The sequence below is a fragment of the Sphaerisporangium sp. NPDC004334 genome (genome assembly GCF_053602655.1).
The window spans coordinates 56491-140379 of record NZ_JBSGDZ010000010.1 but is presented as its reverse complement, the minus strand read 5'-3'; the positions used below and the strand labels follow the sequence as shown (position 1 = coordinate 140379).

Below are 83889 nucleotides of genomic sequence, written 5' to 3'. Positions count from 1 at the left end.
CGTCCTTGAACGACTCGTCCTTGAGCGGCCCGTCCTTGAACGACTCGTCCTTGAACGACTCGTCCTTGAGCGGCCCGTCCTTGAACGACTCGTCCTTGAACGACTCGTCCTTGAGCGGCCCGTCCTTGAACGACTCGTCCTTGAGCGGCCCGTCCTTGAACCACCCGTCCTTGAACGGCCCGTCCTTCACCGACCCCTCCTCCGCCGGCCCGGCCGGAGTCCGGACGGCCCCGCCCTCCGCCACGCCCACCGAAAGGTCCTCCGGAAGGAAGGGGCGGCTTCCGCTGGTGGTGGCGGGCGTCGTCGCGGGCGCGCTCGTCCTGGGCGGCGCCGGATACCTGATCGCCCAGCCGCCGGCCGGCGCCCCAGGCCCGCGGGTCTCCGCGGACGGCACCGCGGGCACGCAGGGGCGCCCCGGCGAGCAGGCCGGACGCTCCTCCGGCCCGGCCGCGTCCGGCGGGGCGAGCCCGGCGGCGACGGCGCCGCCCGCCGCCACCAGGACGATCGAGCTGCCGGGCAGCACGGTGACGATCTACGAGAGCGACGGCGACCCGGTCAGGCTGACCTTCTACAGCCTGGACAACGGCACGCGCGCCTACATCCGGGACGACGGCGCGAACTCCTTCACCAAGACGAGCAAGTACTTCGAGTACGTGGTGAGCGGCGACGGCCGGCGGGCGCTCGGCGTCGACACCCTCTACACCAAGGACGGCCACTCCGCCGTCTCCCTGGTCGACCGGGCCGGCGCCGGGCGCACGATGATAAGGATCGCCAAGGCGCCGGTGTACCCGTCCTACCCGCAGTGGTCGCCCGACGGCACCAAGGTGCTGGTCACGGTGAACGAGGCGGTCGGCGGCACCAGCCGCGGCCACGGCTACGCGATCATCGACGTGGCGCGCAGGAAGGCCAGGATCGTCCACGTGAAGGAGAAGGACGTCGGACGCTGGAGCTACTTCTGGCGGGGCGACGGCAGGGCCGTCGGCACCTGGGCGCTGAAGGGCGGCACCCGGCGCATCCGGTTCTACGACCTCGACGGCACCGTGCTGCAGACGCTGCTGCGGGTCGGGAGCCCGCTCACCGTCGAGGGCGACGACATGTCGCCGTCGGGGGACCTCTTTCTCACCTCCTGCGCCGCCCGCGGCCAGATCTGCGTGTGGACGGCGGACGGCGAGGAGCGCGCGCGCTTCGCCTTCCCGACCGACCGGGTCATCGGCTGGTACGACGACGCCCACATCGCGGCCTGGCGCAAGAAGGGCAGAGGGTACGAGGCCGTGGTCGTGGACCTGAAGGGCAGGGCCGGCCGCGTCCTGGCGACGGCCGGGGCGGCGGAGTACCCAAAACTGTCCCTGCGCTACACCAGGGCCGCCTGAGGTTGGTCAAGATCCGGCCGCGCCTGGGAAGGGCGCGCCGGAGCCGGGGCCGGCCGGTGGTGCCATGTGCACATGACCACGTTCAGCGCGGCCCTGGCGGCCGCCGCCTTCGTCTTCGCCGGCGCGCAGGCGGCCCCCGCCCTCGCGGTCTCCGCCGCCCCCGCGCCGGCCCATGCCCACCTCCGCGACGCCGCGAGGTCGCCGTCGCATCGTGGGCGCGCGGGCGATCCGGCCGAGCTCTCCGTCAGCGGACGCGGCGTCGTCCAGGCGACGCCGGACGTGATGCGCCTCACCGCCGGCGTGGAGGTGCGCCGTGATCGGGCGGGGGAGGCGTTCGCCGCCGCCAAGGCCGCCGCGCTCAAGCTGAACCAGGCGCTGCTGGGCGCCGGCGTGGCCGAGCGGGACCTGCGCACCAACGACCTGTCTCTCGCCGCCGACTACGACAAGTACCCCAAGGTCGTCGGATACCGGGCCGCTCAGGGCGTCGAGGCGCTGGTGCGCGACCTGTCCCGGGCGGACGCGGTGGTGCAGGCGGTCGCGGGGGTGGGGGAGGAGGCGCGCCTGAACGGCATCTCCTTCGAGGTGTCCAAGGCGGCGGCGCTGGTGAAGGCCGCGCGCGCCGCCGCGGTCCGCGACGCGCACGACAAGGCGCGGCACTACGCCGAGCTGACCGGGCGCGGGCTGGGCCGGGTGCTGAAGCTGGAGGAAGAGGGCGACACCTCGCCCTCCCGCTTCGCGATGCTGACCGAGAAGTCCGGCGTCAACCCCGGGCAGGGCACGGTCACCCTCACGGTGCGGGTCGTCTACGAGCTCACCTGAGCCCGGCCGCACCTCCCGGCCCAGGACCGGCCCATAATCTGCCGCTTCCTCCGGGCGTGCTCTCCTCGGATCCGTCCTTCGGGCACCTCGACCGGCGGCCGTCCCTGACCCGTCACGGGAGGGCGAGCATGCGGTCCAGGGCGACCTTGGCCCAGTGGGTGGTGTCGGGGTCCACGGTGATCTGGTTGACGACCTGGCCCTCGACCAGCGACTCCAGCGCCCACACCAGGTGGGGCAGGTCGATGCGGTTCATCGTCGAGCAGTAGCAGACCGTCCGGTCCAGGAAGGTCACGGTCTTGTCGGGGTGCTGGGCCGCCAGCCGCTTGACCAGGTTCAGCTCGGTGCCGACCGCCCACGCCGACCCGGCCGGCGCCTGGTCGAGCATCTTGATGATGTACTCGGTGGAGCCGACGTGGTCGGCCTTGGTGACCACCTCGTGCCGGCACTCGGGGTGGACCAGCACGTTGACGCCGGGGATGCGCTCGCGGACCTCGTCCACGCAGCTTTCGGTGAACCGGCCGTGCACCGAGCAGTGCCCGCGCCACAGGATCATCTTGGCGTCCCTGAGCTGCTGGTCGGTCAGTCCGCCGTTCGGGCGGTGCGGGTTGTAGACCACGCACTCCGAAAGGGGGATGCCCATCTCCAGCACGGCCGTGTTGCGGCCGAGGTGCTGGTCGGGCAGGAAGAGCACCTTGCGCTCGCCGGCGCCCTTGCCTTCCGGCCCCTCGGGGCCGTCGTCGAACGCCCAGGTCAGCGCCCGGCGGGCGTTGGAGGAGGTGCACACCGCGCCGCCGTTGCGCCCGCAGAACGCCTTGATGTCGGCCGAGGAGTTCATGTAGGTGATCGGCACGGTCACCTCGGCGATGCCGAGGTCGGACAGGACCTCCCACGCCTCCTCGACCTGGTCGAAGGTCGCCATGTCGGCCATGGAGCACCCGGCGGCCAGGTCGGGCAGCACCACGCGCTGGGAGTCGCCGGTCAGGATGTCGGCCGACTCGGCCATGAAGTGGACGCCGCAGAAGACGATGTACTCCGCGGACGGGCGGGCCGCCGCCTCGCGGGCGAGCTTGAAGGAGTCGCCGGTCACATCCGCGAACTGGATGACCTCGTCGCGCTGGTAGTGGTGCCCGAGCACGAAGAGCCGCTCGCCGAGCGCCGCCTTCGCCTTGACCGCGCGCGCGACCAACTCGGGGTCGGAGGCCGCCGGCAGGTCGCCGGGGCAGTCGACGCCGCGCTCGCTGTGCGGGTCGGTGCCCTGACCGAGGACGAAGAGCGGAAGGCCGGTTTCGGTGGTCGTCACGGCTTACACCTCTTAAGGGGCTTATCGTCTAGTTGACGACTAATGATGGCACACGGCCGGAGATGCTCGGCGCAGGGGGGTGGAGCGGACCGCCCCCCTGGGACAGGAATGTGTAGCGGTGCCCCGCTGTTGGTAGCGTCTGAGTGAGACCTCAGAACCAGGCCTCCGTCCCCGAGGGGCGTGTGGCAGACGGGGAGTCAACAGATGACGGTTGAGAGCAGCGAGACCACGCAGCAGGGCCTGATCCTGACCGACGCGGCGGCGGCCAAGGTGCGCAGCCTGCTCGAGCAGCAGGGCGAAGAGGGCCTTCAGTTGCGCGTGGCGGTGCAGCCCGGGGGTTGTTCCGGCCTGCGTTACCAGCTCTTCTTCGATGACCGCTCGATGGACGGGGACGTCGTCTCCGACTTCGGCGGGGTCAGCGTCGTCACCGACCGCATGAGCGCCCCCTACCTCATGGGTGCCACGGTGGACTTCGTCGACACCATCGAGAAGCAGGGCTTCACGATCGACAACCCGAACGCCACGGGCTCCTGCGCCTGCGGCGACTCGTTCAACTAGGCAGGCCGCCTCCACCCCGTCCGGCGGTTCCCGCCAGGCGGGGTTTCGGCCTGCCCGCCCTTCTTGGGTGTCACCTGGCCGTCAGTGTTCGGTAGCCCGGACGCCGCCGTCCCGCGCGCGCCGGGGCGGGCCCGCGTCGCGGCGTGGACCCGTAGGGGTGCACCGGGGCCGCCGGGCCGCGCCGCAGGTCACACGGGGCGCCGCCCGGACCTCGCGCCGCCGGCGCCGCCGGCTCCCTGTCCGGCCCCCGCGCGGAGAAGATCATCCACGGCGGTTCTCGGTTCGGGCTCGAGTTCCTTGCCGTATTCTTGGCGGGCTCATCGAGGCTGACAACGAGGAGAGCGACCCCGTGCGCATCGCCGTCACCGGATCCATCGCGACCGATCATCTGATGACCTTCCCGGGAAGCTTCGGGGACCAGCTCATCGCCGAGCAGCTCGACCGCGTGTCGCTGTCCTTCCTGGTCGACGACCTGCAGATCCGGCGCGGGGGCACCGCGGCCAACATCTGCTTCGGCATGGGCTGCCTGGGCCTTTCGCCGGTCCTGGTGGGCGCCGTCGGCGACGACTTCACCGACTACCGCTCGTGGCTGGAGCGCCACGGCGTCGACTGCGGCTCGGTGCACGTCTCCGACCTGCACCACACGGCCCGCTTCCTGTGCACGACCGACGAGCACCACAACCAGATCGCCTCCTTCTACACCGGGGCGATGGCCGAGGCGCGGTACATCGAGCTGCACCCGGTCGCCGAGCGCGTCGGCGGCCTCGACCTGGTGATGATCAGCCCGAACGACCCCGAGGCGATGCTGCGCCACACCGGCGAGTGCCGCCAGCGCGGCATCCCGTTCGGCGCCGACATCTCCCAGCAGCTCGCCCGCATGGACGGCGAGGAGATCCGGGCTCTGGTCGACGGCGCGGCCTACCTTTTCACCAACGACTACGAAAAGGCCCTCGTCGAGCAGAAGACCGGCTGGTCGGACGAAGAGGTGCTGTCCAGGGTCGGGGTGCGGGTGACCACCCTCGGCCCGAAGGGCGCCCGCATCGACCGCGAGGGCGAGCCGAGCGTGCACGTCCCGCCGACCCCCGAGCTGCGCAAGGTCGACCCCACCGGCGTCGGCGACGCCTTCCGCTCGGGCTTCCTGTCCGGCCTGTCCTGGGGCCTGTCGCTCGAGCGCTGCGGCCAGATCGGCAACCTCACCGCCACCTACGTCCTCGAGCACGTCGGCGGGCAGGAGTACCAGCTCGGCAAGCAGGCGTTCGTGGACCGCTTCACCGCCGCCTACGGCGCCGACGCCGCCGCCGAGGTCGAGCCGCGGCTGTCGTGCCACTACGTCTGACCTCCCGCGTCTGACCCGCCGCGCCGTCTGACCTCCCCACGGCGTCCGGCCCTCCGCGCCTTCCGGCCTTCGCGATCCGCCCGCGTTCTCCGCGGGCCGGCCGCGGTGGCCGGGGGCGGTCAGTAGTTGCGGCGCACGTGGATGGCCCATCCGCCCTGCGGCAGCTCGTAGGTGCCCACGTGATGGTGCGACTTCAGCCGGCACCACGCGGGGACGTCGGTGAAGGCCGCCGGGTCGTCGGCGAGCACGGACACCGTCGCATTGAGCGGCACCGAGTTGATCTGCTCGGCCAGCATGATGATCGGGATGGGGCACTTGCGCCCCAGGGCGTCGATCGTGAGCGCGGCCGGGGGCTGGGGCGCCCCGGCGGACGCCTGCTGCTGCGAGCCTGCCATCAGTGATCCACCTTCGCCGTCGCGGCCCCGGCGCGTCCCGCCGGGAAGCCGGCCCGCCTTCGAGACCAGGTCCCGCGGCGCGCCGCGCATCTCTACGACCTCACTCCCACGCTCTCGCGCACGCGCCGGACGATGTCCGGCAGGACGGCGAGGAACCGGTCGACGTCCGCGGCGGAGGCGCCTCTGGGCAGCGACACCCGGACGTTGCCGTGCGTGAGCACCCCCATCGCCTCCAACACGTGGGATGGTCGTAGCGTACTCGCCGTGCACGAGCTGCCGGACGATACCGAGAAGCCCGCTCTGTCGAGTTCGGTGAGGATCGCCTCGCCAGGGACGTAAAGACACGAGAAGGTCACGATATGCGGCGCCCGCAGCGCCGGATCCCCGACCACCTCGACGTCCGGCACCACGCGCGGCACGGTCTCGCGTACCCGGTCCACCAGGGCCGACAGCCGCGCGTTCTCCCGCCCGGACTCGGCGACGGCGGCGCGCAGCGCGGCCACCGCGGCCACGGCCGCCGGGACGTTCTCGAAGCCCGGCACCCTGCCGCGCTCGCGCTCGTCCTCCGGCAGCGGCGAACGCCACCGGGTGCCCTTGCGCACGGCCAGCAGCCCGACCCCGGCCGGCCCGCCCCACTTGTGGGCGCTGGCCGCGAGCACCGACCAGCCCTCGGGGACGGGGACCCGCCCGAGCGTCTGGGCGGCGTCCACCAGCAGCGGGACCCCCGCCGCCTGGCACGCCTCGGCGGCCTCCGCGACCGGCTGCAGGGTGCCGACCTCGTGGTTGGCGGTCTGCAGGCAGGCCAGAGCGGTGCCCTCCGCCGCGACGGCCGCGCCGAACTCCGCCGGATCCACCCGGCCGGTCCGGCCCACCCCGACCAGCTCCACCGAGCCGCCGTCGCGCTCGTTGGCCGCCGCGGCGGCCAGGACGCTGGAGTGCTCGACGGCGCTCGCCACCACGCGGCGCCCGGCGCGGCGGCGGCCGGGCAGCGTCCCGAGCACCCCGAGATGGACGGCCTGCGTCCCGGAGGAGGTGAAGGAGACCTCGTCGGCACGCGCGCCGATCACCTCGGCGGCCTCGGCGCGGGCGCGTTCGAGCAGCAGCCGGGCCTGCCGCGCCGCGCCGTACAGCCGCGCGGGGTCGGCGCCGGCGGCGTCCAGGGCCGCGATCAGCGCCTCGCGCGCGGCGGGGTGCAGGGGTTCGGCCGAGGCCGCGTCGAAGTACGCCACGCGTTCATGCTCGCACCCGCGGCCGGGGTCGCCGCGACGGGGTGAGCGCGCCCGGGACCGCCGTTCGCGGGGGCTGAGAAGGGGGGCGGGCCCTGTGCGCGCTAATGTGTCCCCCAGCGTGACGTGAGACAACTAAGAGCGCGAACAACGTGAATCTGGAAACGACCGCCCAGGAGGGGGACTCTTGGGCTTTATCTGTGGGGTAGGCGATCCGTGAGTCCGACCCGCCGTACTAGACGGCGTCCGTTGGCCCGAAGGGTGCCGGGCGCCGCCGCCCTGGCGGCGCTGCTGGTTTCCCTGACGGCGTGTGGGGGCCCTGGCACGTGGGATCGTGCCGGCATGCCCCAAGGCGTCACCAAAGAGGCCGGCATCATCCAGAGTCTGTGGAACGGTGCCTGGATCGCCTCCCTCGCGGTCGGTGTCGTCGTCTGGGGTTTGATCCTTTGGGCCTGCGCGTTCCACCGCAAGCGCAAGAACAGTGGGGACGCGCTGCCGCCGCAGGTGCGCTACAACCTGCCGATCGAGATCCTCTACACCACGGTGCCGATCATCATGGTCGCGGTGTTCTTCTACTTCACCGCCCGTGACGAGAGCACCATCACCGCGGTGTCGAAGAACCCCGACGTCAAGGTGCACGTCGAGGGCTTCCAGTGGAGCTGGCGCTTCACCAGCGAGAGCGGCGGCAAGACCGTCAGCGTCGTCGGCACCCCGGCCAAGCGCCCCGAGCTGGTGCTCCCGATGAACAAGTCGGTGCAGTTCGAGCTCACCTCGCCGGACGTCGCCCACTCGTTCTGGGTGCCCGCGTTCCTGTTCAAGCGCGACGTGCTCCCGGGCGTGAAGAACGTCTTCGAGATCCACACCCTCGACAAGCCCGGCACCTTCGCGGGCCGATGCGCCGAGCTGTGCGGCGTCGACCACAGCCGCATGCTCTTCACCGTGAAACTCGTGCCGCAGGCCGAGTACGACCAGTACGTCAACAGCCAGGCGGGGAGTGCCCAGTGACCGCCATCAACGAGCCGATCGGCGGTGCGATCCCGCCGCGGAGCGCCCGCAAGGGGACCGTCATCGCGCGGTGGCTCTCTTCGACCGACCACAAGGTGATCGGGCACCTCTACCTGATCTCCTCGTTCGTGTTCTTCCTCATCGGCGGCGTCATGGCCTTGATCATGCGCGCCGAGCTGGCCCAGCCGGGCCTTGAGTTCGTCAGCAACGAGCAGTTCAACCAGCTGTTCACCATGCACGGCACGATCATGCTGCTGATGTTCGCGACCCCGCTGTTCGCGGGCTTCGCCAACGAGCTGATGCCGCTGCAGATCGGCGCGCCCGACGTGGCGTTCCCGCGCCTGAACATGGTGAGTTACTGGCTCTACCTGTTCGGCAGCACGATCGCCGTCTCGGGCTTCTTCACCCCCGACGGCGCCGCCTCCTTCGGCTGGACGGCCTACACGCCCCTGTCGGACGCCGTCTCCTCCCCGGGGCTCGGCGGCGACCTGTGGATCATGGGCCTGTCGATGTCCGGCATCGGCACCATCCTGGGCGCGGTCAACTTCATCACCACGATCATCTGCATGCGCGCCCCCGGCATGACGATGTTCCGCATGCCGATCTTCACCTGGAACATCCTGCTCACCAGCATCCTGGTGCTGCTGGCGTTCCCGGTGCTGGCCGCCGCGCTGCTCGGCCTGGAGGCCGACCGCCACCTCGGGGCGCACATCTTCGACTCGGCGACCGGCGGCGCCATGCTGTGGCAGCACCTGTTCTGGTTCTTCGGCCACCCCGAGGTCTACATCATCGCGCTGCCGTTCTTCGGCATCATCACCGAGGTCCTGCCGGTCTTCAGCCGCAAGCCGATCTTCGGTTACATGAGCCTCATCGGCGCGACGATCGCCATCGCCGGCCTGTCGGCCGCGGTGTGGGCGCACCACATGTTCGTCACCGGCCAGGTGCTCCTGCCGTTCTTCTCGTTCATGACCTTCCTCATCGCGGTGCCGACCGGCGTGAAGTTCTTCAACTGGATCGGCACGATGTGGCGGGGTCACATCACCTTCGCCTCGCCGATGCTGTTCGCGGTGGGCTTCCTGGTGACGTTCCTGTTCGGCGGCCTGACCGGCATCATCCTGGCCTCGCCGCCGCTGGACTTCCAGGTCAGCGACTCCTACTTCGTCGTGGCCCACTTCCACTACGTCGTCTTCGGCACCGTGGTGTTCGCGATGTTCTCCGGCTTCTACTTCTGGTGGCCGAAGTTCACCGGCAGGATGCTCAACGACACCCTCGGCAAGTGGCACTTCTGGACGCTGTTCATCGGCTTCCACACCACCTTCCTGGTGCAGCACTGGCTCGGCGCCGAGGGCTTCCCCCGCCGCTACGCCGACTACTCGGCGGCCGACGGGTTCACCGACCTGAACGTGGTCTCCTCGGTGGGCGCGTTCATCCTCGGCGCCTCGACGCTGCCGTTCCTCTACAACGTGTGGCGGACCTGGCGGCACGGTGAGAAGGTCACCGTCGACGACCCGTGGGGCTTCGGCAACTCCCTTGAGTGGGCGACCTCCTGCCCGCCGCCGCGGCACAACTTCACCCGGCTGCCCCGCATCCGGTCCGAGCGTCCCGCGTTCGACCTGAAGAACCCGCACCGGCTCGCTCCGGAGAAGGAACTGGAGGAGGTTCGATGAAGGTTCAGGGCTGGCTGTTCCTCCTCTGCGGCATCTTCTTCGCCGCCGTGGACCTGGTCTACTGGTTCTGGTCCAAGGAGCCCACCGGCACCACCGCGCTCGCCATCTCGGTGGGCCTGGCGCTCATGATCGGCTACTACCTGCTCTACACGGCGCGCCGCATCGGCGACCAGCCCGAGGACAGGAAGGACGCCGAGATCAGCGACGGCGCCGGCGAGCTGGGCTTCTTCAGCCCCTCCAGCTGGTGGCCGCTGTTCCTGTGCCTCGCGGTCGCCCTGATGACCGTGGGCTTCGTCATCGGCTGGTGGATGTTCATCATCGGCGTCTTCGCGGTGATCATGGCGACCATCGGCTTCGTCTTCCAGTACTACCGGGGTCACTTCACGCACTGACCGGACGGCCCCGGACGGCGGCGCGCCCGCCGTCCAGGTCCCGTCCACCCCACTTCCGCCGCGCGGGCGGCCGAGCTCTCCGTCAAGGGAGCGTCGGTCGCCCGCGCGGCTTTTTTGCTGGTCGTTGCGGCCTTTCTCCTTCTGCACGGGTACACGACACGCTGTAACCGGGTAATAACTCACAAGGAGTGATCCATCGGAGCGGGGGAGACGTAACGTGAGACACGTCGAGATCCGGGTGGTCGCCATGGGAACGGGGGCGCTGGCCCTGCTGCTGGCAGGTGGTTGCGCGGGCTCCGGAACCGAGAAAGGACAAGGTACCTCTGGCTCACGGCAGGACGTGGCTGTGAGCGTCTCTCCGGGCAACGGGGCGGCCCTGGTGGCTCCTGAACTGCCCGTCATGGTCGGGGCCGTCAATGGCGCTCTCAGGAGCGTCACGGTGCGCGGCAAGGCCGGCAACACCCTGGTCGCGGGCGTGCTGAGCGCCGACCACACCCAGTGGCGCAGCAAGCGCGGCACGGCCCCCGGCGAGACCTATCAGGTCACCGTCGTCGCCGTCGGCCCCACGGGGGCCACCAAGCAGGTGACCAGCGAGTTCTCCACGCAGAAGGCCACTCAGACCTTCGCGGTCGACAAGATCCTGCCCAACAAGGACATCACCGGCCTCACCGTGGGCGTCGGAATGCCGATCATGCTGACCTTCACCCACGGCATCACCGACCGGGTGTCGGTCGAGCGCAACCTGATGGTCCAGAGCTCCAAGCCGGTGGAGGGCGCCTGGCACTGGTTCGACGACAAGTCGGTGAGCTTCCGGCCCAAGAAGTGGTGGCCGGCCAACACCAAGGTGAAGCTCGTCGCGCAGCTCGCCGGGGTCCGCGGCGCGCCTGGCATGTACGGCGCCCAGGACTACGTCCGCGAGTTCGAGGTGGGCCGCGCCCAGATCAGCCACGCCGACACCGTCAGCCACCAGATGACGGTGAAGCGCGACGGCGAGGTCATCAGGACCATCCCGCTCAGCGCGGGGGACGGCGGAAGCTGGAACCACTACACGACCAACGGCGTCCACCTGGCCATGTCGCGCGAGGATGTCACGACCATGACCTCCCCGGACGCCGGCCCCGGCAGCGCCGGCTACTACAGCCTGACCGTCTACGACACCGTGCGCATCTCCGACACCGGCGAGTACGTCCACGGCGCCCCGTGGTCGGTGGGCTCGCAGGGCAACTCCAACGTCAGCCACGGCTGCATCAACGTCAGCCCGTCCAATGCCAAGTGGTTCAAGGAGGTCACCCTCATCGGCGACCCGATCATCGTGAGCGGCACGCCGCGTCAGCTCGACCCGGGGAACGGATGGGGACACTGGCAGGAGAGCTGGCCCCAGTGGCTGCGGTGGAGCGGGCTGCGTTCGGGCTTCACCACCGAGGCCCTGTCGGCCGTCCCGGTCAGCGACCACCTGACCCAGCAGACCGACACCTCCAAGCGGCGCGTCACCTCCTGACGGCGCACGAAGCGCGCACGGAGGTGCCGGGCCCCGGAAGGCTCCGGGGAAGGAAGGTCGAACGGAGAGGGCCCGGGCGCGTGGTGCGCCCGGGCCCTCTCCGCGGCCGGCCGCCGTGGCGGCCGGTGTGCCGATGTGTCAGTGGCCGATCGACTTGGTCGTCTCGTCCGCCGGCCCGGCGCCCACCGCCGCGTGCGGCGCCCCGTGGCCGTCGTGCCCGTTGTGGTGACCGTCGTGGCCGTCCAGGGAGATCGCCTCGGTGTCGCCCGAGTAGGTCTCGCTGAGCCGGGCCCGCAGCCGGCCGATCGGGCCGCGCATGCCCTTCGGTGGGATGCCGTCGCGGTCGGGCGCGGCGGCGATGGCCGGGATGGCCTTCTTGCCGCGCACGTGCGCCGCGATGTCCTCGGCCGGCGGCACGTGCACCTCGATGTACTCGCCGTGCGGCAGGCGCTTGATGACGCCGGACTCGACGCCGTGCGACAGCACGTCCGCGTCGTGGCGCTGGAGGCCGATGCACATGCGGTAGGTGACGAAGTACGCGATCGCCGGCCCGACGAAGATCAGCACGCGGCCGACCTCGGTCGTGGTGTAGAGCGAGATGTGGAACTTCGCCGAGATCCAGTCGTTGGCTCCCAGCAGCCACAGCAGACCGTAGAAGGTGATGGCCGCGATGCCGATCGAGGTGCGGTGCGGGTTGTTGCGGGGACGGTCGGCGAGGTGGTGCTCGCTGCGGTCACCGGTGATCCACTGCTCCGCGAACGGGTAGAGCGCCAGGCCCGTCATGATGAGGCCCATCGGCCCCAGCGCCGGGATGAGCACGCTCAGCGGCAGGGTGTGCCCCAGGAAGTTGATCTCCCACGACGGCATGAGCCGCAGCGAGCCCTCCAGGAAGCCCATGTAGAAGTCGGGCTGCGAGCCGGCCGAGATGTCGGCCGGCGTGTACGGTCCGAACAACCAGATCGGGTTGATCTGGGCGAAGGTGCCGAGCAGCGCCACCACGCCGAACGTGAACAGGAAGTACGCGCCCGACTTGGCCATGAACGACGGGTAGAACGGCGCGCCCACCACGTTCTGCTCGGTGCGGCCCTTGCCCGGCATCTGGGTGTGCTTCTGCACCCACATGAGGATCAGGTGGGCCGAGATCAGCGCCAGCAGGATGCCCGGGATCAGCAGGATGTGGATGCTGTAGAACCGCGAGATCACGTCGTGGCCCGGATACTCCCCGCCGAACAGGAAGTAGGTGATGTAGGTGCCCACCAGCGGGATGGAGATGGCCACACCCTCGGTGATCCGCAGACCGGCGCCGGAGAGCAGGTCGTCGGGCAGGGAGTAGCCGGTCAGGCCCTCCAGCAGGGCCAGGGTGAGCAGCAGGACGCCGATGATCCAGTTGAGCTCGCGCGGCTTGCGGTAGGCGCCGGTGAAGAACACCCGGAGCATGTGCACCATCATGCCCGCCACGAACAGCAGCGCCGCCCAGTGGTGGATCTGCCGGATGAGCAGGCCGCCGCGCACGTCGAAGCTGATGTGCAGCGAGGAGGCGTACGCCTCGGACATGCGCACGCCCACCAGCGGCGCGTAGGCGCCGTTGTAGGTGACCTCGCCCATGCTCGGCCTGAACCAGAACGTCAGGAACGTACCGGTGAGCAGCAGGATGACGAACGAGTACAGGGCGATCTCACCGAGCAGGAACGACCAGTGGTCCGGGAAGACCTTGCGCAGGTTGCGCTTGAGGAAGTTGCCCGCACCGATGCGCTCGTCGATGAAGTTCGCGGGTCCTGCGATGGCCTTAGGAGTGCTGTCCAGGCTCATGCCTTCCCCCTGACTTCGGCTTCGGCGTCCCCGCGCTCCCAGAAGCTGGGGCCGACCGGGACGTTGAAGTCGCTCTGTGCGATGAGGTAGCCCTCGCCGTCGACGCCGATCGGCAGCTGGGGCAGGGGACGCGCCGCGGGGCCGAAGATGACCTTCGCTCCGTCGGCGGCGTCGAAGGTGGACTGGTGGCAGGGGCAGAGGATGTGGTGCGTCGTCTGCTCGTAAAGCGCCGCGGGGCAGCCCACGTGCGTGCAGATTTTAGAGTACGCAACGATGCCGTCGTGGGTCCAATTGAGCTTGGTGCCCGATTTGAGGTCCTCCGGCCGGAACTTGATGAGGATCAGCGTGGCCTTGGCCAGCGCGTTTAGATCCTCCTCGTGCCCCTCCGGGACCACCGACAGGATGCCGCCGGGGGAGTTGAAGTCGGCCGCGCGGATCGGCTGCTTGGTGCCCTCCACCATCAGGCGAAGGCCCTTCTTCCACACCGTGTGCCGCAGCGTCGTGCCCGGCAGGGGGCCGAGGTCCTTCAGCAGCACCAGCGGCAGCAGGCCGAGCGGGGCCGCGGCCAGCAGGAGGGTGCGGCGCAGCAGCTTGTGCTTGACGAAGCCGCTCTCGTTGGCGCCCTGCAGGAACGTCGCGTTGACGTTCTCGCGGACCTCCGCCCCGGTCGCCATCGGGTGGCGCTCCTGGACCAGGTTGTACTTCGGCATGATGCCGCGGACCCAGACCACGATGCCGGCCGCCATCGACAGCAGGGCGACGGTCAGCGAGGCTCCGAGGGCGAAGTTGGAGGTCTGGGTCTTGTCGATGGTGCCGACCTGGAAGACGACGTACGACACGATGAACACGATCGCGGCGACGAAGGACACCACGAACAGCAGGGCGACGACGCGCTCGGCCTTGCGGGCCTTGGCCGGGTCGGGGAACGTCACCCCCTCGTGCACGATCTCCTCGTGGGCGCTGGCCGGCGCGCCGAGCGCCGACGTCTCACCCCCCGGAGGGGGCGTGCCGATGACGCGCCTCGGGACGCGATCTTCGGCCTGCTCGATGTCGTTCGGAATCTCAGTCATGGTTGGCCTGACGCTTCTTCGCGGTGATCCAGATGGCGGCGAGGGCGAGGAGGCTGATGCCGACGATCCAGCCGACCAGGCCCTCGGTCACCGGGCCGATGCGGCCGAGGCCGCTGCCGCCCGGGTCGGGCTGCTGGCGGACGCTGACGATGTAGGCGATCATGTCCCGCTTCTCCTCGGGCGTGATCGTGCTGTCGTTGAAGACCGGCATCGCCTGCGGGCCCGTGGCCATCGCCTCGTAGATCTGGGTGGGGGTGGCGGGGTTCAGCGGAGGTGCGTACTTGCCGTAGGTCAGGCCGCCGCCCGACCCGACGAAGTTGTGGCACTGGATGCAGTTCGCGCGAAACAGCTCGCCGCCCTTGGCGGGGTCGCCCTTGGACGGGTCGGTCGCCTCCAGGGAGGGCTTGGTCGGACCGCCGCCCAGCGACTGCACGTACGCGGCCAGCTGCCGGATCGTGTCCTGGTTCACCCAGTCCGGCGGGCGCTTGCGCGGCGCCTGGGGGCCGGGGTCGGAGAACGGCATGCGGCCGCTGGACACCTGGAAGTCCACGGCAGCGGCGCCGACGCCGACGAGGCTCGGGCCCGATGCACCGCCGGAGGAGTAGGACCCCTCGCCGTTCAGGCCGTGGCAGCTCGCGCAGTGTGCCGCGAACAGATCCTTGCCCGCGGCCACGTCGTCCGCCTTGCCGGAGGCGATCGCCGCGTCAGCTCGGTCTCCTCCGGGCGCCACCAGGGCGTACACCCCGCCGAGGAGGCTCAGGGCAAGGAGGAGGACGGCGTATCGCGCGAGCGGATGCCGCCTCCGTGCGGTGATCGAGTTCACCGATATCCTCGTTCCGATCATTTGATGATGTAGATGGTCGCGAAGAGGCCGATCCAGACGACGTCGACGAAGTGCCAGTAGTAGGACACGACGATCGCGCTGGTGGCCTGCTCATGTGTGAAGCGCTTCGCGGCGTACGTGCGTCCCAGCATGAACAGGAACGCGATCAGACCACCGGTCACGTGCAGGCCGTGGAAGCCCGTGGTCAGGTAGAAGACCGAACCGTAGGCGTTGGAGGACAGGGTCACGCCCTCTTCCACGAGGTTGTGGTACTCGTACAGCTGCCCGCCGACGAACCAGGCGCCCATGAGGAAGCTGATGATGTACCAGAACCGGAGCTTCCTGACCTGACCCTTCTCAGCGGCCCACACGCCGAGCTGGCACGTCACACTCGACAGCACCAGCACGATCGTGTTGACCAGCGCGTACGGGATGTCCAGGTGGACGCCTTCAGGCAGCGTGGGCCAGGGTTTGCCCTGGCCGAGGCTGACCGACCGGATGGTGAAGTACATCGCGAACAGCGCCGCGAAGAACATGAGCTCAGAGGACAGCCAGACGATCGTCCCGACCTGGACCAGGTTCGGCCGGCGGGACGGTGCTGCTGTCGTCGTAATTGCGGATGCTGTCGCCACGCCCAGCATTATTGCGGCTGGAGGGGTCGGGTCGGCGCACGACCCCCCGGTAAGGCCACCTCACCCCGATAAACCAGACATAAGCCGGGAACAGCGCTAAGTGTGACTGGTCTGGGTTTCCGTCGCCGGGGACAGGTAGCATCCGTGGTGACCATACCTCGTCCCAATCGATAGTGAGCGCGACCGTGAGCATGAGGGTTCTCGTCTACAGCGACGACGCAAGCACCCGCGAGAAGGTGCGGCTGGCGATCGGACGGCGTCCCGCCGCCGACGTGCCCCTCGTGGAGATCGTCGAGTGCGCCACGCAGCCGGCGGTCGTCAAGCACCTGGACTCCGGAGAGATCGACGTGGCCGTCCTCGACGGTGAGGCCGTCCCCGCGGGCGGCATGGGCATCTGCCGCCAGGCCAAGGACGAGGTGTACGACTGCCCGCCGATCTGTGTGATCATCGGGCGTCGCGACGACCGCTGGCTGGCCGACTGGTCCCGCGCCGACGCCGTCGTGGCGCAGCCGATCGACCCCATGGCGCTCGCCGAGGCGGTCGCCGGCCTCATGCGGAGCCGTTCGGCCTCCCGCATCACCTCCCACTGACCCGGAGACCCCATGGACGCGCGCACCACGTGGCCCGCGCTGCTCACGGCCCTGCTCGCCCGTGAGCACCTCACCGCCGACGAGACCGCCTGGGCGATGGGCGAGATCATGTCCGGTTCCGCCACGACCGCCCAGATCGCCGCCTTCGCCACGGCGCTGAAGGCCAAGGGCGAGACGGTGGCCGAGGTCGTCGGGCTGGCGCGCACCATGCTCGAGCGGGCCACGCCGCTGTCGGTCGACGGCCCCACCGTCGACATCGTGGGCACCGGCGGCGACCGCGCGCACACCGTCAACGTCTCCACCATGGCCGCGATCGTCGCCGCCGCGGCCGGGGCCCGGGTCGTCAAGCACGGCAACCGCTCGGCGTCCTCCTCGGTGGGCGCCGCAGACGTGCTCGAACACCTCGGCATCGTCCTCGACCTGTCCCCGGAGTCCACCGCGCGCACGGCCGTCGAGGCGGGCATCGCGTTCTGCTTCGCGCCGGTCTACCACCCGGCCCTGCGGTTCGCCGGCCCCGTCCGCAAAGAGATCGGCATCCCGACCTTCTTCAACTTCCTCGGCCCGCTCACCAACCCGGCCCGCCCGTCGGCGCAGGCCATCGGCGTCTACGACGCGCGCATGCTGCCCGTCGTCGCCGGCGTCTTCGCCGAGCGCGGCGTGTCGGCCCTGGTGTTCCGCGGCGACGACGGCCTCGACGAACTGTCCACCGCCACCACCTCCACCGTGTGGGTCGTGCGTGACGGCACGGCCGTCGAGACCACCTTCGACCCGCTGGACATCGGCGTGCCGCGCTCCGAGGCCGACGCGCTGCGCGGCGGCGACGTCGAGTTCAACGCGCGCGCCGTCAACGACCTGGTCGGCGGGAAGCTCGGCCCGGTGCGCGACGCGGTGCTGCTCAACGCCGCGGCCGCCCTGGTCAGCCTGGACGCCGGCGCCGCCGCCCCCGACCCGGGCCCGCCCGGCGACGCCTTGGTGGCCGCGATGACCAGGGCCTACACCCGCGCCGCCGAAGCCGTCGACTCCGGCCGCGCCGCCGAAACCCTCACCCGCTGGGTCCAGATCAGCCGCTCCCACAAGAAGACCCCCTGACCGAACACCACCTGCTTCTGGTGCTCCCGGCGCGCCGTCGGAAATGCCGCCTTCGGCGCGCCTTCCTCAGGAGCCCCTCGCCGCATCGGCTCCCCGCCGCCGCCTGCGAAGTGGGGCGTTCGGCGCTGTCCATCCTGAGCGATTCCGCCCACGAATCACCCACCACCGCGCAAGGGATCCCCGCTCTCACCCTGACCCTTGCCGGCTTCGTCCTGCCGGCTTCGTGCTGCCGGGCCCGGCCGGATGGGCCGTGTCCCCGCCGCCCGCCGACGTATGCCGCGCCCCCGCCTCGTGGGTTGTGAGCCGACCGGCGCCGGCGGTGGGAGGGTGGTCGGCGAATCCGGCGCCCTCCTACGTCGCCCAGCGTGTCCCCGATGTCCGCCCTGCCATCCGGGTTCTCGCCGTCCCCGCACGCGTATGGCGCACCCGCTTGCCACCTGACTTGTGGGCGGCCCACTCCCTCGCCTCGTGGGCCATGTTCCACCGGCGCCGGCGCGGTGGGAGGGTGGTCGGCGAATCCGGCGCCGTGTAACGGCGATCGGCCGGTGCCCGTGCCTTCCGTGGCGTGCCGGCTCACGGCCGGGGTAGCGCGGGGTTCGGTGGTACCGCGTCTCAGGCAGTGAACCGCTCGGCGCTAGAGTCGGGCCAAGCCGCACTCGAAGGAGAGAGCCCGTATGATCACCGCGATCGTGCACATCAAGGCGGAGGTCGACCGGATCCCCGAAGTCGCCCAGACGATCGCCGAGCTTGACCGGGTCAGCGAGGTGTACTCGATCACCGGTGACTACGACCTGGTGGCGATGGTCAGGGTCTCCGCGTACGAGGAGATCGCCGAGGTGATCCCCGGACGCATCAACAAGGTGGCCGGCGTCCTCGCCACCGAGACCCACCTCGCCTTCCGCACCTACTCCAAGCACGACCTCGACGCGGCCTTCTCCATCGGCTTCGCCGAAGCCGACTGAACACAGGACGCCCGGAGGCAGGACCACAGCGGCGGAGGCCGGGGACGGGGACCGGAGGACGACCAGGGACGAGGACCGGACGGGAGGAGGATGGCAGGGCTGGTAGAGTGCGGGGGCACGGATTGTCGGATGTAGGAGATCAGACGTGGCAGGTGACGACGACATCTCCGGGTGATACCCGGATGTGATCAGCCACCGGCGCGCGCACAGGTGCGCGGCCGACGTGGCGGCGTCGTCGTTCCCCATGCCCGTCCCCTGCCTGGGCGCCAGCGCGCCCGGCGTGATCACACAAGGTCTCATTCATGTCCGATGCCTTCATCATCTGCTCCAACCTGTCCTTCTCCTGGCCGGACGACACCCCGGTCTTCGACGATCTGTCCTTCACCGTGGGCGGCGGCCGCACCGGCCTCGTCGCGCCGAACGGCGCCGGGAAGAGCACGCTGCTCAAGCTGATCGCCGGCGAGCTCCGGCCCACCGCGGGCGGCGTCTCCGCCGGGGGAGTGCTCGGCTACCTCCCGCAGACGCTGCCCCTGCTCGGCGACCCGACGGTGGCCGAGGTCCTCGGCGTCGCGCCGGTGATCGAGGCGCTGGACGCCATCGAGGCCGGTGACGCCAGCGAGGAGCACTTCACCACGATCGGCGACGACTGGGACATCGAGGAGCGCACCCGGGCCCAGCTCGACCGGCTCGGCCTCGGCGACCTCGCCCTCACCCGCCCCCTGCACACCCTCAGCGGCGGCCAGGTCGTCTCGCTCGGCCTGGCGGCGCAGCTCCTCAGACGCCCCGACGTCCTGCTGCTCGACGAGCCCACCAACAACCTCGACCTCGACGCGCGCCGCAAGCTCTACGCGGTGCTCGAAGACTGGAACGGCTGCCTGCTGCTGGTCAGCCACGACCGGGCGCTGCTCGACCGCATGGACCGCATCGCCGAGCTCGACGGGGGAGAGCTGCGCTCCTACGGCGGGAATTTCACCGAGTACGAGGAGGCCGTCCGCGCCGCCCGTGAGGTCGCCGAGAAGAACATCCGCAACGCCGAGCAGGAGGTCAAGCGCGAGAAGCGCGAGATGCAGCAGGCACGTGAGCGGGCCGAACGCCGGGCGAGCAACGCCGCGCGCAACCTGGGCAACGCCGGCCTACCGAAGATCATCGCCGGGGGCCTGAAGCGGCGCGCCCAGGAGTCGGCGGGCAGGTCCAACGAGACGCACGCCGCGCGGGTAGGCGACGCCAAGTCCAAGCTGGACGAGGCGAGCCGGGCCCTGCGCGACGAGCAGAAGATCACGCTGGAGCTGCCCGGCACCAACGTCCCCGCCGGGCGCACGGTCTTCCTCGGCGAGCGGATGCAGGTCCGCTACGGCGAGCGGCCCCTGTTCGCGGGCGATGGCCTCGACCTGACCATCCGGGGGCCCGAGCGTATCGCCCTGACCGGCTCCAACGGCGCCGGCAAGTCGACTCTGCTGCGTCTGCTCCACGGCGACCTGGAGCCGGAGGGCGGCCTGGTCAGACGGGCCGACGGCCGGGTGGCGTACCTGTCCCAGCGGCTGGACCTGCTGGACCTCGGCCGCACCGTGGCGGAGAACCTCGCCGCGTCCGCGCCCGAGATGCCGGAGGCGCAGCGGATGAACCTGCTCGCCCGCTTCCTGTTCCGCGGCCAGCGCGTCCACCTGCCGGTCGGCGTGCTGTCCGGCGGCGAGCGGCTGCGCGCCACCCTGGCCTGCGTCCTGTACGCCGAGCCCGCGCCCCAGTTGCTGCTGCTGGACGAGCCGACCAACAACCTCGACCTGGTCAGCGTCGGCCAGCTGGAGAGCGCGCTGAACGCCTACGAGGGCGCCTTCGTGGTCGTCAGCCACGACGAACGCTTCCTCGCCGAGATCAAGGTCGACCGCTGGCTCCGGCTCTCCGACGCCCGCCTCCAGGAGACCGCCGCTCCTGAGCCCGCCTGACGCCTCTCCGCGACTGTTCCCCTGGTGATATCGCATGTCTGAGACAGCTCTGCTCGCGCACGACCTCGTGCGCATCCTTGGGACGAGGCGGGTGCTCGACGGGGTCTCCCTGACCGCTTCGCCCGGGCACCGTATCGGCCTGATCGGCGAGAACGGCGTCGGCAAGTCCACGCTGCTGCGGCTGCTGGCCGGGGTCGACGAGCCGGACGCCGGCAGCGTCGTCCGGCCACCCGACCTGGGCTTCCTGCACCAGGAGATGCCGTTCGACGCCGCCGCCACGATCGCCGGCGTGCTGGACGACGCCCTGCGCGAAACGCGCGACGACCTGGCCGAGCTGGACAGGCTCGCCGCCGCGCTCGCCGGCGCCCCGCCGGACTCCCCGGCCGCGGCCGGGCTTCTCGCCGCCTACGGTGAGCGGCTCGAACGCGCGCAGCAGGACGAGGCGTGGGACGCCGACCGGCGTGCCGAGATCGTCCTGGCCGGGCTCGGGCTCGGCGGCGTGCCGCACGACCGCACGCTGGGATCCCTGTCCGGGGGCCAGCGGGCCAGGCTGGCGCTCGCCGCCCTGCTGGTCCGGCGTCCGGCGGCCCTGCTGCTGGACGAGCCCACCAACCATCTCGACGACGACGCCGCGATCTTCCTGGAGGAACGGCTGCGCGGCCTGCCCGGCGCCGTCGTGGTGGCCAGCCACGACCGGGCGTTCCTCGACGCCGTCTGCACGGACATGGTCGACCTCGATCCGGCGGTGGACGGGCCTGTCCGGTACGGCGGCGACTACACCGCCTACCAGGCGGAGAAGCGTGCGGAGCGAGAGCGGTGGCGGCGGCGCTTCGCCGAAGAGCAGGAGGAACTCGCCGAGCTGCGCCGCTCGGTCGCCGTCGCCGCGCAACAGGTCGCGCCGAACCGTCTGCTGCGCGACAAGGACAAGATGGGCTACGGCCACCGGAGCGGCCGGGTGCAGAACCAGATCTCGCACCGAGTGCGCGACGCCGCCCGCAGGCTCGCCGACCTGGAACGCGCCCAGGTGCCCCCGCCCCCGGCGCCGCTACGGTTCCATCCGCGCGCCCTCGCCACCACCGCCCCTGATGGGACCGTCACCTCCGGCGACCCCGGCGACTCCCGCCGACTCGCCCAGGTCGACCGGCCGGAGACCGGCCTGGCCCCGCTCGCCGATGGGCTGCTGGTGTCGTTGCGGGGAATTCGCGTACCTGGCCGGCTCACGCTCGATCGCATGGACGTGTCGGCGACCGATCGTCTGCTGGTCACCGGGCCGAACGGAGCGGGGAAGTCGACGCTTCTCGCGGTGCTGGCCGGGCGGCTGGAGACCTCCGGCGAGGTGCGGCGGCGGCGTGGGCTGCGGGTCGGCCTGCTGGCCCAGGACACCGTGTTCGACCGGCCGGACCGTACCGCCCTGGAGATCTACGACCAGACACTCGGGGCCGAGCGCGCCGATTGGGTGCCGCTCCGCTCGCTGGGCCTGCTCGGCCCGCGAGAGCGCGGCAAGCGGGTCGCGGAACTGTCGACCGGCCAGCGCCGCCGGCTCGCGCTGGCGCTGCTCGTGGCGGACCCGCCGGAGCTGCTGCTGCTCGACGAGCCGACCAACCACCTCTCGCCCCGCCTGTCCGACGAGCTCGAAGAGGCTCTGGGCGCGGGTCCCGGCGCCATCGTGGTCGCCAGCCACGACCGCTGGCTCCGCTCCCGCTGGCCGGGCCGGGAGATCCGTCTGCCGTCCCCCTGAACCGCGGGTGCCCCGAGAGGCGGGACGGACGTCAGGAGGCGTGGCCGGGAGCGGCGCCGACCCAGCGGTGATAGGCGTCGAGGTCGACGTTGCCGCCGCACACGATGGTGACGACGTGCCGTCCGGCGAAGCGGTCACGGTCTTCGAGGATCGCCGCGATGCCGAGCGCGGCCGATGGTTCGACGACCAGACCGGCGTGGTCGAGGAGCATCCGCATCCCGGCCATGATCGACGTCTCCTGGACCAGGACGGCGTCGTCGGCGACCAGGAGGAGGTCGTCCAGCACGGCCGGGATGGGGCGGCGGCCGGCGACGCCGTCGGCGATGGTGTCGGTCGAGTCGGTGGTGACGACGCGCCGTTCGTGGAAGGAGCGGGTCATCGCCGGTGCGCCTAGAGGCTGGACGCAGATCACCTCGACCCCGGGCGCCAAGCCTTTCAGCACGTGACCCACGCCGGTGGCCAGCGCCCCGCCGCCGAGCGCGATCAGGACGGCGTCGAACGACGATGCGGAGCCCGCCAGTTCCAGGCCGATGGTCGCCGCGCCCTCGCAGGTCTCGATGTCCAGGCTGTCCTCGACCAGCCGGATGCCCTCGTACCGCGCGAGGTCCGCGGCCCGTTCGCGAGCCAGGTCGAAGTCACCGTCCACCAGTTCCAGCGTGGCGCCGAACGCGCGGATGCGGTCGAGCTTGGCCGCGGGCGCGGAACGGGAGGCCACGACGGTCACGTCGAGGCCCCGGCCGCGGCCGGACCAGGCGAGCGCCTGCCCCAGATTGCCCGCACTGGCGCACACCGCGGCCCGCGAACCCTCGTCGGCGAGCAGGCTCGCGATCACCTCGGTGCCGCGGGCCTTGAAGCTGCGTACCGGGTTCGCCGTTTCGAGCTTGATGCTCACCGCGCAGCCCAGGCCGGGCTCCAGCGCCTCACAGGGATACAGCGGAGTGTCGAGGAACATCGGGTCGATCAGCCGGCGAGCCGCCCGAATTCGAGCGGTGTCGAGGCGCGTCTCCTGCACGAATCGTCAGTGTAGCGCCGCCGGACCTGTTCCATTAGGGGAAGGTCAACCTGGTCGAACTGGCCAAACGCCGCCCGTCACAGCAGTTCGCGGAACTGTGCGACCGCGTCCTCGGCCTCGACGGCACCATGGCCAGGCTGTACACGGCCACGACATGGCCCCGCGCGCCAGAGCACTTCCGCCCCTGGCTGGATGAGGAACAGGACGCCACCGACCTTTACTGCTGGGAGCCGACGATCGTCCCGGGACTCCTGCAGACCCAGGGATACGCGCGGCACATCCTCGGCGCATCGCCAGGCATCACCGAGGACGAGGTCGAACAACGCGTCGCGGGGCGCGTGCGGAGAAGGACCATCCTTGACCGCGAGCGACCGCCGCTGATCAGCGCGGTCATCGACGAGGCCGTGTTGCACCGCAACATCGGCGGACCCGCCGTCATGGCGGATCAGCTGCGATTTTCTCCTCGAAATGGCCCGGCTTCCCCAGGTGACCATCCAAGTGGTGCCGCAAACGGTCGGCGTGCACTGCGGAGTCGCCGGAGGATTCATCATCGCCGAACGCAACGGAGCGGCCTACGCTGCCTTCGTAAGCGGGCAACCTTACGGGCGCACGGCTCTGCGCGATCGCGATCATCGCTGTCCGCGTCGCCCCGTCCCAGGCCAAGGCCCGCGAGGCCAAGCGCAGTCGCGCTTCCGACTGAGCATTCGCGGACGATTCAGCCAGCACCCGCCAGGTCGGACGAGAGGCGGATCGGCGCAGGGAAGAGGCGAACACTTGGACTCGATCCTCAGCGAGCCGGCTAACAGAGCGTGGCCACGCTCACTATGAGATCGCCGTGTTGCTCGGAGTGAGCCACGCGGTCGGAGGACCGATCCGGACGCCGTGCGTGTGGCTAAGCGACTTTGACCGAATGGGGACCGACACTGATGGTGATGTCCACATGCCCGCCCAGCGCGGCTGCGTAAGCCCGGAGAGTCTCCAGTTCCATGGCCTCGACATTGCCGTTTTCGATCTGAGAGATCCGCGATTGGGATACGCCCAGGATCTCGGCGACCTCTGCTTGGGTCTTCCCGGTGGACTTGCGGAGCTCACTCAGGTGATGCCCGGCGACGTAGGCGTCGAGTTCGGCACGGGCCTTGGCCTGGCGTTCCGGGTCCGCCAACTCGGGATGACGGCGGTGTGCTTCGGCCTTGACGTCCTGCCACCGGCGGGCGGTGCTCATCGATCGGCCTCCTTGGCAAGGCGGTCGATGGCCTGCTCGATCAACGCTGCGGTGTCCGGGTCGGACTCGCAGAGCTTCAAGAATTAGGCCTCGACTGGTTCCAGGAGGATGATATCCCACGTCATGCGGCCAATATAAGCTGTGACTCATGTTCTTTCGGCCGCATCATGGACATCGGTGAGGGTCCGCCACTCGAGATCGGCCCGTTGACGTTGATAGGGGACCGCTCACCGGCAGGGGGCCAAAACCGCCGAGCCCGCTCGGGCGGCTGAGGTGATGGCCGTTGTCAGCGGAGGGGGCGGCCTTCGCGGGGGTGGCGGGGGTGGAGGTTCTCGTAGGCGCGCATGCCGTCGTAGGCGCGGTCGATGCGGGACTTCAGACGGGCGGCGCCGCGGGCCGGCAGGCTCCAGCCGCCGTCCACGCGGACCAGCCGGACACCGGGGGACTCCAGCCAGCGCAGGATGCACTCGGTCTCTTCGGCGATGGCGGCCGGGAGCGGGCCAGGCCCGGGCGTGACGGTCTCGGCGGTGGCGACCAGGGCGTCGACGTACGGAGTCGGATGGGCGCCCTTGGGCATCACGCCCGCCGCGGTCAGGCGGCCGTACCGCACGACGTGGATGTCCCAGCCGCCGTCGAAGGCGGGGCTGGCGGCGATCAGCTCGGGTATGCCGGTCAGTGACCGCAGCCGCTGCATGCGCGCCGCCGTGCGCACGTAGACGGCCAGCCGGTCGCGGTCGACCGCGGCCTCCTCATAGCGCTGCTCGGCGGCCAGTCGCTGCATGCGGGCCTCCAGCGCCGAGAACACCGGGCCCGGGTCGTGTTCCATGGCGGCGCGGGCCTCGTCGGCGTGGCGCCGGTACTCGTCGACCCCCTGGCGGCCCTCGCACGGCGCCCCGCAGCGGCCCATCTCGGCCAGCACGCACGCGGGACGGCTGGTGCGCGTGGAGATGCGCTCGGTGCACTGCCGCAGCGGCACGGCCTCGTGCAGCGCCGACTTGGCGTCCTCGGCGCCGCGCGCGGAGGTGAAGGGGCCGAGATAGGTGCCCTGGTCGGCCTTGACCTCGCGGACGACGGACAGGCGGGGGAACGGCTCGTCGGTCAGTTTGAGCCAGACGACCTTCTCGGGGAACCGCGACCGGCGGTTGTAGCGGGGCTTGGTCGCCCCGATCAGCCGCAGCTCGCGCACCTCGGCCTCCAGGCCGGTGGCGCAGACGATCGGCCGCACCCGCTCGGCGATGCCGATCATCTCGCGGATGCGCGGCCGGGTCTCGCTGGCGGTGAAGTAGGACTTGACCCGCTGGCGCAGGTCGCCGCTCTTGCCGACGTACAGGGCCTCGCCGCGTTCGTCCTCGAAGACGTAGACGCCGGGGGCGCTCGGGATGCTCGCGGCCAGGTGACGCTTGCGCTTCTGCTCGGGGGTGGGGGCCCGGACGAAGCCCTTGAGCTCTTCGAGGGTCTGCACGCCGTAGGCCCCGACGCGTTCGATGAGCGCGTGCAGGACGTCGACGGTCGCCTTGGCATCGGCCAGGGCGCGGTGACACGGCTCGGTGCCGCTGCGGAAGACCCGGGCCAGAGTGGAGAGCTTGCAGTTGGGCACCTCGTCGCGCGTCAGGACGCGCCGGGCCAGGTCGGCGGTGTCGACCACCGGATTGGCCGGGGGAGGGTAGCCGTGGGCCTGGCAGTTGGCCTTGATGAAGCCGACGTCGAAGGGGGCGTTGTGCGCGACCAGCGTGGCGCCGCGCGTGAACTCCAGGAACGCGGGCAGGACCTGCTCGATGCGCGGCGCGGCCATGACCATCACGTCGGTGATGCCGGTGAGCACGGCGATGAACGGCGGGATGGGACGGCCGGGGTCGACGAGCGTGGCGAACTCGCCGAGCACCTCGCCACCGCGCACCTTGACCGCGCCGATCTCGGTGATGGCGTGCTCGGCGGACGAACCGCCCGTCGTCTCCAGGTCGAACACGACGAAGGTCACCTGGTCGAGGGGCGTGCCCAGATCGTCCAGAGTTCCTTGAACACCGATCTCCACGCCCATGACCATACGATCGCGGTCCGACAGTTCCGCACCGGCCATGCCCGATCGCACCGGCCCGTGGGCCCGCCGCCCCGCGGCGGGCGGCCTTCGCCGCCGCGCGCACCTGCGCCGACACTCCGTCGACGCGCCGTTCGCCGGTCGGCGGTCCGGCGCAAGGGGGTCTGACACGGCACTTGTGGGGCGGCCGTGAGCCAGGAACCGGGTGGGAACGGCGCTGACCACGAACGTGCCAGCCGTACCCTTGTCGGATAGAAGAAATTTGAATGGCCAGTCAGCTAGGGGACGACGGATGAGTTCAGCCGGAGAAGGCCTGTCTCGCCCGCTGCCCGAGCAGGTCCGCTTACACGTCGTCGAGCTCGCCGCCCAGGTGCTCGGCACGATGCAGCCCGCGATGATCCCCGCGCCGTTGAAGGGCATCGCGAGGTTCGATCCGCGCAAGCGCGCCCGCCTGGGCAGCGCGCCGATCGCCGCGCAACTCGAGACCGACAAGGAGTTCCGCGAGACCGTCGCCGAGAGCCTCAAGGAGGCGTGGCCCGAGCTGGTGGCCAGCCTGGAGGAGGGCACGGTGCCGCCGGCGGCCGAGCCGGTGCTCGTCGCGGCCGCGGCCTACCTGACGCGCCCTCCCGGCTGGCCCGACCTGGTGGAGACCGCCCGCTCCGACCTGGAGCAGGCGGCGGCCGTCGCCGAGGGCAGCGCCCAGGAGCAGACCGTCGTGCGCCTGCGCGAGCAGCTCGCCGCGCAGAAGGCCGCCGCCAAGGAGGAGGCCGAGCGGCTGCGCGACCAGCTCAAGGCGTCCCGCGCCGAGGTGGCCGATTTGCGGCGCAAGCTGCACGACGCCCGCGAACGGGGCAGGCTGGCCGAGGAGCGGGCCGCCGAGTTGCGGGCGCTCGAGCAGGAGGTCCGCACGGCGGTGTCCTCTGCGACCAGCGCGGCCGAAAGCGAGCTTCGCAAACTCCGCGAACGCCTGTCCGACGCCGAGCGAGCCCTCGAAGCCAGCCGCCGTGCCGCGCGCGAGGGCCGCAGCATCGAGGACGCCCGCATCCGCGTCCTGCTGGACACCTTGCAGGACGCGGCCGCCGGCCTGCGCAGCGAGCTCGCGCTGCCCGTGGCGATCAGCAAGCCGGCCGACTCGGTGAGCGCCGTGACCCCCGGCACGCCCTCGGTGCGCGCCGTGCCGGCCCGTGCCCTGGCCGACGACGACCCGGTGCTGCTGGACCAGCTGCTGGCCATCCCGCACCTGCACCTCGTCGTGGACGGCTACAACGTCACCAAGACCGGCTACCCGTCGCTCACCCTGCTGGACCAGCGGTCGCGGCTGCTCACCGGCCTCGGCGGGCTGGCGGTGCAGACCAGGGTCGAGGTCACCTGCGTGTTCGACGGCGCCGAGCTGAACGGCCCGGTCCAGGTGTCGGCGCCGCGCGGAGTGCGGGTGCTGTTCAGCGCGCCGGGGGAGATCGCCGACGACCTCATCCGGCAGCTGGTGCGCGCCGAGCCGCCCGGCCGGGCCGTCGCGGTGGTGTCCTCCGACCGCGAGGTCGCCGACTCGGTGCGGCGCATGGGCGCCCGTCCCGTGCCCTCGACACTGCTGCTGCGCCGCCTCGGCCGTTCCTGACGACGCCCGTTCCCGACGACGCCCGTCCGTGACGACGCCCGTCCGCCCGCCGCGGACGGGCCGTGGTCCCGTGGCGCCCGGCGCCCGCGATCGTCGTGGCGACGCGATTTCCCATCGCTTGACTGTTCTCAAACCATTTACTGGCGAAGAGGTGCAGGTATCCATGCCTTTTCTGTAGGATCACCGCCCAGGTTGTCTCACTTGTCTCGCAGAGGGAGCTGGCGTCCCAGTGGTCGTGCGTGGGATCCGGGCGATAGGGCGGATACCTTTGGCCGCCGGTCTGATCGTCGCCGTCATGGCGACCCAGACGGGCGGAGCGGAGGCCAAGCCGAAGCCGACGATCGCCCAGACGAAGGCGCGGCTGGCCAAGCTCAACGACCAGGCCGACAAGGTGGTGGACCGCTACAACCTGGCCGGCGAGCAGTGGAAGAAGGCCAGGAAGGAGTACAACTCCCTCAACGGCCGCCTGAAGGGCGAGCTCGGCCGCGTCGATGACCTGCGCGTCGGCCTGGTGTCGGTCGCGATCAGCACCTACCAGTCCGGTGACGTCCTGTCCTGGTCCAACCTGATCACCCAGCCCGACCCCGAGGCGCTGCTGGCCGGGCTGGCCTCCATCGACCAGATGTCGGCGGGCCAGTCACGCACGATCAGCGCGTACGAGCAGGCCACCCGGTCGCTCAAGGGGCAGCGCGACAAGGCCAAGGGCGCTTACGACAAGGCCGTCAAGCTGCTGGACGACCTGCGCCGGCAGAAGAAGGACGTCGAGAAGCTGGTCGGGGAGCAGGAGCGGCTCCTGCGCAAGCTGAACGCCTACAACCCCGGCAATCCGAACAGCCCAGGCATCAAGTACACCGGGGCCGCCTCCGGCAACGCCCGCGCGGCGCTGCAGTTCGCCTTCGCGCAGGTCGGCAAGCCCTATCGCTATGGCGGCACCGGGCCGGGCGCCTGGGACTGCTCGGGCCTCACCCAGGCGTCCTGGCGGGCGGCCGGGGTCAGCCTGCCGCGCACCGCCGCCCAGCAGTACTCCTGGGGCGCCTCCCGCCGGGTCTCCCTGAACGCTTTGCAGCCGGGCGACCTGCTGTTCGCCGCGGGCCTCGGTCACGTCGGCATGTACGCGGGCGGCGGCAAGATGGTGCACGCGCCCCGCACCGGAGACGTCGTCAAGGTCGTCCCCCTCTCCAGCTACCGGGGGATCATCGGCGCCGTCCGCCCCTGACGCACCGCACGGACCAAGCCACGCCCCCGGCCGGGACTTCCGGCGCGGGGGCGTTCGCGTTCTACGGCCCAGCCCGTTCTACGGCTCAGCACCGTTCTACGGCTCAGCCCGTTCTGCAAGTCAGCGCGTTCTACGAGCCGGAGCGCGGTCTGTGGCCGGCGCGGGGAGCCGGTCAGGGGCGGCGGGCCGCCCAGGCGGTGCGGGTGCCCCGGACGGTCAGGTCGCGGCGGTGCAGGAGGGCCCCGGGGTCGTCCTGCGCGAGCAGGCGGTCCAGGGCGTCGAGGTCGTCGGCGGGCAGCCGGTCGTCGAGGCCCCGGCGGATGTGGCTCAAGTAGGCATGTGCGTAGCGTCCGGTCTCCGGCGGCGCCGGAGCCGCCTCGGTGCTGAATCGGTGCTCGGCGGCGATCTGGAAACCGGCCCGCTCCAGGTACGGACGCCAGTCCGGGTGCGCGTTCCAGCCCGCCCGCGCCATCGCCTCGTGGCAGCGCGCCTCCAGGCCCGGCCGGCCGAACCCGATGTCGTCGGGCAGGAAGCGCGGAGGACCGTCCATCTCGACGACCACCAGCAGGCCGCCGGGGTTCAGCGCGGCGTGCAGGTCGGTGAGCACGCGGTGCGGGTCGGCGACCTCGTGCAAGGACGAGGACGCCCACGCGAGGTCCACTCCGCCGACCGAGGGCCAGGCGAGGTCCAGGTCGGCCTGTACGACGCGCAGCCGGTCGGCCAGCCCGCGCTCGCGCGCCGTGGCCTGGAGGCGTCCGAGCATCAAGGGGGACCTGTCGACGGCGACGACCTCGGCGGTCGCGAAGCGGCGCGCGAAGGCCAGGCCGCCGGTGCCCGTCCCGGCGCCCACGTCGACGATGGTTCGGGGCGCGTCGGGGGCGTGCCGCGCGGCCCACTCGGTCACCTTCTCCAGGTAGGCGCCGAGCACCACCGCGTCCAGGTCGAGCAGGTCCGCCAGGCCGGCCTCGTCATGGTGCGCGTGGCCCTCGCCATCGTGGTCATGGCGGCCATGTTGATCTTCACGGTCAAGGTGATCATGGTGCTGTGCATGCGACATCATGGCCGGCAGGCTAGGCGCTCGCAGCGCGAATGAGCACACCCTCTTGCCGGTATGGCAAGGACGCTCGCCCACCGGTGGCCTGGCGAACGGCCGGGGGCCGTGAGCCGAGGGTCCACCGGGTCGCCCGCCGCACACGGCACCGGATCGGCCGTCCCTCGCCCCGCCGACCCGGCGCCGGGAAAGGCACGCTCGAACGGGTCTGGCTCGGTGTGCGGGCTGGTCCGGTGGTGGGTGGGGGTCGTGGAGGTCGTGGGTCGTGGGTCGTGGGGTCAGGGGCGGTCGGGGGAGGCGGGGAGGTCGCGGCGGTGCCTTAGGGGGCCGGTGAGAAGGATCAGGCCGGTCAGGGCGAGCCCGGCCGTGACGACCCACATCGACGGACGGGTGCCGATGGCGCCGCCGAGCGCTCCGCCGAGCAGGGCGCCGAGCGGGATGGTGCCGTAGTTGACGAACTGCATGCTCACGGAGACCCGGCCGAGCAGGTGCCGGGGGACGTAGGTCTGACGGAAGCCCGCCTTGATGATGTTGCCCGCCACCACGCCCGTGACCAGGACGAACCCGCCGGCCACCGCGACCGCCAGCCACGGGCCCCGGTGGGCCAGCGGAATGAGCAGGCCGAACGGCGCGCCGAGCGCCTCGAACACGATCATGGCGCGGGCGCTGCCGAGCCTCCTGGACACCCAGGTGGCGCTCGCCGCGCCCGCCAGGCCGCCGACGCTCATGACCGCCATCAGCCCGCCGACCGCGCCGGGGCCGACGCCGACGTCGCGCACCAGGAAGACGACCAGGATGGCCTGGTATCCCATGAGCCCGAGGTTGCTGGCCGCCCCGAACACCGTGAGCACCCGCAGGTAGGGGTCGCGGGCGACGAAGCGCAGGCCCTCGCCGATCTCGCGTCGAAGCGTCGTGGCCCGCCGCTCGCGCGACACCGGGGCCTCGCGGGTTCTGATGCCGAGCAGGCACAGTGCCGAGACCACGAAGCTCGCCGCGTCGGCGAGCAGCGCGGTGACCGCGCCGAACACCTGGGCGACCAGACCGGCGGCTCCCGGGCCCACCACTTCGACGGCCGACTCGCCGCCCTGGAGCTTGGCGTTGCCCTCGGGCAGGTCGGCGGGGACGACGATCGAGGGGAGGTACACCTGGTAGGAGGTCTGGAAGAACACCTTGGCGGTGCCCGTGAGCAGCGCGACGGCCAGTAGATGGCCGACGGTCAGCACGCCCTGCCACGCGGCCACCGGCACGCTGAGGAACAGCAGGAACGACACGGCGTCGCAGGTCAGCATCACGGGCCTGCGGGGCAGGCGGTCGACCCAGGCTCCGGCGGGCAGGCCGATGAGCACCCACGGCACCCACGCCGCGGCGGTGAGCAGAGCGACCTCCAGCGTGGTCGCGTGGAGCGCGGTGATCGCGACCAGGGGCAGGGCCACCGAGGTGAGAGAGCTGCCGAAGCCGCTGGTGGTCTCGCCGACCCACAGCAGCCGGAAGTCGCGGTCGCGCAGCAGCCCCCAGCGGCCCCGGGAACGGGACGCGGCGGGCGCGGCCGCCGCGGTGAGGCCGTTCACGGCCGGCCCGGGACGCCGAAGGCGAAGACGAACACCGGCTCGCGGGGCCGCCCGTCGTCGGGGATCTCCCGGGTGGCCCACCTGCTGAGGAGCTCCAGGAACTGCGCCTCGAACTCGTGCAGCTCGTCTGGGGTGAGCCGCAGCCACTTGTCGGTGGAGAAGGGGGCGTCCTGCCAGGCCGCCCGCTCGTCCTCGCTCGCGGCGTACCAGGCGCGGACCATGCTGACGTGGTGTTCGAGGTTGAGGGACGCCGCCGCGCTGGCGATGGCGGCGGTCGCGGGGTCGCCGCCGAAGTCGGACTCGCTCCAGCGCAGCTCGGCCGAGGACAGTCGCCACCAGCGTTCGCGCCGGTCGCGGGCGAGCTCAGGGGCCTCCTCGATGAGCTCGCTGCCGGCCAGGACGCGCAGGTGGTGGCTCGCGTTGGCGACGGCCTGCCCGGTGTGCTCGGCCAGCATGCTGGCGGTGCAGGGACCGTAGACCTTCAGCGCGTCCATGAGGCGCCGCCTCGTGGGATGCGACAGGGCGGCCAGCACCCGTGAGTCGGTGATCGTGCGTACGTCTTCGTCGGCCATGCGCCCACTTTGACATGAGCAACGAACGTTGCACAACAGGTATTGCGTAATTGTCATTGCGGAAGCGCTGTTGCCGAAGGATCATTGCGGAACAGACGTCGTGGGTATCGGGTCTCGGGTGCGGAGCGTGACATGCGGGGTCCGAATCCCGGTCCGCCGGGCGGTGCTAGGGGGACCGTTCCCCCTCCAAGATCCCTGAACGGGTGTGACTGATGTGACTTGTGTGACTCACGTCAGGTGCCGTTTCGGGATATGTGAGGGGAATCACATACGGGTAACGGATGCGCTTGTTGTGCAGGGGTTTCCTGATTAAGAAGCCCCTTATTTGATCTACGCGACTTGGTCACGGCTTTGCCTCAATTTGAGGTTCTGTGTAACTTCTGGCCCGCGGCGAGCACGCCATGCCGTCGCGAACGGAGCCGGTCTTCCGACCGGCTCCACGCATGACAATCCAGCGGTCGCCGTCGCCCCAGTAAGGCGCGAGCCAGGACCCCAAAGGGGCGGTGACCTGCCGAATCCGTGCGGCAAGGAGCACGGAACCGGGGACCCAATCGATCCTAAACGCGGGATCAGGGGGTGAATCGACGCCTTGGCGTCGTAGGGCTACTTCCATGCCCGAATCCGTCAGCTAACCCGGTAGGCGTGAGTGGAAGAATCAAGGAGCGATCCTGTCCAGCACCACCCAGAACCCTCGTCTGTCGCGCATTGCCCGCTTCTCTCTCGGCGGTGTGGCGCTCACGATGACGGCCTCCGTGGGAGCCGTGGCGACGCAGGCGACGGCGGCTGACGCCGCCACGGCGGCACCCGCTCAGGGCCCGTCAGAGCAGTCCGTCTACGGCCCGGCCGGGCTGATCGAGACACCGAGCATCACCGGGGCATCCGAGCCCGCCGGCACGGCCGCGGTGAGCGAGGCGAGCACATCCAGCGCCTCCCGCACATCCAAGAGCAAGGCCAAGGTGAGCAGGGCCGCCCGGCAGCAGTTCAAGGCGCACACGGCCGTCGCGGTGGCGAAGAAGCAGATCGGCGACCCCTACCGCTGGGGCGCCAGCGGCCCGGGGGCCTTCGACTGCTCCGGCCTGATGCTGTACGCCTGGCGCAAGGCCGGTGTGAAGCTGCCCCGCATCGCCGCCGGCCAGTTCCGCACGGTGCGGAAGAAGGTGTCCTGGAAGAACCTCAAGCAGGGTGACCTGATGTTCTTCTACGGACTCGGCCACGTCGGCATGTACGTCGGGCACGGCAAGATGATCCACTCGCCGCACACCGGCGCGCGGGTGCGCATCGACAAGCTGTCGGGCTACCGGAAGGCGTCCTTCGTCGGCGCCGTCCGCCCCGGCGCCTGACCGGCGGGACGACCCCGGCTTGACCCCGCGGAACCACCCCCGCCCATCCAGGGCTCCGCTGGGTCCGGTGCGCCGGCCGCCCGTGCCGATCCGCTCCCGGTTCCCACGAGGAGCCGGTCGATCTCCGGGCAGTCCCGGGATGCCGGCCGGCGGTTCCGGATCCTGACCGGCGGTTCCAGAAGCCGACCGGTGGACCCGGGAACCGACCGGCGGTTCCATAAGCCGACCGGCGGCTCCGGGAACCGACCGGCGGTTCGGGAAGCCGACCGGCGGTTCCGGAAGCCGATCTACCGTTCCGGAGGCCGATCGGCGCGAGGGACTCCTCCGGGAGAGCGTCTCCGAGAGGTGCCCCCGCTCCTCGAAGACGTTTTCCGGGTGGTGCACATGCCCCTCGCGCCGGTCGTGAAGGCCCCGTCCGCTCCTCCCCCCTCGGAGCGGACGGGGCCTTCGCACGTCCGCGCCGCGCCACATCGGCGAGGCGCGACACGACCGGGCGCAACCTTCGCGCGTCCATGCCCCGCCAGGCCGATGTGCCGCCGGGAACTCGATACGGGGCCGCCGCCGGGACGGCTGGTGGGGGTCCGCCCCTGGGACGCCGATGTGGCCGGGAAGGACGAGCAGGTAGATTTCCCGCATGCGCGTCGTGTGGCTCTGGGCCGTCCTGGCGGGGTTGCTGACCGTGCTGACGGGGCCCTCCGCCGTCGAGGACGATCTCGGACGGCGGGCGCGGACGCTGATCGGCGAGCATCCGGAGATATGGTCCGGCGCGCGGACCTTCCGCGGCGACCTCTCCCTCGTGGTCGCGGCCCCAGATGCCCTTGGCGCCCCTGGAGCCCTCACCGCCCATGGAGCCCCCACGGCTTCTGGAACCACGGCCTCGCGGGCCGCGACGGCCTCCGCAGCCGGCCCCGTCCCCGGAGGCGGGGCCGCCGCGGCCTCCGGAGCCGCGTTCGCCGACCTGGCGCGCCGGGCCGACCGGGCGAGCCGGCTGGTCGCCCGCGTCGTGGGCCCGGTGCGTCCGCTGATCGCCGTTCCCGCCACGACCGAGCAGGCGGCCGTGCTGGCCGCGCCCGCGCAGGTGAACGGCCTGGCCGCGGTGGCGGGCGCCGACCGGGTGATCGTGGAGCCGCGGTCCTTCGCCCGCCTGACCGCCGCCGGCCGCGACGTCGTCCTCGCCCACGAGATCACGCACATCGCCACCGGGGCGGCGCTCGACGGGAGCACGCCCAAATGGCTGGTCGAGGGGTTCGCGGACTACGTCGGCTATCTCGACGCCGGCATCCCGGCGCGCCGGGCCGCGGCCGAACTGGCCGACGAGGTGCGCGCCGGACGGACGCCCGAACGGCTGCCCGGGCCGGAAACGTTCGCCGCCGGCTCCGCGCGGCAGGCCCAGGCGTACGAGGAGGCCTGGCTCGCCTGCCGGTATGTCGCGGGGCGCTTCGGCGAACGCGCTCTGGTGAGCCTCTACCGTGAGTCCAGGCACGGGGACGTGCGGGCGGCGCTGTCCCGCACGCTCCGCATGAGCCTGGAGCGGTTCACCGCCGCCTGGCGCGAGTACGTCCGAGACCAGCTCGCATGACCACGGTGGCGGCGCGGCGCAGGGGAGAGCATGGAGCGAAGTGACGAGACCGGCCGCGTGGCCGGCCCGGCGGGCGACGCCGGGGCACGCGCCGGCGCGGACGCGCACGCCCGCACGGGCCCATCCGACGGTCCGGGCACAGGTGACGGTCCAGGCATCGGCTCGGTGCCGCCCGGTGGCGCGGATGACGGTCCGAGCGTCGGCTCGGTCCTGCCCGGTGGTGGGGGAGCCGTGAGCGGGGTGCGGGCGGCGGGGGGCGCGCTGGTGGTCCTGGGGGTGGCGCTGGCCGCCGTGGTGGCGGTGAGCACGCCGTGGCGCCCGCTGCCGGGCTCCGCGCCCGCCGTGGCGCCCGATCCCGCGCGCGACTTCACCGCGGCGCAGATCGCGCGCGCCGACGCCTTCGACGCGGCCGTGAACGTGCCGGTGTACCTGTCGATGGCCGTGACGCTCGCCGTCACGGGCGTGCTGGTCCTGACGCCCGTGGGCGCCTGGCTGGTGGGACGGCTCCCGGGCCCGTGGTGGGCGCGCGCCCTGCTCGGCGTCGTCGCGCTCTCGGCGGTGAGCCTGGCGATCAAATGGCCGCTCGGCATGTGGTACGAGACGCGGCTGCGCGCGTACGGCCTGTCCACCCAGCAGTGGCCCGCGTGGTCGGCCGACCGGCTCAAAAGCTTCGCCGTCCAGACCGTGATCATGGCGATCATGGTGCTCGCGGTGGTCTGGCTGGCCCGCCGCGCCCCCCGCCGCTGGTGGGCGCCCGCCGCGGCCGGGGCGTTCCTGCTCACCGTCGCGGCGTCGTTCGTCTACCCCCTGGTCGTCGAGCCGCTGTTCAACGACTTCACGCCGCTGCCCGCCGGGCGGCTGCGCGACGATCTGGTCGCCATGGCCCGCCGCGACGGCGTCCCCGTCCAGGACGTGCTGGTCGCCGACGCCTCCCGCCGGACGACGGCGCTCAACGCCTACGTCTCCGGCTTCGGCGCCACCCGCCGCATCGTCGTCTACGACACGCTGCTGCGCGCCCCGGCCGGTGAGGTGAGGCTGGTCGTCGCGCACGAGCTGGGGCACGCCAAGCGCGGGGACGTCCTGTACGGGACGATGGTCGGCGCGCTCGGCGCCGCCGCGGGCGCCTGCCTGCTGTACCTGGTGGTGTCCCTGCCCGCGCTCAGGCGGCGCACGGGCGTCGCCTCGGTGGCCGACCCGAGGGCGGTCGGCGTGCTTCTGGGGCTGATGAGCCTGGCGACCGTGCTGTCGGGGCCGGCCGAGAACCTCGTCAGCCGGCGGATCGAGGCCAGGGCCGACGTCCACGCGCTGGATCTGACCCGCGACGCCGCCACGTTCGCCGCGATGCAGAAGCGGCTGGCGCTGACCAACATCTCCGACCTGACGCCGAGCGGCTTCGACTACCTGATGTACGCCTCCCACCCCACCGCTCCGCAGCGTCTGGCTCTGGCGCGCTCCTGGGCCCGCCTGAACGGCCTGCCCGAGCCGTGATCCCCGACGGGCACGGCCCCGGGCACGCCAGGACGCTGTTCGTCACCAACGACTTCCCGCCGCGGCCCGGCGGCATCCAGGCGTTCGTGCACGCGCTCGCCCTCCGGCGGCCGCCCGGGTCGGTGGTGGTGTACGCCTCGCGCTGGCGCGGGTGGGAGGAGTTCGACGCGCGGCAGCCGTACCGCGTGGTGCGGCACGCGGGGTCGCTGATGCTGCCGGTCCCGGAGGTGGCGCGGCGGGCGGCCGGCCTGGTGCGGTCGGAGGGGTGCGACACCGTCGTGTTCGGCGCGGCCGCCCCGCTCGGTCTGCTCGCGCCCGCACTGCGCGCGGCGGGGGCCCGGCGGGTGGTCATGCTGACCCACGGGCACGAGGCCGCCTGGGCGGGCGTCCCGGTGGCGCGCGGCCTGCTCGCGCGCATCGGCGCCCGCGCGGACGTGGTCACCTACCTGGGTGAGTACACCCGTGAGCGGCTGGTGCGCGTGGTGCCCTCCGGCCGGCTCGTGCGGCTGACGCCCGGCGTGGACACCGGTGTGTTCCGTCCCGGGTCCGGCGGCGCCGGGGTGCGGGCGTCGCTGGGCATCGGCGAGCGGCCCGTGGTCGTGTGCGTGTCGCGCCTGGTGCCGCGCAAGGGGCAGGACATGCTGGTCCGCTGCTGGCCGTCGGTGCTGTGCGAGGTGCCGGACGCCGTCCTGCTGCTGGTGGGCGGGGGGCCGTCCCGTCCGGCGATCGAGCGGGCGATCGGCGAGCGGGGGCTGGCGGGGTCGGTAGTGGTCACCGGGTCGGTGCCCTGGAGCAGCCTGCCGGCCTACTACGACGCCGGGGACGTGTTCGCGATGCCGTGCCGCACGCGCCTTGGCGGCATGGACGTGGAGGGGCTGGGCATCGTGTACCTGGAGGCGTCCGCGACCGGGCTGCCGATCGTCGCCGGGGCCTCCGGGGGCGCGCCCGACGCGGTCCTGCCCGGGGAGACCGGGCTGGTGGTCGACGGCCGCGACCCGGCCGAGGTGGCGGCGGCCCTGACGGGGCTGCTGCGCGACCCGGAGCGCGCCCGGCGCATGGGGGAGCGGGGCCGGGAGTGGATCGAGCGCGAGTGGCGCTGGGACCTGGTCGCCGAGCGCTTCGCCGAGCTGCTGGACGGCTCGGGCTCCCCGACCGCGCGAACCTGACATATGGGATAATACGGACAGTGGGCGCGTGATGACGTGTTGCGCGCGACAGATGGCCGTGAACCATCTCAGGAGCCCCTCGGGCCCGGCGGGCGTGGTGCCAGTGCATGCGGTAAAGCGGAAGGCGGGGACCCTGCCCCGCGAGATCACCAGCTTCGTCGGCCGCCGGCAGGCGACCGCGGACATCGGGAAATGCCTGTGCCGCTGGCGGCTGGTCACGCTCACGGGCGTCGGCGGGGTCGGCAAGACCCGGCTGGCGCTCCACGTCGCCCGCCGGCTCCAGCGGACCTTCCCCGACGGTGTCCGCCTCGTCGAACTGGCCAAGGTGCACACCGCCTCGCTGGTCGCGAGCGCGGTGGCCGCGGCGGTCGAGGCGCCCGACACCGTCTCCACCCGCGACCCGGTGCGGGTCCTGGCCGACCACCTGGCCGGCCGCCGCCTGCTGCTGGTCCTGGACAACTGCGAACACGTGCGCGAGGCCTGCGCCGACCTGGTGGCCGCGTTGCTGCGGGCGGCGCCCGGGCTGCGGGTGCTGGCCACCAGCCGCGAACCGCTCGGGCTGCCCGGGGAGCACGTCTGGCGCGTCCTGCCGCTCACCCTGCCCGGCACGCAGGAGCCGGCCGCCGGTGCCGAGGACGCCGGCACCGGGTACGAGGCGCTGGCGCTGTTCGAGGACCGCGCGTCGGCCGCGGTGTCGGGGTTCGTCGTGGACAAGGGCAACGAGAACGCCGTGGCCACGCTGTGCCGCCGGCTGGACGGGCTGCCGCTGGCCATCGAGCTGGCGGCGGTGCGGCTGCCGGCGCTGTCGGTGGACCAGATGCTGACCCGGCTGGAGGACCGCTACCGCCTGCTGGCCACCGGATACCGCGACGACCAGCCGCGCCACCAGACGCTGCGCGCGGCGATCGGGTGGAGCTTCGACCTGTGCACCGGCCTGGAGCAGACCCTGTGGGCGAGGCTCTCGGTGTTCGCCGGCCAGGCCGGCCAGGAGGCCGTCCAGGATGTGTGCGCCGGCGCGGGCCTCACGCGCGAGGAGGTGCTGTCGGGCATCGCGAGCCTGGTCGGCAAGTCCGTGGTCTGCCGCACCGGCCATGGCGCCCACGTCCGGTACTCCATGCTGGAGACGATCCGCGACTACGGGAAGGAACGGCTGGCCGAGAGCGGCGAGGAGACCGCCGTGCGCCGCCGGCACCGCGACCACTACCTGCGCCTGGCCGAGCGGGCCGAGGCCGACTGGTTCGGGCCGCGCCAGCCCGCCTGGCTGGACCGCACGCGGGCCGACGAGCCCGACGTGTGGACGGCGCTGGAGTTCTGCCTCACCGAACCCGGCGAGGCCCGCACCGGGCTGCGGATGGCCGGCGCGCTCTGGTGGTACTGGATCGGCTCCGCCGTCCGGGACGGCCGCCACTGGCTGGACCGGGCGCTGGCCCTGGACACCGCGCCCAGCGGCGAGCGCGCCAAGGCGCTGTGGGTGGACGGCTGGGTGGCCACCGGGCAGGGCGACGTCCAGCGCGCGCTCGGGGCGCTCACCGAGTGCGCCGACCTCGCGCGGCGCCTCGGGGACGACACCGCGCTCGCCCACGCCACCCAGTGGATCGGCACGGCGATGTGGATCCAGGACCGGCTGGAGGAGGCGGCGGTGTACCTGGAGCGGGCGCTGGACCACCATCGGGCCACAGGGGAGCTCACGTCCGTGACCACCGTCGTGTCCTGCCAGCTCGGCATGGTCGTCGGCCTGCTCGGCGACGTGGAACGCGCCATGGCGCTGTGCAAGGACTGCGTGGCGCTGTGCGAGTCCCACGGAGAGTGCTGGACGCGGTCGTGGGCCCTGTGGAACCTCGCCGTCACCTGGTGGAGCCGCGGCGACCTGCGGTCGGCCGAGAGGTACGCGCGGGAGTCGCTGCGCGTCAAGCGGCGCATCACCGACCGGCTCGGCATCCCGTTCTGCGTGGAGTTCCTGGCCTGGATCGCCATGGCGAACGGCGACGCCGAGGCCGCCTCGCTCATGCTCGCCATGAGCGAGAGGATGTGGGAGCCGATCGGCGCGCCGCTGTTCGGCTGGGGCACCCTGCGCGGGTGGAGCGTCCACTGCCGGGAGCGGGCCGAGCGGACGCTGGGCAAGGACACCGTGGAGGCCGCGCGCCGGCGGGCCGCGGAGATCCCCTTCGACGCCGCCGTGGCCTACGCCCTCGGCGAGACGCGCCGGCCGTCCAGCGGCGCGGCCCGCCCCGGCGTCCCGGCCGGCACCCTTCCCGGCGTCCCTGCCCCCTCCGCCCCGGGCGACTCGCTGCTGCGGCTGACGCCCCGCGAGCGGCAGGTCGCCGCGCTCGTCGCCGAGGGCCGCTCGAACAGGGAGATCGCGGCGCGGCTGGTCATCTCCCAGCGGACCGCCGAGGGGCACGTCGACCGGATCATGAACAAACTCGGCGCCCGCTCCCGCGCCGGCATCGCCTCCTGGGCCGCCAACCACCTCACCAGCGGCACCTGAACGCCATGTCACGTGGCGACCGGAGCCCGCTGCCGTGTTGAGGTCTTCGCCTGAGGGCCCGGGGTCAGAGTTCGAGCCAGCGCTGCATGCGGTCGATGAGCTCTTCGGAGTCCACCGGCTTGGTGACGTAGTCGCTGGCGCCCGACGAGAGGGTCTTCTCGCGGTCGCCGTGCATGGCCTTGGCGGTGACCGCGATGATCGGCAGGTTGGCGAAGCGCGGCATCTCGCGGATCGCGGCCGTGGCGGCGTAGCCGTCCATCTCGGGCATCATGATGTCCATCAGCACCAGGTCGACGTCGTCGTTGCGCATCAGCACGTCGATGCCCTTGCGGCCGTTCTCGGCGTAGAGCACCTGCATGCCGTGCAGCTCCAGGATGTTGGTGAGCGCGAAGACGTTGCGCACGTCATCGTCGATCACCAGCACCTTGCGGCCGAGCAGGCCGCTGTCGACCTTCTCGACGTCCTGGGGCGTCTCCTCGGGGCTGGCCTGCACCAGCGGCAGCACGTCCCCAGGGCCCTCGGCCGACAGGTGCAGCGTGATGCGCTCGCGCAGCTCGTCCAGGCTGGGCAGGCGCTCCAGCGGCTGGGTGCGCGAGCGGCCCTGCAGGAGGTTCTCCTGCGGCCGGGTGAGCTTGCGGGTGTGGTGGGCGAGCACCGGCAGCGACCGCAGCGCCGGGTCGTCGTCCAGCCGGCGCAGGAACTCCGCCGCGGCGTCCTGCGGCATGCCGAGGTCGAGCACGATGCAGTGGTAGCCGTCGCGCGTGAGCGCGGCCATGGCGGTGTCGGGGTTGCTCGCCGTGGTGACCCGCACCGGGCCGTGGGTCTGCGACAGGTCGGCCACGACGCTCTGCGCCAGCAGCGACAGCAGCCCGTTCGGCCGCGCCTCGACGACCAGCAGGCGACGGCCGTCGAGGTCCTCGCCCTGCAGGGGCGAGGGGGCCGGCAACTCGACGGGCTCCGCCGCCTCCACCGGCCCGGCCTGCCGGAGGGCCGGGCGGCCCGTGCCGGGGACCGTCGGCTCCTCGTCGGAGAAGCCGTTCATCGGCAGGTAGAGGCTGAACGTGCTGCCCTCGCCGAGCGTGCTGTCCGCGCGGATCTCGCCGTGGAACAGCGTGGCGATCTCGCGGCTGATGGACAGGCCGAGGCCGGTGCCGCCGTACTTGCGGCTGGTGGTGCCGTCGGCCTGCTGGAAGGCGTCGAAGATCTGGGAGAGGTTCTCCTCGGCGATGCCGATGCCGGTGTCGGACACGTGGAAGGCCAGGACCTCCTGGCCGGCGCCGCTCGGCAGGTCCATCGTGGTGCGCTCGACGCGAAGCGCGACGGTGCCCCGCTCGGTGAACTTCACCGCGTTGGACAGCAGGTTGCGCAGCACCTGGCGCAGGCGCTGCTCGTCCATCAGCAGCTGGGTGGGCACGTCCGGGGCGATCCGCACGTCGAACCGCAGCCCCTTCTCGGTGGTCAGCGGCCGGAAGGTGGCCTCGACGTAGTCCAGAAGCTGGCGGATGTGGAACGGCTCCAGCGTGAGGTCCATCTTGCCGGCCTCGATCTTGGACAGGTCGAGGATGTCATTGATGAGCTGGAGCAGGTCGGTGCCGGCCGAGTGGATGACGTTGGCGTACTCCACCTGCTTGGCGGTGAGGTTGCGCGCGGGGTTCTGGGCCAGCAGCTGGGCCAGGATGAGCAGCGAGTTGAGCGGGGTGCGCAGTTCGTGGCTCATGTTGGCCAGGAACTCGCTCTTGTACTTGGAGGCGAGCGCGAGCTGCTGGGCGCGGTCCTCCAGCTCCTGGCTGGCCTGCTCGATCTCGATGTTCTTGGTCTCGATGTCGCGGTTCTGCCGGGCGAGCAGCTCGGCCTTCTCCTCCAGCTCGGCGTTGGAGCGCTGGAGCTCCTCCTGGCCGACCTGCAGTTCGGTGGCCAGCCGCTGCGACTCGGTGAGCAGGGCGTCGGTGCGGGCGTTGGCCACGATCGTGTTGACGTTGACGCCGATGGTCTCGACGAGCAGTTCGAGGAAGTCGCGGTGGATCTGGGTGAAGCGGTTGAGGCTGGCCAGCTCGATGACGCCGAGCACCTGGTCCTCGAAGACGATGGGCAGCACCATGAGGTTCACCGGCCCCGCCTCGCCCAGACTTGAGGCGATCTTGAGGTAGCCGTGCGGGACGTCCTCGACGAGGATGGTGCGCTTGGCCAGCGCCGCCTGCCCGACCAGGGAGTCGCCCAGGGCGTAGCGGCGGGAGTCCTCCCGGTGGCCGTAGCCGCCGACCAGCCGCAGTTCGGTGCCGCGGGGGGTCTCCTCGGCCAGCAGGAACGTGCCGTGCTGCGCGCTGACCAGCGGCGCCAGCTCGTTCATGACCAGCTCGGCGACCACCGACAGGTCGCGGTGGCCCTGCATCAGGCCGGAGATGCGGGCCAGGTTGGTCTTCAGCCAGTCTTGCTCCTGGTTGGCCCTGGTGGTCTCGCGCAGGGACTTCACCATGGAGTTGATGTTGTCCTTGAGCTCGGCGACCTCGCCGGAGGCGTCGACGGTGATCGAGCGGGTGAGGTCGCCCGAGGTCACCGCGCTGGTCACCTCGGCGATGGCCCGCACCTGACGGGTGAGGTTGCCGGCCAGCTCGTTGACGTTCTCGGTCAGGCGCTTCCAGGTGCCCGAGACGCCCTCCACCTCGGCCTGGCCGCCCAGGCGGCCCTCGCTGCCCACCTCGCGGGCCACGCGGGTGACCTCGGCGGCGAAGGAGGACAGCTGGTCGACCATCGTGTTGATGGTGGTCTTGAGCTCGAGGATCTCGCCGCGGGCGTCGACGTCGATCTTCTTGGTCAGGTCGCCCTGGGCCACGGCCGTGGTGACCTGGGCGATGTTGCGCACCTGGCTGGTCAGGTTGTTGGCCATGGAGTTGACGTTGTCGGTGAGGTCCTTCCAGGTGCCGGCGACGTTCGGCACCCGCGCCTGGCCGCCGAGCTGGCCCTCGGTGCCGACCTCGCGGGCCACGCGGGTCACCTCGTCGGCGAACGCGCTCAGCGTCTCGACCATCGTGTTGATCGTCTGGGCGAGCGCGGCCACCTCGCCCTTGGCCTCGACGGTGATCTTCTGCGACAGGTCGCCCCTGGCCACCGCCGTCGCGACCTGCGCGATCGAGCGCACCTGGCCGGTGAGGTTGGACCCCATCACGTTGACGTTGTCGGTGAGGTCCTTCCAGGTGCCCGACACGCCGCGCACGGTCGCCTGGCCGCCCAGGTTGCCCTCGGTGCCGACCTCGCGGGCCACGCGGGTCACCTCGTCGGCGAACGCCGAGAGCTGGTCGACCATCGTGTTGATGGTCTCCTTGAGCTCCAGGATCTCGCCGCGCGCGTCGACGCGGATCTTCTGCGACAGGTCGCCCTTGGCGACCGCCGTGGTGACCTCGGCGATGCTGCGCACCTGGGCGGTGAGGTTGTCGGCCATGACGTTCACCGACTCGGTGAGCGCCTTCCAGGTGCCCGAGACGCCCTTGACGTCCGCCTGGCCGCCCAGGCGCCCCTCGGTGCCGACCTCGCGGGCCACGCGGGTGACCTCGTCGGCGAAGGACGACAGCTGGTCGACCATGGTGTTCAGCGTGTTCTTCAGTTCGAGGATCTCGCCTCGCGCCGAGACGGTGATCTTCTGCGACAGGTCGCCGCGCGCCACCGCCGTCGCCACCTGCGAGATGTTGCGCACCTGGTCGGTGAGGTTGCCGGCCATGGAGTTCACCGAGTCGGTCAGGTCGCGCCAGGTGCCGGCGACCTCGGTGACCTGCGCCTGGCCGCCGAGACGGCCGTCGGTGCCGACCTCGCGGGCCACGCGGGTGACCTCGTCGGCGAAGGAGGACAGCTGGTCGACCATCGTGTTGATGGTGTTCTTCAGTTCGAGGATCTCGCCGCGCGCCGAGACGGTGATCTTCTGCGAGAGGTCGCCCTTGGCGACCGCGGTGGTGACCTGGGCGATGCTGCGCACCTGGTCGGTGAGGTTGCCCGCCATGGCGTTCACCGAGTCGGTCAGGTCTTTCCAGGTGCCGTACACGCCCGGCACGGCCGCCTGGCCGCCGAGCTGGCCCTCGGTGCCGACCTCGCGGGCGACGCGGGTCACCTCGCTGGTGAACAGCGAGAGCTGGTCGACCATGCCGTTGAAGACGGTGGCGATCTCCTTGTAGAGGCCGTCGCCCTCCTCGGGCAGCCGCGTCCCGAAGTCGCCGTCGCGGACGGCGGTCAGGCCCGCCAGCAGTTGCCGCAGGTCCACTTCTGGGCCGCCCGCGTTCGCGCGGGTGGTCCTTGCGCGCTTGGCGGTGCTGACGCTCTCAACCATGTCCACCCTTAAGTCCACGTCCAATGCCCGGCCAAACCATCGTATAGAGCGGCCCTCATCAGCGAGAACAACCCCGATAGGGCAAAGCGGTCCAGACGCGGCGACGAGTGCCCGGCTCAGCCGTAGATGGCCTCGATGTCCTTGGCGAAGTCGCGCGCGACCACGTTGCGCTTGACCTTGAGCGACGGGGTCAGATGACCGCTCTCCTCGGTGAGGTCGGTGGGGAGGATGGCGAACTTCTTCACCTGCTCGGGCTTGGAGACCAGGATGTTCGCCTCGTCCACGGCCTTCTGCACGGCGGCCAGGACGTCGGGGTCGGCGCACAGGTCGGCGTCGGAGACGCCCGACTTGCCGTTGGCCTGCTTCCACGGCCCGAGGGCCTCGGGGTCCAGCGTCACCAGCGCCGCCACGAACGGCCGGTCGTCGCCGATCACCATGGCCTGGCTGACCAGCGGGTGGGCGCGGATGCGGTCCTCCATGGGGGCCGGGGCGACGTTCTTGCCGCCGGCGGTGACGATGATCTCCTTCTTCCTGCCGGTGATGCGCAGGTAGCCGTCGGCGTCCAGCGAGCCGACGTCGCCGGTGTGGAACCAGCCGTCCTCGTCGATGGCCTCGGCGGTCGCCTCGGGGTTGTTCCAGTAGCCGTCGAAGACGTGGCGGCCCTTGACCAGCACCTCGCCGTCGTCGGCCACGGCGATCGTCACGCCGGGGAACGGCTTGCCGACCGTGCCGATCTTGTTGGCGCCGGGAATGTTGACCGCCGATGGGGCCGAGGTCTCGGTGAGCCCGTAGCCCTCGAAGATCTCGATGCCGGCGCCCCTGAAGAAGTGGCTGAGCCGCTCGCCAAGAGCCGAGCCGCCGCACACCGCGGCGCTGAGCCGGCCGCCGGTGGCCGCGCGCAGCTTGGCGTACACGAGCCGGTCGAACACCGCGCGCTGCAACCGCAGGCCCGCGCCCGCCCCGCCGGCGCTCTCGGCGCGGCTCCACGCCACCGCGACCTGCACCGCCCGGTGGAAGATCTTGCCGGTGAGCGCGCCGCTGGAGGAGGCCTTCTGCTCGGCGGCGTTGTAGACCTTCTCGAACACCCGCGGCACGCCAAGCAGGAAGGTGGGCTTGAACTCCTGCAGGTCGGGCGCGACGTTCTTCATGTTGGGGGTGTGGGCGAGGACGGTGGCCGTCTCGATCAGGACGATCTCGATGATGCGGGCCAGGCTGTGGGCCAGCGGCAGGAACAGCAGCGCGGCCCGGCCGTCGAGCTCGAACAGTGCCTCCAGTGGACCCCTGGCCACGTTGCGCGCGGTGAACAGCAGGTTGTCGTGGGTGAGGCGGCAGCCTTTCGGCTGCCCGGTCGTGCCGGAGGTGTAGATGAGGGTGGCCAGGTCGAGGCCGCCCCGCGCCAGCCGGCGCTCCTTGAGCGTCTCCTCGGAGACATCCGCGCCGCCCGCGGTCAGCTCGGCGAGCGCGCCGTTGTCCAGGCACCACACCGACGGCTCCCCGGCGATGCCGGAAAGCGCCTCGCGGACCGTGCGCTCGTGCGCCTCGGACTCGACGATGACGGCCTTGGCGCCGCTGTCGGTGAGGATCCAGCGCACCTGCTCGGGGGAGGAGGTCTCGTAGATGGGCACGCTGACCCCGCCCGCGGCCCAGATGGCGTAGTCGACGACCGTCCACTCGTAGCGGGTGCGCGACATCAGCGCCACCCGGTCGCCCGGCTCGACGCCGGCGTCGATGAGCCCCCTGGCCACGCCCGCGACCTGGTCGCGCAGCTCGGCGGCGGTGACGGGCGTCCAGGACTCGCCGGACTTACGGTTGATCACCACCGTGCCCGGTTCCTGCTCGCCTCGCTCGAAGACGATGTCGGCGCAGTTGTCCGACAGCGGGACGTCCACCAGCACGGGAACGCTGTACTCGCGCACGGTCACTCCTTCGAACGCATGCCGGGAGGCTGTGTTTCCCGGTGGTCGCCCTGGACGCTATCGCGTCGGGCCGACGGTGCGGTAGACAGCGTTCCGAAGGGCCTGACCACGCTATCAGGGCCGCGGCCCCGGGCCCGGTGCCCGCACGGCGCGTCCGGCGTGTCGCCCGCGCCCCCGGGCCGGCCCCCCATGCGGCGGCCCCCCACGCGGCGGCCGGCCCGGGGGCGCCCCGTTTACTATGTGCGTCATGCGGGTCCATGTCGTCAGCGACGTCCACGGGCGCATCGACGCCCTCGCCCGCGCGGCCGACGGCGCCGACGCGCTGGTCTGCCTCGGCGACCTGCTGCTGTTCGTCGACTACGCCGACCACTCCCAGGGCATCTTCGCCGAGCTGTTCGGCCACGAGCGCGCCACCGAGTTCATCGCGCTGCGCACGGCCGGCCGCTTCGACGAGGCGCGCGGCATGTCGGCCCGCCTGTGGGAGGCGCTCGGAGGCGAGCCGCGCGAGCACATCGAGCGGGCGGTCCGCGCGCAGTACGCCCGCATCTTCGCCGCCATGCCGACGCCCGCCTACCTCACCTACGGCAACGTCGACGTGCCCCGTCTGTGGGGCGAGCACCTCAGGGAAGGCCACCACGTGCTCGACGGCCAGACCGCCGAGATCGGCGGGCTCACCTTCGGGTTCGTCGGCGGAGGCCTGCGCACGCGCTACCGCACCCCGAACGAGGTCGACGACGAGGAGTTCGCCCGCAAGGTCGAGGCGGTCGGCGCGGTCGACGTGCTGTGCTGCCACATCCCGCCCGCGGTGCCCGACCTGCTGTACGACGTGGTGGCGCGTCGCTTCGAGCGGGGGAGCGAGGCCACGCTGGAGGCGATCAGGGCGACCCAGCCCCGGTACGCCCTGTTCGGGCACGTGCACCAGCCGCTGGCCGGGCGCACGCGCATCGGCCGCACCGAGTGCGTGAACGTCGGCCACTTCCGCGGCCGGGGGCACCCCTTCGCCCTCGACCTGTGACCGGCGCGACGGCTCCCTTGAAAGGGGCGCCGTCCCGCTTCCGGGCGCCGCCGGGCGGGAGCGTTCCCGGCGGCCGCGAAGATCACACCCTCGGGCGTTCGCTCGGGAACGGCGAACGAGTACGGTAAGCCCATGGCTGATCGCACCACGTCCAGCATCACGATCGGCGCCGCCCCGGCGGCGATCACGGCCGTCATCGCCGACTTCGCCGCCTACCCCGAGTGGGCCGGTCAGGTGAGGTCCGCCGAGGTCCTGTCCGTGGGCGAGGACGGCCGCCCCGACACCGTCCGGTTCGCCCTGGACGCGGGGGTGATCACCGACGAGTACACCCTCGGCTACCGCTGGCACGGCGACCAGGCCGTCGACTGGGAGATGGTCGAGTCCGGCAAGATGCTGTCCGGGCTGACCGGCAGCTACCGCCTCGCCGGCGCGGGCGAGGCCACCGAGGTGACCTACGAGCTGGCCGTGGACCTCAAGGTGCCGATGATCGGCATGATCAAGCGCAAGGCCGAGAAGGTCATCGTCGACACCGCTCTGAAGGGTCTGAAGAAGCGCGTTGAGGGCCGATGAGCGCCGAGGCGCCGCGCATCCTGCTCTTCACCGGCAAGGGAGGAGTGGGCAAGACCACCGTCGCCGCGGCCACCGCCACGCTCGCCGCCCGCCGGGGGCGCAAGACGCTCGTGGTCTCCACCGACACCGCCCACTCCCTGGCCGACGCCCTCGGCGTGCCCGGCTCGGGCGAGCCGTCGGAGGTCGAGCCCGGCCTGTACCTGCAGCAGGTCGACACCCAGCGGGCGCTGGAGCGCCACTGGGGCGAGCTGCGCGAGTACGCGCGGGGCCTGCTCGCCGAGCTCGGCCTGGACGGGGTCACCTCCGAGGAGCTCACGGTGCTGCCGGGCGCCGAGGAGGTCATCGCCCTGCTCGAGCTGTGCGACCAGGTGCGCACCGGCCGGTGGGACGTGGTGGTCGTCGACTGCGCCCCCACCGCCGAGACCCTGAGGCTGCTGGCCCTTCCCGAGGCTCTCGACTGGCATGTCCACCGCCTGCTCCCCGCCGGCCGCCGGCTGCTGCGCGCCCTGGCCCCGCTCGTCCGGCACGTCGCCCGGCTCAGCCTGCCCGAGGACGCCGTCGTCAGCGCCGGCGAGCGGCTGCACGCCGGACTCATGGGGGTGCGCGAGCTGCTCAGCGGCGGCGGCGCCTCGGTCCGCCTGGTGCTGACCCCCGAGGCGGTCGTCGTCGCCGAGGCGCGGCGCACCTTCACCTCTCTCAGCCTGTACGGCTACCGCGTCGACGGCGTCGTGGCCAACCGGGTGTTCCCCGAGGACGGCGGCGACGCCTGGCGCAGCGGCTGGGTGGCGGCGCAGGCCCGCCATCTGGCGGCCGTCGGGGAGTCGTTCGCGCCGCTGCCGGTCCACACCGTCCCCTACCTGCCCGCCGAGCCGGTCGGCGCCGAGGCGCTCGCGGGCCTGGCCGAACGGCTGTACGCCGGCACCGACCCCTTCGCGCCGCCCTCCGGCGAGCCGCCGCTGACCGTCCGCTCCAAAGACGATGTCCACGAGCTCACCCTCGCGCTGCCCCTCGCCGACCGGTCCGAGGTCGGCCTGGCCCGCAAGGGCGACGAGCTGATCATCACCGCGGGCTCCTACCGCAGGGTCCTCGCCCTCCCCGCCGCACTCGCCCGCAGATCCGTGAGCGACGCCGTGCTCCTCGACGGGCGCCTCCGGGTACGGTTCGAGGCAGGAGGGGCCTGATGACCGAGATGAACGACCGCGACGCCGGCACGCCGGCCGACGGCATCGAAGTGAACGACAGCGACGCCCGGCAGGCGCGTCCCGCCGCGCCCGGCGGAGAGGACCGGCCGCGTCCCGCCGGAGGCGAGGACGCCGGCCCGCGCGCCGTGCCGCGGGACGAGTGGTTCCAGCAGCGTGAGCGAGAGCGCGAGGACGAGCGGCGCGACGCCGTGCGCGACGAGTGGTTCCGGCGGCGCGAAGGCGACCGGCCGCGCGACTCCCGCGACGCGCGCGGCCAGACCGCCGACCCGCTGGGCTCGGTGGCCGAGGAGGCGCGCAAGCTCTTCGACGCGCTGCAGCAGCGGGTCGGCCGGGAGGTCGGCAAGGGGCTGGTCAAGGGCTCGGTGGCCGGGCTCGGCCACGGCCTCGGGCAGGCCCTCGGCGGCGGCTCCGGCCGCGCGTCCGGTGATGTGTGGGCCGAGGCGGTGTCGGGGCACGATGACGATGAGTACATCTGCCGTGCCTGCCCCGTCTGCCGGCTCAAGGCAGCCCGCCGCGAGGCCGGCGGCGACGTCACCGACCACCTGATCACCGCGGGCGGGGAGCTTCTCGCCGCGTTCCGCCAAGCGGTGGACGCCGTGTCGCGACCGGCCTCGCCGAGGGGCGCCGGCGACACGGACACCCGGGTTCAGCACATCGACCTGGGCTGAGGTGAAGGGATGAGAAATGGCGCTGACGATCGGCGTTGACGTCGGTGGCACGAAGATCGCCGCCGGGGTCGTGGACGAGGACGGCCACATCGTGGAGAACCTCCTGCGACCCACTCCCGCCGACGACCCCGACAAGGTGGCCGAGACGATCGCCGAGGCCGTCCTCGAGCTCGCCGGCCGCCACGACGTCGAGGCCGTCGGGCTGGGAGCGGCGGGGTTCGTCGACGAGACCAGGTCGATCGTCCGGTTCGCTCCTAATCTCGCCTGGCGCGAGGAGCCCTTGCAGAAGGCCGTCGCCGAGCGGGTGAGCCTCCCTGTCGTGGTGGAGAACGACGCCAACGCGATGGCCTGGGGCGAGTACCGCTTCGGGGCCGGGCGCGGCGAGAGCCACGTGGTGTGCGTGACCGTCGGCACCGGCATCGGCGGCGGCCTGGTCTTCGGCGGCGCCCTGTACCGCGGCCGGTGGGGCATGGGCGCCGAGATGGGCCACATGCAGGTCGTCCCCGAAGGGCGGCTGTGCGGCTGCGGCAACCTCGGCTGCTGGGAGCAGTACGCCAGCGGCAACGCCCTGGTGCACGAGGCCCGGCTGCTCGCCGAGGCCGAGCCCGGGCGCGCCCGGCGGCTGCTCGAGCTGGCCGGCGGGTCGGTGGACGGCATCGAGGGCACGCATATCACCCAGGCGGCCAGGGACGGCGACGACGCGGCGCTCACGGCGTTCTCGACGATGGCCGAGTGGCTCGGCCAGGGCATGGCCGACCTCGCCGCCGTCCTCGACCCGGGCCGGTTCATCCTGGGCGGCGGCGTCTCCCGCGCCGCCGACCTGTGGATCGACCACGCCCGCGCGGCGTTCCGGCGCGCGCTCACCGGGCGCGAGCACCGCCCGCACGCCGACATCCGCCCCGCCGAGCTCGGGCCCTCCGCCGGCCTGGTCGGCGCCGCCGACCTCGCCCGCCACCCCTGACCGCGCCACCCGGCCGCCGCTCCATGGTGATCCGCGTCGGCACCTACAACGTGCGCTCCATGTACGACGACAACGCCGCTCTGGCGCGGGTCGTCAGGGCCATGGCGCCCGACGTCCTGTGCGTCCAGGAGGCCCCCCGCCTGCTGCGATGGCGCCGCAGGCGGGCGTGGCTGGCCCGCGCCGCCGGCCTGCGCATCGTCACCGGGCGGCGCTGGGGCGGGGTGGCCGTGATGGCCGGCCCCGGCACGCGGGCCGTCCACGCCGAGAGCCACCTGCTGCGGCCGTTCGCCGGGCTCGAACGGCGCGGGGTCGCCATCGCGGTGGTCGAGCGCGACGGCGTGGCGCTCACCGTCGCCTCGGTCCACCTGGACCTGCGCGCCGCCGCCCGGCTCTGCCACGCGGTGGAGATCATGGGCTTGGCCCAGGACGTCTCCCGCCGCTTCGGCGCGCCGCTGGTGCTCGCCGGCGACGTCAACGAGCAGCCCGGGGGGCCCACCTGGGACTACCTGACCCGCACGCTGGCCGACTGCTACCCCTTGGCGCCCCGGGGCGATGGGCTGACCTTCACCGCCCGGCGGCCGGGCAAGCGCCTGGACGCCGTGCTGGCCGCGCCCGGCGTCGCCGTGCGCTCGTGCGGGGGCGTGGACGCCGCCGCCGCCGATCTGCGGGCGGCCACCGACCACCTGCCCGTCCTGGCCGAGCTCCTCGCGGTCCCGCCCGGCGGCGAACCCTGGCGGGATGACCGCGCGCCACCCCGGCCCGGTGGCGAACGCCGGGGGATGACCGCGCCGCCGTGGCCCGGGGGCGGGGGTCGCGGGGGCTTGGCGGTGTGATCGCGTCGACGGGCGGACTGTGTTCAGGTGACCGTTTGGTCAACACTCGGGTAGCTTCCGCGCGCGGGATGGCGGGAGACGTACGATTTGGTCATGTCCCGCCGCCTGCCGAGGCGTGCGTTGCCGTTGTGCGTGCTGCTGACCGGAGTGCTGACCGGTGCGCTCGTCCGCACCATGCCCGCGGCCCACGCGCACGCCGAACCGCCCCGCCCGCGTGCCGCCGAGCGCGGGCCGGTCGGCATGTTCCAGGAGTCGGCCACCGCGCGGCTCCAGAGCGACGGCTCGCTGTCCGACGTGGCAGGGCTGTCCAAGACCGACATCTGGGCCGTCGGCCAGGAGGACGTCTGGGAGGCCTGGCAGAACCGCGGCGTCATCACCCACTGGGACGGTGCCGCCTGGACCGAGGTGGGCATCCGCAACGACGCCTCCAGCGCCGGTCACCTGAGGTCGGTGGCCGCGGCCACGCCGCGCGAGATCTGGGCGGTCGGCGAGGGCCACGACGGCCTGCCCTACGTGGTGCGCGGCGACGGCTCGGTGTTCGACCGCGTGAGCGTGCCGCAGCTCGGCACGGGCGACTGGCTCGGCGGTGTGGACGCCGTCCCGGGCCGCATGGTCGCCGTGGGCGGACGCGGCGGCCAGCCGCTGATCGCCACCTCCACGGCCAAGGGCTGGACCACCGTCAAGGGCAAGAGCAAGGGCATGCTGTACGGGGTCGCGCTGACCCGCAAGGGCGACGGCTGGGCGGTCGGCGACGGCGGGTCCCAGCCGCTGGTCATGCGGCTGTCGGACGGCGCGTGGAAGACCGTCCCCACACCCTCGATCGCCGGCGGCTACCTGCGCGACGTCTCCATGGAAGGGCCGAAGAAGGCCGTCGCCGTGGGCGGGGTCTACCACGACGGCGGCAAGATCTCCCCGCTGATCCTCGAGTGGAACGGCAAGCGCTGGCGGCGGGCCGAGGCGCCCGACCGCTACGCCGAGCTCTACGGCGTCACCGGCGACGGCAAGGGCCACTTCTGGGTGTCGGGGTTCGACCCCGCGCACCCGGGCGAGGCCTATCTGCTGCGCGGTGGGTCCGGCTGGCGGGTCGTCCGCGGCGAGGAGTCCGCCCGGCCGCGCACGATTCGCCTGCAGGCGGTCACCCACGTCGGCGACCTCACCATGGCCGTCGGGCACGTCGTGGACGCGGCCGACCGCTACACCGACGTGATCGAGCGCTTCCAGCCCGCGGAGGCCAAGAGCGACGCCGCCGCGCCGGCCCGCACCAACGGTGCTCCCACGGCGCGGTGACCGGCGCCGCGCGGCACCACCTGGCAGGGGCCGCTCAGATGACCGCGCCGTCGTCCCAGCCGGAGTCGGGCGGTGAGCCGTCGCCCATGCGGACGATCAGCGCGACGAAGCCGCCGATGAACGCCGAGATGGCGGCGAAGATGATCCACCCCTCCATCGGCCACGACAGGAGCGCGGCCAGCAGGAGATAGGCCGGGCCGCCGAAGAGCGCCAGCCAGGCGATCTTGGTGCCGGAGTCCATCTTCGGCAGCGGGGGAGGGGGCGGGGGAACGTAATGGTCGCCGTCGTCGTCCTCGGCGACGGCGTCGTCCCGCTCGTCCTCACGAACCTCCGCGGGGACCTCGGCCTTCACCGCCTGGGGGACCTCGTCGACGGGGACGTTCTCACGATCCGGCCACGGCTGCGCGCCCGAGGTCGGTTCGGCGGTCTCGTTGAAGGAGGCGACGATCTGACGCCAGACCTCGTCCTCATCGCTCTGTGGCGTCACCGGTCACTTCGATTCGTTCCAATGCTCATGGGCGCGCTCGCTGGATTGCTCGTGCTGCTGACCGTTGCTCGGTGGGTGGCTCCTGGATCGCATCGCTCGGGGCCGCCGCCACGTCTCGCCGCCTGACGCGGGCCGGGGCAGGGGGCCGGATCAGTCTCTCTGCAAGGGTACCGACGCGTGGGCCCTGATGAAGTCCAGGCTCCCCTCGAATATCAGAGGCGCATCGTTGTCCAGTGTGGCGACGTGGTAACTGTCGGCGCATTCGCGCACGGTCAGGTTCGCGCCGAGCACTTTGCGCAACAACTCGACACTGGCCGGCTTCACCACGTGGTCCTCAGGGCTGTGGTAGACCAGCACCGGCTGGGTGACGCGGCCGAGCTCCGACTGCACCAGCGACCACAGCTTGGGCAGCGTGGCCGCCGCCCTGACCGGCGTGCGGGTGTAGCCCAGCTCGGTCACCCCCTCGCGCTTGATGTCGTTGGCCACCCCGGCGACCGAGGACACCACGAACTTCAGCACCGGGGCCAGCTTCAGCAGGGGCACGTCGTTGACGATGGAGGGGTTGACCACCACCACGCCCCGCACGGCCCGGCCGTGGACCTCCGCCAGCCGCAGCGCCATGCACCCGCCCATGGACAGCCCCATGACGAACACCTCGGCGCAGCGGCCCCTGAGGTTCTCGAAGGCCCGCTCCAGCTCGGCGTACCAGTCTTCCCACCGCGTGCGGTTCATCTCCTGCCAGGTCGTCCCGTGCCCGGGAAGGCGGGGCAGCGAGACGGTCAGGCCGGCCGCCGCCAGGTGCTTCGCCCATGGGCGAAGCGACTGCGGCGTCCCGGTGAAGCCGTGGCAGAGCAGCACCCCGACCTCGCCACCCTCGTGCTCGTACGGCTCGGAACCGGGCATGAGCGGCATGATGGTTCCCTCCTGGTGCGGCTCGCCTGATCGTCGCATGTTCGGGGCCCGCCCGCGAGATCCGCGAGCCAGGGTGTCGCGGACGGCGCACGGCGAGGTGTAGGTGGTGTGCCGTGGGCATGCGAAGATGACGCCACGCCTGTGAGACGGGCGTGTCGCGACCGCGTGAGCCGGAGAAGGAGTGCCCGAGTGTTCTACTGGGTGGTGAAGGCCATTCTCGCTCCGTTCCTTCATCTGGTGTTCCGCCCCTGGTCGGAGGGCACCGACCACGTCCCCAAAGAGGGTCCGGTCATCCTCGCGGGCAACCACCTGTCCTTCGCCGACCACTTCTTCGGCGCCCTCCCGCTTCCCCGCAAGGTCATCTCGCTCGGCAAGGCCGAGTACTTCACCGGACGCGGCGTGAAGGGGCTGATGAGCCGGGCGTTCTTCACCGGCGTCGGCACGGTGCCCATCGACCGCTCCGGCGGCAAGGCCAGCGAGGCCGCGCTGCGCACGGGGCTGCGCGTCCTGCGCGAGGGCCACATCCTCGGCATCTACCCCGAGGGCACCCGCTCGCCGGACGGCCGCCTCTACAAGGGCAAGACCGGCGTGGCCCGCCTGGCACTGGAGTCGCGCGTGCCGGTGATCCCCTGGGCGATGGTCAACACCTTCGAGATGATGCCCACCGGCCGGCCGTTCCCCAAGCTCGGCATCCGCCCGGGCGTGAGGTACGGCAAGCCGCTGGACTTCTCCCGCTACTACGGCATGGAGGAGGACCGCCTGGTCCTGCGCGCCGTCACCGACGAGATCATGTACGCGCTCATGGAGCTGTCGGGCCAGGAGTACGTCGACAAGTACGCCGCCAGCGCCAAGGTCGAGATGGCCCGCGCCGCCAGGAAGTCCGGCTCCACCCCGGCCCCCTGAGGACCGCCACGCCCGCCGGCCGCTCACCGCGGCTTCCGGGGCGCCCGGCGGGGGTCACGTCTCGCCGGAGTGCCGCTGCCGGGCGGCGGCCACCGCGACCTGGCCGAGGCTGATCCCCCCGTCGTTGGGCGGCACCCGGCGGTGCGTCAGCACCGTGAACCCGTGGTCCTCCAGCAGGGCGCACGCCCGCTCCAGCAGCAGCACGTTCTGGAACACGCCGCCGGACAGCGCCACCGCCGTCAGCCCGGTGTCCTCGCGCACCCGCAGGCAGCCGGAGAGGATCAGCCGGGCGAGGCCGTTGTGGAACCGCGCGGAGACCACCGGGGCCGCCACCCCGGCCAGCACGTCCGCAAGCGCCGCCTCGACCAGGTCGCGTCCCTCCGCCGCGAAGCCGCCGGACGGTTCCGGTACCTCCGCCAGGGCGGGATCGCCCGTCGGCGCGAGGGCGGTCGTGGGCGCGAGGGCGCGCGCCGGCGTGGCGGCGTGCGCCGGCGCGGGAGCGCGCGGTGATGCCGGAGCCCGCGCCGGTGCGGGGGCGGTGAGCAGGCGGCAGGGGTAGGCGCCGCGTTCGCGGGGATCGGCGAGCTGTTCCAGCTCGACGGCGGCCTGTCCCTCGTAGGTCACCGCGTCGCGGCCGGTGACGATCGCCGCCACCGCGTCGAACAGCCGCCCCGCGCTCGAGGTCAGCGGTGCGTTCACCCCGTGCCCCGCCATGGTCACCACGGCGTCCCACAGTGCCGCGTTGCGCGCCCGGACGCCGAGCGAGCGCGGCGCGCCCCCGCCGAGGTAGGCCGCGGCCATCCGCCAGGGCTGCCGGACCGCCGCGGCGCCCCCGGGCAGCGGCACCGCCGCCAGATGGCCGGCCCGCCGGAACCCGGCCAGGCCGGCGACCAGGAACTCCCCGCCCCACAGCGTGCCGTCCGCGCCGTACCCCAGGCCGTCGAAGGCCACCCCGATCACCGGCCCCTCCGCGCCGTTGTCGGCCAGGCACGAGGCGATGTGCGCGTGATGGTGCTGCACGCCCACCCGCTCGGCGTCCTCGCGGTCCAGCGCGTACTTGGTGGACAGGTACTCCGGGTGCAGGTCGTGCGCCACCACCGCGGGACGGATGCCGAACAGCCGCTCGAAGTGGCGCACGCCCTCGACGAACGACCGCAGAGTCTCGTAGTTCTCCAGGTCGCCGATGTGGTGCGACATGAACGCCCGGCCGCCCTCGGCCAGGCAGAAGGTGTGCTTCAGCTCGGCGCCGCACCCGAGCACCGGCCGGCGCGGTCCCCGGGCGAGCGGCAGCGGGGAGGGGACGTGGCCGCGCGACCGGCGGAGCGGCAGCTCCCGGCCGCGGAATACCCTGACGACCGAGTCGTCCGTGCGCGTGTGGATGGGCCGGTCGTGGGTCAGGAAGGCGTCGGCGATGCCGCGCAGGCGCTCGAACGCCGCCTCGTCGGTGTAGGCGATCGGCTCGTCGGACAGGTTGCCGCTGGTCAGCACGATCGGCTCGGGGAAGCGGCGCAGCAGCAGGTGGTGCAGCGGGGAGTAGGGGAGCATCACGCCGAGCGAGCGGGCTCCCGGGGCGACGGCGGGGACGAGCGCCGCGTCCGGGCGGCGGCCGAGCAGCACGATGGGCCGCTGCCGGCCGGTCAGCAGCCGTTCCTCCTCCGGGCCGACGTCGCACAGCCGCCGCGCCGCGTCCAGGTCGGCCGCCATGAGCGCGAACGGCCGGTCCTCGCGGCGTTTGCGGGCGCGCAGCTCGGCCACCGCCCGCCCGTCGCCGGCCCGCACCGCCAGGTGGTACCCGCCGATGCCCTTGACGGCCAGCACCAGCCCGCGCCGCAGCAGGGTCGCGGCCCGGGCGAAGGGGTCGCCCGGGATCTCGCGGGACGCGGCGTCCACCAGCCGCAGGCGGGGGCCGCACGCCGGGCAGCACACCGGCTGGGCGTGGAAGCGCCGGCTCGCCGGGTCGTGGTACTCCGCGGCGCACGCCTCGCACATCGGGAAGGACGCCATCGTGGTGCCCGCGCGGTCGTAGGGCGAGGACAGCACGATCGTGAACCGCGGGCCGCAGGCGGTGCAGTTGACGAACGGGTAGCCGAACCGGCGGTCGGCCGGGTCGGCCAGCTCGCGCAGGCAATCGTCGCAGGTGGCGACATCGGGCGAGATCAGGGCGCGGCCCCGCCCGGCGCCGGTGCTCGGGACGATGCCGAACCCCGGCTCGCCGGTGGCCGGGATCTCGCGCGAGGTGACCCGGTCGACCACCGCCAGCGGCGGCGGCCGCTCGCGCACCGCGCGCACGAACGCGGCGACGGCGCCCGAGGCGCCCTCCACCTCGATGAACACGCCGCGCTCGTCGTTGCCGACCATTCCGCGCAGGCCGAGATCGGTGGCGAGCCGGTGGACGAAGGGGCGGAATCCCACCCCCTGGACGACACCGTCGACACGGACCTCGGCGCGGACACAGGACCTCACATGATCAGTCTCGGCCTCGTCGACCGGCTGATCAACGAACCTCGGCGGCCATGTCGGACGGCGGCGCGGCGGACCGGGAGACGTGCTCGCGCGCCCGGTCCAGCAGGCGGGCCATGGCGAGGGAGTCATCCAGCGGCATGATCGCACTTTCGGTGCGGCCCTCGGCGAGCGCGTCGCGGACCTCCCTGATCTCGCCCGCGTAGCCGTTGTCGGACTCGGCGATGAGGTGCTCCTCGGGCTCGCGGGACGGGCCGTGCAGCAGCATGCGCCGGGTGGCGTAGAACGGCGCCTCCAGCTCGGCGCGCATCAGGGTGCCGGTCACCGTGGCCGCGTTGGACAGCGGGCTGAGCAGCGAGGTGTCCAGCAGCGCCCGCGCCCCGCCGTTCCACGACAGCAGCAGCCCCGCCTCCGCGTCGACCCCGCCGGCCGACAGCGAACCGGTGACGTCCATGGCGTCGGGCTCGCCCAGCAGCAGCTGCGCCAGCCCCATCGGATAGATGCCGAGGTCGAGCAGGGCCCCGCCGCCGAGCGCCGGATCCCACAGCCGGTGCGCCGGGTCGTAGGGCAGCGGGAACCCGAACGACGCGGCCACCGAGCGCGGCGTGCCCAGCGCGCCCTCGCCGATCATGCGGTGCAGCCGCTGGACCAGCGGGTTGAACCGCATCCACATGGCCTCCATCAGGAAGACCCCGGCGTCGCGGGCGAGCTTGACCATGCGCTCGGCCTCGGCGGCGTTCAGCGCGAGCGGCTTCTCGCACAGCACGGCCTTGCCCGCGGCGATGGCCAGCTCGGCCACCGGCAGGTGGTGCGAGTGCGGCGTCGCCACGTACACGACGTCGACGTCCGGGTCGAGCACCAGCTCGGCGTGCGAGCCGTACGCGCGCGGCGCGCCCAGTTCGGCGGCGAGCGCGGACGCCCGGCCGAGGTCGCGCGACCCGACGGCGGCGACGCGCATGCCGGGTTCGGCGGCGATCACCTTCCCGACGGTGCGCGCGATTCCGCCGGTGGCGGCGATACCCCATGACAGCACGATGTTCCTCCTTGGTGTGATCCGCGCCGCACGCCTCACGGCGTGCCGGCGGTCTGGTGCGGTGGTCGGTGGTCGGTGGTCCTGTGGCGGGCGGGCGGCGGGGCGCCTGGAACACCTCGCCGGTCGGTGGCGGCTCGTCCGGTGGGCGCACGGGCGCCAATGGCCGGCGGTCATCGGAACGTGCCGGCACGGCGTGCGCCAGGTCTCGTACGTCTATCACACGCGCGAACTCCGGCGGCCCGCCGCCGGGGAGACGCGGGGGTGCGGCGGCGCCGTGGAAACGGCGGGTTCGCGCCCCATCCTCCGCTGATCGCGGGGGTGCGCGGGCGGGGGACGAGGCGGGAAAAGATCGTGATCAACGGGTATGTATCGTGCTTGTGCACACTTTCAGTGATCAATGATCGGGGACGGTTCATGAGCGGTTCGGCTTCGGAGAGCGGCCCTCCAAAGAGGGAGGACGGAGCGGAGCCCGGCTCCCGGGTGCGGGCGCCGGGCGTGGTGGTGGCGGTGCTGGCGTTCTGCGGCATCGTCGTGTCGCTGATGCAGACCATCGTCGTGCCGCTCATCCCCGACCTGCCGCGCCTCGTGCACACCTCCGCGGCCAACGCCTCGTGGATCATCACCGCCACGCTGCTCGCCGCGGCGGTCTGCAACCCGGTCAGCGGCAGGCTCGGCGACCTGTACGGCAAGCGGCGCGTCATGCTCGCCAGCCTGCTGCTGATGATCATCGGATCCGTCGTCTGCGCGCTGTCGGAGGGGCTCATCCCGGTGGTCGCCGGGCGGGTGCTCCAGGGGTGCGCCATCGGGGTGATCCCGCTCGGCATCAGCATCATGCGGGACGAACTGCCGCCCGAGCGGCTCCCCTCGGCGATGGCGCTGATGAGCGCCACCCTCGGCGTGGGCGGCGCCATCGGCCTGCCGCTCGCCGCCTTCATCGCCCAGCACGCCGACTGGCACGCGCTGTTCTGGATGGCCGCCGCGGCCGGGGCGGTCAACCTGCTGCTGGTCGCGCTGATCGTCCCGGAGTCGCCGCTACGTGCCGCCGGCACGTTCGACGTCCCGGGCGCCATCGGCCTGACGGTGGGCCTGGTCTGCCTGCTGCTGGCCATCACCAAGGGCGGCGACTGGGGGTGGACGAGCGCCCCGACCCTCGGGTTGTTCGGCGCCGCCGTGGCGGTCCTGCTCGCCTGGGGCCTGATGGAGCTGCGCCTGCGCGCGCCGCTGGTCGACCTGCGCACCACCGCGCGCCGCCCCGTCCTGCTGACCAACCTGGCCTCGGTGGTCGTCGGCTTCGCGCTGTTCGCGATGTCGCTGGTGCTGCCCACGCTGCTGCAGAGCCCTCCCGCGACCGGGTACGGGCTCGGGCTGTCGCTGGTCGAGGCGGGGCTGTGCCTGGCGCCCGGCGGCCTGGTGATGATGCTCCTCTCGCCGGTGTCCGCGCGGGTGTCGCGGCGGTGGGGGCCGAAGGTCGCCCTGATGGCCGGCACACTGGTGATCGCCGCCGGGTACGCGGCCACGCTGGGCCTGATGCGCTCGGCGTGGGAGGTCGTGATCGGCGGGTCGGTGATCGCGGCCGGGGTCGGCCTGGCCTACGCCGCGATGCCGGCGCTGATCATGAGCTCGGTGCCGGCGTCGGAGACCGCCGCCGCCAACGGGCTGAACGCGCTGATGCGCTCGATCGGCACCTCGGCCTCGAGCGCGGTTACCAGCGTCGTGCTGGCCCACATGACCCTGGCGGCGGCCGGCCCGTACACGCTGCCCTCCCTGCGCGGCCTCCAGGTCGCCCTGCTGATCGCCTGCGGGGTGTCCCTCCTGGGCGCCGCGATCACCTACTTCATCCCCGGACGGCCACGCCCCGGCCGCCCCGGCGGCGACCCGGTGACCGGCTCCCTCGCCCGCTCCACCGGCTGAGCCCCCAGGCTCGTGCCGCGTCGCGGTGACCGGCGTCCCGGATGAAAGCTTCATGCACGACCAGCGCATCCGGGCGCGGGGAGCGAGGGTCCCTTCTCGGGGCGCGCCAGGCGTTCGATGCTCGCAGGGAGAGGTCGTCGCCGTCGTGCATCGCTGGAGGGATCGGATGGGACTCCGCGCACCATGTTCATGGGGTAGGTGGGCGGCTTCGGCCGTCGCGTCGCTCGCCCTCGCTCTGACCGCCGTCTCCGGGGCGTACGCCGCCGCCCCGGCGAGCCCGGCGTCCGGCTCGGGCGCCGCGTCCGCCGCGCGGGCCGCCGCCGACACCACGCCGCCGTCGAAGCCGACCGGTCTTCACGAGCCCTGCTCCTCCGACACCTTGTACGTGCTCTTCTGCTGGACGCCGTCCACCGACGACGTCGGGGTCGTCGCCTACGACGTCTACCGGCAGGGGGACACCGGGTACGTCCAGGTCGGGACGTCCTCGTTTCCGGCCTTCGGCGATAACGACGTGGTCATCGGGAGGACCTACACCTACATCGTGATCGCCAGGGACGCGGCGGGCAACCAGAGTGTGCCCTCCGACCCGTTCGTGGCCCTCGCCCGCGGCGGGCTCCCCTCGCCGACGGCCACCCCGAGCCACACCCCGACGCCGCCGAGCCTCGCGTGCGACGTGACCTACGAGTTCGTCGCGTGGCGAACGGGCCAGAACGCCTGGATCACGCTCAAGAACACCGGCACGGCCCCGATCGACGGCTGGACGCTGTCCATCAGGTGGCAGGAGCCCGCTCCGCGCCTCACTTCGGGCCACTCGGCGGTGTGGAGCCGCACCGACTCCTTCTTCACCGCCCGCAACCTGGCCTGGAACAAGGTCATCGCGCCCGGCGGATCGGTGCGGCTCGGCTTCACCGCCGCGCACACCGGCGCCACCCCCGTCCCCCTCTACTACGGCGTGAACGGCGTCTACTGCTCCTCCACCTACGGCCCGCGCCGATAGCCGGGCGGCGCAGAGCGGCGCGGTCAGGTCGCCGGTGCGCCGGGGATCCAGGAGGTGCCGGCCAGGGGGACGCGGGCCATCGCCGCCGCCTCCACCGTGAGGGCGACCAGGTCGTCGGTGCCGAGCTGGTGGACCGACGACTTGCCGCAGGCGCGGGCGAGCATCGTGGTCTCGGTGGCCAGCGCGCGCAGGAAGTTGGCCACCCGCTCGGCCCCGAAGTCGGGGTCGAGCCGGTCGGCGAGCATGTCGTCCTGGGTGGCGATGCCCACCGGGCAGCCGCCGGTGTGGCAGGCCGTGCACGAGCCGGGCACGGTGCCGAGCGCCCGGTAGCCGAGGCTGACGTCGGCTCCGGTGTCGTCGGAGGGGGAGTTGCAGCCGAGCGCGATGAGCGCGGCCACCCCGATCGACACGGCGTCCGCGCCGAGGGCCAGCGCCTTGGCCACGTCGGCGCCGCTGCGCACGCCGCCGGAGATGATGAGCTGGACCCGGCCCTCCATCTCCATCGCGCGCAGCGTGTCGGCCGCCATGCGCGTCGCCGCCAGCGTCGGGACGCCGGTGTGCTCGATGAACACGTCCGCGGCGGCCCCCGTGCCGCCCTGCATGCCGTCCACCACGATCACGTCCGCGCCCGCCTCGACCGCGAGCCGGACGTCCGAGGCCACCCGCGCCGCGCCGATCTTGACGTACACCGGGATGCGCCAGGAGGTGACCTCGCGCAGCTCCTCGATCTTCACGCGCAGACCCTCGGGCCCGTACCAGTCGGGGTGGCGGCTCGCCGAGCGCTGGTCCACGCCCTCGGGCAGGTCGCGCATGAACGCCACGGGGGTGGTGACCTTCTGGCCGAGGAGCATCCCGCCCCCGCCCGGCACGGCCCCCTGGCCGAGGACGATCTCGACGGCGTCGGCCGAGCGCAGGTGGTCGGGGTCGAAGCCGTACCGCGAGGGGAGGCACTGGTAGACCAGCGTCTTGGCGGCGCCGCGCTCGACCGGGGCCATGCCGCCCTCGCCGGTCGTCGCCGAGGTCCCGGTCATGCCGGCCGCCCGCCCGAGCGCCTCCTTGGCCGCGGACGACAGGGCGCCGAACGACATCCCGGCGATCGTGATGGGGATGTCCAGGACGACGGGCTCCTCGGCGTGCCGGGTGCCGAGGATGGTGCGGGTGTCGCAGCGTTCCCGGTGCCCCTCGGGCAGGCCGGAGGACAGGCCGGCCGGCAGCAGCAGCAGGTCGTCGAAGCTCGGCACGGCGCGCCTGGCGCCCCAGCCGCGCACCGCGCCGCCGCCGAGCCTGGCGCGCTCCTGGATCTGCGCGATCACCTCGGGGGAGAAGGTGTGGCTCATCCTGTCCTCGGCGTAGGTCGATGGGTGGAGATCCCCCGCGTTCATCAGCGGGGGACAGGCGGCTAGTAGGCCCCGTGGTCGTCGTGACGGGCGTGCATCTGGTACATGCGGCGGGCCGAGACGACCTTGGTCACCTGGGAGGGCGTGACATGGTCGAACCCGCATCCGTCCGCGAGGACCTTCACGAACGTCGCGTCGTGCTCGTCGAGCTCTTCGATGACCGCTCCGTCGCCGAGCCCGGCGATCTTCCCGTTGACGTAGACGACCGCCTCGAACAGCGAGTCCCCGAGGCACGGGCCGGCGTTCCCGCCGACCAGGATCACCCCGGACTGGGCGAGGTGCCCGCAGTAGGCGCCCGCGTCGCCGCCGATCGCCAGCGTGCCGCCCTTGAGGGAGATGCCCGCGTGAGAGGCGCAGGAGCCGTCCACCACCACGACCCCGCCGCGCGCGGAGGCCGCCGTACTGCGCCCGGCCGAGCCGCGCACGTGGACGTCGCCCGACATGAGGTTCTCGCCGGCGCCGCCGCCGGCGGAGCCGTTGACGGTGACGCGCGCCTGCTTGCCGAGCCCGCCGGCGTAGAAGCCCGCGGGCCCGTCGATCTCGACGTGGACCGGGGCGTCAAGCCCCACCGCCAGGTTGTGCCGCCCGCCGGGGTTGGCCACGACGGCCCGTCCGCACGGGAGGGCCTGCAGCGACCGGTTGATCTCGCGGGTGGTCATCGCGGCGGCGTCAAGGCTCAGCCCGGCCCCCGGCGGAGCCCCTTGCCCTCCGGCCCGCTGGTCGGGCGGATGCGGCGGGGACGTCATCGCGCCTCCTGTTGACAGCCGTGCATCGGTGCCTGTCAGGAGTGAACCGTGACAATGTTGCCGCCGTGATGCTCGCGGATGACCACAGTGTTACCGGCGGGCCACTATCTTCTTCCGCGCCGCCCGGGTCCGGCGGAGAACGCGATGACCAGCCCTTTCCTGCCCGCCGGATTGCCCGTCCTGCGGGCCGGTCAGCCGAGTTCGGCCTTGATTCGGCGGATGTGCTCGGGGGTCGTGCGGCAGCAGCCGCCGATGAAGGCCGCGCCCGCGGCGCGCCACTCGCGGGCGGCGGCCCCGAACTCCAGGGGGTCGGCGATCCCCGTCCAGCGGCGGTTCTCCGCGTCCCATCCCTCGCCGGAGTTGGGGTACACCACGATCGGCGAGCCGCTGATGTGGCCCATCAGGCTCTTGACGTCGCCCGGCGAGGTGCAGTTGACCCCGACGGCCACCACTTGGGGGTTGCCGGCGAACAGCGCGGCGCAGTCGGCCAGGTTCGTGCCGTCGCCGACGTGGTCGCCGTCCGGGCACGAAAAGCTCACCCAGGCGTTGACGTTCGGGGTCTCGCGGAGCAGGCGGGCGATGGCGCGCGCCTCGGCGTAGGACGGGATGGTCTCGCAGGCCAGCAGGTCGGCGCCGCTCTCGGCCAGCACCTCCCAGCGGGGGCGGTGCCACTCGACCAGGGCGTCCTCGTCCAGGTCGTAGTCGCCGGTGTACTCGGCGCCGTTGGCCAGGTAGGCGCCGTACGGGCCGACGCTGGCCGCGATCATGCCGCCGCCCGCCTCGTCCCGGGCCTCGATCGCGAGCTCGACGGAGAGCTGGATGAGCGCGCGGGCCTCGGCCGGGAGCCTGCCGCGCCGGACGAAGGCGGGGAAGCTCGCCTGATAGCTCGCCGTCGTCGCCACGTCGGCGCCGGCGGCGAAGTAGTCGAGGTGCGCCCGGCGGATGACCGAGGGGTCCTCCAGCAGGAGCCTGGCCGACCACAGCTCGTCGCGCAGGTCGCAGCCGAGGGCCTCCAGGTGCGTGGCGAGACCGCCGTCCAGGATCACAACATCGCTCGCATCAGGCTTAAAACTCACGCATATACCCTATGACCCATCAGAACGGGTGTCGGTCGCGCCCGGGCGCCGAGGGGGCGCCGGTGCCGGTACCGTGCGGAGCGCGGGGAACGGCCCGCCGGCGCGTAACGGCGCTCCGGCGGCGGCCGATGGCAGGGGAGCCGGGCGGCGCAGGCGGACGGGGGGTGGGCGCGTGCTCGTGGTCCACGGGGCATGGACCGGTCGCGGCCTGGCGCTATGGGCGGAGGACACCTCCGCGTCCTCCCCGCCCGCCGAGCGGGCCGTCACCGCGCGGGGACGGCCCGCCTCCTCCCCGCCTGCCGAGCGGCCCGCTCCCGCGCGCGGACGGCCCGGCGCCGGGCGGCCGCACCCCTGCGCCACGCCCTCCGCGACCCTCGCCGCCGCCCTCGGCCTGGTCGTCACCACCCCCCTGCCCGCCACGGCCGCCAAAGACGGCGTCCCCCGGGTGACCGGGGCCGCGCCGGGCCGGTGGGCGAGCGAGACCGACGGGCGCGCGGCCGCGAACGCCGCCACCGGCGGGGCGATGACCCTGTCACTCCCCGGGACGGCCCGGGCGCCGCTGCCCTCTCCCGAGTCCGGGCTGCAGACCACCGCGCGCGCCCCCAAGATCTCGTCCTGGCAGGTTCCCGCCCTGTTCCTGCCGCCGGCCGCGGCGCTCCGCCTGCTCGGCACGCTGTCCGGCGCGCACGACGCCGCCCCGCCCGCTTCGGACGCGCACGACGCCGGCGCGCCCGCCTCCGGCGGCCCCGAGTGGGGGGCGGGAGGATCACTGCGCTACCTCGCCGTCGTGGCCGAGCACGCCCGGGCGCTCGTGCGGCGCGGCAGGGTGCTGCCCCAGCTGCTCGCCGAGGGCGGCGGCTACGCCGCCCGCTGGCTGCCCGTCCTGACCGGCGCGGACGCCGCCGCCTTCCGCGAGCTGGCCGCCGCCATGCCGCCGGTGGTCCGCGCGGCCGGCGGCGAACACCCCGCGGCCGAGGTCCTGCGCGACGCCCTCGCGGCCCTGGCCGACGGCGCCGTCCGGCTGTCGCTGCCGGACAGGCTGCTGCGCGGCAACCGCCCCGGTCCCGCGGGCGCGCTGCCCGAGCGGTGGCTGTCGGCCCTCACCACCCCCGATGCCGCCGTCCCCGGCGCCGGCGGCCCCGAGGCCGAGGCGCTCGCCGGCGCGCTCGCCGACTGGCACGCCTCGGCCCGGCAACTGGACGGGCCGATCCGCGTCTGCTTCCGCCTCATCGAGCCGCGCCGCGACCCGGCGGCGCCGGAGGAGGGCGGCCGGCACGGCCCCGAGCAGGGGAACCGCTTCCAGCGGGAGAACGGCTCCGAGCGGGGCGACGGGCCGGGGCAGGGGGGCGAGGAGGACCACAGCGGAGGGGACCAGGACGCCTGGGAACTGGAGTTCGCGCTTCAGTCGGTCGACGACCCGAGCCTGTACGTGCCTGCGGGCATGCTGTGGCGGGGCGAGCGCGTCCCCGGGCTGCCCAGACGCCCCGACGAGGTCCTGCTCGCCGGGCTCGGCCGGGCCGTGCGGCTGTGCCCCGAACTGCACACGGCCCTGCGCGACCCCCGGCCGTCCGGCATGGTGGTGGACACCGCGTGGGCGTTCGGCTTCCTGCGCCGGTCCGCGCCGCTGCTCCAGGCCGCCGGGTACGGCGTCAGCCTCCCCGCGTGGGCCGGGCGCAAGGGGCTGGGCCTGCGGCTGACCACCCGTTCCCGCACGGCCACGCCGTCGCGCGCGGCGGCCGGCCAGGGGTTCGGCCTCGGCGAGCTGGTCGACTTCAAGGTCGATCTCGCCGTCGGCGATCACACCATCAGCGAGGAGGAGCTGGAGGAGCTGGCCCGGCTGAAGGTCCCGCTCGTCCGCGTGCGCGGCCAGTGGGTCGAGCTGGACGACCGCCAGCTCAAGGCCGCCCTGTCGGTGCTGGAGCGGCGCAGGTCGGGGCAGATGACCGTCGCCGAGGTGATTCAGGAGGTCGTCGGCGGCGGCGAGGAGGAGCTGCCCCTGATCGGCGTGGACGCCGACGGCCCGCTGGGGGACCTGCTGTCCGGCGAGGCCGAGCGGCGGCTGTCGGCCCTGGCCACCCCTCAGACCTTCAACGGCAGCCTGCGCCCCTACCAGGAACGCGGCCTGTCATGGCTGAGCTTCCTGTCCGGCCTGGGCCTCGGCGGCATCCTGGCCGACGACATGGGATTGGGCAAGACCGCCCAAACCCTGTCGTTGTTGCTGGAGGAGCGCGCCTCCGGCGGGGCGGTGGCGCCGACGTTGCTGGTGTGCCCGATGTCGCTGGTGAGCAACTGGCACAAGGAGGCAGAGCGGTTCGCGCCCTCGCTGCGCGTGTACGTCCATCACGGCGGCACCCGCAAGCGCGACGAGGAGCTGGCCGAGACGGTGCGAGAGGCCGACCTGGTCCTCACCACCTACGGCACGGCGCTGCGCGACGCGGCGGTCCTGGCCGCGTTCACCTGGGGCAGGGTGGTCTGCGACGAGGCCCAGGCGATCAAGAACAGCGCCGCCCGGCAGGCCCAGGCCGTGCGCTCCATCCCGGCGCGCACCAGGCTCGCGCTGACCGGCACCCCGGTGGAGAACCACCTGGCCGAGCTGTGGTCGATCATGGAGTTCTGCAATCCCGGCCTGCTCGGCCCGGCCAAGCGGTTCCGCGACCGCTACCAGGAGCCCATCGAGGCGCGCGGAGACCAGGACGCCGCGCGCGCGCTCAAGCGCGCCACCGGCCCGTTCGTGCTGCGGCGCCTCAAGACCGACAAGACGATCATCTCCGACCTGCCGGAGAAGCTGGAGATGAAGGTGTGGTGCACGCTCACGCCCGAGCAGGCCAGCCTCTACCAGGCCGTCGTCAACGACATGCTCGCCCGCATCGACGACAGCGAGGGCATCGAGCGGCGCGGCAACGTCCTGGCGACCATGACCCGCCTCAAGCAGGTGTGCAACCACCCCGCCCACCTGCTCAAGGACGGCTCCCGGCTCGCCGGGCGCTCGGGCAAGCTCGCGCGGCTGGAGGAGCTGGCCGAGGAGATCGTCGAGGAGGGGGACAAGGCGCTGGTCTTCACCCAGTACGCCGAGTTCGGGTCGCTGCTCCAGCCCTACCTCGCCTCCCATCTCGACCGGCCCGTGCTGTGGTTGCACGGCGGGCTGCCCAAGAAGAGACGCGACGAGCTGGTTGAGCGCTTCCAGAACGACGAGGAGCCCATGGTCTTCCTGCTGTCGCTCAAGGCGGCGGGCACCGGGCTGAACCTCACCGCGGCCAACCACGTGATCCACGTGGACCGCTGGTGGAACCCCGCCGTCGAGGACCAGGCCACCGACCGGGCGTTCCGCATCGGCCAGACCAGGAACGTCCAGGTCAGGAAGTTCATCTGCGTGGGCACCCTCGAAGAGCGCATCGACGAGATGATCGAGCGCAAGAAAGCCCTCGCCGAGACCGTCGTCGGCGCCGGCGAAGACTGGATCACCGACCTGTCCACCGAGCAACTGCGCGAGCTGTTCCGCCTGAGCCCGGAGGCGGTGAGCTGAGATGCCGGTGTCCCCGAGGTCCGGCCCGAAGGCGGTGAGCTGAGATGCCCCTGGGCAAGGACGGCTGGTTCGAGGCCGCCGCGCCGATCAAGGTGGAGGGCGGCATCCAGGCGCGCAGCAGGCGCGGCTCGATCGGCGAGCAGTGGTGGTCGCGCAGGTTCATCGACATCCTCGAGCGCGTCTGCGACGCCGGACGGCTCAGCCGAGGACGCGCCTACGCGAGGAAGGGCCAGGTGCTGTCCATCGACCTGGCGGCCGGGCGGGTCGAGGCGGCGGTCCAGGGGTCGCGGCCGGCCCCCTACCACGTCTCGATCCGCATCCCCGCCTACGGCGCGGACGCCTGGGCCGCCGTCCAGGACGCCCTGGCCGGGCAGGCGCTGTACCGCGCGAAGCTCCTGGCGGGCGAGATGCCCCCCGAGATCGTCGAGGTGTTCGACGACCTCGGGCTGCCGCTGTTCCCGTCCGGCGCCGCCGAGCTGGACATGGACTGCTCGTGCCCCGACTGGGGGTCGCCGTGCAAGCACCTGTCCGCCGTGCTCTACCTGCTCGGCGAGGCGTTCGACCAGGACCCGTTCCTGGTGCTCGCCTGGCGGGGACGGGCCAAGGAGCCGCTGCTGGACGCCCTGCGGGGGACGCCGGACGAGGAGGAGGAGCCGCAGGACCCGCTGCACGTGGACGACGTCCCGTTCGCCGAGCGCACCGGCGACTTCTACGCGCCCTCGGTGCCGCTCGGCCGCCTGCGCCCCCGCCCCGGCGGGGCCGCCGCGCCGCCGGAGCTGCTGCTGCGCGCCCTGGAGCCGCCCGCCGTGAAGGTACGCCACATCCCTCTGCTGGACATCCTCCGCCCCGCCTACCGCCGGCTCGGCGACCCCGGCTGACGCCTGCCCTCCGCGCGGAGGGGGCCCCGCAGGACCACGGCGATCTCGGCGTAAGCGCGGGACCGGCCCACGCTCTCGCTTGTGCTCGAAGCCTGAGCCCGCGATCTCCGCGTGAGCGCGGGACCGGCGCCGGCCACGGCGAGTCACCGCCGGGGCGGCGCCGGACCGCCGGGCCGCCGGGCCGCTTCGTCAGGAGCGCTTCCAGAAGGACGCGCGCTGGGCGCGGGGCCGGCCCGCGGCGGACCCGGTGGTGCCGGCCGAGGTGCCGTCGCCGCTCAGGGCGGTCAGCCGTTCGACGGCGCGGCGCCACAGGGCGTCGACGTCGGCGGCCGGGTCGCCCTCGCAGGCCGACAGGTCGCGGGCCAGCGCCGACAGCTCGTTCTCCCCGCCCACGTAGGCCGCCAGCGCGGCCAGGCGGCTGCCCAGGTCGGCCAGGTAGCGCCTGCGCTCGGGCGCGGCGAGCGCCTCCTGCTCGCGCAGCCGTGCCAGCTCGGCGGCCAGTTGCGGCCGGACGATGTCCAGCGAGTGCGGGACCGGCGGCGCGGGGGGCGCCATCCTCGGGCTCGACGGCCGCGCGAACATCGGGCCGCGCGGCGCGCCCGACGGGACGGCGAACGGCCCCCCTCCGAACGCCGCGTCGCCCACCGGCGCACCGGCCGCGCCCGGAGCCGGGCCGCCGCCCGCCATGAGCGTGCCCTCCCCGCCCATGACGCTGAAGACGGCGGGCGCGGCGGCGGCCATCGGCGCGGCGGCGATGGGCGCGGCGAAGCCGGGCGCCTCCCAGCCGCTGGGCAGCTCCACCGGCTGCACCACCTGGTGCCGCGGCCCGCCTTCGGCCACCACCCGCGTGTCCACGGCCACGAACGCGGTGAACCGGCACAGCACGCCGTGCCGCAGCGAGGCGGCGACGATGTCGTGCTCCAGGGCGTGCTCGCCGACCGCGTAGCGGTCCTCCAGCCGGCGCAGGTGGGCCCGCGCCCAGATGGCCCGCGGCGCGTCCCCCTCGGCGGGCCGGCCCTCCAGCCGCTGCTCCCACGGGCCGCCGTCCTCGCGCAGGCCGTGGACGGTCAGCGCCCCGCGGGAGGCGCCCCGGTAGCGCCCGTAGACGGTGAGCGGCACGCCTGAGTACAGCGAACCCAGATGGGTCACGCCGCCCGCCACCACCTCCAGCCCCTCGGCCTTCAGCGACAGGCCGGTGACCAGCGGAGATCCGATGCGGCGGTGGATGTGCTCCATTGCCTCGTCGAGACGGTCCTCCGACTCCACCAGCTCGCAGCGGCCCGCGCCGAGCCCGGCCAGCCGGCCGAGGAACCCGGCGTTCACCGCCCGGTCGATGCCCACGGTGTGCACGCGCACGGCCGCCAGCCGCGAGCCGAGGCGTTCCAGGATCTGGTCCTCGTTGCCGACCTGCCCGTCGGTGACCAGGACGAGCACCCGTTCCCTGCCGGGATCCTCCAGCAGGCCGAGCGCCTCCTCCATCGGCTGCAGCATCTCGGTGCCGCCCCGCGCCTCCAGCCGGGCCAGGTGCTCGACGGCCCGGTAGCGGTTGCGGTCGCTCGCCGGGACCAGGCCCGCGGAAAGGCCCAGGGGACGCTCGACGACGCTGTCGAAGGACAGGACGGCGAACCGGTCGGCGGAGGACAGGGTGTCGACGATGCGCGCCGCGGCCCGCCGCGCGGCGACCATCTTCCACCCGGTCATGCTGCCCGAGCGGTCCAGCAGCAGCGCCACGTCCCTCGGCCCGCGCCGGGCGTCGGTCCGCGCGGGCGGGAGCACGGTCAGCACGAACGTGCCGTCCCCGTCTGCCTCCCCGTCGATCTCGGCGTCGACGCCGTCGGCTCCGGTCCGGTCGGCGGGCGCCGGTCCGCGGGTCTCGCCGTCGGGGACGAGGGTCAGGGCGCTGGAGGCGTCGAACGACAGGCGCAGGACGAAGTCACGGTCGAGGCGCTCGCCGGGCAGCAGTCGCACGACGCCCTCCTCCTGGGAGACGACGTGCAGGCTGGAGCGCATCTCGGTCAGGTCGAGCCCGGCGGGGTCGACGCGGGCCGTCAGCGCCAGCCGCACCGGGTTCGGGAAGCCCGGCAGCAGCACCGGCGGGGTGATCCGGGAGGCGTCCGGGACGGCGTCGGTGTCGTCGGACACGCCGTCCCCGGCGGCGAGGTCGTCCAGCGGCGTGCCCGGGATGTAACGGGGCGCCACGACCAGCGGGAAGCGGAAGGTCGCCGCGCCGTCCTCGTACGGGAGCGGCTGGCTGAGCGTCAGCCGCACCGTCACCCGCTCGCCGGGGACGATGTTGCCGACCCGCATGGTGAAGACGTCCGGGCGCTCCTCCTCGGCGATGGCGGCGCGCTGCCCTCGCGCGATGGCGCGGTCGTAGTCCTGGCGGGCCTGGCCGCGCTCCTTGAGCACTCCCTCCACCACCCGGTCGTCGGCCTCCATGCGGAAGGCCGTCACCGCGGCGCGGTCGGGCAGTGGGAAGATGTAGGTCGCCTCCAGGGGCACGTCATGCGGGTTGCGAAAACCCTGCGTGACCTCGACGCCGCAGGTCAGCGCGGTGATGTTCGCCTCGACCTCGACGCTCTCCAGGGGCAGGTTCCCCTTGCCGGTGCTCAGCGCCCCGAGCCCCGCGTCGGGCGCCGGGGCGTACTCGCCGGGCTTCAAGGATGTGATCTGCACAGTCATGATGACGACCTTTCGGGCGGAGACTGGTCGAGGCCGGCGGCCGGGGCGGCATGCCCGGGGACGCCGGAAGGCAGGAGGCCGCGGTCGTGCAGCAGGGCGAGCAGCGGTGCGGCGGCCTCCCGCAGCGCGGCGATGTCGACGGGGGCGGGAGGCCGCCCTTCGAGCAGGAGCGTGACCCCGGGCGCCAGCCGCACGCCGTGCACCAGGTCATCGGCGGGCGCGGCGGCGGGAACGACGCCCGGCCACCGGCCCGCCGGACGGGGCAGGGCCTGCTCGGGAGCGAAAGGCGCCGCGAGGAAGTCCGGCGGCGTGGCCTGCCCTCCTGGCATGCCCGGCGCCGGACCCTCGGGCGCCACCGGCGGCCCCCCGTTCGCCGCCTGCGGACTCCCGCCGCTCGGCACCGGCGACCCCGTCCCGCCCGCGGTCGCCGGCGTGCCGGTCCCGCCTTCCGCGGCCGGCGTGCTCCTCCCGCTTCCCGTCGCGAGGACGGTGGCGACGCGCCCGTGGGCCGGAGCCGCGGCCGGGTCCGTCGCGGGCGTGCGAGTTCCCGTGGCGGCCGGGCGGGCCGCCCAGAAGCGCGGCCGGGCGCGGGGGGAGCCGGACGGCGGGCCTCCGGCCGGGTCCTCGGCCGGGTCCTCGGCGGGGTCCTCGGCCGGATCGCCGGTCGGCTCAACGGCCGGGTCGCCGGTCGTGCTGGGCCGGGGCGCGGCGGGAACCGGCCGGCCGGCCGCGTCGACGATCTGCTCCAGCGCCGTGTCGGTCGCGCCGGCCAGCTCGGCCTGGATGTCGGCGATGGACCGGCCCTCGGCCTGCAGGCGCTTGACGGCGACCAGTTGGAGCAGGTGACGCCTGCCGTACAGCGCGACCCGGCCACGGCGGGTGAGCGGCGGGTCGAGCAGGCCGATCGTGGTGTACCAGCGGATGAGCCGCTCGTTGGGCACGTCTCTGACCCGGCCGTTGGGCCGCTGCGGCGAGGACGGCAGCAGGTGCGCCGCGTGCTCCGCCAGCTCGCCGATCGTCCAGGTGTCATTCATGCTTCCATGCTGACACTGCAACTATGACACTGTCAATGTTTAGTGCTTCGCGAGACGGGTTAGGGCGTTCTAGGTAGCCAGGTAGAAGGCCGTCGATCATTCTTGAGGGGAAGATGCTTCATGGCCCAGATCACCAGCCCGCTCCCGGGCGACAAGCAGAAGATCGCGGGCGATGCGCTGCAGGGAGCTCTCATCGACCTGCTCGACCTCTCGCTCGTGGGCAAGCAGGCGCACTGGAACCTGATAGGCCGCAACTTCCGTTCGCTGCACCTGCAGCTGGACGAGATCGTGGCCATAGCGCGGACCGGCGCCGACAGCGCGGCCGAGCGGGCGGTCGCCCTGGGCGTCAACCCGGACGGCCGCGCGGCGACCGTCGCCCGCGACACCCAGATCAGACAGTTCGACACCGGATACATCGAGGACGGCAAGGTGGTCGCCGCGTTCACCGACCTCCTCGGCGAGATGATCGCCCGGATGCGCGAGCGCATCGCCGCGACCGAGGAGCCGGACCCGGTCACCCAGGACCTCCTCATCCAGATCACCGAGGGCCTCGAGAAGCAGCACTGGATGATCCAGGCCCAGCGCTGACCCGGCCGGGCTCGCGGCGGCGGCGTGAGCACCCCGGCCCGGCTCGCGGCGGCGGCCGCAGGGGCCCCTGGCCCGGCTCACAGCAGCCGCCAGGCGAGGTGGGCGACGGGCGGGCCGGCGCACAGGAGGGCGCGGAGGGCGTCCCAGCGCGCGGCGCCGGCTCTTGCGCCGCGCACCAGGCCCACCTCGACGAGGGCACGGGCCCAGGCGTCCTCGTCCGCGCCGGCCGCCCGCTCAAGAACGTCGAGCGCCGTCCGCCCTGCCGCGGATCCGGGACGACCCGGGTTGTCTGGCGGCGGCGAAGATTCCGGGATCACCGGAAATGTCGGACGCAATGGCGCTTGCTGGCCGGGCGTGTCCGACGTGGCGGGGCGGTCGCGGGGGAGTGGCGGGCCGTCCAGTTCGCGGGCGAGCAAGGACAGCAGATGCGGCCAGCGGATGGCGAGCACCGCCAGCTTCGCGACCTCCTCGTCGGTCGCCTTCGCCGCCCCGGCCAGGGCGCGCCGGTAGGTCACGAAGGAGTAGAACCGGAAGACGTTCACATACCGCTTGAGCTCCCGGGGGTTGCTCAGCGTGAGGACGGGCAGCACCCGCGCGATCGCGGCGTAGGCGTTCTCGTCGCTGTAGAGGTCGTCGTAGACCCGGTCCGCCGCCAGGCGCGTCGCGGCCGAAAGCCCGCCGATGGCGTCGCCGTCCGCCGCGCCCACCTGCTCCTGCGCGTCACGCGCGACGATGTCCAGGTCGCCGGCCGTCGGACCCATCGCCCTGATCGCCGCCTCGACGCGGTCCACCAGCCCCGGGTCGGCCCTGACCTCCGGCTCGGCCCTTCCGGACAGGCGCACCCCCCTTCCGCCGCTCCGGGGGCCGCGGGCGGGGTGCGTGGAGCGCGATGGGCCCGCGGCCGGCGCGCCGTCCCCGGGGCTCAGGTACGGGCGCGTGGTGTGCCGTGGGCTTGGGGCGGTTCCGCCGTCCCGGGTGGCCGTATGCGGGGTGAGCGGTGGGCCCGCGGCCGGTTCGGGTGCCGGCGGGTGTTCCGGGCCGGGGGGAGGGCCGGAGCGCCGGTCGCCCGGGGGGCTCGCGGGCGGGGCGGGCACTTCCAGCAGGGCGCGCAGGTAGGCGGGCAGCCGTTCGCCGTCGTCGAGCATGGGGACGCTCAGCGGAAGCTGCACGATCTTCTCCAGGAAGCGCCACCCGAGACCGGAACGCTCCTCGGCGGAGGCGGGGAGGGAGCGGGCGAGGTCCCGGTAGGCCACCTCGACATGCGCGGCCACGACCTCCGGCTCCATGGCCAGGACGAACACGCAGTTGGGGAACTCCCCGGCGAGGAACAGGTTGACCGCCTCGATCACCTGGGCCACCGTCCCCGGCGAGCAGCGGTCCAGGTCGTCCACGAACACCAGCAGCGGGCGCTCCTCGGTGGCGACCATGCCGAGCACCCGCCGCATGTCGGTCTGCACCAGGTGCAGGAACCCGGTCCTGGCCCGGTACCCGGGGTCGGGCGACGGCTCCGAGCCCGCGCCGGGCCCGCCGCCGAGCAGGTCGGGCTGGCGGACGAGCCGGGTGAACGCGGTGTCGGCCGACTCGCCCATGAAACGCGCGAGCCGCACCCCGGCGGCGATCAGGACGAGGAACGAGCCGCCCGACCCGACGGCCGCGGCCGTCCCGCGCAGCAGTGAGCCGGCCGCGGGCACCAGGGCAGACGCGGCGAGCGAGGCGCCGGTGACCAGCAGCGTCGCCAGGAACGCGAGGGCGACCGGGAGCAGGCGGGTCGCGGCCAGCCGGTAGGCCCGGCGGCGCACCTCCTCCCTGTCGACCCGGGCGAGGTTGAGCGCCAGCCAGAAGCGCTCACGCTCGCCGCGCGGGAGCCGGCAGGTGATCTGGCTGATGATCTCGTGGGCCAGACCGGCCCACACCTGCTCGCCGCTCTGGTACATCCACGGGTTGAACCAGACGGTCGGCCGCCAGTCGGCGTGCCGCAGGGGAAGCTCGCCGGGGACCGCGTACTCCGGGCCCCCGGACTCGGCCCCCCTGGCACGCGAGAGCACCTCCGCATTGGTCACCCGCCCCGCCGAGCCACCCGCCCTCTCGCCCCTCGACCCGCGCCCGCCCCACCCCCGGCCGCGTGCGTGACCGGGGCGGCCGCGGCGTCCTGGTCCGCGGGGAGGGAGGTCCACCGCCGGGGTGGCGAGGTGGATCGCGGCGGGGCGGTCCTCGGCCGCGCCCGGGTCGAGCAGGTCCTGCACCATGCGCATCAGCGACGTCTTGCCCGCGCCCCACGGCCCCTTGACGCCGATGGTCAGCGGCGGCCGCGTCTCCGGGTGGCGGACGAACGCCGCGATCGCCTCGGCGTGCACCCGATGGCCGAGCCGGTCCCGCAGGGTCCACCGGTCGCCGGTCAGCCGGGCACGAGGCTGGACGGCGCGCCGTGCGGCCCGCCATCGGCGCAGCCCCGCCGAGACCCGTGCCAGCTCCCGCGCGTCCGGCCGGCCGGCGAGGGCGGGACGCACCGCCGGATCGGCGAACGGCGTGTCCTCGCCCAGCAGTCCCCACGCGGCCAGCTCCCCGAGCGCGTGCGCTTCGCGCGTGCCGGCGGGGGCGTCCTCCATGAGCAGGGCCGCCGTCTCGGGCGTGAGCGGCTCGTCCTCGGTGAGGAGGGTCGCCCGGCGCAGCAGCAGCCTCGCCGGTTCGCTCAGGTGCACGTCGTAGACGCGGCCGACCAGCTCGCGGGCGGAGGCGGGGGCGACCGTGTCGCCGGTGGCCGTCAGGCGGGCGAGCGTCGCGGCGAAGGCGGGGCCGAGGTCGCCGGCGGGCCGCCGGGCGCGGGCGACCTCGATCAACTCGCCCTCGCCGTAGGTGAGCAGGTACGGCCGCCGGTCGGCGCCGAGGTCGGCGCAGCGCTCGTCGGCGTACCGGTACAGGTCGCCGACGGACACGGCGCCGTCCCGGTCAAGGTCGGCCTCGCCGGACAGGATGCCGTCGGCCAGGATCGCCGTGAGCGACACCGCGCCGCCGGGACGCTCGCCGGGCATGGTCGCGCTGGTGGTGAGCGCGGCGGCCGCGGCGACCGGCTCGCCACGGACGTGCAGGCGGGTCACCGTCTCGTGCGGGTGTCCGGGCCCGGCCGTGACCAGCCAGCCGAAGTCGACGATCAGGAGCAGCGCCGCCCCGTCGGAACGCTCGACGCGGCGCGCGAACTCCCCCATCAGCGCGCCGAACTCGCCCGGACCCCACCCCGACTCGGTGGACCAGCGGACCAGGAGGAGGTCCCCCGGCTCGACGGCGTCCAGGAACGCGCCCACCCTGGTGTGGTCGTCCGCGTCGCACTCGGCGGTCTGGACGGCGTACCCCTCGCCGGTGAGGGCGTGGACGAGCCGGCGGTCGGCCGCGCCGCCCGCCCTCGCCGAGCCCCGGCCGTCGCGGTCGAGGAAGACCAGCGCCTTGCGGTTCCCGATTTTCGGGGCGGGCGGCGCTAGAACGGTCGTCGTGGTCATCGGCTGCTCCCATGGCCGGGCGGCGGGTCCAACGCCCCTGGACCGGCGGGCCGCGTGAGGCGGCGCGGCCATGATGGTCCCGAAGGCCCGGCCGACCCTAGGCGGGGCGCGAGCCGCCACGGCCGGCCCTTTGCGCGATGTTTGCCCTCTCCGGGCCCGGCGCCCGTCCGCCCTGCGGCCCAGTGACGAACGGGCCCCGGCCCCGGAGACGGCACTCGTCCCACCCGAGGCGTACGGCGCCGGGGAGGGGCGGGGTCAGAGGGAGCGGGACCAGTATTGTTCGGTGACCTTGGTGCCGTAGGCACGCTTGGTGTACTGCTCGTCGAGGGTGAAGCCGGCGCGCTGGTAGACGCGGCGGGCGGCGGCCAGTTCGTCGACGGTCATGAGCACGATGCGCTCGTAGCCGGTCCGCTTGGCGAAGGCCAGGCATTCCTCGACCAGCCGGCCGCCGATGCCCATGCCGCGGGCGGACGGCTCGACCAGCAGCAGGCGGAGCTGGGCCGTGCGGTCGTCCTTCCTGACGCAGAACACCGAGCCGGCGGGCTCGCCGTCCACCTCCACGATCCAGACGGCCTCGCGCCGCGGGTCGTGGTCCTCGACGTACTCGGCGACGATGCGGGCGGTCAGCGCCTCGAACGTCTCGTCCCAGCCGTGCTCCTCGGCGTACAGCACGCCGTGGCGGTGGACGATCCAGCCGAGGTCCCCGGGCCGGGGCGGGCGGATGACATAGCGGTCCGGGGCGGGCCGGTCGGCGAGGACCTGCCGCACGGTGGTCATGGCGGCGATGAGGCGCCGCCGGTCCTCCTCCGAGAGAGGTTCCAGCAGGGCGCGCACGCCGGTGGCCGATGCGTCGTCCAGCGTCCGCCAGACCTCCCGGCCCCGCTCACCGAGCCGGACGACCTGCCGCCGGGCGTCCGCGGCGGAGCGCTCGCGCGTGACCAGGCCGTCGGCCTCGAACCGGGCGAGCATGCGGCTGAGGTAGCCGGCGTCCAGGTCGAGCATCCTGCGCAGCTCGCCGGTCTCGGTCGCGTCCTTCTTGCCCAGCTCGTAGAGCACCCTCGCCTCGGTGAGGGAGTACGGCGTGTCGTGCATTCCGGCGCCCAGGACGCCGATGAGGCGGGTGTAGAAGCGGTTGAATCCGCGCACCCGGCCGACGAGCTCCTCCATACCGTTGCTCCAATCAAGGAATTCGTTGACAGAGTCAAACATAAGGACGGGCCGTGCGTCCAGACCCGATCACCCATGGCCGCTCTCCGCGCCCGGTGACGCGGGGCGGCGCGGGGACCCCGATCAAGGTCGGAGCGGGTGCGTGACGGTATCGTCGATCACATGACATCCGGGCGCGAGCTGCTCTACATCGGCGGATACACACCAGGCACCGGGGGGACGGGCCCCGGCCTGAGCGTCGTCCGCAGGGAGGCCGACGGCGCCCTGCGGGCCCTGGCCGAGACCGAGGCCCCCGGACCGTCGTTCCTGGCCCTGCACCCCCGGCTGCCCGTGCTGTACGCGGCGCTGGAGTGCGAGGAGGGCGGAGTGGCCGCCTACTCCGCCGACCCGCAGGGTCCCGCGCCGCTCGCCGACGGCACGAGCGGCGGGTCCTACCCCTGCCATCTGGCCGTGGACCCGACCGGCACCTGGCTCGCGGTCGCCAACTACGGCGACGGCACGGTGGCGGTCTACCGGCTCGGCAGCTCCGGCCTGTTCCAGGGCCCGCCCAAGCTGTTCCCCCACGAGGGCCACGGCCCCGACCCGGCCCGCCAGGCCGAGCCGCACGCGCACCAGGCGGTGTTCGGTCCCGGGGCCGTGCTGCACGTCACCGACCTCGGCACCGACGAGGTGCGGCGCCACCTGCTCGGCGGCGGGCCCGCCGAGCACCCGGAGGGCCCGGTGCCGTTGAAGCCCGGCAGCGGGCCGCGCCACATGGTCCACCGCGAGGGCCGCTGGTACGTGGGCTGCGAGCTGGACGGGACGGTCGCGGTCTACGACGCCTCCTGGCGCGAGCTCGCGCGCACCCCGGCCAGCCACGTGACCGGACCGAACTACGTCTCCCACGTCGAGCTTTCCGCCGACGGCCGGCACCTGTACGTCGCCAACCGCGGGCCCGACACCATCGGCGTCTTCGAGGTGGGGCCCGAGGGCGGCGAGCCGGCCGCGCTGACCCAGGTGGCCGAGGTCGGGTCGGGCGGCCTGTGGCCGCGCCACTTCGCCGTGGCCGGCGAGCGCATGTACGTCGCCAACCAGCGGTCGGACGCGGTCGCGACCTTCGAGCTGCGCGACGGCATCCCCGTGCCCACCGGCGAGGTCTACAAGATCGGCAGCCCTTCCTGCGTACTCGCCCTGTCGATCTGAGTCGCACCGGTAGGGTGGGATTGGCCTCCCACCGCTTGGTCTAGACCAATTAGGCGGGCTGGGGCAAAATCTGTACGTCGGCGGCCACAGGAGCCCGCGAAGCGTCCACGGCGGCCATGCATCTCACCCGTAACCTCAATGCGTACCCCATCGGGAGGAACCCGTCATGCGTATCGGCGTGCTCACAGGAGGCGGAGACTGCCCCGGACTGAACGCGGTCATCCGCGCCGTCGTCCGCAAGGGCATCGGCGTCTACGGCCACGAGTTCGTGGGCTTCCGTGACGGCTGGCGCGGCCCGCTCGAGGGCGAGACGATGCCGCTGGAGATCTCGACCGTGCGCGGCATCCTCCCGCGCGGTGGCACGATCCTCGGCTCGTCCCGCACCAACCCCATCAAGATCGACGGTGGGGTCGACCGCATCAAGCAGAACCTGGCCGACACCGGCGTCGACGCGCTGATCGCCATCGGCGGCGAGGACACCCTGGGCGTCGCCAAGCAGCTGTTCGACCGCGGGGTCAACGTCGTCGGCGTGCCCAAGACGATCGACAACGACCTCAACGCCACCGACTACACCTTCGGCTTCGACACGGCCGTCAACATCGCCACCGAGGCGATCGACCGCCTGCACACCACGGCCGAGTCCCACCACCGCGCGCTGATCTGCGAGGTCATGGGCCGGCACGCCGGGTGGATCGCCCTGCACGCCGGCATGGCGGGCGGCGCCAACGTCATCCTGATCCCCGAGAAGCCCTTCGACATCGACAAGGTCTGCGCGTACGTCGAGAGCCGCTTCAAGATCCGCTACTCGCCCATCATCGTGGTCGCCGAGGGCGCGCACCCGGTCGAGGGCCAGATGGCGCTGCAGGCCGGCGAGCTGGACGCCTTCGGCCACGTCCGCCTCGGCGGCATCGGCGAGCAGCTCGCCCGCGAGATCGAGAAGCGCACGGGCAAGGAGGCCCGCACCACCGTGCTCGGCCACGTCCAGCGCGGCGGCACCCCGAGCGCCTTCGACCGCGTGCTCGCCACCCGCTTCGGCCTGCAGGCGATCGACGCCGCCCACGAGGGCGACTTCGGCAAGATGGTCGCGCTGCGCGGCACCGACATCGTCCGGGTCGGCCTGGACGCCGCCACCTCCGAGCTGAAGACCGTGCCGGTGTCCCGCTACGAGGAGGCCGAGGTCTTCTTCGGCTGATCCGCCCCGGGCCGCACCGGCGGGCCCGCGCCGGCAGCGCCGGCCCGCCGCACGGCACGCCCGCGTGCGTTCACCGCCCCGGCCGCCCCGGCCAGGGGCGGTTTTCCTTGTCCGCCCTTCGCGCGGGTCGCGTCTCAGGGTTCCCGTCCGTCACGCCGCTGGAACAGGGACCCGGCGCCCGGCGGCTGCGGCCGGGACGGGGGCGCCGCCGCCGGGGCGGCGCCGGCCCGCGCGCGTTGTTCCTCGATCTGGGCGAGCAACCTGGTCTCGCTCTCCAGTTCCTCCCGGGACGGCGCCAGCGTCACCACCAGCAGCAGGACCAGGGTGATGATGCTGATCCCGATGAGCAGCGGCAGCAGGAAGCTCATGGCGGTCGCGCCGGCGAGCGCCTGGCCGGTGTTGGAGCGATCCACTGTGACGCTGAGCGAGAACATGCCGGTGTAGTGCATGCCTGTGACCGCGACGCCCATGATGAGCGCGGCGCCCGTGGTCGCGAGCAGTCCCTCCACCCGCAGGCTGAACCACAGCGCCACGGTCGAGGCCACCACCGCGATCAGCACCGACGCCGCGACCGGCAGCGCGGCGTAGTGCTTGACGGCGGCCATGTTCATGGCGGCCATGCCGAGGTAGTGCATGGCGGCGACCCCGAGCCCGGTGAGCAGCCCCGCTCCGAGCAGCGCGAGCAGGCGCTCGCCCGACCACGAGACCACGGCCAGGCCGACGCCGACGATGACGACGGCCACCAGGGCCGACACGATGGTGAGCGGTACGTCGTAGGTGATCGCCGTGCCCGGGACGCGGAATCCCATCATGGCGACGAAGTGCATCACCCAGATGCCGGTGCCGCCGAGCGCGAGCGCGGCGCCGGCCAGCCACTGCAGGCGGGCGCCGCCGTGCGTCCCGCGTGCCCGGCTCGCCAGCAGCAGACTGAGAAATGATCCGATGACCGACATCACGTACGCGGCCAGCGGGGTGAATATTCCTTGCGCGAAGTGGTCAATATGCGACACTGGGCGTCCTTGAGGATCAAGATGATCTACGGCGGGTAATCCGGATGATGAGCACTGCTCGGAACAGTAATCGGTCCAGCCGTTTCATGGAATTTCTTGAGGCCGGAAGGGCGAGATCCCGGTGGCCGTTTCCGCCGGACGGCCCCTTCGCCGGGTCCGATGGCGGCCACCGCCGGCGGCGGGCGGGACCGCCGGCCCTCGATAAGGGATAAATTGAGGGGTGCGCAGCGCGGGAGGACCTTCCGCCGGCACGTGTCCCCACCCGACTCCACCATCCCCGCCGGAGGCAGCCCCATGTCCCTCGTGCCCCCGTCAGCTCTGGGCGACCCCTGTGTGCTGCTGAAACTGGGCGAGGTCGTCCTCAAGGGCAGGAACCGCGAGCTGTTCGAGCGGCAGTTGCAGGCCAACATCAAGGCGGCGCTGAAGGGCTTCGGCGTCAAGGTCGACGTGCGGCAGCGCCACGGCGTCATCGCAATCCTGCTGCCCGAGGGAACCGGCGTGGAGACCGCCGACGCCATCGCCGAACGTCTCACCGACGTGATCGGGCTGGTCTGGGTGCACCGGGCCTGGCGGGTCGCCAAGGACCCCGAGGCGGTCACCGCCGCCGCGCTCGAACTGGTCGCCGGCCGCCCCGAGGTCGAGCGCCGCGCCACCTTCGCCGTGCGCTCCCGCCGCCGCGACAAGCGCTTCCCGCTGCGCTCCAACGAGCTCGACCGCATGGTCGGCGGCGAGATCAACGACAAGTACGGCCTGCCCGTGCGCCTGAAGAACCCCGAGCTCACCGTGAACATCGAGGTCGACAGGGACGAGGTGTTCGTCTTCACCGACGGCCTGCCCGGCCAGGGCGGCCTGCCGGTGGGCACCAGCGGGCGCGGCCTGGTGCTGATGTCCGGCGGCATCGACTCCCCGGTGGCCGCCTACCGCATGCTGCGGCGCGGCCTGCAGGTCGACTTCCTGCACTTCTCCGGCATCCCGTTCACCACATCGGAGTCGATCTACAAGGCGTACGCCCTCGTGCGGGCGCTGAGTAAGTTCCAGGGCAACGCCCGGCTGTTCGTGGTGCCGTTCGGCAAGGCCCAGCAGTCGCTCAAGGCCTCCGGCGCCGACCGCCTGCAGGTCGTGGCGCAGCGCCGCCTGATGCTCAAGACCGCGGAGGAGGTCGCCCACCGCCTGCGCCGTAACGTGCTGGTCACCGGCGACTCCCTCGGCCAGGTCTCCTCGCAGACCCTGCAGAACATCACCGCGCTGGACGACGCCGTGGAGCTTCCGATCCTGCGCCCGCTCATCGGCATGGACAAGACCGAGATCATGGCGGAGGCGCGGCGCATCGGCACCCTGCAGATCTCCGAACTGCCCGACGAGGACTGCTGCACGTTGCTGACCCCGCGCCGCGCCGAGACCGCCGCCAAGATCGCCGACCTGCGGCAGATCGAGAAGCGCCTGGACGCCGAGGAGCTCGCCGTCCAGCTCGCCGACTCCATCCAGGAGTACAAGCTGGACGGCTCGCCCGTGGGGGTCCGTCGGAGCCCGAACGCCGCGGACGCCCTGGACGCCGCGCCGGCCGCAGATGCCGCGCCCGCAGTGGACGCCGCGCCGGCCGCGCCGGCCGCGCCCGCCGCGGTCTGACCGGCCGGCGCCGGCCGTTCTAGACCACCGGGGCGAGCTTGGTGGCCAGGGTGCGGTTCATCAGCGGGGGGAAGTCGCGCGCGATGGCGGCCAGTTCGGCCAGGTCGCCGTCCACGAGCGCCTGGGGGCCGTCGCAGAGCGCCTGCTCGGGGGTCGGGTGTACGTCGATGATCACACCGTCGGCCCCCACGGCGATCGCCGAGCGGGTCAGCGGGAGCACCAGGTCGCGGCGGCCGCCCGAGTGCGAGGGGTCGACGAT

Annotated in this window: 66 protein-coding genes, 1 pseudogene and 1 riboswitch (1 of these 68 only partly in view); of the genes and pseudogenes, 38 read left to right on the top strand and 29 right to left on the bottom strand. The window is 72.7% G+C overall.

Annotation, left to right across the window (positions count from 1 at the left end):
- Positions 1–190, bottom strand: a 190-nt coding sequence (locus ACWEN6_RS14890) for a hypothetical protein (RefSeq protein WP_452570694.1), incomplete at its 3' end; no start/stop codon positions are given.
- Here ACWEN6_RS14890 and ACWEN6_RS14885 point away from each other — a divergent pair.
- Both ACWEN6_RS14885 and ACWEN6_RS14880 read left to right on the top strand, forming a co-directional pair.
- The gene (locus tag ACWEN6_RS14885) at positions 171–1370 is read left to right on the top strand and encodes a TolB family protein (RefSeq protein ID WP_452570693.1); all 1200 of its coding nucleotides are present in this window, start codon (positions 171–173) and stop codon (positions 1368–1370) included. The two genes, ACWEN6_RS14890 and ACWEN6_RS14885, sit on opposite strands and share 20 nt — an antisense overlap.
- Positions 1371–1442: 72 nt before the next feature.
- Entirely contained in the window at positions 1443–2189 is a 747-nt protein-coding gene (locus tag ACWEN6_RS14880) for an SIMPL domain-containing protein (RefSeq protein ID WP_452570692.1), read from the top strand.
- A 112-nt stretch (positions 2190–2301) separates the two neighbouring features.
- Here the strand turns inward: ACWEN6_RS14880 and nadA are convergent, their stop codons facing one another.
- A complete protein-coding gene (gene nadA / locus ACWEN6_RS14875) occupies positions 2302–3489 on the bottom strand; it encodes a quinolinate synthase NadA (RefSeq protein ID WP_452570691.1) in 1188 nt (395 codons plus the stop codon).
- 204 nt (positions 3490–3693) lie between these two features.
- Here nadA and erpA point away from each other — a divergent pair, with 204 nt between their 5' ends.
- Both erpA and ACWEN6_RS14865 read left to right on the top strand, forming a co-directional pair.
- Positions 3694–4047: an iron-sulfur cluster insertion protein ErpA gene (erpA, locus tag ACWEN6_RS14870; protein WP_452570690.1), complete on the top strand. Its 354-nt coding sequence runs from the start codon at positions 3694–3696 to the stop codon at positions 4045–4047.
- Positions 4048–4396: 349 nt separating this feature from the next.
- The gene (locus ACWEN6_RS14865; RefSeq protein WP_452570689.1) at positions 4397–5383 is read left to right on the top strand and encodes a carbohydrate kinase family protein; all 987 of its coding nucleotides are present in this window, start codon (positions 4397–4399) and stop codon (positions 5381–5383) included.
- A gap of 119 nt (positions 5384–5502) precedes the next feature.
- Here ACWEN6_RS14865 and ACWEN6_RS14860 read toward each other — a convergent pair whose 3' ends face one another.
- Both ACWEN6_RS14860 and ACWEN6_RS14855 read right to left on the bottom strand, forming a co-directional pair.
- Complete coding sequence (locus tag ACWEN6_RS14860; protein WP_452570688.1) at positions 5503–5778, bottom strand: sulfurtransferase TusA family protein; 276 nt, start codon at positions 5776–5778, stop codon at positions 5503–5505.
- Between the two features lie 92 nt (positions 5779–5870).
- Positions 5871–7007, bottom strand: a complete 1137-nt coding sequence (locus tag ACWEN6_RS14855) for a cysteine desulfurase family protein (protein ID WP_452570687.1) — start codon at positions 7005–7007, stop codon at positions 5871–5873.
- Positions 7008–7220: 213 nt separating this feature from the next.
- On the opposite strand from ACWEN6_RS14855, the gene ctaC reads away from it, so the two are divergent.
- The 4 genes from ctaC to ACWEN6_RS14835 all read left to right on the top strand — a co-directional run bounded on the left by ctaC (position 7221) and on the right by ACWEN6_RS14835 (position 11566).
- On the top strand, positions 7221–8009 hold the full coding sequence (ctaC, locus tag ACWEN6_RS14850) for an aa3-type cytochrome oxidase subunit II (RefSeq protein WP_452570686.1): 789 nt from the start codon (positions 7221–7223) through the stop codon (positions 8007–8009).
- The gene (gene ctaD / locus ACWEN6_RS14845) at positions 8006–9676 is read left to right on the top strand and encodes an aa3-type cytochrome oxidase subunit I (protein WP_452570685.1); all 1671 of its coding nucleotides are present in this window, start codon (positions 8006–8008) and stop codon (positions 9674–9676) included. The genes ctaC and ctaD overlap by 4 nt, the downstream gene beginning before the upstream one ends.
- Positions 9673–10068, top strand: a complete 396-nt coding sequence (locus tag ACWEN6_RS14840; protein WP_452570684.1) for a cytochrome c oxidase subunit 4 — start codon at positions 9673–9675, stop codon at positions 10066–10068. Before ctaD ends, ACWEN6_RS14840 begins: the two co-directional genes overlap by 4 nt.
- 346 nt (positions 10069–10414) lie before the next feature.
- Positions 10415–11566 carry an Ig-like domain-containing protein gene (locus ACWEN6_RS14835; RefSeq protein WP_452570683.1) on the top strand — a complete coding sequence of 384 codons (1152 nt, stop codon included), beginning with the start codon at positions 10415–10417 and terminating at the stop codon, positions 11564–11566.
- A 138-nt stretch (positions 11567–11704) separates the two neighbouring features.
- On the opposite strand, the gene qcrB is transcribed toward ACWEN6_RS14835, so the two are convergent.
- From qcrB to ctaE, 4 genes are read right to left on the bottom strand one after another with little or no spacing between them, the layout of a single operon-like run.
- Entirely contained in the window at positions 11705–13375 is a 1671-nt protein-coding gene (gene qcrB / locus ACWEN6_RS14830) for a cytochrome bc1 complex cytochrome b subunit (protein ID WP_452570682.1), read from the bottom strand.
- Entirely contained in the window at positions 13372–14445 is a 1074-nt protein-coding gene (gene qcrA / locus ACWEN6_RS14825) for a cytochrome bc1 complex Rieske iron-sulfur subunit (protein ID WP_452570681.1), read from the bottom strand. Before qcrA ends, qcrB begins: the two co-directional genes overlap by 4 nt.
- Complete coding sequence (gene qcrC, locus ACWEN6_RS14820) at positions 14438–15268, bottom strand: cytochrome bc1 complex diheme cytochrome c subunit (protein WP_354843477.1); 831 nt, start codon at positions 15266–15268, stop codon at positions 14438–14440. The genes qcrA and qcrC overlap by 8 nt, the downstream gene beginning before the upstream one ends.
- Before the next feature lie 17 nt (positions 15269–15285).
- The gene (ctaE, locus tag ACWEN6_RS14815; RefSeq protein ID WP_354843474.1) at positions 15286–15909 is read right to left on the bottom strand and encodes an aa3-type cytochrome oxidase subunit III; all 624 of its coding nucleotides are present in this window, start codon (positions 15907–15909) and stop codon (positions 15286–15288) included.
- 182 nt (positions 15910–16091) lie between these two features.
- Between ctaE and ACWEN6_RS14810 the strand changes: the two genes are divergently transcribed.
- The 5 genes from ACWEN6_RS14810 (at position 16092) to ACWEN6_RS14790 (ending at position 22219) form a co-directional block, all read left to right on the top strand.
- Positions 16092–16490, top strand: coding sequence for a response regulator transcription factor (locus ACWEN6_RS14810; RefSeq protein ID WP_354843872.1), 399 nt, complete (start codon positions 16092–16094; stop codon positions 16488–16490).
- A 12-nt stretch (positions 16491–16502) separates the two neighbouring features.
- On the top strand, positions 16503–17579 hold the full coding sequence (gene trpD / locus ACWEN6_RS14805) for an anthranilate phosphoribosyltransferase (protein ID WP_452570680.1): 1077 nt from the start codon (positions 16503–16505) through the stop codon (positions 17577–17579).
- Positions 17580–18253: 674 nt separating this feature from the next.
- Positions 18254–18541, top strand: a complete 288-nt coding sequence (locus tag ACWEN6_RS14800) for an Lrp/AsnC family transcriptional regulator (protein WP_452570679.1) — start codon at positions 18254–18256, stop codon at positions 18539–18541.
- Between the two features lie 302 nt (positions 18542–18843).
- Positions 18844–20481, top strand: a complete 1638-nt coding sequence (gene abc-f, locus ACWEN6_RS14795; RefSeq protein ID WP_452570678.1) for a ribosomal protection-like ABC-F family protein — start codon at positions 18844–18846, stop codon at positions 20479–20481.
- Positions 20482–20515: 34 nt separating this feature from the next.
- Complete coding sequence (locus tag ACWEN6_RS14790; RefSeq protein ID WP_452570677.1) at positions 20516–22219, top strand: ATP-binding cassette domain-containing protein; 1704 nt, start codon at positions 20516–20518, stop codon at positions 22217–22219.
- A 31-nt stretch (positions 22220–22250) separates the two neighbouring features.
- On the opposite strand, the gene ACWEN6_RS14785 is transcribed toward ACWEN6_RS14790, so the two are convergent.
- Positions 22251–23231 carry a threonine ammonia-lyase gene (locus ACWEN6_RS14785; protein ID WP_452570676.1) on the bottom strand — a complete coding sequence of 327 codons (981 nt, stop codon included), beginning with the start codon at positions 23229–23231 and terminating at the stop codon, positions 22251–22253.
- 128 nt (positions 23232–23359) lie between these two features.
- Here ACWEN6_RS14785 and ACWEN6_RS14780 point away from each other — a divergent pair.
- Positions 23360–23626, top strand: a pseudogene (locus tag ACWEN6_RS14780) (Scr1 family TA system antitoxin-like transcriptional regulator); the annotation flags it as partial.
- Between the two features lie 73 nt (positions 23627–23699).
- On the top strand, positions 23700–24059 hold the full coding sequence (locus tag ACWEN6_RS14775; protein WP_452570675.1) for a hypothetical protein: 360 nt from the start codon (positions 23700–23702) through the stop codon (positions 24057–24059).
- Positions 24060–24123: 64 nt separating this feature from the next.
- Here ACWEN6_RS14775 and ACWEN6_RS14770 read toward each other — a convergent pair whose 3' ends face one another.
- Complete coding sequence (locus ACWEN6_RS14770; protein ID WP_452570674.1) at positions 24124–24453, bottom strand: helix-turn-helix domain-containing protein; 330 nt, start codon at positions 24451–24453, stop codon at positions 24124–24126.
- Positions 24454–24739: 286 nt separating this feature from the next.
- Entirely contained in the window at positions 24740–26491 is a 1752-nt protein-coding gene (locus ACWEN6_RS14765) for a DEDD exonuclease domain-containing protein (protein ID WP_452570673.1), read from the bottom strand.
- A 289-nt stretch (positions 26492–26780) separates the two neighbouring features.
- Between ACWEN6_RS14765 and ACWEN6_RS14760 the strand changes: the two genes are divergently transcribed.
- The gene (locus ACWEN6_RS14760; RefSeq protein WP_354925089.1) at positions 26781–28103 is read left to right on the top strand and encodes an NYN domain-containing protein; all 1323 of its coding nucleotides are present in this window, start codon (positions 26781–26783) and stop codon (positions 28101–28103) included.
- 295 nt (positions 28104–28398) lie between these two features.
- Positions 28399–29319 (top strand): C40 family peptidase, encoded by a 921-nt coding sequence (locus ACWEN6_RS14755; protein ID WP_354843435.1) that lies wholly within the window; start codon positions 28399–28401, stop codon positions 29317–29319.
- Between the two features lie 172 nt (positions 29320–29491).
- Here the strand turns inward: ACWEN6_RS14755 and ACWEN6_RS14750 are convergent, their stop codons facing one another.
- From ACWEN6_RS14750 to ACWEN6_RS14740, 3 genes are all read right to left on the bottom strand, one after another.
- The gene (locus ACWEN6_RS14750) at positions 29492–30379 is read right to left on the bottom strand and encodes a methyltransferase (protein ID WP_452570672.1); all 888 of its coding nucleotides are present in this window, start codon (positions 30377–30379) and stop codon (positions 29492–29494) included.
- Positions 30380–30648: 269 nt separating this feature from the next.
- Positions 30649–31938: an MFS transporter gene (locus tag ACWEN6_RS14745; protein WP_452570671.1), complete on the bottom strand. Its 1290-nt coding sequence runs from the start codon at positions 31936–31938 to the stop codon at positions 30649–30651.
- Positions 31935–32510, bottom strand: a complete 576-nt coding sequence (locus tag ACWEN6_RS14740) for an ArsR/SmtB family transcription factor (RefSeq protein WP_354925083.1) — start codon at positions 32508–32510, stop codon at positions 31935–31937. The genes ACWEN6_RS14745 and ACWEN6_RS14740 overlap by 4 nt, the downstream gene beginning before the upstream one ends.
- A gap of 499 nt (positions 32511–33009) precedes the next feature.
- Positions 33010–33168: riboswitch (cyclic di-AMP (ydaO/yuaA leader) on the top strand.
- Between the two features lie 82 nt (positions 33169–33250).
- On the opposite strand from ACWEN6_RS14740, the gene ACWEN6_RS14735 reads away from it, so the two are divergent.
- The 5 genes from ACWEN6_RS14735 to ACWEN6_RS14715 all read left to right on the top strand — a co-directional run bounded on the left by ACWEN6_RS14735 (position 33251) and on the right by ACWEN6_RS14715 (position 40571).
- Complete coding sequence (locus ACWEN6_RS14735; protein WP_452570670.1) at positions 33251–33850, top strand: C40 family peptidase; 600 nt, start codon at positions 33251–33253, stop codon at positions 33848–33850.
- Between the two features lie 634 nt (positions 33851–34484).
- Positions 34485–35429, top strand: coding sequence for a hypothetical protein (locus tag ACWEN6_RS14730; RefSeq protein ID WP_452570669.1), 945 nt, complete (start codon positions 34485–34487; stop codon positions 35427–35429).
- A gap of 30 nt (positions 35430–35459) precedes the next feature.
- Positions 35460–36917, top strand: coding sequence for a M48 family metallopeptidase (locus tag ACWEN6_RS14725; RefSeq protein WP_452570668.1), 1458 nt, complete (start codon positions 35460–35462; stop codon positions 36915–36917).
- On the top strand, positions 36914–38083 hold the full coding sequence (locus ACWEN6_RS14720; protein ID WP_452570667.1) for a glycosyltransferase family 4 protein: 1170 nt from the start codon (positions 36914–36916) through the stop codon (positions 38081–38083). Before ACWEN6_RS14725 ends, ACWEN6_RS14720 begins: the two co-directional genes overlap by 4 nt.
- Before the next feature lie 103 nt (positions 38084–38186).
- Complete coding sequence (locus tag ACWEN6_RS14715) at positions 38187–40571, top strand: ATP-binding protein (protein ID WP_452570666.1); 2385 nt, start codon at positions 38187–38189, stop codon at positions 40569–40571.
- Between the two features lie 64 nt (positions 40572–40635).
- Here the strand turns inward: ACWEN6_RS14715 and ACWEN6_RS14710 are convergent, their stop codons facing one another.
- Together ACWEN6_RS14710 and ACWEN6_RS14705 are read right to left on the bottom strand one after the other, a co-directional pair.
- Positions 40636–44883 (bottom strand): HAMP domain-containing protein, encoded by a 4248-nt coding sequence (locus ACWEN6_RS14710; protein ID WP_452570665.1) that lies wholly within the window; start codon positions 44881–44883, stop codon positions 40636–40638.
- A 116-nt stretch (positions 44884–44999) separates the two neighbouring features.
- Positions 45000–46799 (bottom strand): AMP-dependent synthetase/ligase, encoded by a 1800-nt coding sequence (locus ACWEN6_RS14705; RefSeq protein WP_452570664.1) that lies wholly within the window; start codon positions 46797–46799, stop codon positions 45000–45002.
- Between the two features lie 247 nt (positions 46800–47046).
- On the opposite strand from ACWEN6_RS14705, the gene ACWEN6_RS14700 reads away from it, so the two are divergent.
- The 7 genes from ACWEN6_RS14700 to ACWEN6_RS14670 all read left to right on the top strand — a co-directional run bounded on the left by ACWEN6_RS14700 (position 47047) and on the right by ACWEN6_RS14670 (position 53335).
- Positions 47047–47814 (top strand): metallophosphoesterase family protein, encoded by a 768-nt coding sequence (locus tag ACWEN6_RS14700; protein WP_452570663.1) that lies wholly within the window; start codon positions 47047–47049, stop codon positions 47812–47814.
- 132 nt (positions 47815–47946) lie between these two features.
- A complete protein-coding gene (locus ACWEN6_RS14695) occupies positions 47947–48384 on the top strand; it encodes an SRPBCC family protein (protein WP_452570662.1) in 438 nt (145 codons plus the stop codon).
- Positions 48381–49565 carry an ArsA family ATPase gene (locus ACWEN6_RS14690; RefSeq protein ID WP_452570661.1) on the top strand — a complete coding sequence of 395 codons (1185 nt, stop codon included), beginning with the start codon at positions 48381–48383 and terminating at the stop codon, positions 49563–49565. Before ACWEN6_RS14695 ends, ACWEN6_RS14690 begins: the two co-directional genes overlap by 4 nt.
- Complete coding sequence (locus tag ACWEN6_RS14685) at positions 49565–50254, top strand: hypothetical protein (protein ID WP_452570660.1); 690 nt, start codon at positions 49565–49567, stop codon at positions 50252–50254. The genes ACWEN6_RS14690 and ACWEN6_RS14685 overlap by 1 nt, the downstream gene beginning before the upstream one ends.
- A 16-nt stretch (positions 50255–50270) precedes the next feature.
- Entirely contained in the window at positions 50271–51215 is a 945-nt protein-coding gene (locus ACWEN6_RS14680) for an ROK family glucokinase (RefSeq protein WP_354843394.1), read from the top strand.
- A gap of 23 nt (positions 51216–51238) precedes the next feature.
- The gene (locus ACWEN6_RS14675) at positions 51239–52048 is read left to right on the top strand and encodes an endonuclease/exonuclease/phosphatase family protein (RefSeq protein ID WP_452570659.1); all 810 of its coding nucleotides are present in this window, start codon (positions 51239–51241) and stop codon (positions 52046–52048) included.
- A 93-nt stretch (positions 52049–52141) separates the two neighbouring features.
- Positions 52142–53335 (top strand): hypothetical protein, encoded by a 1194-nt coding sequence (locus ACWEN6_RS14670; RefSeq protein WP_452570658.1) that lies wholly within the window; start codon positions 52142–52144, stop codon positions 53333–53335.
- Between the two features lie 34 nt (positions 53336–53369).
- On the opposite strand, the gene ACWEN6_RS14665 is transcribed toward ACWEN6_RS14670, so the two are convergent.
- Together ACWEN6_RS14665 and ACWEN6_RS14660 are read right to left on the bottom strand one after the other, a co-directional pair.
- A complete protein-coding gene (locus tag ACWEN6_RS14665) occupies positions 53370–53822 on the bottom strand; it encodes a hypothetical protein (protein WP_452570657.1) in 453 nt (150 codons plus the stop codon).
- Between the two features lie 150 nt (positions 53823–53972).
- Positions 53973–54734, bottom strand: a complete 762-nt coding sequence (locus ACWEN6_RS14660) for an alpha/beta hydrolase (RefSeq protein ID WP_354843383.1) — start codon at positions 54732–54734, stop codon at positions 53973–53975.
- Between the two features lie 189 nt (positions 54735–54923).
- Here ACWEN6_RS14660 and ACWEN6_RS14655 point away from each other — a divergent pair, with 189 nt between their 5' ends.
- Positions 54924–55637: a lysophospholipid acyltransferase family protein gene (locus ACWEN6_RS14655; protein ID WP_354843380.1), complete on the top strand. Its 714-nt coding sequence runs from the start codon at positions 54924–54926 to the stop codon at positions 55635–55637.
- 54 nt (positions 55638–55691) lie between these two features.
- Here the strand turns inward: ACWEN6_RS14655 and hypF are convergent, their stop codons facing one another.
- A complete protein-coding gene (hypF, locus tag ACWEN6_RS14650; RefSeq protein WP_452570656.1) occupies positions 55692–58100 on the bottom strand; it encodes a carbamoyltransferase HypF in 2409 nt (802 codons plus the stop codon).
- A gap of 31 nt (positions 58101–58131) precedes the next feature.
- A complete protein-coding gene (locus ACWEN6_RS14645) occupies positions 58132–59130 on the bottom strand; it encodes a Gfo/Idh/MocA family protein (protein WP_452570655.1) in 999 nt (332 codons plus the stop codon).
- A gap of 414 nt (positions 59131–59544) precedes the next feature.
- On the opposite strand from ACWEN6_RS14645, the gene ACWEN6_RS14640 reads away from it, so the two are divergent.
- Positions 59545–61041 carry an MFS transporter gene (locus tag ACWEN6_RS14640; protein ID WP_452570654.1) on the top strand — a complete coding sequence of 499 codons (1497 nt, stop codon included), beginning with the start codon at positions 59545–59547 and terminating at the stop codon, positions 61039–61041.
- A 166-nt stretch (positions 61042–61207) separates the two neighbouring features.
- Positions 61208–62038, top strand: a complete 831-nt coding sequence (locus tag ACWEN6_RS14635) for a cellulose binding domain-containing protein (protein WP_452570653.1) — start codon at positions 61208–61210, stop codon at positions 62036–62038.
- A gap of 23 nt (positions 62039–62061) precedes the next feature.
- Here ACWEN6_RS14635 and ACWEN6_RS14630 read toward each other — a convergent pair whose 3' ends face one another.
- The 3 genes from ACWEN6_RS14630 to mmuM form a co-directional block, all read right to left on the bottom strand.
- Positions 62062–63375: an FMN-binding glutamate synthase family protein gene (locus ACWEN6_RS14630; protein WP_452570652.1), complete on the bottom strand. Its 1314-nt coding sequence runs from the start codon at positions 63373–63375 to the stop codon at positions 62062–62064.
- Positions 63376–63437: 62 nt separating this feature from the next.
- Positions 63438–64181, bottom strand: coding sequence for a hypothetical protein (locus tag ACWEN6_RS14625; protein WP_452570651.1), 744 nt, complete (start codon positions 64179–64181; stop codon positions 63438–63440).
- A 191-nt stretch (positions 64182–64372) separates the two neighbouring features.
- The gene (gene mmuM, locus ACWEN6_RS14620; protein WP_452570650.1) at positions 64373–65257 is read right to left on the bottom strand and encodes a homocysteine S-methyltransferase; all 885 of its coding nucleotides are present in this window, start codon (positions 65255–65257) and stop codon (positions 64373–64375) included.
- A gap of 172 nt (positions 65258–65429) precedes the next feature.
- Here mmuM and ACWEN6_RS14615 point away from each other — a divergent pair, with 172 nt between their 5' ends.
- Both ACWEN6_RS14615 and ACWEN6_RS14610 read left to right on the top strand, forming a co-directional pair.
- Positions 65430–68780 carry an SNF2-related protein gene (locus ACWEN6_RS14615; RefSeq protein ID WP_452570649.1) on the top strand — a complete coding sequence of 1117 codons (3351 nt, stop codon included), beginning with the start codon at positions 65430–65432 and terminating at the stop codon, positions 68778–68780.
- Positions 68781–68824: 44 nt separating this feature from the next.
- On the top strand, positions 68825–69658 hold the full coding sequence (locus tag ACWEN6_RS14610) for an SWIM zinc finger family protein (RefSeq protein WP_452570648.1): 834 nt from the start codon (positions 68825–68827) through the stop codon (positions 69656–69658).
- A gap of 189 nt (positions 69659–69847) precedes the next feature.
- On the opposite strand, the gene ACWEN6_RS14605 is transcribed toward ACWEN6_RS14610, so the two are convergent.
- Positions 69848–72340: a VIT domain-containing protein gene (locus tag ACWEN6_RS14605; protein WP_452570647.1), complete on the bottom strand. Its 2493-nt coding sequence runs from the start codon at positions 72338–72340 to the stop codon at positions 69848–69850.
- Positions 72337–73374, bottom strand: a complete 1038-nt coding sequence (locus tag ACWEN6_RS14600; RefSeq protein WP_452570646.1) for a MerR family transcriptional regulator — start codon at positions 73372–73374, stop codon at positions 72337–72339. Before ACWEN6_RS14600 ends, ACWEN6_RS14605 begins: the two co-directional genes overlap by 4 nt.
- Before the next feature lie 120 nt (positions 73375–73494).
- Here ACWEN6_RS14600 and ACWEN6_RS14595 point away from each other — a divergent pair, with 120 nt between their 5' ends.
- Positions 73495–73962 carry a Dps family protein gene (locus tag ACWEN6_RS14595; RefSeq protein ID WP_452570645.1) on the top strand — a complete coding sequence of 156 codons (468 nt, stop codon included), beginning with the start codon at positions 73495–73497 and terminating at the stop codon, positions 73960–73962.
- Positions 73963–74039: 77 nt separating this feature from the next.
- Here ACWEN6_RS14595 and ACWEN6_RS14590 read toward each other — a convergent pair whose 3' ends face one another.
- Both ACWEN6_RS14590 and ACWEN6_RS14585 read right to left on the bottom strand, forming a co-directional pair.
- Complete coding sequence (locus tag ACWEN6_RS14590; protein WP_452570644.1) at positions 74040–77453, bottom strand: P-loop NTPase fold protein; 3414 nt, start codon at positions 77451–77453, stop codon at positions 74040–74042.
- 255 nt (positions 77454–77708) lie between these two features.
- A complete protein-coding gene (locus tag ACWEN6_RS14585; protein ID WP_452570643.1) occupies positions 77709–78620 on the bottom strand; it encodes a bifunctional helix-turn-helix transcriptional regulator/GNAT family N-acetyltransferase in 912 nt (303 codons plus the stop codon).
- A 162-nt stretch (positions 78621–78782) separates the two neighbouring features.
- On the opposite strand from ACWEN6_RS14585, the gene ACWEN6_RS14580 reads away from it, so the two are divergent.
- Positions 78783–79802, top strand: coding sequence for a lactonase family protein (locus tag ACWEN6_RS14580; protein ID WP_452570642.1), 1020 nt, complete (start codon positions 78783–78785; stop codon positions 79800–79802).
- 166 nt (positions 79803–79968) lie between these two features.
- On the top strand, positions 79969–80994 hold the full coding sequence (locus ACWEN6_RS14575) for a 6-phosphofructokinase (protein WP_452570641.1): 1026 nt from the start codon (positions 79969–79971) through the stop codon (positions 80992–80994).
- 134 nt (positions 80995–81128) lie between these two features.
- Here the strand turns inward: ACWEN6_RS14575 and ACWEN6_RS14570 are convergent, their stop codons facing one another.
- Positions 81129–82004 carry an MHYT domain-containing protein gene (locus ACWEN6_RS14570; protein WP_452570640.1) on the bottom strand — a complete coding sequence of 292 codons (876 nt, stop codon included), beginning with the start codon at positions 82002–82004 and terminating at the stop codon, positions 81129–81131.
- Positions 82005–82298: 294 nt separating this feature from the next.
- On the opposite strand from ACWEN6_RS14570, the gene thiI reads away from it, so the two are divergent.
- The gene (gene thiI, locus ACWEN6_RS14565; RefSeq protein WP_452570639.1) at positions 82299–83630 is read left to right on the top strand and encodes a tRNA uracil 4-sulfurtransferase ThiI; all 1332 of its coding nucleotides are present in this window, start codon (positions 82299–82301) and stop codon (positions 83628–83630) included.
- A gap of 19 nt (positions 83631–83649) precedes the next feature.
- Here thiI and aroF read toward each other — a convergent pair whose 3' ends face one another.
- Positions 83650–83889: the end of a 3-deoxy-7-phosphoheptulonate synthase gene (aroF, locus tag ACWEN6_RS14560; protein ID WP_354843321.1), read on the bottom strand. The gene runs 798 nt beyond the window's last position; only the last 240 of its 1038 coding nucleotides appear in the window; the start codon falls outside the window, past its right edge; the stop codon is at positions 83650–83652.

What these genes read in the sequence shown, in the direction of transcription:
- ACWEN6_RS14880 (WP_452570692.1), top strand. Translation starts at nt 1,443, where the DNA reads ATGACCACGTTCAGCGCGGCCCTGGCGGCCGCCGCCTTCGTCTTCGCC.
- erpA (WP_452570690.1), top strand. Translation starts at nt 3,694, where the DNA reads ATGACGGTTGAGAGCAGCGAGACCACGCAGCAGGGCCTGATCCTGACC.
- ACWEN6_RS14860 (WP_452570688.1), bottom strand. Translation starts at nt 5,778, where the DNA reads ATGGCAGGCTCGCAGCAGCAGGCGTCCGCCGGGGCGCCCCAGCCCCCG.
- ACWEN6_RS14840 (WP_452570684.1), top strand. Translation starts at nt 9,673, where the DNA reads ATGAAGGTTCAGGGCTGGCTGTTCCTCCTCTGCGGCATCTTCTTCGCC.
- qcrB (WP_452570682.1), bottom strand. Translation starts at nt 13,375, where the DNA reads ATGAGCCTGGACAGCACTCCTAAGGCCATCGCAGGACCCGCGAACTTC.
- qcrA (WP_452570681.1), bottom strand. Translation starts at nt 14,445, where the DNA reads ATGACTGAGATTCCGAACGACATCGAGCAGGCCGAAGATCGCGTCCCG.
- ctaE (WP_354843474.1), bottom strand. Translation starts at nt 15,909, where the DNA reads ATGCTGGGCGTGGCGACAGCATCCGCAATTACGACGACAGCAGCACCG.
- ACWEN6_RS14810 (WP_354843872.1), top strand. Translation starts at nt 16,092, where the DNA reads ATGAGGGTTCTCGTCTACAGCGACGACGCAAGCACCCGCGAGAAGGTG.
- trpD (WP_452570680.1), top strand. Translation starts at nt 16,503, where the DNA reads ATGGACGCGCGCACCACGTGGCCCGCGCTGCTCACGGCCCTGCTCGCC.
- ACWEN6_RS14800 (WP_452570679.1), top strand. Translation starts at nt 18,254, where the DNA reads ATGATCACCGCGATCGTGCACATCAAGGCGGAGGTCGACCGGATCCCC.
- abc-f (WP_452570678.1), top strand. Translation starts at nt 18,844, where the DNA reads ATGTCCGATGCCTTCATCATCTGCTCCAACCTGTCCTTCTCCTGGCCG.
- ACWEN6_RS14790 (WP_452570677.1), top strand. Translation starts at nt 20,516, where the DNA reads ATGTCTGAGACAGCTCTGCTCGCGCACGACCTCGTGCGCATCCTTGGG.
- ACWEN6_RS14775 (WP_452570675.1), top strand. Translation starts at nt 23,700, where the DNA reads ATGGCCCGGCTTCCCCAGGTGACCATCCAAGTGGTGCCGCAAACGGTC.
- ACWEN6_RS14770 (WP_452570674.1), bottom strand. Translation starts at nt 24,453, where the DNA reads ATGAGCACCGCCCGCCGGTGGCAGGACGTCAAGGCCGAAGCACACCGC.
- ACWEN6_RS14765 (WP_452570673.1), bottom strand. Translation starts at nt 26,491, where the DNA reads ATGGGCGTGGAGATCGGTGTTCAAGGAACTCTGGACGATCTGGGCACG.
- ACWEN6_RS14760 (WP_354925089.1), top strand. Translation starts at nt 26,781, where the DNA reads ATGAGTTCAGCCGGAGAAGGCCTGTCTCGCCCGCTGCCCGAGCAGGTC.
- ACWEN6_RS14755 (WP_354843435.1), top strand. Translation starts at nt 28,399, where the DNA reads ATGGCGACCCAGACGGGCGGAGCGGAGGCCAAGCCGAAGCCGACGATC.
- ACWEN6_RS14750 (WP_452570672.1), bottom strand. Translation starts at nt 30,379, where the DNA reads ATGATGTCGCATGCACAGCACCATGATCACCTTGACCGTGAAGATCAA.
- ACWEN6_RS14740 (WP_354925083.1), bottom strand. Translation starts at nt 32,510, where the DNA reads ATGGCCGACGAAGACGTACGCACGATCACCGACTCACGGGTGCTGGCC.
- ACWEN6_RS14735 (WP_452570670.1), top strand. Translation starts at nt 33,251, where the DNA reads ATGACGGCCTCCGTGGGAGCCGTGGCGACGCAGGCGACGGCGGCTGAC.
- ACWEN6_RS14730 (WP_452570669.1), top strand. Translation starts at nt 34,485, where the DNA reads ATGCGCGTCGTGTGGCTCTGGGCCGTCCTGGCGGGGTTGCTGACCGTG.
- ACWEN6_RS14725 (WP_452570668.1), top strand. Translation starts at nt 35,460, where the DNA reads ATGGAGCGAAGTGACGAGACCGGCCGCGTGGCCGGCCCGGCGGGCGAC.
- ACWEN6_RS14710 (WP_452570665.1), bottom strand. Translation starts at nt 44,883, where the DNA reads ATGGTTGAGAGCGTCAGCACCGCCAAGCGCGCAAGGACCACCCGCGCG.
- ACWEN6_RS14700 (WP_452570663.1), top strand. Translation starts at nt 47,047, where the DNA reads ATGCGGGTCCATGTCGTCAGCGACGTCCACGGGCGCATCGACGCCCTC.
- ACWEN6_RS14695 (WP_452570662.1), top strand. Translation starts at nt 47,947, where the DNA reads ATGGCTGATCGCACCACGTCCAGCATCACGATCGGCGCCGCCCCGGCG.
- ACWEN6_RS14690 (WP_452570661.1), top strand. Translation starts at nt 48,381, where the DNA reads ATGAGCGCCGAGGCGCCGCGCATCCTGCTCTTCACCGGCAAGGGAGGA.
- ACWEN6_RS14685 (WP_452570660.1), top strand. Translation starts at nt 49,565, where the DNA reads ATGACCGAGATGAACGACCGCGACGCCGGCACGCCGGCCGACGGCATC.
- ACWEN6_RS14680 (WP_354843394.1), top strand. Translation starts at nt 50,271, where the DNA reads ATGGCGCTGACGATCGGCGTTGACGTCGGTGGCACGAAGATCGCCGCC.
- ACWEN6_RS14675 (WP_452570659.1), top strand. Translation starts at nt 51,239, where the DNA reads ATGGTGATCCGCGTCGGCACCTACAACGTGCGCTCCATGTACGACGAC.
- ACWEN6_RS14670 (WP_452570658.1), top strand. Translation starts at nt 52,142, where the DNA reads ATGTCCCGCCGCCTGCCGAGGCGTGCGTTGCCGTTGTGCGTGCTGCTG.
- ACWEN6_RS14660 (WP_354843383.1), bottom strand. Translation starts at nt 54,734, where the DNA reads ATGCCGCTCATGCCCGGTTCCGAGCCGTACGAGCACGAGGGTGGCGAG.
- ACWEN6_RS14640 (WP_452570654.1), top strand. Translation starts at nt 59,545, where the DNA reads ATGAGCGGTTCGGCTTCGGAGAGCGGCCCTCCAAAGAGGGAGGACGGA.
- ACWEN6_RS14635 (WP_452570653.1), top strand. Translation starts at nt 61,208, where the DNA reads ATGGGACTCCGCGCACCATGTTCATGGGGTAGGTGGGCGGCTTCGGCC.
- ACWEN6_RS14630 (WP_452570652.1), bottom strand. Translation starts at nt 63,375, where the DNA reads ATGAGCCACACCTTCTCCCCCGAGGTGATCGCGCAGATCCAGGAGCGC.
- ACWEN6_RS14625 (WP_452570651.1), bottom strand. Translation starts at nt 64,181, where the DNA reads ATGACGTCCCCGCCGCATCCGCCCGACCAGCGGGCCGGAGGGCAAGGG.
- ACWEN6_RS14610 (WP_452570648.1), top strand. Translation starts at nt 68,825, where the DNA reads ATGCCCCTGGGCAAGGACGGCTGGTTCGAGGCCGCCGCGCCGATCAAG.
- ACWEN6_RS14605 (WP_452570647.1), bottom strand. Translation starts at nt 72,340, where the DNA reads ATGACTGTGCAGATCACATCCTTGAAGCCCGGCGAGTACGCCCCGGCG.
- ACWEN6_RS14600 (WP_452570646.1), bottom strand. Translation starts at nt 73,374, where the DNA reads ATGAATGACACCTGGACGATCGGCGAGCTGGCGGAGCACGCGGCGCAC.
- ACWEN6_RS14595 (WP_452570645.1), top strand. Translation starts at nt 73,495, where the DNA reads ATGGCCCAGATCACCAGCCCGCTCCCGGGCGACAAGCAGAAGATCGCG.
- ACWEN6_RS14590 (WP_452570644.1), bottom strand. Translation starts at nt 77,453, where the DNA reads ATGACCACGACGACCGTTCTAGCGCCGCCCGCCCCGAAAATCGGGAAC.
- ACWEN6_RS14585 (WP_452570643.1), bottom strand. Translation starts at nt 78,620, where the DNA reads ATGGAGGAGCTCGTCGGCCGGGTGCGCGGATTCAACCGCTTCTACACC.
- ACWEN6_RS14580 (WP_452570642.1), top strand. Translation starts at nt 78,783, where the DNA reads ATGACATCCGGGCGCGAGCTGCTCTACATCGGCGGATACACACCAGGC.
- ACWEN6_RS14575 (WP_452570641.1), top strand. Translation starts at nt 79,969, where the DNA reads ATGCGTATCGGCGTGCTCACAGGAGGCGGAGACTGCCCCGGACTGAAC.
- thiI (WP_452570639.1), top strand. Translation starts at nt 82,299, where the DNA reads ATGTCCCTCGTGCCCCCGTCAGCTCTGGGCGACCCCTGTGTGCTGCTG.